Raw genomic sequence first — 110,723 nt, 5'->3', positions numbered from 1 at the left:
CTGCCATCGCGCAGGGAACGGCGAATGATCTTGCCGGTGGCGGTGGTCGGCAAACTGGTTACAAAGCGGATGCGGCGCGGATATTCGTGCGCCGCCAGGCGGGTGCGCACGTGCGCCTGCAAGGCCTTGATCAGCGCGTCGTCGCCGACCACGCCGTCGTGCAGCACCACATACGCCATCACCACCTCGGTGCGCTCGGCATCGGGCACGCCCACCACGGCGGCCATGCGCACCGCGGGATGGCCCAGCAGGCAGTCCTCGATCGGCCCGGGGCCGATGCGGTAGCCCGCGCTGGTGATGACGTCGTCGTTGCGGCCGACGAAGCGGATGAAGCCATCGGCATCGCGCACCCCCATGTCGCCGGTCAGCAGGTAATCGCCGGCGAACTTCTCGGCGGTGGCCGGGGGATTGTTCCAGTAGCCCAGGAACATTACCGGATCGGGCCGCAATACGCCGATATTGCCCTCCTGACCATCGGCCATTTCGACGCCCCGCTCATCCACGATGGCGACCCGGTGGCCGGGCGCGGCGCGGCCGATGCTGCCGATGCGCGGTTCGAACAGCGACGAGCACGACGACACCAGCATGTTGCATTCGGTCTGGCCGTAGAACTCGTTGATGGTCACGCCCAGCACGCGGCGGCCCCAATCGATCAACTCGGCGCCCAGCGATTCGCCGCCGCTGGCCACCGAGCGCAGCGCCAGCGCGCCGGGCGCGGGCGGATTAGAGACGCCGCGCATCATCTTGAGCGCGGTGGGCGGCAGGAAGGTGTGGGTGACGCCATGGCGCGCCATCAGGTCGAAGGCCGCGGCGCCGTCGAATTTCTCGAAGCGCCGCGCCAGCACCGGCACGCCGTGGTGCCAGGCCGGCAGCAGCACGTCCAGCAGGCCGCCGATCCAGGCCCAGTCGGCCGGTGTCCACATCAGCCTGGCCTGCTCGGGGAAGAATTCGTGCGACATCTCCACGCCCGGCAGGTGGCCCAGCAGCACGCGGTGCGCGTGCAACGCGCCCTTGGGCTTGCCGGTGGTGCCCGAGGTGTAGATGATGACGGCCGGATCGTCGGCGGCGGTGGGCTCGGGCGCGAACTGTTCGGACTCCGCGTCCAGCGCCGCGTGGAACGACAGCGCGCCGCCCTCGCCCGGACCGTCGATGCAATAGAGCGTCTTCAGGGCCGGCAGCGAGGCGCGGATCTCCCGCAGGCGGCGGCAGCCCTCGGCGTCGGTGACCAGCGCGGCCGCGCCGCTGTCGGCCAGCCGGTATTGGATGGCGTCGACGCCGAACAAGGTGAACAGCGGCACCGCCACCGCGCCCAGCTTGTAGACAGCGATGTGGGTCACGGCGGTCTCGGGCGCCTGCGGCAGGTACACCGCCACGCGGTCGCCGCGCCGCACGCCCTGGCGCCGCAGCGCGTTGGCCAACTGGTTGGCGCGCGCCTTGATCTGGTCGAAGCTGTAGCGCGTCTGGCTGCCGTCGCTTTTCTCGTGGATCAGCGCCAGCCGGCCGCTGCCATCGGCCCACTTGTCGCAGGCGTCCACGCCGATGTTGTAGGCCGCCGGCACGCGCCATTGGAAGGACGCCGCCAACTGCGCGTAGGTTTCGGTTCTGGACAGCATGATGCATCGGTCTCCGTGTCGTTGTTTTTATGGTCGTTATTTTTGGTCGTTATGATAGTAAGCCTTGGCTATCGCCCCTTCCTCGCCGCCCCCATGGAAAAAACCGCCGCCGTCCCGATGCGCCGCCCGCCGGCCAGCGCCAAGTCCGAGCAACGGATACGGGACATCCTGCGGGTCGCGCGGCAGGTGTTTTCCGAGGCCGGCTTCCAGGCCGCCACCACCACCGAGATCGCGCAGCGGCTGGGCGTGTCCGAAGCCACGGTGTTCACCTATTTCGGCGGCAAGCGCGAGCTGTGCGTGCGCGTCATCAGCGACTGGTACGACGAGATCATCGCCAAGGTCGAGGACTACCTGCCGCACGTGCAGGGCGCGCGGGCCCAACTGCACTACCTGGTGCATGCGCACCTGCGCCACCTGCTGGCCGAGGGCACCGGGCTGTGCGCCTTCATCCTGTCCGAAGGCCGCGCCCGCAACGACGATTTCGGCGAGATCTACGCCGGCCTGCAGCGGCGCTACACCGCGCCGCTGATGCGCATCCTGGCGCAAGGCCAGGCCGACGGCCACGTGCGCCGCGACATGCCGCTGCGCCTGCTGCGCTCGGCGATCTACGGCCCGATGGAACATGTGCTGTGGGACGCCATCCTGCGCGGCACGCGCGTGGACGTGGCGGCCACCGCCGACCTGTTGGTCGACTTCCTGTGGCAGGCCTTGCAGCCGCCGCGCCGCGATGCGCTGGCGCTGGCGCAATTCCGTGGCGAGGTGCAAGACGCCCTGCATCGGCTTCAGTCCGCCGAGAACAAGGACGGCGGCGCGTACTGAGGAAAGCCGTCGAAGGTTTCGCCGCGCTCGGCCGGCGGCAGGGTCCAGGAATGGCGCGCGTTGGGCACGCCGCCATCGACGCGGATGACGCTGCCGTTGATGAAGGCCGCCGCCGGCGACAGCAGGAACACCACCGCCGCCGCCAGCTCGGCCTCGGTGCCGAAGCGCTGCAGCGGCACCTTGGCGGCCAGGCCGCGCAGCACCGCGCGGTAATCCTCGCCGTAGCTGTCCATGCCGCTGGAGGCGATCCAGCCGGGCGCCACCGCGTTCACGCGCACGCCGGCATGGGCCCATTCGCAGGCCGCCGTCTCGGTCAGGTTCCAGACGCCGGCGCGGGCCGCGCCGGAATGCCCCATGCCGGGCATGCCGCCCCAGATGTCGGCCAGCATGTTGACGATGGCGCCGCCATGTTGGCGCATGTGCTGGGTATAGACCTCGCGCGCCACCAGGAAGGTGCCGTGCAGGTTGTTCTGCACCACCGCGTTCCAGCCATTGAAGCTGATCTGGTCCAGCGGCGCCGGGAACTGGCCGCCGGCGCAGTTGAACAGCCCGTCGATGGCGCCGTGCGCGGCCAGCGCGTCGGCCACCGCGCCGCGCACGCCGGCTTCGACGCGGATGTCGCAGGCGTGCAGCGTAATGCGGCCGGCGGTCTCGGGATAGATGCGGGCAAGCGCGTCGTGCGCGGCCTGCAGCTTTTCCAGCTTGCGGCCCACTAGCGCCAGGCGCGCGCCCAGCGAGGCCAGCTCATGTGCGGTGCAGCGGCCCAGGCCGCTGCCGCCGCCAGTGACCATGACGGTCTTGCCCTCGAACAAGCCCGGCCGGAAGACCGACGCGTAGCGCGTCGTGGCGGCGGCACCGTCGTGAGAAGGGTTCATGTCTCGCTCCGTTATTATTTGTTGAGGATAACTCAATAGCTGACCCAAAAACGTATCCCGTAGGCGTATTACCCTATGGAAACAATAGGTGATATCAGGTTATTAATTGAGCCTGAATCAACAATAGGAAGAGCCGCATGACCACGCCGCCCCCCCCGCTGCTGGTGGAGCGCGACGGCCCCGTCGCCCGCCTGACGCTGAACCGCCCGGACAGGCGCAACGCCTTCGACGAGACGCTGATCGCGGCCCTGACCACGGCCGTGCGCGAAGCGGCGGACGACCCGGCGGTGCGGGTGCTGCTGCTGACCGGCGCGGGCAAGGCCTTCTGCGCCGGCGGCGACCTGAACTGGATGCGCAAGATGGCCACGCTGACCGACGCCGACAATCGCGCCGACGCCGGCCGCCTGGCGCAGATGTTGCGCGTCATCTGGTCCTGCCCCAAGCCCGTGGTGGCCGCGGTCAACGGCGATGCCTACGCCGGCGGCATGGGCCTGGTGGCGGCCTGCGACGTCGCCATCGCCGCCGACCCGGCGCAGTTCTGCCTGTCGGAAACCCGCCTGGGCCTGCTGCCGGCCACCATCAGCCCCTACGTGATCCGCGCCATGGGCGAACGCGCCGCCAACCGCTACTTCCTGACCGCCGAGCGCTTCGACGCCGCCGCCGCATACCGCATGGGGCTGCTGCATGGCGTGGTGCCGCTGGCGCAATTGCGGGACGAAGCCGAGGCCGTCTGCCGCGCATTGTGCGACAACGGCCCCCAGGCGGTGCAGGCCAGCAAGCGGTTGGTGCGCGACTTCGCCGGCCGGCCGCTGGACGACGCGCTGGTGGCCGATTCGGTCGAACGCATCGCCGCGGTGCGCGCCTCGGATGAAGCGCGCGAAGGCGTGAGCGCCTTCCTGGAAAAACGCGCGCCCGCCTGGCGCGCGTCCTGACGCGCGACACGGCCGCCTGGTCGGCGATGCCCCGCGCGGGCCAGGGGGAATATCCGGGTTAACCCGTAACGGCGTTTAAGATGCGGGCTTCGTCCACAAGAGAAGCCGCATGCCCGCCCTACGCCGCGCCGCCTGGAAACGTGAAATCGTCGCCACCCTGCTGCTGAGCCTGCCGCTGGTGCTGACCAACCTGGCGCAGATCGCGATGACGGTGACCGACGTGATGTTCATCGGCCACCTGGGCTCGCAACCGCTGGCGGCCAGCGCGCTGGGCGCCAACCTGTATGCGGCGATTGCCTTCTTTGCCCTGGGCCTGGTCAGCGCCACCGCGCCGATGGCCGCGCATGCCGAAGGCGCGCGCCGCAATTCGGTACGCGAGGTGCGCCGCACGGTGCGCCAGGGTTTCTGGAGCGCGGCGCTGATTTCGGTGCCAGGCTGCCTGGCGCTGTGGTTCGGCGAACACATCCTGCTGCTGTTGCGCCAGCCGCCCGAGCTGGCCGCGCCGGCCGGGCAGTATCTGCGCGCGCTGCTGTGGGCCATGCCGCCGTTCCTGGGCTTTCTGGTGCTGCGCTCGTTCGTGGCCGCGCTGCAGCAGCCGCGCTCGGCCTTCATCGTGGCGGTGGGCGCGATCCTGTTCAACGTGTTCGGCAACTGGGTGCTGGTGTTCGGCAACCTGGGGGTGCCGGCCATGGGCCTGATCGGCGCTGGCATCGCCAGCGCCCTGGCCAGCCTGTCGCTGTTCCTGGGCATGGTCATCGTGGTGCTGCGCGGCCGCCGCTTCCGGCGCTACCGGCTGTTCGGCGACCTGTTCAAGCCCGACTGGCCGCGCCTGCGGGCGTTCTGGAAACTGGGTCTGCCGATCGCCGTGGCGACCGCGTTCGAAGTCACCATCTTCAACGCCGCCGCCTTCCTCATCGGCTGGCTGGGCGAGGCCGAGCTGGCGGCGCACGCCATCGCCATCCAGATCGCCAGCGTGACCTTCATGATTCCCTACGGCGTGGCGCAGGCCGCCACGGTGCGGGTCGGCTACGCCCAGGGCGCGGGAGACGGCGCGGGCGTGACGCGCGCCGGCTGGACCGCGTTCGGCCTGGGCATCGGATCGATGGCGATCGCCGCGGCCTTGATGGTGACCGTGCCGTACGCGCTGGTATCGGTATTCATGGACGTGCATGACCCGGCCAACGCCAGGGTGCTGGCCTTCGCGGTCAGCTATCTGGCGGTGGCGGCGGTATTCCAGATCGTCGACGGCGCGCAGGTGCTGGGCGCGGGCATGCTGCGCGGCCTGCACGATACGCGCGTGCCGATGATCTACGCGGCAATCGGCTATTGGGGCGTGGGCCTGCCGTGCGGCGCCTGGCTGGCGTTCCAGGCCGGCTGGCGCGGTGTCGGCGTCTGGAGCGGACTGGCCATCGGGCTGGCGGTGGTGGCGGTGCTGATGATGCAGCGCTGGGCACGCCGCGCGAACCTGGGGCTGGTGCGGCGCCGCGTGTCCCACATGCCATAATCGCCGATGCATTTCCTGGAACCTCCATGCCCACCGCCTCGCCCGCTTTGCCATCCTTGCCTCCCTTGAACGCCGAACGCCTCTGGGCCCGTATCGAAGCCCTGTCGCGTTACACCCTGCCCGACCAGCCCTGGACCCGCCGCGCGTTTTCACCGCTGTTCCTGCAAGCGCGTGAATGGCTGCGCGGCCAGTTCGAGGCCGCCGGCCTGGCGACCCGCCTGGACGCCGGCGGCAACCTCATCGGCACCCGCGCCGGCCGCAACCCGCAACGCAAGCCCATCGCCACCGGCTCGCACTGCGACACCGTCATGAGCGGCGGCCGCTTCGACGGCATCATCGGCGTGCTGGCCGGCATCGAGGTCGCCCACACCATGCAGGAACACGGCATCGAACTGGAGCACCCCTTCGAGGTCATCGACTTCCTGTCGGAAGAACCCAGCGACTACGGCATCTCCTGCGTCGGCAGCCGCGCCCTGAGCGGCCAGTTGAGCGCCGACATGCTGGCCGCGCGCAACGCCGACGGCGAGACGCTGGCGCAGGGCATCGCCCGCATCGGCGGCGATCCCGCCGCGCTGGCCGCGCCCCTGCGCGGCGCGGGCGGCACCGCCGCCTTCGTCGAACTGCACATCGAGCAAGGCCCGGTGCTGGAAAGCCGCCAACTGCCGATCGGCGTGGTCACCAATATTGTCGGCATCCGCCGCGTGCTGATCACGGTCGAGGGCCAGCCCGATCACGCCGGCACCACGCCCATGGACATCCGCCGCGATGCCCTGGTCGGCGCGGCCCGCATCGTCGACGCCGCCAGCCGCCAGGCCAGCGCCGCCAGCGGCAATCCGCATTACGTCGTGGCCACGGTCGGCAAGCTGGCCATGACGCCCAACGCCGCCAATGCCGTGCCCGGCCGCGTCGAGCTGACGCTGGAAATGCGTAGCGACAGCGACGCGGTGCTCGATGCCTTCCCCGAGACCCTGATGGCCGGCGTGGCCGCCGACCTGAAGGCGCTGCGCCTGAGCGCCAGTGTCGTGCCGCTGAGCCGGGCCCGGCCCACCGACTGCGCGCCGCAAGTGATGGACGCGGTGCAGGCCGCCGCCGACCAGCTCGGCTACGCCAGCATGCGCCTGCCCAGCGGCGCCGGCCACGACGCCGTCTACATGGCGCCCACCGGTCCCATCGGCATGATCTTCATCCCTTGCCTGAACGGGCGCAGCCACTGCCCCGAGGAATGGATCGAGCCGGCGCAGTTGCTGGACGGCACGCGCGTGCTCTACCAGACCGTGCGGGAACTGGATCGCGTGCTGTCCCGATAACCCTCACCCAGACACCACCATGGAACAGATAGAACTGAACGACAGCACCGCCGACCGCTACCTGCTGGACGCCCCGGGGCTGACGCTGCTGGTGTTCCACAGCCGCACCTGCGGCACCTGCCGCATCGCGCGCGAACAACTGCCCAAGCTGGCGCTGCCGGTGCAGCGGGTGTGCTGGGTCGACGCCGGCGAAAACGGCGGCCTGGTCGAACGCTACGAGGTCTTCCACCTGCCGGCCATGTTCGTGACCCGCGACGGCGCCTTCTTCGGCCCGGTGCAGGCCAGCCTGGCCGAATGGGACCTGCGCCAGCAGATCGGACTGGCGCTGGACAGCTACCCGGCCGAACTGCCTTGAACGCGGCCGCGGCCCTGGCCCCCAGCCGCCGCCCGCTGGACGCGCTGGCCACCGGCGTGATGCTGCTGCTGTGCGTGTGCTGGGGCTTCCAGCAGATCGCCATCAAGCTGGTGGCCGCCGACATCTCGCCCATCATGCAGGTCGGCCTCCGCTCGGCCTTTGCCGCGCTGGTGCTGGGCGCGGTGGTGTGGCGCGCCGAAGGTTCGCGCGCGCTGCGCGATGGCACGCTGGGCGCCGGCGTGCTGGCGGGCCTGCTGTTCGGCTTCGAATTCCTGGCGATCGCGCAGGGACTGGTCTACACCACCGCCTCGCACATGTCGGTGTTCCTTTACACCGCGCCGATCTTCACCGCGCTGGGCCTGCACTGGCGCGTGCCCGAGGAGCGCATGGCGCCGCTGCAATGGGTGGGCGTGGCGCTGGCGTTCGGCGGCATCGCCGTGGCCTTCCTGGGCAATGGCCAGCCGTCGGCCGGCGCCGCCAGCAACATGCTGCTGGGCGACGCGCTCGGCCTGCTGGGCGGGCTGCTGTGGGGCGCCACCACCGTGGCCATCCGCCGCACGTCGCTTTCGGAAGCGGCGCCGTCCAAGACCCTGTTCTATCAAATGGCGGTCGCCGCGCTGGTGTTGCTGGTCTATGCGGCGGCCACCGGCAACGCCGGCATCCGCTACACCCCGTCGGCCATGCTGAGCGTCGGGTTTCAGGCAGTGGTGGTGGCGCTGTCGAGCTATCTGGCCTGGTTCTGGCTGCTGCGGCGCTACCTGGCTTCGCGCCTGTCGATCCTGTCGTTCATGACGCCGCTGTTCGGCGTGTCGTTCGGCGTGCTGATCCTGGACGAGCCGCTGGACGGCGCTTTCGTGGCGGGCGCGCTGATGGTGCTGGCCGGCATCTCGCTGGTGAGCGGCGCCGGCCTGCTGCGCGAGGCGCTGCGGCGCGGCCGGCGGGCCTGAGCCGGCGCGATGCCGCCCCCGGGCTGGCGCGCCGGCTTTCAAGCCCGGCGCGCGCCGCCCAGGTTCAGGACGATCAGCGCCGCGCCCGCCAGCACCAGCGCGAAGCCCCACCAGTCGGCCGCGCCGGGGCGATCGCCCACTAGCGCCATCGCCCCCAGCACGCCGACCACCGGCACCATCAGCGTGGTCAAGGCCGCCACCGTGGCGCTGACCCGTTCGCTCAGCACGAACCACAACCAGTACGCCACCGCCGTGCCCAGCACGATGTGGAATGTCAGCGCCGTGGCCACCCGCGGGCTCCAGCCCCGCGTCGGCAACGACTCGCCCGCCAGCAACACGCCGGCCAGCGCGCAGGCCGCGCCCACCGCCAGCTGCCACGCCGTCACCACAATGCGGTGCCCCATCACCGGCCAGCGCTTCAGGTAGACCGTGCCGGCGGCCCACCCGAAGGCGGCGGTGAGCGGAAACACCAGGCCGCGCGCGGCGGCCGGATCGTGATCGGCGAAGATGGCGCGCAGCACCGGCCAGGCCAGCACCGCCACGCCCGCCGCGCCCAACAGCAGCGCCAGGCCGCGGCGGCGGTCGGGCCGCTCGCCCAGCACGGCCCAGGCCAGCAACGCGGACATCATCGGCATGGTGAAGGTCAGCACCGCGGCGCGCGAGGTGCTGGTGCTGAGCTGGGCCCAGGCCACCGCCAGGTTGAACACCGCCACGGCCAGGACGCCGCCGATGACGATGCCCGGCCACGACGCGCGCGGCGGCAGCAACGGCACCCCCTTGGCGCGCGCCAAGGCCAGCAGCAGCAAGGCGCCGCTGCCCAGCCCCAGCAGCCGCAGGGTGAATGGCGGGCAGATCGACAACACGATCTTGACCGCCGGCCAGTTCAGGCCCCAGAACAGCGCCAGCGCAACGGGAATCAGGCGCACGCGGCCTTTTCCCGGGCGATCAGGTCCGCCAGGCCCTGGCGCTGGTTGCCTTCGGCGTCGAAGTTGGCGGGATCGAGCCAGCTTTCGTAGGCGGCGCGCAGCGCCGGCCATTCACTGTCGATGATCGAGAACCAGGCGGTGTCGCGGCTGCGGCCCTTGTAGACCGTGGCCTGGCGAAAGATGCCTTCGAACTGGAAACCGAGACGCGCGGCGGCGGCGCGCGACGGCGCATTCAGGCTGTCGCACTTCCATTCGTAGCGGCGGTAGCCCAGTTCGTCGAAGGCGCGCCGCATCAGCAGGAACTGCGCCTCGGTGGCGATGCGGGTGCGCTTGAGCCGCGGCGAAAACGCCACGAAGCCAACCTCGATCACGCCGCTGGCCGGGTCGATGCGCATCAGCGACAGCGAGCCGATCGCGCGGCCGCTGGCCAGGTCGATGACGGCGTGATGCATGGGGTCGCTGGCGGCATGGGCTTGCGCCTGCTCGGCGAACTGGCGGTAGGCGGCCGCGTCGGCGAACGGGCCGACGCTCATGTAGGTCCAGTCGCGTCCATCGGGGGCCTGGCTGAAGGCGGCATACAGGTCCGCCGCATGGCGCTCGGCCGACAGCGGCTCCAGGCGGCAGTAGCGGCCCTGCGCGGGCGCCACCGGCGGGCGCGGGCGCGGCGTCCAGCCGGGCAGGTCGGGGCCAATGGGTTGTTCGAATGCGTTGACGCGGGGTTGCATGCTGCGAGGCCTCATCCAGGGGGTTGTGAAACGCCGCCGCCACGGGCGGACGCGCGCCAGAGCTTTTTGACTGGCATGCTGTCACGATAGCCAAACCGTGGCATGATAAAAAGCACCACGATAGCTAAATTTAATAGAGCCATGACCGATCGCATCGCCCTGCTCTCCAGCCCCCTGGCGCGCGGGCCGGGCGCCCTGCCGCGCCAGCGCCAGCTGATCCAGCGGCTCAAGCAGGCCATATTGGCCGGCCAGTTGCCCGCGGGCGGCAAGCTGCCGGCCTCGCGCGTGCTGGCCGACGAACTGGACATCTCGCGCAACACGGTGCTGATCGCCTACGAGCAGCTGACCGCCGAAGGCTATGTCGTCGCCGACCGCCAGGGCACCCGCGTGGCGCCGCTCTCGGCCGCCGCCGCCAGCGCCGCGAAACAGGCCGGCCAGCAAGCCGCCGAACAGGCCGCCGGGCTGGCCAGCTCCCCCCGCGCGCCGGCCCTGCGCACCGCCACGCGGCTGTCGCGCATCGTGTCGACGCGCGCGCCCAACGACGGCGCGCTGCCTCTCACGCCCGGCACGCCGGCGTTGACGCAGTTCCCCCTCAACGCGTGGCGCCGGGCCCAGGACCGGGCGCTGCAGGCCGCTCCGGCCGCCACCCTGGGCTATGGCCCGCCCGTGGGCGAACCGGCGCTGCGCGAAGCCATCGCCCAGTACCTGCGGGTGTCGCGCGGGGTCAACTGCGATGCCTCGCGCATCGTCATCACCGAAGGCGCGCAGGGCGCGCTGGCGCTGTGCGTGCAACTGCTGACCAACCCGGGCGACACCGCCTGGCTGGAGGAACCCGGCTACCGGGGCGCCAAGTCGGCCTTCCACGCGGGCGACCTGAACGTCGTGGCGATGCGGGTCGACGCCGACGGCCTGACCATCGGCGAAGACGACTGGCGCACCCGGCCGCCGCGCCTGATCCAGACCACGCCGACGCATCAGTACCCGACCGGCGCGGTGCTGTCTTTGGCGCGCCGGCTCGACCTGCTGGAACGGGCGCGCCGCGCCGGCGCCTGGATCATCGAGGACGACTACGACAGCGAATTCCGCCACCAGGGCGAGCCCATCGCCGCGATGCAGGGCCTGCTGCCGGACGCGCCGGTGCTGTACGTGGGCACGTTCAGCAAGACCATGTTCCCCGCGCTGCGGCTGGGCTTTCTGGTGCTGCCACAGGCCATCGCCGGGCCGGCCATGCCGTCGATCACGGAAATGCTGCGCGGCGGACACCGGCTGGAACAACTGACCATGGCCGCCTTCATCGACAATGGCCAGTTCTCGCGCCACCTGGGCCGCATGCGGCGGCTGTACCGCGACCGCCAGGCGGCCCTGCGCGACGCGCTGGCGCGGCACCTGGGCGTCGACCACGAAGTGCTGGGCGGCCACAGCGGCCTGCACCTGACCGTGCGGCTGCCGCCGGACGTGCCGGACCGCGTCGTCGTCGAGCACGCACGGCGGCTGGGCATGAACCCCAACGCGCTGTCCAGCTTCGCCATCACCCCGCGGCCGCAGGACAATGGCCTGGTGATCGGCTATGGCAACACCAGCGCCGACCGTTTCCCGGCGCTGATCCGGCAATTGGGCAAGCTGGCCGCGGCCCTGCGGACCTGAGCCGCGGCCGGGGGTGTCACCGGCACGATCCGCGGCCGACGGCGCGCGCCAGGGCGCGGCGGCGCAACGCCCCGCTTCAGCGGCGCGAGTCCAGCGCCATGCGCACGGCCAGCGCGGCCAGCACCGTGCCCATCAGCCAGCGCTGAATCGCGATCCACAGCGGCCGGCGGGCCAGGATGCCGGCGATGGACCCGGCCATGATGGCGATGACGGCATTGACCGACAGGCTGATGGCGACCTGTGTCAGTCCCAGCGCAAGCGACTGCGTGAACACGCTGCCGTGCTCGGGCTGGATGAACTGCGGCAGCAGCGACACGTACAGCACGGCGATCTTGGGATTGAGCAGATTGGTCAGCAGCCCCATCATGAACAGCGTGCGCGGACGGCTGGCCGGCAGCTCGCGCACCTGGAACGGCGAGCGGCCGCCCGGGCGCACCGCCTGCCAGGCCAGGTACATCAGGTATAGCGCGCCGCCAAAGCGCAGCGCGTCGTAGGCATAGGGCACCGACATCAGCAGCACCGTCAGGCCGAAGGCCGCGCACAGCACGTAGAAGATGAATCCGACCGCCACGCCGGACAGCGAGATCAGGCCGGCCTTGGGCCCTTGCGAGATCGAGCGCGACACCAGGTAGATCATGTTGGGCCCCGGCGTGAGCACCATGCCCAGCGCGACCAGGGCGAACGTCAGGAGATGGGTGATATCAGGCATGATGCGCCGGCGCCCGCCGGCCGGTAGTGGGAGATGACTTGGCACATTATCCGAAATCTGTATCGGTACAGCGGGATTTCTTCGGGGCGGCACAGCGGGTCGGGCGCGGCGGATGCGGGCCGGCCGGGCGAGGCCCCGATACAACAATCGCCCCGCATTTAAATGTGGCCGGATGGGAGCGGCGCGCCGGCCGGGATACAGTGGTCGGGTCGCGCCGCCAGCCCCGGGAGGACCCACCCCCATGCCGCCCCGATCGTCATCCCCGCCCGCCGCCCCTCGCGCCGGCGCCATCCGTATCGGCATCGGCGGCTGGACCTACGCGCCCTGGCGCGGTCCCTTCTATCCCGACGGCCTGCCGCAAGCGCGTGAACTCGAATACGCCAGCCGCCAGCTCGGCGCCATCGAGGTCAACGGCACCTACTACAGCAGCCAGAAACCGGCCACCTTCGCCAAATGGCGCGACGAGACGCCTGACGATTTCGTGTTCTCGCTCAAGGCCTCGCGCTACGCCACCAACCGGCGCGAGCTGGCCGGCGCCGGCGAATCCGTGCGCCGCTTCGTGCATGGCGGCATCGCCGAACTGGGTTCCAAGCTAGGACCGATCGTGTGGCAGTTCGCGCCCACCAAGGTGTTCGACGCCGACGACTTCGGCGCCTTCCTGGCGCTGCTGCCGGACCAGGTCGACGGCCTGCCGCTGCGCCACGTGATGGACGTGCGCCACGCCAGCTTCGCCTGCGAGCCCTACCTGGCGCTGGCGCGGCGCCATGGCGTGGCCACGGTCTACACCGACAGCGAGGACTTCCCGTCGCTGGCCGACCGCACGGCCGATTTCGTCTATGCCCGGCTGATGCGGGCCAGCACCGCCTTCAAGGCCGGTTATGCGCCCAAGGTGCTGGACGCGTGGGCCGGGCGCCTGCGCGCCTGGGCGCAGGGCGGCGATCCGGCCGACCTGCCACGGGTCGACCCGCGCAAGCCGGCCGGCGCGCCCCATCCGCGCGATGTGTTTGCGTTCTTCATCAATGGCGCCAAGGAACGCGCGCCGGCGGCGGCGCGCGCCATGATCGAGCGGCTGTAGCCGGCCCGGCGTGCCAGCGCCAAGGGCCGGCACGCAAAGCCGGCGCCGGCCTCAGTCCGCGACCGGCGTGCGCAGCGTCACGAACTCTTCGGCCGCGGTCGGGTGGATGCCGATGGTGTCGTCGAACACGCGCTTGGTGGCGCCGGCCTTGAGCGCGATGGCGATGCCCTGCACGATCTCGCCAGCATCCGGGCCGACCATGTGCACGCCCAGCACCTTGTCGGTGTCGGCATCGACGATCAGCTTCATCAGGGTCTTTTCCTGCGACTCGGTCAGCGTCAGCTTCATGGGGCGGAAGCGGCTTTCGAACAGCTTGACCGTGTGGCCGGCGGCGCGCGCCTCTTCGGTGGTCATGCCGACGGTGCCGATGTTGGGCAGGCTGAACACGGCGGTGGGGATCAGCTTGTAGTCGACCTTGCGGTATTCCTCGGGACGGAACAGGCGGCGCGCCACCGCCATGCCCTCGGCCAGCGCCACCGGCGTCAGCGGCACGCGGCCGATGACGTCGCCGATCGCCAGGATCGACGGTTCGCTGGTGCGGTATTCGTCGTCCACCGCGATGAAGCCCTTGTCGTCGAGCGTGACGCCGGTGTTCTCCAGGCCCAGGTTGTCCAGCATCGGCCGGCGGCCGGTGGCGTAGAACACGCAATCGGTCTCGATCACGCTGCCATCCTTGAGCGTGGCGGCCAGGGTGCCATCGGCGCGCTTGTCGATGCGCGCCACGTCGGCGTCGAACTTCAGGTCGATGCCCTTCTTGACCAGTTCGTCGCGCAGGTGCTCGCGCACCGCCTGGTCGAAGCCGCGCAGGAACAGCGGGCCGCGATAGACCTGGGTGGTCTGCGCGCCCATGCCGTTGAAGATGGACGCGAACTCGACCGCGATGTAGCCGCCGCCCACCACCAGCACGCGGCGCGGCAGCGTCTTCAGGAAAAAGGCCTCGTTCGAGGTGATGGCGTGTTCCTTACCCGGGATGTCCGGCACCTGCGGCCAGCCGCCGGTGGCCACCAGGATGTGGCCGGCGGTGTAGGTCTTGCCGTCGACCTCGACAGTGTGCGGGTCCTTGATGCGGGCGTGGGCTTCCAGCAGCGTCACGCCGCTATTGACCAGCAGATTGCGGTAAATGCCGTTAAGACGCTCGATCTCGCGGTTTTTGTTGGCGATCAGCGTGGGCCAGTCGAAGCTGGGTTGGCCAGCGCTCCAGCCGAAGCCGTGGGCCTGCTCGAAGTCTTCGCTGTAGTGGGCGCCGTAGACCAGCAGCTTCTTGGGCACGCAGCCCACGTTGACGCAAGTGCCGCCCAGGTAGCGGCTTTCGGCCACCGCCACGCGGGCGCCGAAACCGGCCGCGAAACGGGCCGCGCGCACGCCGCCGGAGCCCGCGCCGATCACAAACAGGTCGAAATCGAATGCCATGGTGTTTCCTTCGCCGTCCCGCTGCCGGGACGCGTTCACTGTCGGGAGAAGCGCTATTTTGCACCAGCGCGCCCGCGCGCGCCGGCTCGAGCCTGAGGCGCCAGGCCGGGCCGCCCGGCCCGACCGCCGGCAAGTGGCAGGAACGGGCGCCCTTGGGCTACAGTGACAGCCAGGGGCGCACTGGCCGCCCGCCTTTCACGGAGTCCGATCCATGTCGCTCGAAACCTGGCTGGCTTTCGTCGGCGCATCCGCCCTGCTGCTGATGCTGCCCGGCCCCACCATCCTGACCGTCATCAGCTACTCCCTCACCCATGGCAGGCGCGCGCGCCTGCCGCTGGTGCTGGCGGTGGCGCTGGGCGATTCCACCGCCCTGGCGCTGTCGCTGCTGGGCCTGGGCGCGCTGCTGGCGGCCTCGGCATTCTGGTTCACGGTGGTCAAGACCATCGGCGGCCTGTACCTGCTGTACCTGGGTTTCAAGCTGCTGCGCGCTGGCGTATCGCCCGCCGCCCTGCCCCAGGCCGGCGCGGCCGGTTCGCGCTGGAAGCTGTTCGCCAACACCTATCTGGTGACGGCGCTCAACCCCAAGGGCATCATTTTCTTCGTCGCCTTCCTGCCGCAGTTCCTCGATCCGGCCGGCGACGTGACGCGCCAGTTGTGGACGCTGTCGGCCACCTTCGTGACCTGCGCGGGCATCAACGCCGCCGCCTACGCGCTGTTCGCCGGCTCGGCGAGGCGCCTGCTGGCATCGCCGCGCGCGCAGCGCGGCTTCAACCTGGGCGGCGGCACGCTGCTGTCGGCCGCAGGCGTCTGGGCGCTGCTGGCGCGCCGCGCCTGAACCCTGGCGCGCCGCGCCCCCGCGGCTTGCCGGCGCCGGCGCGGGGGGCACCTTCCTGGCGCCCGGCCCCTCAAGGCAAGGCCGCCGACAAGGCCTCCGGGTCCAGCCCGTAGCGCCGGATCGCCTCGGCCGCCCGCGCCGCCGGCAACACCCCGTCGTCCGCCAGCGCCTTGAGCGTGGCCAGCACAATGTGATGCCGGTCCACCTCGAAAAACGCCCGCAGCGCCTGACGCGTGTCTGAGCGGCCGAAGCCGTCAGTGCCCAGCGTCACGTAGCGGCGCCCCACGAATGGGCGGATCTGCTCGGCCACCGTCTTCATGTAGTCGGTGGCCGCCACCACCGGGCCCCGGGTATCGGCCAGGGCGGTCTCGACGAACCCCAGGCGCGCCGCATCCCGCGGATGCAGGCGATTCCAGCGCTCGATCTCCTGGCCGTCGCGGCGCAATTCCGAGTAGCTGGTGACGCTCCAGACGTCGGCCGCCACGCCGAAGTCCTGTTGCAGCAGATCAGCGGCGGCCAGCGTCTCGCCCAGGATGGCGCCGCTGCCCAGCAGTTGCGCGCGCACTTCGCCCGCTCCCCCCTCGCGCAGGCGGTACATGCCCTTCAGGATGCCGGCCTCGGCGCCTTGCGGCATCGGCGGATGGGCGGTCTTCTCGTTGATCAGCGTCAGGTAGTAGAAGACGTCTTCCTCCTGCTGGTACATGCGGCGCAGGCCGTCCTGCACGATCACCGCGATCTCGTAGGCGTAGGCCGGATCGTAGGCGATGCAGCACGGGATCACCGAGGCCAGCACGTGGCTGTGGCCGTCGTCGTGCTGCAGGCCCTCGCCCTCCAGCGTGGTGCGGCCCGAGGTCGCGCCCAACAGGAAGCCGCGCGCGCGGATGTCGCCCGCCGCCCAGGCCAGGTCGCCGACGCGCTGGAAGCCGAACATCGAATAAAAGATGTAGAACGGGATCGTGGCCACCCCATGCGTGCTGTAGGCGGTGGCGGCGGCGATCCAGGATGCCATCGCGCCCGACTCGTTGATGCCTTCCTGCAGGATCTGCCCGCGCCGGTCCTCGCGGTAGACGCTGAGCTGGTCGGCGTCCTGCGGCGTATAGAGCTGGCCCACGTGCGAATAGATGCCGACCTGGCGGAACATGCCATCCATGCCGAAGGTGCGCGATTCATCGGGCACGATGGGCACCACGCGCGCGCCGATCTGCGGGTCCTTGAGCAGTTGCGCCAGGATGCGCACGAACGCCATGGTGGTGGAGAATTCGCGGCCGTCGCTGCCCTTCAGATGCGCGGCGAAGGCGGCCAGGTCCGGCGTGGCCTGCGGGCCGGGGCCGGCCGGACGCAGCGGCAGGTGACCGCCGGCGCGCCGGGTGGCCGCCTCCAGGTAAACCTGTTCGGGCGTGCCGGGTTCCGGTTTGATGTACGGAATCTCCGCCAGGCGCTCGTCCGGCACCGGGATGCCGAAGCGGTCGCGGAACGCGCGCACTGCCGGATCGGCCATTTTCTTCTGCTGGTGGTTGGTGTTGGCGGCCTCGCCGGCCGCGCCCATGCCGTAGCCCTTGACCGTCTTGGCCAGGATCACGGTGGGCTGGCCGCGATGCGCCAGCGCCGCGGCGTAGGCCGCGTGCATCTTGACCGGATCATGGCCGCCACGGTTGAGCGCGCCGATCTCGTCATCGCTCAGATGCGCCACGCGTTGCAGCAATACCGGGTCGGCGCCGAAGAAATGCTCGCGCACATAAGCGCCGCCGCGCGCCTTGAACACCTGGTATTCACCGTCCACGCATTGCATCATGCGCCGCCGCAGGCGGCCGTCGTGATCCTGCGCCAGCAGCGCGTCCCAGCCGCCGCCCCAGATCACCTTGATGACGTTCCAGCCGGCGCCGCGGTAGACGCTTTCGAGTTCCTGGATGATCTTGGCATTGCCGCGCACCGGGCCATCCAGGCGCTGCAGGTTGCAATTGACCACGAAGATCAGGTTGTCGAGCTTTTCGCGGCCGGCCATGGCGACCGCCGCCAGCGTCTCGGGCTGGTCCTGCTCGCCGTCGCCCAGGAAGCCCCAGACGCGCCGGTCCTGCGCCGCGATCAGGCCGCGGTCTTCCAGGTAGCGCATGTAGCGCGCCTGGTAGGCCGCCATCAGCGGGCCCAGGCCCATCGATACGGTCGGGAACTGCCAGAAGCCGGGCATGGTGCGCGGATGCGGATACGACGCCAGCCCGCCCCCGCCGATCTCGCGGCGAAAGCGGTCGAGTTCGTCCTCGGACAGGCGTCCTTCCAGGTAGGCTCGGGCGTAGATGCCGGGCGCCGAGTGGCCCTGGATGTAGAGCATGTCGCCCAGGAAATCCGGGGTGGCGGCGCGGAAGAAATGGCGGTAGCCGGTTTCGTACAGGGTGGTGGCCGAGGCGTAGGTGGCGATGTGTCCGCCCACGCCCGAATGCTTGCCGGCGCGCAGCACCATGGCCATGGCGTTCCAGCGCAGGTAGGCATCCAGCCGCGCTTCGATCGCGGGGTCGCCGGGAAACGGCGCCTGCGCCGGCAGGCCGATGGTGTTGACGTAGGGCGTGACGCCGGCCGCGGCGTAGCCGCCGCTGCGGGCGCGGTCCTGCTCGAGCAGGCGGTCCAGCAGATAGTGCGTGCGCGGCAGGCCTTCGTGCGCCAGCACTGCCTGCATCGCGTCCAGCCATTCGCTGGTTTCTTCGGGGTCGATGTCGACGCCGTCGATCTCGGGTTCCATGGGCATCCTCCTTGTGGTGCGCAAGCGGCGCCCGGACACGAACGGCCGGCGCCGTTTTTTCACATCGTGAATTGCATTTGCATAATGTGCAATTGCAATCGTATTGAGGTTTTTGAACAATTGCAAGTGCAACTATTTCAAGGCGCACGCCACGGTGGCCACGGGCCCGCGTCCCGCTAGCGGCCGGCCTGCTGCCCGCACGCCGGCCCCGGGCCTCTACAATCCGGAACAACGAAATCTCTGGAAAAGGAAGCGACCGCATGGCCACGGGAAAGCCCGACGCGTGGAGCCTCTTGCTGACCGCGCATGCGCTGGTGGTGGAAGAAATCGAAAAACGACTGGCTGCCGCCAGCCTGCCGCCGCTGGCGTGGTACGACGCGCTGTGGGCGCTGGAACGCGCGCCGCAAGGCACCGCGCGCATGTTCGAGATCGCCGAGCGCATGGTCATCGCGCGCTACAACCTGACGCGCCTGATGGACCGCATCGAGGCCGCCGGGCTGGTCGAGCGCTTCCGTTCGGACGAGGACCGCCGCGCCACCTACGCCCGCATCACGCCGGACGGCCTGGCGCTGCGCCGCAAGATGTGGAAGGTGTATGGCCCGGCCATCGACGAACTGTTCCTGTCGCAGCTGCCGCCGGCGCAGCAGGACGCCATGGCCGAGCAGTTCCGCCAGATCGCCCGCCACGTGCGGGCCTTGTCCAGACCCGCCGCCTGACCCGGCCGCCATGGAGCCCCGCATGCCCGCTCGTTCCCCCCTGCATATCGGCATCGTCGCCTGCTCGGCCGAAGGCGCCGCGCTCTGCTACCGCACGATCTGCGCCGAAGGCGCGCAGCGCCTGGGGCCGCACGCGCACCCCGAAGTGTCGCTGCACGGCCTATCGCTGGCGGACTACGTGACGTGCCTGGAACGCAATGATCCGGCTGGCGTGGGCGCGCTGATGCTGGCATCCGCCGGCAAGCTGGCGCGCGCCGGCGCGGACTTCCTGATCTGCCCCGACAACACCATCCACCAGGCGCTGGGCCACGTGCTGCCCCATTCGCCGCTGCCCTGGCTGCACATCGCCGAACAGGTCGCCGCCGAAGCCGCCGCGCGCGGCCTGCGCCGCATCGGCATCCTGGGCACGCGCTGGCTGGTCGACAGTCCGGTCTACCCCGACAAGCTGCAAGCGCGCGGCCTGGACTACGTGCGCCCCGCGCCGGCCGATCGCGACCTGCTGGCGCGCGTCATCATGGACGAACTGGTCTACGGCGTCTTCAAGCCCGAATCGGTGGCCTTGCTGCAAGGCGTGGTGGCGCGGCTGCGCGAGGCCGGCTGCGATGCCGTGGTGCTGGGCTGCACCGAACTGCCGCTGGTGCTGAACGACGCCAATTGCGCCCTGCCGACGCTGGACTCGACCCGTATCCTGGCGCGCGCCGCCCTGGACCGCGCCCTGGCCTGACGCCGCGCCTTCAGAGCTGGTCCAGCCCGTACCGGCGCAGGCGTTCCAGGTCCAGCACCTTGATCTGGTTGTACGACAGCGCCAGCACGCCCTGGTCGGCCAGCGTCTGCAGCGCCTGGTTGACGCGCTGGCGCGACAGGCCGGTCAGGTAGCCGAGTTCCTCCTGGGAAATCGCCAGCGTCAGGTCGGTGGACGGATACAGCTGCGGGTTGAACAACTGCGCCAGCGACTGCGCCACGCGCGCATCGGCATCCAGCAGGCGATGGTTCTGGATCGAAGCGATGAACTCGCCCATGCGGTCATTCAATTGCCCGATGACAAAGTGCGAGAACGGCAGGCTGGCCGCCAGCAGCGCATGAAAGGTGGCGGCCGGCACCCGCAGCACCAGCGACGGCTGGGTCGCCACCACGTCGTACTTGCGCAATTCGCGCTTGATGACGCTGCCCTCGCCGAACCAGCCGCCCGGCGGCACCCCGGAAAAGGTGCAACTGCGTCCCGATTCGTTGTAGATCGCCAGCTTCAGCAGGCCGCTGTGCACGCCCAGCCAGTAGTCAGACGGCGCGTTGCGGCGCGCGATCCAGGCGCCGCTGGCGACGTGCTCGCCCCGCGCCGTGGCCAGTACCAGCTCCTGGTGCGGCGCCTCCAGCGCGTTGAACCAGGCGCAGCCGCGCAACAGCGCGGACAGCTCGGTCCGGGAAACGTCGTTTGAAACATCGGACATGGAAAGAACCGTGTAAAACTGTGGATTGGGCGCGCGGAATAAGGTCTGTCATGCAGGCGACAGACACCATTTTCCGGCGGCCGATAAGCTCTAGCAAGCAGCGGGATTCCGGCTACAGATCATCCCCGGCGATCCAGATCAAGTTTCCCGCAAAAAAGCATATCCGGGCGCCCCCGCGCCCCACAGGAGACAAGCATGAGCAGCATGTTCGACCACGGCCTGGCGCGCCGTGACGCCAACTACGAGCCCCTGACCCCGGTCGACTTCATCGCCCGCGCCGCGCAGGTCTACGGCAACCGCCTGGCCGTGGTGCACGGCGCCGTGCGCCGCACCTGGGCCCAGACCTACGAACGCGCGCAACGCCTGGCCGGCGCCCTGGCCGCCGCCGGCATCCAACGCGGCGACACGGTGGCGGTGATGCTGCCGAACATCCCCGCCATGGTCGAGGCGCATTTCGGCGTGCCGATGCTGGGCGCCGTGCTCAACACCCTCAACACCCGCCTGGACACGCCCAGCGTGCTGTTCATGCTGGGCCACGGCGAGGCCCGCGCGCTCATTGTCGACACCGAATACGCCGAACTCGCGCAGCGCGCCCGCGCCGAATTCCCGCACCTGGTGGTGATCTCGGTGCACGACCTGGACGGCACGCCCGCCACCCTGCCCGGCGCCACCGACTACGAAGCCTTCCTGGCCGCCGCGCCCGCGAGGTTCGACTGGCGCCCGCCGGCCGACGAATGGGACGCGATCGCGCTGAACTACACCTCGGGCACTACCGGCGATCCCAAGGGCGTGGTCTACCATTACCGTGGCGCCTATCTCAACGCCGTCAGCAACATCCTTGAATGGGACATGCCCAAGCACCCGGTCTACCTGTGGACCCTGCCGCTGTTCCACTGCAACGGCTGGTGTTTCGCCTGGACCGTGGCCGCGCGCGCCGGCGTTAACGTATGCCTGCGCAAGTTCGATCCCAAGACCGTGTTCGACCTGATCCGCGCCGAGGGCGTCACCCACTACTGCGGCGCGCCCATCGTGCAGAGCGCGCTGGCCAACGCCCCGGCCGAAATGCGCGCCGGCATCCGCCACACCGTGCGCACCATGGTGGCCGGCGCCGCGCCGGCGCCGGCGGTGATCGCCAAGATGAAGGAAATCGGCTTCGAACTGACCCACGTCTACGGCCTGACCGAGGTCTACGGCCCGGCCGCCGTGTGCGCCCCGCAGGAAGCCTGGAACGACCTGGAAGACGAACAGCGCGCCCTGCTGACCGCGCGCCAGGGCGTGCGCTACCACCTGCAGGCCGGCGTCTCGGTGCGCAACCCCGACACCATGCAGGAAGTGCCGGCCGACGAGCAGACCGTGGGCGAGATCATGTTCCGCGGCAACATCTGCATGAAGGGCTACCTGAAGAACGAACGCGCCACCGACGAGGCCTTCGGCGGCGGCTGGTTCCACACCGGCGACCTGGGCGTGATGACGCCCGACGGCTACATCCGCATCAAAGACCGCAGCAAGGACATCATCATCTCGGGCGGCGAGAACATCTCCAGCATCGAGGTCGAGGACGCCCTCTACCGCCATCCGGCCGTGGCCGCCGTGGCGGTGGTGGCCATGCCCGACCCGAAATGGGGCGAGACGCCGTGCGCCTTCGTCGAGCTCAAGCCCGGCTGCAGCGCCACCGCCGAAGAAATCATCGCCCACTGCAAGCTGCTGCTGCCCGGCTTCAAGGTGCCGCGCGCGGTGCGCTTCGGCGAACTGCCCAAGACCTCGACCGGCAAGATCCAGAAATTCGAGCTGCGCGCGGCGGTGGGTTCCACCCGCGCCATCGACGCCACCTGATTCCCTCCCTATCCAGACTCCCCGGAGCTCCGACGCCATGACGTACCAAGCCCCCGTGAAAGACATGCTGTTCGTGCTGAACCATCTTGCCGGCCTGCCGCGGGTGGCGGCGCTGCCGCAGTATGCCGAAGCCACGCCCGACACCGCCCAGGCGGTGCTGGAGGAAGCCGCCACCTTCGCCGCCGACGTGCTGGCGCCGCTGAACCATCCCGCCGACCGCGAGCCCAGCGCCTGGCATGACGGCGCGGTGACCACCTCGCCCGGCTTCAGGCAGGCCTTCCGCCAATACGCCGAGGCCGGCTGGCAGGGCATGACGCATCCGGCCGAATACGGCGGCCAGGGCCTGCCCGGCCTCTTGGGCGCGCCCTGCTCCGAAATGCTCAACGCCGCCAACCTGTCGTTCGCGCTGTGTCCGCTGCTGACCAACGGCGCCGTCGAGGCGCTGCTGACCGCCGGCTCGCCCGAATTGCGCGACCGCTACATCGGCCCGATGCTGTCGGGCCAGTGGACCGGCACCATGAACCTGACCGAGCCGCAGGCCGGCTCCGACCTGGCGCTGCTGCGCACCCGCGCGCAGCCGGTCGGCGACGGCACCTACCGCATCTCGGGCACCAAGATCTTCATCACCTACGGCGAACACGACCTGGCCGAGAACATCATCCACCTGGTGCTGGCGCGGCTGCCCGATGCGCCCGAAGGCGTCAAAGGCATCTCGCTGTTCCTGGTGCCCAAGTTCCTGGTCAACGACGACGGCTCGCTGGGCGCGCGCAACGACGTCACCTGCGTGTCGATCGAGCACAAGCTGGGCATCAAGGCCAGCCCCACCGCGACGCTGCAGTTCGGCGACGCGGGCGGCGCCATCGGCTACCTGGTGGGCCAGGAAAACCGTGGCCTGGACGCCATGTTCATCATGATGAACGCGGCCCGCTTCGCCGTCGGCGTGCAGGGCATCGCGGTGGCGGACCGCGCCTACCAGCACGCGCTGGCCTATGCCGCCGAGCGCGTGCAGAGCCGCCCGGTGGACGGCTCCTCGCGCAACGCCGTGGCCATCATCCAGCACCCGGACGTGCGCCGCATGCTGGGCACCATGCGCGCCCTGACCGAAGCCGGCCGCGCGCTGGCCTACTACACCGCCGGCCACGCCGACCTGGCCCACGCCAGCGCCGACCCGGCCGAACGCGCCCGCCACCTGGCGGTGCAGGAATTCCTGGTGCCGATCGTCAAGGGCTGGTGCACCGAGGCCGCCATCGACGTCGCCAGCCTGGGCGTGCAGGTGCACGGCGGCATGGGCTTCATCGAGGAAACCGGCGCCGCCCAGTACTACCGCGACGCCCGCATCCTCACCATCTACGAGGGCACCACCGCGATCCAGGCCAACGACCTGGTCGGCCGCAAGACGCTGCGCGACGGCGGCGCGGTGGCGCAGGCGCTGATCGAAGAAATCCGCCAGACCGAAGAAGCGCTGCAGGCGCGCAGCGAGGCGGCCGCCCGCCTGGTGCTGACGCCGCTGCGCGAGGGCCGCCTGGCGCTGGCCAACACGGTCGACTTCGTGGTGGCCAACGCCGCCGCCCATCCCAACGCGGTGTTCGGCTCGGCCGTGCCCTATCTGCTGCTGGCGGGCACGGTGCTGGCCGGCTGGCAGATGGCGCGCGCGCTGCTGGTGTCGCTGGACCGCCAGGACGAGGACCCGGCCTTCCACCAGGCCAAGATCGCCACGGCCCAGACCTACGCCCTGCACAAGCTGACCCAGGCGCCCGGCCTGGCGGCGGTGGTGGCCGGCTCGATCGAGTACGCCGTGCAGCCCTGACGCCGCGCGGCGCTGCCACCGAACCCGGAAAGACCGCTGCGGCGGTCTTTTTCCTTGGTGCGCGGCGCCATTAAGCATATAACCATAATGAATAATGAAAAGGATAAAACATATCTAAAATTACTAAGCGGATGTGGGAAACCCGGGTCCGCGGGCAAGCCGCCAGCCGCATCAAAGGCGCCCTCGTTCAGGACCTTTCCTCCATGCTCCGCAAGCTGTTCACCACCGCGCTCCTCGCCGTCACCACGTCCCTCGCTCACGCTGCGCCGCCCGCGCTCGAAATTGGCTACCTGCCGATCCTGCCGGACGCGCAATTGTTCGTGGCGCTGGAAGAAGGCACGCTGCAGGCCAAGGGCGCGCCCGCGCCCAAGCTGGTGCAATTCCAGAGCGGCCCGGCCTTGACCCAGGCGCTGCTGGCCGGGCAGCTCGACGTCGCCTATGTCGGCATCGGCCCGGCGCTGGTGGCCAGCGCCAAGGGCGCCGGCATCAAGGTCGTGGCCTCCAACATCGTCGAACAGGTCAACGTGGTCGCGCTGGGCGCGCTGGCGCCGTATTTCGCCTCGGGCGATCCGGCCACCGCGTTCGCCCGCTTCGCCAAGGACAAGGGCAGAAAGCCGGTCATCGCCAGCTACCCCAAGGGCGCGGTGCCCGAGGCCGCCCTGCAATACTGGCTGCGCCAACGCCTGAAGGCCGATCCGGCCAGCCTCGAACTGATCTACCAGGGCGAAGCGCAGATCCAGCAGTCGCTGCTGACCGGGGCCATCGACGGCGCCGCCATTCTCGAACCCACCGTCACCACCGTGCTGACCCGGCTGCCGGAATCGCGCGTGGTGGCGCGCGGCTCGCAGCTGTTTCCGAACCAACCCGGCGCGGTGCTGCTGGTGCGCGACAAGCTGATCGCCGAACACCCCGAAGCGGTGCAGCAACTGGTCAACGCCCAAGTGGCCGCGACCGCCCTGCTGCGCGACGACCCGGCGCGCACCGCTGCGCATGTGCAGAAATATGTCGGCGGCGGCCGCCTCGACCGCGCGCTGGTGGAAAAGGCCATCCGCAACTCGCATGACCAATTCGTGGCCGACCCGCATGCCATCGTCGACGCCACCGCCGAACTGCAGGCCTTTCAGGCCAGCCTGGGCACGGTCGGCGCGGCCAGCGCCGACGTCAAGCAGTTGTTCGACACCCGCTTCTACGACAAGGCCGCCCAGCCATGAGCCAGACCGCCCCGGCCCTTGCCGCCCCCGCGGCCCCGGTCCGCAACGGGGCGCCGCCCTGGTTCGCCGCGGCGCGCCGGGCGGCCTACGGCATCTCCGGCCTGGTTATCTTCATCGCCATCTGGAAAGCCGCCCTGCTGTGGCAATGGGCGCCCCCCGGCACCCTGCCCGACCCCTTCGCACTGCCCGCCACGCTGGTCCAGGAATGGCAGTCGGGCCGCCTGCTGCCGGCCATCGGCTCCAGCCTGGTGCATTACTTCTGGGGCCTGGCCGCCGGCACCGCGCTGGGCTTTGCCGTCGGCCTGGCGGCCGCCACGCTGCCGCGCTTCAACCTGGCGCAAGCCTACCTGGCGCGCATCCTGCGGCCGATCCCGCCGCTGGCCTGGGTGGTATTCGCCATCGCCTGGTTCAAGGTCAGCCATGCCGGCGCCGCTTTCGTCATCGCCATCGGCGTGTTCTGGGTCAACTACTTCGCCACCTACAGCGCGGTGCGCAATGTCGACCCGCGCTACTACGAGCTGGCGCGCGCCTTCGGCCACGGCGGCTACCTGGCGCGCGCGCTCGGCGTAACGCTGCCGGCCATCGCGCCCGGCGCGCTGTCGGGCGTGCGCACCGGCATCGGCCAGGCCTGGATGACGCTGATCGCCGCCGAACTACTGGGCGTGCCCGGCATGGGCCAGGAAATGAATGCCGCCGCCGGCGTCGGCGCCTACGACGCGGTGGTGGTCTACATGCTGATCATCTCGCTGGTCTACACACTCTGCGACCTGGCGTTCTCGGCGGTCGAAGGCAAGGTGCTGCAATGGCGTCCGTGATCGAATTCTCCAAACTCTCGTACCGCCATCCGGGCGCCGACGCCCCCGTGATCCAGGGCCTGTCGCTGGCGATCGAGGCGGGCAGTTTCGTGGCCGTGGTGGGCGGCTCGGGCGTGGGCAAGTCCACCCTGCTGCGCGCGGCGGCCGGCCTGGCCGACCCCGCCAGCGGCGAAGTCCGGTTCCAGGCGCCCGCGCGCGCGGGCCGCCGCAGCCGCGCGGTGGTGTTCCAGGACAGCCGCCTGATGCCGTGGCGCACGGTCGGCGGCAACGTCGGCTACGGCCTCGAAGGCCTGGGCCTGGATCGCCATGAACGCCAGCAGCGCATCGACGCCGCGCTGCGGCTGACCGGCATGGGCGACTATGGCCGCCGCTGGCCGCACCAGTTGTCCGGCGGCCAGGCGCAGCGCGTCGGCATCGCCCGCGCCCTGGCGGTCAAGCCCGACCTGCTGCTGATGGACGAACCCTTCAGCGCGGTCGACGCCATCACCCGCCGCAACCTGCAGCAGGAATTGATCCGCGTCTGGCAGGGCGCCGGCGCGGCGGTGCTGTTCGTCACCCACGACATCGAGGAGGCCGTGTTCCTGGCCGACAAGGTGGTGGTGCTGGGCGGCCGCCCGGCCAATATCGCCGGCAGCTACGACATCGACCTGCCGCGCCCGCGCGACCGCGCCGATCCGGCATTCGCGCGGCAAGTGGCGGCCATCGCCCACACGCTCGAACATCACTGACCGGACCGCGCCCGCGCCTCTCACGCGCGGCGCGCGCTGGCGCAGTGCGCCGCCGGCGCCGCCTTGCGCGGCAACGTCAATGCCCAGAACAGCGCCGCCGCCAGGCTCAGTCCCAGGCCCAGCGCACATACCCCGAGCCAGCCGGCCCGCGCATAGACGAAGGTCGATGCGATCGACCCGAGCCCGCTGCCCACCGCGTAGAACATCATGTAGCCGCCGACCAGGCGGCTATGGGCCTGCGCGCTGATGGAAAAGATCATGGCCTGATTGGTCACGTGCAGCGCCTGCGCCGCGATGTCCAGCACCAACACGCCCAGCGCCAACGCCCACAGGCTCCGGTCCAGCAGCGCGATCGGTCCCCAGGCCAGGCACAGCAGCGCCAGGCCGGCGCCGGTGGTGAGTTGGGCATGGCCCCTGTCCGCCAGCCGGCCGGCCCGCGCCGCCACCAGCACGCCCGCCACGCCCACCAGCCCGAACGCGCCCACCGCGCTAGGCGTCAACGAATACGGCGGCGCGCTCAGGGGCAGCACCAGCGCCGTCCAGAACGCGCTGAAGACGGCGAACATCAGCAGCGCGATCATGCCGCGCACCCGCAGCACCCGCTCACTCGCCAGCAGCGTGAGCATCGAGCGCAGCAGCGCGCCATAGCCCAGTCCCGCGGCCGGCAGGGCGCGGCGCGGCAGCCAGCGGGCCAAGGCCAGCGCCAGCAAGGCGGCCAGGCCAGCGGACACCAGGTAGACCGCGCGCCATCCCCACAGGTCCGCCACCGCGCCGGCCAGGGTGCGCGCCAGCAACAGCCCGATCACCACGCCGCCCTGCACCGCGCCGACCACCCGCCCCCGCTCGCCCGGCGCCGCCAGCGCGGCCGACAAGGCCAGCAGGCCCTGGGTCATGGCGGTGCCGAGCAGGCCCAGCGCCAGCATCCCGGCCAGCAGCCACGGCGCGGCGGACGCCAGCGCCACCGCGGCCAGCGCCAGCACCAGCAGCCCCAGCTGCGCCAGCATGAGGCGGCGCCGGTCGAACAGGTCGCCCAGCGGCACCACCAGCGCCAGCGCCAGCGCGCAGCCCAACTGCGTCGCGGTGACGACGATGCCCACCGCGCCCTCGTCCAGGCGGAACTCGCGGCCCATGGCGTCCAGCAAGGGTTGCGCGTAATACACGTTGGCCACGCTCAATGCGCAGGCCACCGCCAGCAGCAGCACCAGCGCGGTGGGCATGCCGCCGGCGGATGGCGGCGCCAGGGGGGAAGGATCGGTTCGGTCAGACATGGCGGCCTTTTTGGTTTTATTAAGAAACCAGAATGCTAGGCCTTAAGGTTTTATAATGCAACCTGATAATCGACATTCATCCGCCGCGACGGCGGCAAAGGTCAGGACGATATGGTCAAACGCACCAGTCTCGAAGGCGCCGCCTGCCCGGTGGCGCGCGCGCTCGACGCCATCGGCGACTGGTGGTCGCTATTGATCGTGCGCGACGCCTTCGACGGCGTGCGGCGCTTCGGCGAATTCCAGAAAAGCCTGGGCGTGGCCAAGAACATCCTCAGCGACCGCCTGCGCACGCTGCTGGCGCATGACATCCTGGCGGCGGCGCCGGCCTCGGACGGCAGCGCTTACCAGGAATACGTGCTGACGGAAAAGGGCCGGGCGCTATTTCCCGTGATCGTCGGCCTGCGCCAGTGGGGCGAAGACCACTACTATGGCCCGGCCGAACCGCACTCCACGCTCATCGACCGCAAGCGCGGCCAACCGGTGCGGCGCCTGCAGGTCCGCGCCCAGGACGGCCGCGAATTGGCGCCGGACGACACCGTGGTGCGCAAGGTCGACGGCGACCGCGCCTGACCCTGGCGAGTCCTGCCGCGTCAGACACCGGTGGCCTGCGGCCACTGCCCCGTGGCCAGCGCGGTCGGCGAATAGCCGCCGAAGCGCCAACGCAGCGCCAGCGCGCCCGGCCTGGCCCGCACTCGCTGCACACGCACCCGCCACAGCCGTTCGGCCCCCGCGAAGGCGGCGATCTCCGGACTGTCCAGGATGACCTCGGCGCGGCCCGACACCTGCAATACGTCGCCGCGTTCGAAGTCGATGAACAGCAGCGCGGCGCGCGGATTGAGCAGCATGTTGCCCAGTGTATTGAAAAAGCGGTTGCCGGAGAAATCCGGGATCGTCAGCGTGTCGCCGTCGATCCGCACGAAGCCGGGCTTGCCGCCGCGGTGCGAAACGTCGACCCGGCGCCCGGCGTCATCGGTGTCGGCGTAGGTCGCCACGAAGAGCGTATCGGCGCGCGCGATCAGCGCCTGGTCGGCCTCGGCCAGCGTCGTCCGCTCGCGCGCCGGTGCCGGAAAGCGCAGGGCCGGCGAGCGCGAGAAATGGAAATCGCGCGCCTGGATGTACTGCGGGCAGTTGCCGAACGACTCGGCCACCGTGACCGCGAACCGCTTGCCGTCCCACGCGCTGATACGGCCATTCATGCGGTTGCGGCGGCGCGTGTGCAGTTCGATGCCCAACAGCCCCACCGCCTGATCCGGGCCCAGGCCGGCGCGCAGCGGATCATCGGCGTCCGGCAGCGCGGCCACCTGCAAGGTCACGGGGTCTGGCGATACGGCGAAGCCCGGCTCGCCCTCGATCACCCCGGCCCAGGGGTCGCCCTGGCCATCGACCGCGCCCATCACCAGGAACGGCAGCTGCGCGAAGAAGGCGCGGTGCTGGTCCGGCATGTACGGGCGGATCACCTTCGCGCCCACCTGCGCCATGCGCTCGGCCATGCCGACGTGCGCCTGTAATTGACGTTCGCCGGCGTGCCAGGGCATGGCGCCGGCCGCCGGCGGGACCGCCGCAGCGCCCCCTGCCGGCCTGGCGCTGGCCGAATCGCCGGCCGGCGCGGCATCCGCGGCGCCCATGGGACGTATCGTATTCGCATTCATCTCAGGCTCCTGGTGCGCGGGCTTGCCGCCCGCGCCTGGCATCACGCCGCCCGCAACCCGACCGGCGACACCGCCATCGGCACGAAGCGCGGCAATGCCTCGATCCGCGCCAGCCAGTCGCGCACGCGCGGATACGCCGCCAGCGACACATTGCCTTCCGGCGCGTGCGCCACGTAGGTGTAGCAGGCCACATCGGCGATGGTCGGCGCGGCGCCCGCCAGATAACCGGTGGCCGCCAGCTCCTGCTCCATCACCGCCAGCAGAGCATGCGCGCGCGCCAGCGTGGCCGGCACGTCATGCGAGGCGCCGAACAGCGTCACCAGCCGCGCCGCGGCGGGGCCACTGGCCAGCGGACCGGACGCCGCCGACAGCCAGCGCTGCACCGCCGCCGCGCCCACGGCATCCTCGGGCAGCCAGGCCTGGCCGCCGTAGCGCTTGCACAGGTACACCAGGATCGCGGTGGAGTCGGCCACCACCACGCCGTTATCGTCGATCACCGGCACCTGGCCGAACGCATTCAGCGCCAGGAAGTCGGGGCGCTTGTGCGCGCCGCCGCGCAGGTCGACTTCGACACTACGGTGGGGCACGTCCAGCAGCGACAGCATCAGGGCCACGCGGTGCGAATGGCCGGACAGGGGAAAGCCGTAGAACGTCAGGGGAGCGTTGGACATGGCGCTATCTCGTGAAAGGAAACAGGCGTCCATCTTGAACCCGCTCCGCGCGCGGGGGAACCGCCTGGCCACGCAAGACAGCATTGCCGCCAGTGAAAGAATGGCCGCCGGCCGTCACACCGGGGCCGTCACACCGGCAGTGCCGCCAGGTCGCGGCGCAAGGCCTCGACGCAGAACTCGACGAAGCTGCGCACCTTGGCCGAACTCCTGCGCCCTTCCGGATAGACCACATGCACCGGCATCGGCGGCAGTTCATAGTCGCGCAGCACGACCTGCAAGGCGCCGCTGGCCAGGTCGCGCGCCACCTGGTAAGACACCACCTGGGTCAGGCCCCAGCCCTCGCGCGCGGCCGCCACCGCGGCCTGGAAAGAGGTCACGGTCAGCTGCGAGTCCAACGGCAGGCGGCGCGGCTGCCCATCCTGCAGCAGGCGCCACTGCGAGCCGCGCCCTTCCATGGCTGCCGTGATGGTGCAAAAGCGCGCCAACGCATCGGGGCTGTCCGGCGTGCCGTTGCGCCGCAGGAAATCGGGGGAAGCGCACACCACGCGCCGCACCTGTCCCACCGGCACCGCCGTCAGCGTGGAATCGGGCAGCGCGCCGATGCGCACCGCCACATCCACGCCTTCGTCCAGCAGGTTCACCACGCGATCCACCAGCAGCGCGCGCACCGAAACCTCGCGATGCTGCCGCAGATAGCCCATCACCGCCGGCATGACATGCAATTCACCGAAGCGCGCGGGCGCGGTGATGTGCAGGGAACCGCGCGGCGCGGCCATGGCGCCGGCGGCGGCGTCGTCGGCCTGCTCCACCGCTTCGAGAATGCGGCGGCAGTCGGCGGCGTAGCGCGCGCCGGCCTCGGTCAGGCGCAGGCTGCGGGTGGTGCGCACCAGCAGCAGCGTCCCCAGCCGCCGTTCCAGCGCCGCGACGCTGCGTGTCACGGTGGGGGCCGACATCGCCAAACGACGCGCGGCGGCGGCGAAGCCCTGCGCCTCGGCCACCGCCAGGAAGACACTCATTTCATGGAATCGGTTCAAGGCGCTCGGCCTCCTCGGGATGGATGCGCGCCGGCAGGCCCGGCACGGCCGGCAGCGCTGCGACGCTGTCGCGCACGCAACGCCGCACGATATCCGCCAGGGCCGCGGCCACCGGCGCCGGCCGGCCTTGCGCGTGATACAGCGACAAGGGCAACGGCGGCAACGGCGGCAGGCCCTGCTCGCCCGGCGCCATCACGCGCAACCCGGCCGGCAGCCCCAGCGGGGTGCGCACCATCAGCCCCAGGCCCGCGCCGACCGCCGCCCACAGGCCCGCCAGGCTGGGGCTGATGAAGGCCGCGGTCCAGGCGATACCGGCGCGATCCAACGCATCGGTGGCGCGGCTGCGGAACAGGCAGGGCGCCTCGAATGCCACCAGCGGCAAGGCGCCATCGGCATCGCGCACCGGATCCATTGCGGCCGGACCGATCCAGCACAGTGGCAGCTCGGCCAGCCTCAAGCCATGCGGCCGCGCCGCGTCATGGTCCCAGGCCAGCGCCAGATCCAGTTCGCCGGTCGCCACGCGTTCGAGCAGGTCGGCATTGCGCGCCACCCGCGCTTCGATCCGCACCCGCGGATGGGCGCGGGCAAACTGGCCCAGCACCCGGGGCAGCAGGATCTCGCCGAAATCCTCCTGCAATCCCAGGCGCACCCGGCCCTGCAACCGCGTGCCGCGCACCGCCACCGAAGCCTGGTCGTTCAGTTCCAGCAGCCGGCGCGCGTACGCCAGCATGGTCTCGCCCGCGTCGGTCAGCGCCAGGCCGCGGCCGGCCTTGCGCAATAGCGGCACGCCGGCCTGATCCTCGAGCTTTTTCAGCTGCGCGCTGACCGCCGAGGTGGAACGCCCGAGACGGTCGGCGGCGCGGCCGAAGCTGCCTAGCTCCACCCCGGCGACGAAGCTGCGCAACACGTCCAGGTCGAAAGTGACAGGCCGCATTATTGTCCCGTTTTTCAAAACCTTTAATTGAAAATTTCCTGATTTTCAGAATGATGTTACGGGCGCAGACTGGCCGCGTCAATGTCAATCCCGCTTGGAAAACCATCATGTCCCTGCCCGCCTCCGCCCTCTCCGCCCTCTCCGCCCCGGCGCCCGCCGCGCGTCCCGCCCACCGATGGAAGGTGCTGGCAGTGGGCGTGGCCGCCAATGTCGCGTTCTCCGCGGCGGCGGCCGGCCTGCCCGCCACCGCCGTCTTGCTGCGCGCCGATTACCAGCTGGACAACGACGCCCTGGGCCTGGCGCTCGGCGTGCTCGGCCTGGGCGTGGCGCTGTTCGAACTGCCCTGGGGCCTGCTGGCCGACCGCTGGGGCGACCGGCCGGTGTTGCTGGCCGGCCTCGGCGCGACCGCGGCGGCGCTGGCCTGGATGAGCCTGTGCGCGGCCCCGGCCCACGGCGTCGCGCCCGCCTTGTGGCTGCTGACGTTGGGCCTGCTGCTGGTGGGTGTGATGGGCGGCAGTGTCAACGGCGCCAGCGGCCGCGCGGTGATGGCATGGTTCGACGAGGGCGAACGCGGCCTGGCGATGAGCATCCGCCAGACCGCCGTGCCCCTGGGCGGCGGCCTGGGTGCGCTGGTGCTGCCATGGCTGGCGTCGCGTGCCGGCTTCGGCGCCGTCTTTGGCCTGCTGGCCAGCCTGTGCGCAGGCGCCGCGCTGCTGACGCTGGGCTGGTTGCGCGAGCCGGACCGCGCGCGCACGGCCGCTCCGCCCAGCGCCGGCGCGGCGCCCCGCTCCATGGCCCGCGCCAGCAGCCCGCTACGCGATGCGCGGGTGTGGCGCGCGGCGGTGGCGATCGGCCTGCTGTGCTGCCCGCAATTCGCGGTGCTGACGTTCGCCACGGTGTTCCTGCACGACTTCAGCGGCGCCGGCATCGCCACGCTGACCGCGGTGATGGTGGCGGTTCAACTGGGCGCCATGGTCGCGCGCATCGCCAGCGGCCGCTGGACCGACCGCCACGGCAACCGCCGCGCCTACCTGCGTGGCTGTGTCTGGCTCGGCTGCCTGCTGTTCGCGGCGCTGGCGGCCGCCGCCTGGGCCCTGGGCGCGGCCCCCGGCCACCGCGTGGCGTTGTTGGCCGTGCCGGTGCTGCTGGCCGCCGCCGGCATCTGCGCCTCGGCCTGGCACGGCGTGGCCTACACCGAACTGGCCACGCTGGCCGGCGCCGCCCGCGCCGGCACCGCGCTGGGGCTGGCCAACACCTGCGTCTACCTGGGGCTGTTCCTGACGCCACTGGCGCTGCCGCGGCTGGTGGCGGCCACATCCTGGCCGCTGGCCTGGCTGGCCGCCGGCGGCGCCATGCTGGCGGTCTTGCCGCTGCTGCCGCGCCCGGGGCGGCCGTGAACGCGCGGCGCGCACAGCGCCGCACAGGCGGCAGCCGAGGCCCTGGGCGCCGGGATTTTCACGCGGGGATACTCGGACTTCCGGCTAGCGCCGCCGCGCAGTCGCAACGGATGGGCGTCACCCCAGCCGGCCGCCGCTCCCCACGGCTGAGCCAACCCAGCGCGATCGGCCACAGCGTGTCGCGAAAGCGCTCATGGAAAAATGCAAAGTGGCCAATGGCCTCCAGCCCCAGCGAGGCCGGCGCCAGGCGCAGGTGCGTGCGGGCGCTGCCGGTGAAGTACGCCAGCAGCCGGCCGATGGCGGCCTCGGTGCCGAATTCGTCGTCGGTGACGCTGAGCGCCAGGATCGGCGCGGTCACCGCCGCCATCGCGGCCACGCGATGGTCCGGCCCGCCGCGCCCTTCGAAGCGCGGCCCCATGAAGCTCCAGTCGCGCACCACGCCACGCGGCGTATCCTCCAGCCAGCCCAGGCGGCGCCCGGGAAAATACCCCAGGCAGGCCGCCAGCAGCGGCATCGCCACATGCCACTTGGCCAGCATGCGCAGGCGCTGCCCGGCGGCATAGTCGCGCCAATAGGCGTACTGTGCGCCCATCGTGAAAATGCGCCGCAAGCGCCGCGCCGACGGCGCCAGGCCGGTGACGAAACCGCCGATGCTGTGCGCCACCACATCCACCGGCTGGCCCGGAAAATGCGTGTCGACATACCCCAGCACCGCCTCGAAATCCTTCTCGCCCCAATCCATCCAGGAGGCCTGGAACCCGCGCAGCGAGGCCGGACGCGATTCTCCGATCCCGCGGTAGTCATAGATCAGCACGTCGAAGCCGTGCCGGTGCAGATAGGCGGCGAAGCGCGCGTAATAGCGGCAGCGCACCGAGGTGGCGGCGTTGATGACGACCACCGGACGCGGGCCGGCCGGGCCGGGTCCGGCATGGCGCCACGCGTAGCCTCCCAGCGCCACGCCATCGGCGGCGCGCAGTGTGATGCGGTGCGTATCCATATTCACATTCTCTCAGATCAATCAAACAAGGTCTGGAACGGCCTTTCTGAATCGATTAAACCTTTGGGAAATCATGGATTCAAACGATTATTCGTCGCCCATTACATGCTTTATAGGAATGTGTCAGACCACCGCGCCGCGGCTCGCCGAGCGGCGCAGCACCGCCGGCGGGCTGCCGTAGACCTGTTTGAATACCCGCGTCAGGTGCGCCTGGTCGGCAAAGCCCACGGCCAACGCCGCCTCGGCCAGCGGCAAGCCGCCGCGCAGCAGCGCACGGGCGCGCGCCACCCGCCAATTGCGCAGCCAGGCCAGCGGCGGCAGACCATAACGGCGCGCGAACCGCTTGACCAGCGTGCTGCGATGCCGGCCCTCGGCCCGCGCCAGTGCCTCCAGGTCGGGCGCGCAGGCCGGATCGGCGCGCATGCGCTGCAACAGCAATGCGCAGACGTCCGTCGCCTCGGCCGGCGCCGCGCCGGACGCGGCTGGGGTCTGCCCATGAGCAGCCAGCAAGCCGAACAGAGCCGCCGACAGACGGCCGCTGCGCGCGCCGTCGTCGATGGCCTCGGGCGCCAGCGCCGCCAGCCACGCGGCGCACAGGCCGGGGTCGCGGATGACCGGCCCTGGCAGCGCCAGGCCGCCCTCGCGCAGCGCGGCGGCGTGGTCGTCGAACCAGCCCGGCTCGATATACGCCATGCGGTAGGCCAACAGCCCGGCCGATGTGCCGCCGGTGTGCACCTGCCCCGGCGCGATCACCACCAGGTCGCCCTCGCCCGCCTCGAACGGCCGGCCATGCACGGTGAAGGCGCAGCGCCCCCGGGCGATGGCGCCGATCGACCAGGCGTCATGGAAGTGCGCCTCGTAGCGATAGGCGCGCAGGTCGGCAATCAGCACGTCGCCGGGCAGGTTCGCGCCGCAATGCCAGATATGTTGGGAAACCGCCATCGAAAAAATGCCTGGGCAGGACTGTCGGGGGGCGGTCGCCAGCGCCGGCCGCCGTGGCGACAGACTACCCGAAATAGCGCGCCGGCGCGTGCGGCGGACGCGCCGGCGCCATGATGGCGGACGCCGCCCTCACGCCTTGCCGGCGGCCAGCGCGGAGGCGCGGCCGCGGCCGAACAGCGGCCGTTGCACCGTCTGCGCCAACAGCACGCCGGCCAGCGTCACGGCGCCGCCCAGCAGATGGTACGAATGCAGTTGCTCGCGCAGCAGCGCGAACGCGGCCAGCGCGGTGAACAGCGGCAACAGGTTGATGAAGATGCTGCAACGGTTGGGGCCCAGGCGGTGCACGCCCTCGATCCACAGGAACGACAGCAGCACCGACGAGAAGATGCCGGCGTACAGGATCAGCGGAACCGTCTTCATGTCCAGCGCCGCCTGGGCGGCCGGCACCCGCAGGTACAGCGGCAGCATGTACAACAGCGCGAAAACCGACTGCACGAAGGTCGACTGCCAGGCCGGCAGCGGCACTTTCCAGTGGCGCAGCAGCACGCCGTACAACGCGTACGAGAATGCCGCCATCAGCATCAGCCCGTCGCCGACGTGGATGCCGTGCTGGAACACGCTCAGCATGTCGCCCTGCCCCACCAGATACAGCAGGCCCAGGAACGACAGCGCGCCGCCCACCGCCATGCCGAGGGTCAATGGATCGCGCAGGATGACCACGCTCAGCAGCATGCTCAGCAACGGTATCAGCGCCGTCAGGATGGCCATGTTGGTGGCGGTGGTGGTCTCGGCAGCGCGGTACGACAGCGCCTGGAACAGCGCCGCGGACAGCGCCCCGTACAGCGCCAGCTTGGGCCAGTGGCGCAGGATGAGCTTGCGGTTGCGCCAGGCCGGCACGGCCGTGAACACGCCCATGATCGCCAGCGCCAGGATCAGGCGGTAGAAGGTGATGGCCGTGGGCGAGATGGCGCTGGCGGCCATCTTGGAAACGATGACATTGCCCGCCCAGAACAGAATGGCGAACAATGGGAACAAGTAGGACATGATGGGTTCACTCGCGGAAAGGGAATCGGCCATCCGTCCCGCGCGATGCGCGGGCAGCGGATGGCCGCTATCCTATTGAGCGTCCCCGCGCCCGTCTCCCGATGAACAGGCAAGGACTATCGCGAAATGGGCACCACCCGTGCGCCGCCCTCAGGGCCGGAACGGCAGCGCGTCCAGCGGCGCCTGCACGCCGGCCATCTGGGCCGTCAGCAACGCGGCGCTGCCACAGGCCAAGGTGAAACCGAGCGCGCCCTGGCCGATGTTGAGCCACAGGTTGTCGGCCGCCGGGCTGCGTCCGATCAATGGCTTGCCGGTGGGCGTGGCCGGGCGCAATCCGGCCCAGGGAATCGCGGACTCCAGGTCCAGCGCCGGAAAGGCCTCGCGCACCTGCCGCTTGAGCAACGCGATGCGGGTCGGATCGATCCCGGCGTCGGCGCTGCCGATATCGACCATGGCGGCGATCCGCAACACGCCGCCGACGCGCGCGTAAACGATGCGGCGCTCATAGTCGGTGACGCTGATGCGTGGCGCCACGGTGTCGTCCTCGGTCAGCGGCACGGTCAGACTGTAGCCCTTGAGCGGATAGAGCGGCACGTCGTGGCCCAGCGGCCGCAACAGCGCCCGCGTGCCGATGCCGGTGGCCAGCACCACCGCATCGGCGCCGATATCGCCATCGCGCGCATGCACCGCGACGATGCGGCGCCCCTCGCGCTGCAAACCCGACACCGGATTGGACATGGCGCACTGCACATTGGGCAGCCCGCGCAGGCGCTCGAACAGCGCCAGCGTGAACTGGCGGCAATCGCCCGCCTCTTCGCTCGGGGTGTAGATGGCGCCGGCCAGGCTGGCGCCCATGCCGGCCAGGGCCGGTTCGCGCGCCAGTGTCTGGGCGGCGTCCAGCACCTGCTGCTCGGCGCCATGGGCCGCCTGGTAGGCAACCAGGGCCCGCGCCTTGTCCAGCAAGGCCGCGCTGCGGTAGGCGATCAGCTTGCCATTCTTGAGGTGGCCGAATTCCAGGTTTTCCTGCTCCAGCAGCGCGTGCATCGCATCGCGGCTGAGGAACGACAGCGCCTGCAACTGCGCAGTGGATTCGCGCGCCACCGACGCCCGGCAGGCCAAAGCGAAGCGCAGGCACCAGCGCCACTGGTGCGGATCCAGCCGCGGCCGGAAACGCAACGGCGAGTCCTCGCGCAGCAGCCAGCCCGGCACACTCGACAGCACGCCAGGCCCGGCCAGCGGCGCGACATAGCTGTAGCTGAGCTGGCCGCCATTGGCATAGCTCGACACTTCGGCCGGATGGGCGTGGCTGTCGACCAGCACGACGTCATGGCCCTGGCGTGCCAGGAAGTAAGCAGAGGTCACGCCGACGACCCCTGCCCCGATTACGCACACGCGCATATCCTGCATCCAAATAAGAAAATGGCAACGGTCTTATTCTGAAGCGGGGGACGGATGACCGCAAATCACCAAACCCCCAGCACCCATAACCCGGCCTCATGGCCCCGCGCGCGTGCCCCGCAAAAAACGGCCGGCGGCGCTCTCAGGCGGCGCGGTGCAGCTTGATGAGGGCGGCGGCAGTGGGATCGCGCACCAGATCGGCCAGGGAGTAGCCGTTGAGCGCGTCGTAGAACGCCTGCAGGGTCTGCGCCAGCACGCCCGCCAGGCGGCAGGCGCCGTCCAGCGCACAGGGCGGCTCTTGGCAATCGATCAGCGGCCCTTGCTGCTCCAGCTCGCGCACCAGGTCGCCCAAGCGGTATTCGGCGGCCGGGCGCGCCAGCGCCAGGCCCCCGCCCTTGCCTCGCGCCGTGCTGACCCAACCGCGCTGCGACATGAAATGCACCACCTTGACCAGGTGGTTGCGCGACAGGTCGAAGCGCGTGGCGATCTCCGGAATGGTGACCGCCGCGGGCCGGTCGCGGCATTGCGTCAGGTACATCAGGACGCGCAGGCCGAAGTCGGCGAATCGGGTCAGTTGCATGGTCGGGCTGGAAAAATCCCCGGCGCCCCGGGAAGGAACAGGCCGCCAGGATACACCGCTCAGGCCGGCGCCCCGCCACTGCCGAACGCCTCGGCATGGATGCGGTCCGCGGCCACGCCCAGATCGGCCAGCGCCTGGCGCTGGGCGCGCATGAAACCGGCCGGGCCGCACAGGTAGTAGTCGGCGCCCGGCACCAGCGCCTGCTCGCGGATGGCGCACAGGTCCACCCGGCCGGCGTGGTCGTAATCGCGGCCGCGCTGGTCGCCCGGCCCGACCTCTTCGTAGAACACCGCCTTGCGCACATTGGCGCGCACCGCGGCAATGGCGTTGACGTGGTCTTTCATGGCATGGACCGCGTGGTTGCGACAGCCATGCACGAAGCGGATCTGGCGCGGATCGTCGGTCGCCACCAGATGGTTCAGGATGGAGACCATGGGGGTCAGCCCGACTCCGCCGCTGAGCAGCACCACGGGCGCGGCGCCGTCGCGCAGGTGGAAATCGCCCTGCGGCGGCGCCACGTCCAGCACCCCGCCCTCCTGCAGGCAATCGTGCAGGGCGTTGGAGACACGGCCGGCCGGACCCTGCGCGCCCGCCGCCTCGCGCTTGACCGAAATCCGCAGCCGGTCCTGGCCCGGCGCGTCCGACAGGCTGTACTGGCGCGGCTGCATCAGGCCCAGTTCGGGCACGTACACGCGCACCGACACATACTGGCCCGGACGATAGGCCGGCACCGCGCCGCCATCGGCCGGCGCCAGGTAGAACGAGGTGATCTCGGCGCTTTCGGGCTGCTTGCCGACCACGCGGAAGGCGCGCCAGCCGGTCCAGCCGCCCGGCTTGGCGGCCGAATCGGCATACAGCCGCGCCTCTTCGGCGATCAGCATGTCAGCCAGTTGGCCGTAGGCGGCGGCCCAGGCGTCCACCAGCGCGTCGGTCGCGGCCGCGCCCAGCACCTCGCGGATCGAGGCCAGCAGATGCTTGCCCACAATGGGGTAATGCTCGGGACGGATGCCCAGGCTGACGTGCTTGTGGACGATGCGCGCCACCACCGGCGCCAGCACCGAAGGGTCGTCGATGTGTTCGGCGTAGGCCGCGACCGCGCCGGCCAGGGCCTGCTGCTGCTCACCGCCCGCTTGGTGGCCCTGGTTGAACACATGCCTGAGTTCCGGATTGCTTTCGAACATGCGGGCATAGAAATGACGGGTCAGGGCCACGCCATGGGTTTTCAGGACCGGCGCCGTGGCTTTGACCAGGTCGCGGATTTGCGGGCTCAACATCGACTGCTCCTTGCGCTGCGGAGGGCGCCGGCACCGTTGCCAGGCCTCCTTTTTAAACATGCATTAATAATACATGTTTAAATGCGTTGCACAAAACCCGCCCCGCCCTCAGCCGCCGCGCCCCGTCCATTGACCCAGCAGCCGGCGTGTCGGCCAGGCGCCGGGCGCCACCGCGCGCCAGTCGATCCGCCCCCGCGCCGCGTCCGGGCCGCGCCACACCGCCGCCATCACCCAGTCTTCCCCGAGCGCCCACGCGCTCGCCTGCCAGCGCCCCGGCGGCGGACGCAACAGCAGCCGGCCCGCCGCCCCCGGCGTCAGGCCGACCGATGCCATGTCGGCCGGAAAATCCAGCCCGGCCGCCTTGACGAAAGCTTCCTTTAGGGTCCAGAGCAGGTAAAAGCGCTCCAGCCGCCGTTGCGCTGCGGCCCGGGCCAACCAGACGCGCTCGGCGCCATCGCAGACCCAGGCGGCCAACGCGGCGGTATCGCGCAGCCGCAGCCGTTCCAGATCCACGCCCACCTCCCAGCCGGCCGGCGCCCGCGCGCACAGGGCATGGCCGCCACTATGGCTGAGGGACAGGGCGCAGGCCCCGTTCATCTGGTCCGCCCGCACACGTTGCAGCAGCGCGCGGCTGACCCGCCAGTCGTCGCGCGCCCTGGCCGAGCGCAAGGCCGCGGCGCGGCGCGCATCTTCAGGCGAGAGCAGCTCCGGCCGATAGCGCTCGGCGGCGCCTTTGTCAGCCCACCACAAGGAAAGTTCCTGAAATTCCATGCAACTACGTAACAATTTATCAAGACAGAATGTAAAATATCAGGCGTTTTTACGGCTTTGGTAACGCCCAAAAACAATTAACAGATTTGCGATCGGTGTAAGATCGCGCGCTATGCTGACCTTCTCCATTGCGCAATGGCAGGGTTGGACATCGGGTATGCAAGACACGAGCAGCTGGTTGCACTGGGCTGAACATCCTTATTGTCCCGTTGGAGAACCCAGCCCGCCGCGCCTCGAATTCCTGCCCCCGATGCAGCGTCGCCGCCTCAGTCCGCTGGCGCGCGCCGCGTTCGAATGCGCTTGGCCGGTCGCTCACGATCACCCCCCGATGCCGCTGGTGTTCGCGTCGCGCCATGGCGAAACCACGCGCAACTTCGGCCTGCTGCAGGCCTTGGCGGCCAGCGAGGCGCTGTCGCCCACCGCGTTCGGCCTGTCGGTGCACAACGCCATTGCCGGGCAGTGGTCGATCATACGCCGTGAAACCACCGAATCCGTCGCGCTCTCGGCCGAGGACGACGGATTGGAACACGCCTTCATCGAAGCCGGCCTGCTGCTGGCCGAAGGCCACGACAACGTCCTGGTGGTACTGGCCGAAGAACGGCCTCCCGCGCCCTACTCGCGCTGGATCGACGACGTGCCCTTTTCCTATGCGGCGGCTTTCCGCCTGCGCGCCGGCACCGACTGGCGGCTCGAAGCCGCGCCGTGCGCCGACGCCGCCCCGCCGCCCTGGCCGCACGCGCTCAACCTGCTGCGCCACCTCCATCTGCAAACCCCCAGCTGGCGGCACGCCAACCCCGCCCGCCACTGGCTCTGGACCCGCACGGCATGACGCCCACCAGCCCCACCCCTGCCGCCCCCCAGGCCCGCCAGGACTTCTGGCTATGGCGCCTGGTCGCCACCGGCATGGCCTTCACCATGTTCGGTGTCGGCGGCCTGCTGCTGCGCCTGCTGGTGTTTCCGCCCCAGCGCCTGATCCCGGGTAACGCCGCCGACCGCCAGCGGCGTGCCCGCTGGGCGCTGAACGGCACCTTCCGTTTCTTCATCCGCTTCATGGTGCGCGTCGGCATCCTGACGGTGGACTTCAAGGGCGCCGAGCGCCTGGGCCGGCCCGGCCAGATGATCCTGGCCAACCACCCGTCGCTGCTGGACGTGGTGTTCCTGGTGGGCCACGTCAAGAACGCCAACTGCATCGTCAAGCACGGCCTGGCCCGCAATCCGTTCACGCGCGGGCCGGTCAGCAACGCCGGCTACATCACCAACGACGAGAGCTTCGACATGTTCGACCGCGCCGCCGACGTGCTGCGCAATGGCGAAACGCTGATCGTGTTCCCGGAAGGCACGCGCACGCCGCCCGACAGCATGCCGCGCTTTCACCGCGGCGCCTGCGCCATCGCGCTGCGCGGCGCGCGCATGGTGACCCCGGTGGTCATCCGCATGAACCCGCGCAGCCTGACCAAGGGCGAGCCCTGGTACCGCATTCCGCCCTGCCGCATGCGCTACGTCATCGAGGTCGGCGCGGACATCGACCCGGCGACGTGGTCCAATGCGCACCCGCTGCCGATCGCCGGCCGCAAGATGAACGATTACCTGCATGCCTATTTCGATGCCGAGCTGACGCGAGATGCGGCGGCCGGCGCCCCGGGGCCCGTCGCCGGGCCCGACAACGAACACGCGCGATGCGCGCCGCAAGTGGAGTCCACGCTGGATGAATCAACTGGAAACTGAGCTCAAGACGCTCGTCATCGAATCCCTGGGGCTGGAAGACATCACCCCCGACGACATCGACCGCGAGGCCAGCCTGTTCGGCGACGGACTGGGCCTGGACTCGGTCGATGCGCTTGAACTGGGGCTGGCGCTGCAAAAGCGCTACGGCATCACCATCGACCCCGAGACGCGCAACATGCGCGAGCACTTCGCCAGCATCGCCAACCTGGCCGGATTCGTCGCGGCCCAGCGCCGCAACTGAGGCAATGGAGTTGACCATGCAGACCCGCGATGAAATCTTCAACACGCTGCGCGACACCCTGAGCGAATTGTTCGAGATCGAACCCGAACGCATCACCCCCGAGGCCAACCTGTACACCGATCTGGAAATCGACAGCATCGACGCCATCGACCTGATCGACCACGTGCGCCGCCAGACCGGCCGCAAGCTCGACGCCAACGATTTCCGCAGCGTGCGCACCGTCGAGGACGTGGTGCAGGCCATGTGCCAGAAGCAGCAGGACGCCGGCGCATGAAACGCGGCCTGGCGCCCGCGCTGGCCGTGGCCGGCCTGGCCTATCCCTTCGTCGTGTACGCGACGCTGGGGCGGGTCAGCGCGGCCTGGCTGGCGCTGCCGCTGGCCGTGCTGTGGCTGGCGCGCGGGCTGGCCGGCCGCGACGGTCAGCCCGGCGCGCGCCTGCTGCCGCTGACCGCGGTAGCGTTCTGCCTGGTGCTGGCGGTGTCCAATTCGAGCGACTGGCTGCGCTGGTATCCCGTGATGGTCAACGCCATGCTGCTGGCCATCTTCGGCGCCAGCCTGTATCGCGGCCGGCCCGTCATCGAACAGTTGGCGCGCCTGCGCCATCCCGACCTGCCGGCCGCCGGCGTGCGCTATACGCGCCGCGTCACGCGCGTGTGGTGCGGCTTCTTCGCCATCAACGGCGCCATCGCCGCGGCGCTGGCCGCCTGGGGCCCCTGGAACTGGTGGACCGCCTACAACGGCGCCATCAGCTACCTGCTGATGGGCGTATTGATGGCGGGCGAATGGCTGCTGCGGCCGGCCGCGGCAAAGGCGGCCTGAGCAGTGACCTGGACCGACCTGACGCACCTGCTATTGCCGCGTGCCCCCGGCGCCGACGACGCGCCCGTTGCCGTCGACCCCGCGCTCACGCACGCCGATTTCGCCGCACATTGCCTGGCCACCGCCGGCGCGCTGCAGGCGCGCGCCACGCAACGGGTCGCGCTGTGGTTCGACGACGCCGCCGCCCTCGCCATCGCCCTGTGCGCCTGCTGGCGCGCCGGCGTGACCGCGATCCTGCCGGGCGACGCGCGCCCCGACACCTGCGCCCTGCTCGACGCCGACATCGACGCCTGGCTCACCGACACCGACCTGCCACCCACCCCCCGCCCGCGCTGGCGGCTGGACGCGCTGCGCGATGCGCCGCCGCTGGCGCCCGCGACGCTCGATCCGGAACAGGCGCTGGTGCTGTGCACTTCCGGCTCCAGCGGCACGCCCAAGCACATCGCCAAGCGCTGGGGCCAACTGGCGCGCGAAGTGCAGGCGCTGCAAGCGCAATGGCCGGACGCCGCCGGCCCCGTGCTCGGCAGCGTCTCGGCCCAGCACATGTACGGCCTGCCGTTCCGGGTGCTGTGGCCGCTGTGCGCCGGGCGTCCGTTCGACCGACGCCAGCGGCTCTACCCCGAGGACCTGCAGCAGGCCAGCCTGCGCCATCCGGCCTTCACCTGGATCGCCAGCCCGGCGCTGCTGCGCCGCCTGGGCGACCGGCTCGACTGGGCGCAACTGCGCGGCAGGCTCGGCCGCGTCTTTTCATCGGGCGGCGCGCTGCCGCCCGAGGTGTCCGACGACATCGCGCGCCACCTCGGCCTGCGCCCCACCGAGATCTACGGCAGCTCCGAGACCGGCGCCGTGGCCTGGCGCAGCGGCGCTGACCTGTGGCAGCCCCTGCCCGGCGTGGTGGTCGGTCTGGACGGGCATGGCGCGCTGCGCGTGGATTCGCCCTGGGTCGAGGCCGCCGACGCGCAGACCGCCGACGGCGCCGAACTGTGCGGCGGCCGCTTCCAGTTGCTGGGCCGGCAGGACCGCATCGTCAAGATCGAGGAAAAGCGTATCGCCCTGCCCATGTTGGAACAGGCGCTGGCGCGCCATGCCTACGTGGCCGAGGCCCGCGTCGGCCGCGCCGCTGGCGCCACCCGCCTGACCGCGCTGGTGGCGCTGAATGCCACGGGCCTGCACGCGCTGCGCAACCAGGGCCGGCGCGCCGTGGTCGATGCGCTGCGCCAGCACCTGGCGGCCGGCTTCGAGTCGCTGGCGATCCCGCGCGGCTGGCGGCTGTCGCGCCAGTTGCCCTGGAACAGCCAGGGCAAGATGACCCAGGCCGATTTCGAAACGGCCGCCGGTCCGCGTCCGGTGCAGCCCATGGCCGAGCCGCTGCCGGCCGCCAGCGCCAGCGAGCGCCGCTACCGCATGGAAATCCCCTGCGACCTGGCCTACTTCGCCGGCCATTTCCCCACTGCGCCGGTGGTACCCGGCGTGGCACAGATCGGCTGGGCGCTGGCGCTGGCGCAACGCGACCTGCTGCCGGCCCTGCGCTTTGCCGGCATGGAGGCGCTGAAGTTCCAGCGGCTGCTGCGCCCCGGCGACGTGGCCGAACTGGCGCTGCGCTGGGATGCCGGCAAGCGCAAACTGTATTTCAGCTACACCCTCGGGGACGCGCCCTGCTCGTCCGGCCGCGTGCCGCACGGAGACCACGATGGCGCCGCATAAGCTCTGCGCGGTCATCCCCGTCTACAACCACGGCGCCACCGTGGCCGCGGTGCATGCCCGGCTGGCGGCGCTGGGCCTGCCCTGCGTGCTGGTCGACGACGGCTCGGCCGCCGATTGCGCCGCCGTGCTCGACACGCTGGCCGCATTGCCGCACACGCATCTGGTGCGCCGCGCCGCCAACGGCGGCAAGGGCGCGGCGGTGCAGGATGGCCTGCGCGCCGCGCGCGGCCTGGGCTACAGCCACGCGCTGCAGATCGACGCCGACGGCCAGCACGCGCTGGACGATGCCGCCGCTTTCGCGCAGGCCTCGCGGGCGCGGCCCGAGGCGGTCATCTGCGGCGCGCCGCTATACGGCGACGACGTGCCGCGCAGCCGCCTCTACGGCCGCTGGCTGACGCGCGTGTGGGTCTGGATCAACACGCTGTCGCTCGACATCCCGGATGCCATGTGCGGCTTTCGCGTCTATCCGCTCGCACCGGTGCTGCGGGTGATCGACGCCACCCAAGTGGGCCAGCGCATGGACTTCGACATCGCCGTCCTGGTGCGCCTGCACTGGCGCGGCGTGCCCATGGCCTGGCTGCCCACGCGCGTGGTCTACCCGGAAGGCGGCGTCTCGCATTTCAAGGCGCTGCGCGACAACCTGCTGATCAGCCGCATGCACGCGCGCCTGTTCTTCGGCATGCTGGCGCGCTCGCCGGCGCTGCTGCTGCGCCGCCTCAGCGCGGGTACCCGGCCATGAGCGCGGCCGACTCGCACTGGGCCGACCAGCCCGAGCGCGGCAGCCCCCTGTTGCTGCGCCTGACCGCCTGGGCCGCGCGCCGCGTCGGCCGCCGCGCGGTGGCGCCAGTGGTCTGGCTGGTGGTGCTGTATTTCTATGTGTCCGGCCCGCGCGCCCGGCGCGCCATCGGCGCCTACCAGCGCCGGCTGGCGCGCGCCGGCGGCCTGGCCGCCCCGCTGCCGCGCTCGTTTCCGGTCTACCGCCAGTACCTGGCATTCGCGCAGGCGTTGCTGGACAAGCTCGACGTCTGGCAGGGCAAGATCACGCTGGCGGACCTGGACATCGACGACCCCGACGGCCTGCACCGGCAGATGGGCAGCGGCCGCGGCCAGATTCTGGTGGGCTCGCACCTGGGCAATATCGAGGTCTGCCGCGCCCTGGCCGAGCAATCCGGCCTGCTCAGGCTGAACGTGCTGGTGCACACCAAGCACGCCGCACAGTTCGGCCGCCTGCTCGAGGAGGCCGGCGGTGGCCTGCGCATGATCCAGGTCAGCGAACTGGATGCCGGGGTCATGCTCGACCTGGCCCAGCGCCTGGAGCGCGGCGAATGGCTGGCCATTGCCGGCGACCGCGTGCCGCTCAAGGGCGACCGCAGCACCGAAGTCGCGTTGCTGGGCGAACCCGCCCTGTTGCCGCAAGGGCCGTGGCTGCTGGCGGGCCTGCTGCGCTGCCCGGTCAACCTGCTGTTCTGCACCCGCCAGGGCGCGCGCTACCGCGTCTCGATAGCGCGCCTGAGCGACGCCATCGAATGGAGCCGCGCCACGCGCCAGGCGCAGATCGCGCTCTGGACCCAGCGCTATGCCGACCGCCTCGGCGCGCATTGCCGCCAGGCGCCGCTGCAATGGTTCAACTTCTACCCTTTCTGGAAAGACGATGCGTAAACGCGGCGCGCTTGGCGCGCAAGTCGAGATCCGCGTGCCCTTCTACGACGTCGATTCCATCAACGTCGTCTGGCACGGCCACTATGTCAAATATCTGGAGGAAGCCCGCTGCGCGCTGCTCGACAGCCTGGGCTACGGCTATGACGCGATGCGCGCCAGCGGCTACGTCTGGCCGGTGATCGACCTGCAACTGCGCTACGCGCAGGCGGCGCAGTTCGGCCAGCGCCTGCTGGTGCGGGCCGAATTGGTGGAATGGGAAAACCGCCTCAAGATCAACTACCTCATCAGCGAGGCCGCCAGCGGCCAGCGCCTGACGCGCGCCAGTTCGGTGCAGGTGGCGGTCTGCATGCAGACCCGCGAAATGCAACTGGCCTCGCCGCCCGTCCTGCTGGACGCGGTGCGGCGCAAGCTCGACGCCACGGAGACGGCCGCATGAAACGCCTGCTGATCTGCCTGGCCCTGGCAATCCTGCCCTGGAGCGCGCGGGCCTTCGACCTCGACGACCTGCAACAGCAGCTGCGCGCCGCGCCGATCGTGCGCGGCCATTTCGTGCAGCAGAAATTCCTGCGCTCGCTGCCGCAACCGCTGACCAGCCGCGGCGATTTCACCCTGGCCGCCGGCCACGGCCTGCTGTGGCTGCTGCGCAGCCCCATCGCCCAGGATCTGCGCATCAGCGCCGACGGCATCGCCCGCCGCGGCCCCGACGGCGCCTGGCAGGCGCTGCCGCAACACACCGGCGCCGGCCGCGAGAACCGTCTGTTCCTGTCGGTGCTGGCAGGCGACACCAGCGGCCTGCGCGCGAACTTCGACCTGAGCCTGTCGGGCGGCCCCGAGGCCTGGCAACTGACCCTGCTGCCGCGTTCGGTGCTGCTGCGCCAGATCTTCGAGAACATCCAGATCAATGGCGGCAAGCTGGTCGACCGCATCGAAATGCGCGAAGTCCAGGGCGACCGCAGCGTGCTGCAGATGACCGACGCCGCCGCGGCCGACGCGCTGACGCCGGAGGAGCAACGTGCCTTCGCCGATTGAACGCTGGCTGCCGCGCTTGTTCAAGCTCGGGCTGCTGCTGTTGTTGGGCCTGGGCGCCTGGCAGTGCCGCGATGGCTGGCCGGTATCGGCCAACCTGATGGAACTGGTGCCGCAGGCGCGCGCCGACGCCACCCGGCAATTGGCCGAGGCCCGGGTCCAGGAGCCGCTCAGCCGCCAACTGATCGCACTGGTCGCGGCCCCGGCCGGCGGCGACAGCGCGGCCGCCGCGCGCCAGTTGGCGCAGCGCTGGCAGCTCAGCGGCCTGTTTGCAACGGTGCAGGTCGATATCGGCATCGACCTGGCCGATCTGCGCGCCCGCCTGCTGGCCAATCGCCTGGCCTTGCTGCCGGCGGCGCAGCGCCGGCAATTGCTGGCCGATCCCGCCGCCTACGCCCAGCGCCGCGCGCGCGAGCTGGTCGATCCATTCTCCTCGTCCGGCGTAGTGCCGGTCGACCAGGACCTGCTGGGCCTGGCCCGGCTGGCCGAGCAGGCGCTGCGTCCCGGCGGCGCCGTGCGGTATGACCTGGACAGCGGCACGCTGCTGGCCGAGCACGACGGCCGCGCCTGGGTGCTGGTGCGCGCCACCACGCGCGACGACGCATTCGACAGCGCCGCGCCGGCACGCATCGCCGCCCAGATCGCCAGCGACCGCCCCGCCCTGGCGGCCATCGGCGCCGACCTGCTGGTGGCGGGCGGCCCGCTCTACGCCGCCGCGGGCCGCAGTCAGGCGGTGGCCGAAAGCGGCTGGATCGGCGGCCTCGCAATGGCCGGCATCGTCCTGGTGTTGCTGCTGGCGCTGCGCCGCTGGCGCGCCCTGCTGGCGCTGGCGCCGGTGGCCGTCGGCCTGCTGGCCGGCACGGTCGCCTGCGTCGCGGTGTTCGGGTCCATCCATGTGTTGACGCTGGTGATCGGCGCCAGCCTGATCGGCGTCGCGGTCGACTTCCCCCTGCATTGGCTGGGCAAGAGCTACGGCATGCCCGACTGGCGTGCCTGGCCCGCCATGCGCCGCGTGCTGCCCGGCCTGACCATCAGCCTGGCCGCCAGCCTGGTCGGCTATGTCGCGCTGGCGTTCACGCCCTTTCCCGCCCTGACGCAAACGGCGGTGTTTTCCGCCGCCGGCCTGCTCGCCGCCTATGCCTGCACCGTGTGCCAGTTGCCAGCCTGGATGGCGCGCTTCCATCCGCGCCCCTGGCCGCCGCTGCTGCGCTGCGCCGAGGCCGCGCTGCGCGCGCGCGAGCGGCTGGCAGACCGCCGCCTGGCCCTGGGCATCGGCGGCCTGCTGCTGGCGGCCATCACCGTCGGCGGCATCGGCCGGCTCAACGTCCAGGACGACCTGCGCCAATGGCTCAGCCTGCCGGCGCCGCTGCTGCAGCAGGCGCGCCAGATCGGCGAGATCACCGGCATCACGCCGACCAGCCAGTTCTTCCTGGTGCGCGCGCCCGACGCGGACGAACTGCTGCGCCGCCAGGCGCGCGTCGGCCAAGCCCTGGACACGCTGGTCGCGGCGGGCACGCTGCAAACCTATGACGCCCTGAGCCAACGCGTGACGCCGCAGGCCGACCAGCGTGACCTGGCCGCCGCGCTTGGCGACCTGGCCACGCGGCCCGCGGCCTGGCGCGCCCTCACCGACATCGGCGTGCCTTTCGACGCGCTTCGGCGCGAATTGCTGGCGCTGGCGGTGCTGCCCGCGGTCACCATCGACGCCGCCGTGCAGGGGCAGGCCGGCGAGCGCTGGCGCGGCCTGTGGCTGGGCCAGCACGACGGCGAAGCGGCCGGCATGATCACGCTGCAGGGCCTGCGCGATCCCGCTGCGTTGGCCGCCATTGCGCAAACCGCGCCCGGCGTCACGCTGGTGGATCGCAGCGGCGAATTGAACCGCATGTTTACCGCCACCCGCATCGAGGCCGCCGAACTCAAGCTGCTGTCGTACATCGTGGCCGCCGCGCTGTTGTGCCTGACATTGGGGCGCGCGGCCGCCTGGCGCATCCTGGCGGTGCCGCTGGCGGCCACCGCATGCAGCCTGGCGGCGCTGGGCTACCTGGGTCAGCCGCTGACGCTGTTCAGCCTGTTCGGTCTGCTGCTGGTGTCGGCCATCGGCGTGGACTACGCCATCTTCATGTACGAGCGGGTCGCCGGCGCGGCGGCCAGCCTGGTGGGCATCGTGCTGGGCGCGCTCACCACCCTGCTGTCTTTCGGCCTGCTGGCCGCCAGCCACACGCCGGCCATCGCCAACTTCGGCATGGCGGTGGCGCTGGGCGTGGGCTTTTCCCTGCTGTGGGCGCCCTGGATCCGGCCGCCGCGCCAGGCCTGAGTTCTTGTCTTGCGATTGATCATTCGAGGAAGTATCGAGCATGGAGTATCGGGAAGTCGTTGTCATCGGGGCAGGCCCCGCCGGGGCCGTGGCCGCCGCGTTGCTCAAGCGCCAGGGCCATGACGTGCTGGTGCTGGAGCGTCAGCAATTCCCGCGCTTCTCGATCGGCGAGAGCCTGCTGGCCCATTGCCTGGAATTCATCGAAGAAGCCGGCATGATGCCGGCGCTGCAGGCGGCCGGCTTCCAGACCAAGAATGGCGCGGCCTTCGCCCGCGGCGACCAATACACCCACTTCGACTTCCGGGACAAGTTCAGCCCCGGCCCCGGCACCACCTTCCAGGTGCAGCGCGCCCACTTTGACAAGGTGCTGGCCGACGACGCCGCGCGCCAGGGGGTGCAGGTGCGCTACCAGCAGGAAGTCATCGCCGCCGATTTCACCGGCGACGGCCCCTTGCTCACGGTGCGCGGCCCGCAGGGCCAGCCCAGCCAGGTGCGCGCCAGGTTCGTGCTGGACGCCAGCGGCTATGGCCGCGTGCTGGCGCGCCTGCTCGACCTGGAACGGCCGTCATCGATGCCGCCGCGCAAGGCCATCTTCACCCATATCGAGGACCGCATCGACGACGCCGGCTTCGACCGCGACAAGATCCTGATCAGTGTGCATCCCGAGCAACGCGGCATCTGGTACTGGCTGATCCCGTTCTCCGATGGCCGCAGCTCGTTCGGCGTGGTCGGCGGGCAGGACCTGCTCAGTGGTCCCGACGAAGACCTGATGGCCACCCTGCGCGCCCTGGCCGATGCCGCCCCCAACCTCAAGCGGATACTGCGCCACGCCATCTGGGACACGCCAGCCAACACCATCGGCGGCTACGCCGCCAGCGTCACGCGGCTGCATGGGCCGGGCTACGCGCTGCTGGGCAACGCCGCCGAGTTCCTCGACCCGGTGTTCTCGTCCGGCGTCACCATTGCGCTGCGCTCGTCCAAGCTGGCGGCCGACGCGCTGCACCGGCAACTCGGCGGCGAGGCGGTCGACTGGCAAAGCGCCTTCGCCGATCCGCTGATGGTGGGCGTGGAGACCTTCCGCGCCTACGTGCAGGGCTGGTACAGCGGCGAATTCCAGGATGTGGTTTTCTTTCAGAACGCGCAGCCGGAAATCCGCCGCATGATCAGTTCGATCCTGGCCGGCTACGCCTGGGACACCGACAACCCGTTCGTCGCCAGTCCGCAGCGCCGCCTGCGCATGCTGAGCGAACTGTGCCGCGCGCCGGGCGCCGCGCCGCAACCGGCCTGACGGATTCGCCGATGCTGCCCGCTTTCCGCCCGTTCCCTGCCCTGCGCGCCGCCGGCGCCGCACTGGCGCTGGCCCTGCTGGCCGGTTGCGCCGGCGCGCCGCCGGTGCCCGCCCAGCCCGTCGCGTTCGCGCTGCCGCGCCAATTGCACGTGATCCAGGCCAGCCCCGGCCAACCCGCGCAGGACACGCTGCTGGTCGTACAGCGCGAAGCCGCCGCCACGCGCTGGTCGCTGTTCGATCCGATGGGCGTGCCGCAGGCACGCCAGATGCTCGAGGGCGGCCGCTGGCGCAACGACGGCTTTTTGCGGCCCAACGGCCAGGCGCGTGACCTGTTTGCCGCGCTGGTATTCGCCTGGACCCCCGAAGCCGGGCTCGATGCCGCCTACGGCGCCGGCGCCTGGCGCGCCAGCCGCGCCGCCGACGGCTCGGCCGAACGCGAATTGCTGCAGGCGGGCCAGCCGCGCTGGCGCGTGCGCTGGCCCGCCGGCCAGCCGGACGGCACCCTCGAAATCCGCGACGCCCGCGGCACGCTGTGGCGCATCGCGCCACTCAAGGAACAACCATGACGACCTCCTGGCTGAGCCGCCCCGGCGTAGTCTGCGCGCTCGGCGCCGGCATCGATGCCGTCGCCGCGGCCGCCTTCGCCGGCGACACCGGCGGCATGCGCCGCCTGCCGGGCTGGGTGACGGACCGCGCGCTCACGCTGGGCGCCGTCGCCGACCCGCTGCCGGCCATCCCCGACACCCTTGCCGCGCGCCACCACAGCCGCAACAACCAACTGCTGCTGGCCGCCGCGCGCCAGATCGAACCCCTGCTGCGCGGCGCCATCGCCCGCCATGGCGCCCACCGCGTGGCGGTGGTGCTGGGCACCAGCACGTCGGGCGTGAACGACAACGCGCCGGCCTTCCGCGACCTGGCCACGCACGGCGCCTGGCCCGACGGCTACGACTACCGGCGCCAGGCCCTGTCTTCGCCGGCGGCATTCCTGGCCGACTGGCTCGGCGCGACCGGGCCGGCCTACACCCTGTCCACCGCCTGCACCTCCAGCGCCCGCGCCTTGCTGTCCGCGCGCCGCCTGCTGGCGCTGGGCCTGTGCGATGCGGTGGTCTGCGGCGGCGCCGACACGCTGTGCCGGCTCACCATCAACGGCTTTGCCACGCTGGAGGCCGTGGACGACGCGCTCTGCCTGCCATTTTCCGCCAACCGCCGCGGCATCAACATCGGCGAGGCGGGCGTACTGTTCCTGATGCAGCGCGACCGCGCCGATGGCGCCGAGGTCGCCCTGCTGGGCGGTGGCGCCAGTTCCGATGCCTGGCACATGTCCGCACCCGAACCGGGCGGCGCCGGCGCCCTGCAGGCCATGCGCGCCGCCCTGCGGTCCGCTGGCCTGGCGCCCGCCGACATCGGCTGGATCAACCTGCACGGCACCGGCACCGCGCACAACGACGCCATGGAAAGCCTGGCCGTGCACGCGCTGTTCCCACAAGGCGTGCCGTGCGCCTCGACCAAGCCGCTGACCGGCCACGCGCTGGGCGCGGCCGGCGCGCTCGAAGCCGCGCTGGCCTGGATCACCCTGGCCCCGGCCAACGCCGACGGCCGCCTGCTGCCGCACGTCTGGGACGGCCAGCCCGACCCGGCGCTGCCGGCGCTGGCTTTCAGCACCGCGGCGCACCGCTACCCGGCGGGCCGGCGCCGCATCGCCATGAGCAATTCGTTCGCGTTCGGCGGCAACAACGCCAGCCTGATCCTGGGAGCGGCAACATGACGACGCCCTGGCCCATCGCCAGCCTGCTGCCGCACGCCGGCGACATGATCCTGCTGGATGAGGTGCTGGCGCACGACGCCGACAGCCTGACCGCGCGCGCCGTGGTGCGGCCCGGCCCTTACTCCCTGCCCGACGGCGCGCTGCCGCCCTGGCTCGGCCTGGAACTGATGGCCCAGGCCATCGGCGCCTGGGCCGGCTGCCAGGCGCGCCTGGCCGGCGCCGAGGTCAAGCTCGGTTTCTTGCTGGGCACGCGCCGCTACGACTGCCAGGTCGACACACTGCCGGCCGGCGCCACCCTGACCATCCACGTGCAACGCGGGTTCATCGACGACAGCGGCATGAGCGTATTCGAATGCGAACTGCGCGATAGCGCTCGCCCATTGGCGAGCGCCCGGCTCAACGTCTACCAACCCAAGGACCCCAACGTTTTCATCCAGGAAGACTCGCCCCAATGACCGCCGCCCCCATTCTCGTCACCGGCTCGAGCCGCGGCATTGGCCGCGCCATCGCGCTGGCCCTGGCCGACGCCGGCCATGACCTGGTGCTGCACTGCCGCCAGCAGCGCGACCAGGCCGAGGCCGTGCAGGCCGATATCGCCGCCCGCGGCCGCCAGGCCCGCGTGCTGCAGTTCGACGTGGCCGACCGCGCCCAATGCGCCGCCGTGCTGCAGGCCGACGTCGATGCCCACGGCGCCTACTACGGCGTCGTGCTCAACGCCGGCCTGACCCGCGACGGCGCCTTTCCCGCCCTCACCGGCGATGACTGGGACCAGGTCCTGCGCACCAACCTGGACGGTTTCTACAACGTGCTCAGCCCGCTGGCGATGCCCATGATCCGGCGCCGCGCCCCTGGCCGCGTGGTCTGCATGGCGTCGGTCTCGGGCCTGGTCGGCAACCGCGGCCAGGTCAACTACAGCGCCTCCAAGGCCGGCCTGATCGGCGCCGCCAAGGCCCTGGCAGTGGAACTGGCCAAGCGCCAGATCACCGTCAACTGCGTGGCGCCCGGCCTGATCGACACCGACATGATCGACGAACACGTGCCGGTCGAGGAAATCCTCAAGGCCATCCCGGCCCAGCGCATGGGCCGCCCCGAGGAAGTGGCGGCCACCGTCGCCTTCCTGATGTCGCCCGGCGCCGCCTACATCACGCGCCAGGTCATCGCGGTCAACGGAGGGCTATGCTGATGCAACGCGTCGTCATCACCGGCATGGCCGGCATCAGCGCGCTTGGCTCCGACTGGGCCACCATCCGCCAGGCCTTCGAGGATGGCCGCAGCGCCATCCGCGTCATGCCCGACTGGTCGCGCTACCGGGAACTGAATACGCGCCTGGCCGGGCCGATCGAGGATTTCCGCGTACCGGCGCACTGGACCCGCAAGCAATTGCGCAGCATGGGCCGCGTCTCGCAACTGAGCGTGCGCGCCGCCGAGCTGGCGCTGCAGGATGCCGGCCTGCTGGGCGACCCCAGCATCACCGACGGCCGCATGGGCGTGGCCTGCGGTTCGTCGGTGGGCAGCACCGCCGAGATCCGCGCCTTCGGCAACATGCTGCTCAACGGCGTCACGGACGACCTCAACGCCAATTCCTACGTGCGCATGATGCCGCACACCACCGCGGCCAACGTCGGCATCTTCTTCGAGCTGAAGGGCCGCATCATCCCCACCTCCAGCGCCTGCACCTCGGGCAGCCAGGGCATCGGCTATGCCTACGAGGCCATCCGCTACGGCCGCCAGGCCCTGATGCTGGCCGGCGGCGCCGAGGAACTGTGCCCCAGCGAGGCGCTGGTGTTCGACGCCCTGTACGCCACCAGCCAGAAGAACGACACGCCTGAGCTGACGCCACGCCCGTACGACCGCGACCGCGACGGCCTGGTGATCGGCGAAGGCGGCGGCATGCTGGTGCTGGAATCGCTGGAACACGCGCAGGCGCGCGGCGCTCACATCCATGCCGAGATCGTCGGCTTCGGCAGCAATTCCGATGGCACCCACATCACCCGCCCCGAGGCGCGCACCATGCGCATCGCCATGGAAATGGCGCTGGCCGACGCCGGCCTGCCGCCCGAGGCCATCGGCTACGTCAACGGTCATGGCACCGCTACCGAGCAAGGCGACATTGCCGAAACCCAGGCCACCCACAGCCTGTTCGGCAACCGCATGCCGATCAGTTCGCAGAAGAGCTTCCTGGGCCACACGCTGGGCGCCTGCGGGGTGCTGGAGTCGTGGTTCAGCATCGAGATGCTGCGCGGCGACTGGTACGCCCCCACGCTCAACCTGCGACACGTCGATCCGCGCTGCGGTGAGCTGGACTACCTGCGCGAAGGCCGCCGCATGAGCCACGAATATGTCATGAACAACAACTTCGCCTTTGGCGGCATCAACACCTCGCTGGTGTTCCGCCGCTGGCCTTGACGCTTTCTCTCAACCCTTCACCTGGAACGCACTCCATGAACGTCTCCTCCAAGCTGTTTGGCGCCCTGGCCCTGTCGCTCGCCTGCGCCACGCCGGCGCTGGCCGCGGACCGCACCGTCTTCCTGCCGCTGCAGCCGGCCATCGACGCCGCCCAGGCCGCCGGCAAGATCGACGGCAGCGTCAAGTTCTACCTGGCGGGCACCGGCCCCAAGGGCAAGGTGCTGGAAGCCGGCGCGGTCACCAACCGCAAAACCAACGCCTTCGCCAAGAAGGACGCCGACGCCTGCCTGTGGGCGGCGCAATCGGCGGTGATCGCCCTGCATGAGGCCGCCAAGAAGGCCGGCGCCAACGCGGTCACCAACATCGTCAGCTACTACCGCAAGAATGAATACCGCAGCAAGACCGACTACGAATGCCATGCCGGCGCCATGGTGGCCGGCGTGGCGCTGCGCGGCGATCTGAGCATCGTCAAATAAGCCTGGCCGCCACGGCCGCCGGCTGGCCGGCGCCACGATGGCCGCTCCCGGATTGCCGCCCCGGGACGGCCGCCCCCGGCGGGCCCTGCCACGGTTACACTGCCCGTTTGACGCAACACCACAAAGGTTCCCCCATGAGCACCACTACGCTCAAGACCCGCCTCTCCGACGCCGTCAAGGACGCCATGCGCGCCAAGGCCAGCGAGCGTCTGGCCACCCTGCGCTTCCTGCTGGCCGCCGTGAAGCAGAAGGAAGTGGACGAACGCCGCGACCTGACCGACGCCGAAATCACCGCCATCATCGAAAAACAGGTCAAGCAACGCCGCGAGTCCATCGCCGCGTTCGAACAGGCCGGCCGCACCGAGACGGCCGAGCAGGAAAAGGCCGAACTGGTCGTGCTGCAGGAATTCCTGCCGCAAGCCGCCACGCCCGAGGAAGTGGCCGCCGCCATCGACGCGGCGCTGGCCGAAGTCGCCGCCCAGGGCGTCACCGGCGCCCCCGCCATGGGCAAGGTCATGGCCCTGCTCAAGCAGTCGCTGGCCGGCCGCGCCGACATGACCGCGCTGTCGCAGCAGGTCAAGGCCAAGCTGGCCTGAGTCCGTGCCGTCTGGCGCGCCCTGCGCCGGACGGGGCTGCCGCGCTTGCGCGCGGGGCGCCCTCAGGGCGCCGCCGCGCAGGCATTCAGAACGCCCCGCCAAACAGATCCGGCTGGCGCGATTGCTCCCGCGGATCGGCGAAATTGCTCATGCCCACGCCTGCCAGCCGGTACAGCGTCTGCGCCGGCAGGTCGACACGCTCGCACAGCAGCCTGGCCACCGCCGCCAGCTCGGCGGCCGAGGCCGGCGGATTCAGGCTGGTCTGGCTGCGCGTCAGGATGCGGAAGCGGTCGGTCTTGAGCTTGAGCACCACCGTGCGCCCCAGCGCGCCCTTCTTGAGCGCCTGGTTCCAGACCTTGTCGGCCATGCGGTCGATGGCCTCGCCGATGGCCTCCAGCCTCACATCTTCCGAAAACGTGGTCTCGGCCGACACCTGCTGCAGCGGCTGGTCGGTCTGCACCTCGCGCTCGTCGATGCCGCGCGCCAGCTCATGCAAACGCCGGCCGTAGCGGCCGAAGTAATGCTCCAGTTCCTGCGCGCTGTGCGTGGCCAGGTCGCCTACGGTCTGAATGCCCAGTTGCTCCAGCCGCGCCTGCGTCACCTTGCCCACGCCCGGCACCTTGCGCACCGGCAGCGGCTGCAGGAACTCCAGCACCCGCGACGGCCGGATCACATATTGCCCGTCGGGCTTGTTCCAGTCGGACGCGATCTTGGCCAGGAACTTGTTGGGCGCCACCCCGGCCGAGGCGGTCAGCCCGGTCTCGGCCCGGATCTGCTGGCGGATCACCTGCGCCACCTCGGTGGCCGACGGCAAACCGAGCTTGTTGACGGTGACGTCCAGATAGGCCTCGTCCAGCGACAACGGCTCGATCAGGTCGGTATGGCGGGCGAATATCTGGCGGATCTGGCGCGACACCTCGCGATAGCGGTTGAAGTCGGGCGGCACATAGACCGCCTGCGGACAGAGCCGCTGCGCGCGCACCGCCGACATGGCCGAATGCACCCCGAAGCGGCGCGCCTCATAGGACGCCGCGCACACCACCGAACGCGGGCCGGTCCAGGCCACCACCACCGGCTTGCCACGCAATTCGGGGTTGTCGCGCTGCTCCACGGACGCATAGAAGGCATCCATGTCGATATGTACGATCTTGCGGCTGGCGTCGCTCATGGCGGGGGAGAAACGGGTATCCGGACAACGCGACAGGGCGTGGCAACGGACGCGAAAAGTACGGTCACCGGAAAAATGGACACTCGCGCAGGCTCCGGGCAGGCTGGCGGCATAAAAGTGGATATTATGACCGGCAAATCCACGATTTCCTTCAGTCCTCATTACCCCGCATATCGGCTTCCATGACAGCAACCGCAACCCCCGCCCCGGGCGCGTACTTCGGCCTGGCGATTCCCTTCATGAGTTTCCTGGGCCTGGTGCCCGAACAGATCGGGCCGGCCTATGCCCGCACCTCGCTGCCCTGGCGCCAGGACCTGACCAACAGCCGCGGCGACGTGCACGGCGGCACCCTGATGAGCGTGCTCGACTTCACCCTGAGCGCCGCGGCGCGCGGCTCGGCCGAGGCCACTGAAGGCATGGCCACCATCGACATGAACACCACCTTCCTGTCGCCCGGCACCGGCGACCTGGTGATCGAGGCGCGCTGCCTGCGCCGCGGCGCCTCCATCGCCTTCTGCGAAGGCGACATCCGCCGCGCCGACGGCGAACTGGTGGCGCGCGCCACCGCCACCTTCAAGATCATCCGCCGCCGTCCGGGCGGTGATTGAGCCTTGCCGCTACGCCAGCGCGGCGGCCGCTACCTCGGCAGGTCCCGCGACGGCTTGACGGGCGGCCGCGGGTCCAGCGGCATGTAGCTGGCGCATGAACTCATGCCGTAGACGATCGCATCCTGCATGGCGCGCATCGCCGCCGCGTCCCAGGTGCCCTTGCCCCACATCACGATGCGGGTGTCGGTGGTCTTGGGACCGGCCGCCTTCAGGTCGACGCGGGTCATTTCGTTGTCGCTGTACGGCGCCAGCACCCGCACCACGGCGGTCTGGGCGCGCTCGTCCAGGTTCGACACCACGCGGTAGGCGTTATCGGTGCTGCGCAGGCACGCGTTGGCCTGGCGCACCGTGGTGGCATAGGCGTCCTTGAAAGCGACCGGCGCCTTGAATTCGCTGTGCGGCGACGTGCCATCCTGCGAAATGCCCAGCGAGCAGCCTGCCAGGCCCAAGGCCAGCGCCGACGCCGCGACCAGATTCCGAACCATGTGTTTCTCCAGATTGATAGCCGCGATTATCCCGCAAACCGGCTACCGGCATAAGTGGCCCCGCCGGTTCGACACCCCGGCCACGGCTATGGCATTATCGACCAGTAGTCCGGCAGCGCCCGCGGCCGGGGCGAATCGTCGGAGGTATGCCTTGCTCTCATTCATGAAACACACCATCCTGGCCGCCGGCATCGTCGGCGCCTCGCTGGGCGCCAGCGCCGCCGCGCAGCCCCCCCGGGCTTACCCCCTGAAAGACTTTTTCCGCAATCCGGAACGCGGTTTCTTCCGCCTGGCCGACGACGGCAAGACCCTGGGCTTCATGCAGCCCACCAGCGTGGACGGCAAACCGCCGCGCATGAACATCTATGTGCAGGCCCTGGAAGGCAGCAAGCCGGTGGGCGAACCGCGCAAGCTGACCAGCGAATCGGCCCGCGACATCAGCAATTTCTTCTGGAAAGGCCCCGACGTGGTGCTCTACCAGAAGGACTTCGGCGGCGATGAGAACTTCCACGTGCTGGCGGTGGACGCCAAGACCGGCAAAGTCACCGACCTGACGCCCTATGACGGCGTGCGCGCCAGCATCGAGGACGACCTCGAAGACGATCCCGACCACATTCTCATCAGTCACAACCAGCGCGACCCGCAGGTGTTCGACGTCTACCGCGTCAACGTGCACACCGGCGCCGGCGTGCTGGTGGCGCAGAACCCCGGCAACATCGTCGGCTGGCAGACCGACCACGCCGGCAAGGTGCGCGCCGCCGTCACCAGCGACGGCCTGAACACCACCCTGCTCTATCGCGACAACGAAGCCTCGGAATTCCGTCCGCTGTTCACCACCGACTATCGCACCAGCGTCAGCCCGGCCTTCTTCACCTTCGACGACAAGAAGTTCTACGCCCTGTCCAACCGCGGCCGCGACAAGCTCGCGCTGGTGGTCATCGACCCCGCCCGCCCGGACCAGGAAGACGAGATCTTCACCCCGGACACGGTCGACCTGGACGCCGCCGGCTTCTCGCGCAAGCGCCGCGTGCTGACGGTGGCCTCGTACCAGACCGACAAGCCGCAATACAAGTTCTTCGACGCCGAGACCGAAACGCTGTTCAAGAAACTGTCGGCCCAGCTCGAGGGCTACCAGTTCGCCATCCAGGGCGCCAACCGCGACGAGGACAAATTCATCGTCGCCGCCTACAACGACCGCACGCCGGGCTCGCGCTACATCTACGACGCGCGCGCCGACACGCTCACCAAGCTGGCCGACATCAACCCGGCCATCCCCGAGGCCGACATGTCGCGGGTGCAGCCGATCAGCTACCAGAGCCGCGATGGCCTGACCATCCACGGCTACCTGACGCTGCCGGCCGGGCGCGATCCCAAGAACCTGGCGTGCATCGTCAACCCGCACGGCGGCCCGTGGGCGCGCGATGGCTGGGGCTACAACCCCGAGGTGCAGTTCCTGGCCAACCGCGGCTTATGCGTGCTGCAGATGAACTTCCGCGGCTCCACCGGCTACGGCCGCGCCTTCTGGGAAGCCAGCTTCGGCCAATGGGGCCTGAAGATGCAGGACGACATCACCGACGGCGTCCAATGGCTGGTCAAGCAGGGCATCGCCGACCCCAAGCGCATCGGCATCTACGGCGCCAGCTACGGCGGCTACGCCACGCTGGCCGGCGTGACTTTCACCCCCGATCTGTACGCGGCCGCCGTCGACTACGTCGGCGTGTCCAACCTGTTCACCTTCATGAAGTCGATTCCGCCCTACTGGAAGCCGATGCTGGACAAGATGCAGGACATGGTGGGCGATCCGGTGCGCGACAAGGACCGCCTGGCCGCCACCTCGCCGGCGCTGCACGCCGACCGGATCAAGACGCCGCTGTTCATCGCCCAGGGCGCCAAGGACCCGCGCGTCAACAAGGACGAGAGCGACCAGATGGTCAAGGCGCTCAAGGCGCGCGGCGTCGACGTGGAATACATGGTCAAGGACAACGAAGGCCACGGCTTCCACAACGACGAGAACAAGTTCGAGTTCTACGCGGCCATGGAAAAGTTCTTCGTCGAGCACCTCAAGCCGTAGAATCCGAGGCCTTGGGCGCCGCCAGTACGGCGTCCTGCGCCGGTTGCCGGGCCGTCTGCGGGCGGCCTGGCGGCCGTGCGCTCCAGGCCATCTCGACGCGGTCGCGGCCCAGTTCCTTCGCCTTGTACAAGGCCAGGTCGGCGCGGGCCAGGATGCCATCGGCGCTGTCACCGGGCTGGAAGGTGGCGACACCGCCGCTGGTGGTCATGCGCAACTCCTGCCCCTGCACATAGAGCGGCGAATCGCGCAGGGCGTCGCATACCCGCTGCGCCTGCACCAGGGCGCGGGCGGCATCGCAGTCGTACATCAGCAGCACGAATTCCTCGCCGCCCAGGCGGCCAAAGCGGTCGCTGGCGCGCACGGCCTTGGGCACGACATGGGCGAAGTGGCGCAGCGCGGCATCGCCCGTGGCATGACCATGGCGGTCGTTGATCGACTTGAAGTGATCGATGTCCAGCACCAGCACCGCCAGCCGTCCCTGGCTGCGCGCGCAGCGCAGCAGCTCGCGCTCCAACTCGTCGAGGATGCTGCGGCGCGAATAAGCCCCCGTCAGGCTGTCGAAAGTGAGCGCGACCTGCATCTGCTCGGACAACCAGGTCTGGATCAGCAACAGCAACGCCAGGAACAACGCCGGCACCGTCACCGACCCGCAGACAATGAAGAATAGGCCCCACGGCGCCGGATCCAGCAGCGAAGCCGCCTGCGCCCAGCCGCCGCCATAGACGACCGCGCGCAAGGCATGCAACCCGGCCAGCCCCGCCATCGATAGCAGCACGTACAGCACCACGCCCGGCGTCTGGATGCGCCGGCGTTGGCGGTACACCACGATGCCCGTCGCCACCATCAGCACGCAGGTATAGATCGAGAACAGGATGATGCGCCCCACCAGGTCGTCCTCGCGGTAGAGCATCAGCGCCATCGCCGCGGCCGCACAGCAGGCCGCCGCGGCCACGCGGCGGGCCTGGGGCCGCAGGCCGAAGAACTGCCGCACGCCCACGTACACCAGGCCGACCGCCGCCAGCCAGGCCGCGTTGGACACCATGACATAGGCGGCCGGCGGCATGATCCCGGACGAGGCATAGGCCAGCAGCGACAGCACCGCCAGGGCGTTGGCGGCCGTGAAGGCCTGCACGCCCGGCACGCCGCGCGCGTGAAACGGCAGCAACAAAGGCAGCGCCAGGGCCGTTGCCAGGCCCCACACCAGGAAAAATAAATCAGTCGTCATGTATTTGCCGGCTCGCGCCCTCGCGGGTGGTCGCCGCCGTGGAACATCCGTTGCACCGTATGCAGCGTCGGAGATACGTTACAGAGCTGCACTTTTGACGTTTTTTGTTACTTGCACGGCGGACCATGCCGCCCTTTCCGTCGCGGGCAAAACGTTTCTCGCGGGGAGCCCCGCCAGCGGCCATACCGCCACGACGGTTCCGCGGTATGCGACAGAGAATACGCCAGCCACGCGCGCCGTAGTCCTTCCTTTGCACTAATTGACAGTTGGATTGGCCGAAAACCCATAAAGTTCGGCCTGTTGCCGGTGCCGCCAGAAGCGCCGCAACCACGCCCCACGGGCGTGGCGCGTACTAGCCATGCACTCCCTTGCGCGAGTGCGAAGGTCCCCGTAGCGGGCGCCGCGCAGTCACTACCCAACGCTCTGCCCTTCGCCGCCGGCGCCACGCTTTCCAGCGCTGCGCAATCTCGCGTCCGGCTGGCGGAGCCATGAGCGCCCTTGTCGCAACTGCGGAAGTACTACAGATGCTGAAAAGAAATACGCCCTACGAGGGCCAGGCGGACTGCCATGTGGGACAGACGATGCGGCGAACGCCGCGGCGGCCCGCCGCCGGATCGAGACTACAGGCGCTGACGGCTTGCGCGCTGCTGGCCCCCGCCCTGGCGCTGGCGGCGCCGGGCTACGATGCGCTGATCGCGCGCGCCCGCGCCGGCGACTACGAGCCCGCCCTGGCGATGCTGCGCCAGCAGGGGCCGGACGCCGGCCGGCAAGCGGTGTACGACCATATCGTCATCGCTGGCTGGGCCGGCCGGCCGGCCGAAGCCGTCGCCGCCTACGAAACCCTGCCGCCCGCGGCGGCCGTACCCGCCGACATCCAACTGGCGGCGGCGCGCGCCTACCGCGACCTGCGCCGCTGGCCCGAGGCACTGGCGGCCTACCGCGCCGGACTGCGGCGCCATCCTGGCCAAACCGCCTTCGCCGCGGGCGAGATCATGACGCTGGCCGACGCCGGCCAGACTGAGGCCGCGCGCGCCGCCGGCCAGGCCTGGGTCAATCGCGCCCCGCGCCAGGTCGATGCGCGCCTGGCGCTGGGCTATGTCCATGTGCGCTTGCGCCAGCCCTACGAAGCCCTGTACCAGGCGGACCAGGCGCTGGCGATCGCGCCTGGCACGCCCTATGTGCTGCGCGAATACATCGACGCGCTCAGCCGCGCGCGACTGGCGCAACCGGCGCTGGCCCTGGCGCGCCAGCATCCAGATCTGTTCGACGCCGCGCAACTGCGCCGCCTGGAAGGCGACGCGCTGGCCCAGCAAGTGCGGCTGGCCGCCATGCCCACGCGCGGCGAAGTCGATCGTTTCGCCATCGCCGATCGCGTGCTGGCGCGTTATGACGCAGTGATCCCCGCCTGGCAGGCCCTGGGCGAGGCGGCGCGCGCCGACGTGCGGCGCGCGCGTATCGACCGGCTGCACGCGCTGCATGCCCGGGTCCGCATGGCCGACCTGGTGCGCGAGTACGAAGCGCTGCTGGCCGAGGGCGTCAGCGTGCCGCGCTATGCCCTGAACGACGTGGCCGCGGCCTATCTGTATCTGCGCCAACCGGAAAAGGCTCGCGACCTCTACCGCCAGGTCGGCGCCAACGGCGCCAATCGCGACGACGATGCCGAAGACCGCCTCAGCACCGAGACCGGCCTGTACTACGCGCTGGCCGAGGCCGAGGAATTCGACCAGACCGGCGCCGTCACCGACGCCCTTGGCGCGGGCTACGCTCCCTGGCTCTATTACAAGGGCCAGGCCACCCGCAATCCCAACGATCTCAAGCTGGAAAGCGAGCAGACCGTGGCTGCGGCGCGTCTGCAGGCCGACGACACCGTGGCCGCCGAGCAGCGCCTGGCGGACATGGTGGCCAACGCGCCCAATAATTCCAGCCTGCGCGCCGACCTGGCCGCGGTGATGCGCCGACGCGACCAGCCGCGCGCCTCCGAGCGCCAGCTGAAACTGGCCGAGACCCTGGCGCCGCGCGCCCTGTCGGTCGAGAATGGTCAGGGCTTCACCGCGCTGGACCTGCAGGAATGGCGCCAAGCCGAGGCGCTGTCGGCCGACACCCTGACGCGCGCGCCCGAAAACCTGACCAGCCGCCGCCTGGCGCGCGAATGGGAAGTCCACAACAAGGCCGAATTGCGCATCAGCGGCTATCGCGGCCTGGCGTCGGACAGCCCGGTCAACGGCAACGGCGACTTCGGCATCGACGCGGTGCTGTACTCCCCGCCTATCGACTACAACTGGCGCGCCTTCGGCGGCGGCGGCTACGCCAGCGGCGACTTCGAGGAAGGCCGCGGCACCTACCGCTGGCTGCGCACCGGCGTCCAATGGCGCGGCCGCGATCTGACGGTTGAAGGCGAGGTGTCGACCCACAGCTATGGCCACGGCGTCAAACCCGGTCTGCGCCTGTCGGCCGCCTACGACATCGACGACCACTGGCAGGTGGGCGGCTCGGGCGAGGTGCTATCGCGCGACACGCCGCTGCGCGCCTTGACCAATGACATCAAGGCCAACCGCTTGAGCGGCTTCGTGCGCTGGCGCGCCAACGAGCGGCGCGAATGGACCCTGTCGCTGGCGCCGTCGCGCTTTAGCGACGGCAACCAGCGCTGGGAGCTGGGCCTGGACGGACGTGAGCGCGTCTATACCGCGCCGCACCTGAAGGCAGACCTGGAACTGGAACTGTCGTCGCAGCGCAATACGCGCGACGACGCGCCGTACTACAACCCGCGCTCGGACCTGATGATCCTGCCGGGCGCGCGCGTCACGCATACGCTGTACCGCCGCTATGAAACCGCCTGGGAACAGATCGGCACGGTCGGCGCCGGCACCTACACCCAGCAGGGCTACGGCACCGGCGGCGTCATCGCCCTGGGCTACGGCCAGCGCTATCGCGCCAACGACGTGCTCGACGTGGGCGCGATGATCACCGGCATCAGCCGCCCCTATGACGGCCAGCGCGAGCGCGAACTGCGCATCGTGTTCGACCTTGCCTACCGCTTCTGAGACCGCCATGCTGCTCAAGCTCCCCATCCGACTCCTGCTGGCGGCCCTGCTGCTGCTGATCATCCTGGCGCTGACCGCCTGCGCCAAGGACATCCCGGTCTACACCCCGCCGTCCGCGCGGCCCGTGGCCGCCGCCGAAAAACCCTGGGTGCCCGGGAATTTCCTGGCCCTGGCCTATCACGACGTCGAGGACGAAGACCCCGACCAGGCCTTTCTGAGCGTGCGCACCGACCGCCTGGTCGACCAGTTGGCCTGGCTGCGCGAGAACGGCTACCAGGCCGTCTCGGTCGACCAGATCCTGGCCGCGCGCCAGGGCGGCCAGGCCCTGCCCGAACGCGCCGTGCTGCTGTCGTTCGACGACGGCTACCGCAGCTTCTACACCCGCGTGCTGCCGATCCTGAAAGCCTATCGCTGGCCGGCGCTGCTGGCCCCGGTCGGCACCTGGATGGACACCCCGGCGGACAAACGGGTCGATTTCGGCGGCAGCCTGGAACCGCGCCAGCGCTTCCTGAACTGGGACGAAGTGCGCGCCATATCGCAATCCGGCCTGGTCGAGATCGCCGCGCATACCGACGCCTCGCACTATGGCGCGCTGGCCAATCCGCAGGGCAATACCGAACCGGCCGCGGCGATCCGCACCTATGACGCCAAGACCGGCCGCTACGAGTCCGAGGCCGAATTCCAGGCCCGCATGGGTAGCGACGTGCGCGCCATCAGCCGCAAGATCGAACAGGTCACCGGCAAAAAACCGCGCGTCTGGGTCTGGCCCTACGGCGCCGAAGGCGGCAGCACGCTGCGCATCGCCGCCGACAACGGCTACCAATTGGCGCTGACGCTGGAGGACGGCCCCGCCCGGCTGGCGCGCCTGATGTCCACCCCGCGCATGCTGCTGGCCAGCGACCCCGCGCTCAAACCCTTCGCCAACAGCGTTGTCGGCATGGAAGCCACGCCAGTCATGCGGGTGGCCCACGTCGACCTGGACTATGTCTACGACCCCGACCCGGCGCAGACCGAGCGCAACCTGGGCGAGTTGGTGCAGCGCATCCTCGACATGCAGATCAACACCGTGTTCCTGCAGGCATATTCCGATCCCGTCGGCGACGGCCTGGTGCGTTCGGTGTACTTCCCCAACCGCTGGCTGCCGGTGCGCGCCGACCTGTTCAACCGCGTCGCGTGGCAGTTGCACAACCGCGCCGACGTCACCGTGTACGCCTGGATGCCGGTGCTGGCCTTCGACCTGGACGCGTCGATCCCGCGCGTCACCCGCTGGCAGCCTGACGGCGCCGCGGCGCGCCCCGATCCCGACCAGTACCGTCGCCTGTCGCCGTTCGACGCCACCGCGCGGGCGCGCATCGGCGACCTGTATGAAGACCTGGCGCGCCACGCCATCTTCGACGGCATCCTGTTTCACGACGATGCCGTGCTGTCCGACTTCGAGGACGCCAGCCCCGCCGCGCTGGCCGCTTACCGCGCCGCCGGCCTGCCCGGCGACATCGCCCGATTGCGCGCCGACCCGGACACACTGCAGCGCTGGACCCGCTTGAAGAGCCGCGCCCTGATCGACTTCACGGCCGAACTGACCGCACGCGTGCGCGCCGTGCGCGGCCCACAGATCAAGACCGCCCGCAACCTCTTCGCGATGCCGATCCTGGAGCCGCATTCGGAAACCTGGTTCGCGCAAAACCTGGACGACTTCCTGGGCGCCTATGACTGGACCGCGCCCATGGCCATGCCGTTGATGGAGAACGTGCCCAAGGGCCAGGAGAACGCCTGGCTCGACCGGCTGGTCGACACCGTCGCCCAACGCCCCGGCGCGCTCGACCGTACCGTGTTCGAGCTGCAGGCGCGCGACTGGCGCACCGGCCCCGGCCGCCCCGAGGCCACGCCCGTCGACACCGCCGTGCTGGCCGGCTGGATGCAGCGTCTGCAACTGCGCGGCGCCCGCAGCTTCGGCTACTACCCCGATGACTTCTCGCAGGACCAGCCCCGGTTGCAAGGCATCCGGCCCGCCCTCTCCAATGCGTGGTATCCCATCCGATGATCGACCGTCTGATTGCCCTGATTATCCTGCTGGCGGTGCTCGGCGCGCCGTTCGGCTTCACCCTGATGCTGACCAGCCAGGCGCTGCTGGGCTTCGTCTTCTTCTACCCGCTGTTCATGTCCGGCATGTGGATGGCCGGCGGCCTGTACTTCTGGTGGCACTGGGAACGGCGCTGGCAGTGGGGCCCCGATTCGACGCCGCCGGCCCTGGCCGGCAACCCGCTGGTGTCGATTCTGGTGCCCTGCTACAACGAGGCCGACAACGGCGAGGAAACCTTGCTGGCGGCGTTGAACCAGCGCTATCCACACGTCGAAGTCATCGCCATCAACGATGGCTCCAGCGACGGCACCGGGCCGATGCTGGACCGCCTGGCCGCCGATCACCCGCGCCTGCGGGTGGTACACCTGGCGCAGAACCAGGGCAAGGCCATGGCGCTGCGCATGGGCGCATTGGCCGCGCGCAGCGAATACCTGGTCTGCATCGACGGCGACGCGGTGCTCGATCCGGACGCGGCCGCCTACCTGGTGGCGCCGCTGATCGACAACCCGCGCGTCGGCGCAGTCACCGGCAACCCGCGCATCCGCACCCGCTCGACCCTGATCGGGCATGTCCAGGTGGGCGAATTCTCGTCCATCATCGGCCTTATCAAACGCACCCAGCGGGTCTACGGCCAGGTCTTCACCGTCTCGGGCGTGGTCGCGGCCTTCCGCCGCGCGGCGCTGGACCGGGTCGGCTACTGGAGCCTGGACATGATCACCGAGGACATCGACATCAGCTGGAAGCTGCAGCGCGACCACTGGTCGATCTTCTACGAGCCGCGCGGCCTGTGCTGGATTCTGATGCCGGAAACGCTGCGGGGGCTGTGGAAACAGCGCCTGCGCTGGGCCCAGGGCGGCGCCGAGGTATTTCTGAAGAACCTGCGCTCGATCTGGAACTGGCGCCATCGCCGCCTGTGGCCGCTGATGGCGGAATTCTGCCTGTCGACCGCCTGGGCGTTCGCCTTCGGCATCTCGGTGCTGCTGTGGCTGGTCAGCCAGTTCGTGGCCCTGCCCAACAACATGCACATCGCCAGCCTGATGCCTCCCGCCTTCACCGGCATGATGCTGGCGGTGGTCTGCCTGCTGCAGTTCGCCATCAGCATCCTGATCGATCGCCGCTATGAACCCGGCCTGGGGCGCGCGCTGTACTGGGTCATCTGGTATCCGCTGGCCTACTGGATGGTGAGCCTGTTCACCACGCTGGTCAGTTTCCCCAAAGTCATGCTGCGCAAGCAGGCCGAGCGCGCGCGCTGGACCAGCCCCGACCGCGGCATCAAATCACCGGACGCATCATGATCATCACCACCAAACGCTCGCGCGCGGGCTATCTGTTCGACCTGCTGCTGACCGCCCTTGGCTGGATCGCGTTCATCTACCTGTTTGGCGCCGGCATCGCCGCGATCCTGCGCGGCGCCGCCAGCGGTCCCCAGGCGCCACTGTGGCCGACCTTCCTGCCCACGCTGCACACGCTGGGCAGCTACGCCGCGCTGGCCCTGCTCAACGCCGCCGTGCTGGTGGCCTGGGCGGTCTACAACCATCTGCGCTTTGCCGGCAAGGACCGGCGCCAGCCGATCGCGCCGCTGGATGATCGGCGGCTGGCCACGAGCTTCGCTGTCACGCCGCGCCAGATCACGCAGCTGCGGGCCGCGCGGATCGCCGTCATCCACCATGGCGGCGATGGCCAGATCCAGGCGATCGAAATGGGCCGCCCGCACTTGGCCACGGTGCCCGCAACCGCCCACCCGGCGGCCTGAGCGGCCGGGCCGCGCGCGGCGCTGCCCGGGCCACGGCTACAGGCCGCGCTCCGCCCCCCGGCCTCAGGCGCGCTTGCGCTCGATGTCCGGCAGCAACACCGCGACGATGCCCAGCAGCGGCAGATACGCGCACACCTGGTACACATGGCCGATGCTGGTGGCATCGGCCAGCTTGCCCAGCGCCGCCGCGCCCAACCCGCCCATGCCGAAAGCGAAGCCGAAGAACAGCCCGGCGATCATGCCGACCTTGCCCGGCACCAATTCCTGCGCGTACACGACGATGGCCGAAAAGGCCGACGCCAGCACCACGCCGATGATCGCCACCAGCACCCCGGTCCAGAACAGATTGGCGTGCGGCAGCATCAGCGTGAACGGCGCCACGCCCAGGATCGACACCCAGATCACGATCTTGCGGCCGATGCGGTCGCCCACCGGCCCGCCCACCACCGTGCCCACCGCCACCGCCGCCAGGAACAGGAACAGGTACAGTTGCGCCTCGCGCACCGACAGCGCGAATTTGTCGATCAGGTAGAACGTGAAATAGCTGTTCAGGCTGGCCAGGTAAAAGTACTTGGAGAACACCAGCAGTCCCAGCACGCCCAGCGCGCCCAGCACCTGGTTGCGCGTCAGGCCATTGCCCGCGCCCTCGCGCCGCGGGCGCGGCGCGAGGCGCACCCGATTGGCGCCGTACCAGCGTCCAATGCCGGTCAGCACCACGATGCCCAACAACGCCGCCAGCGAGAACCAGGCCACGCTGCGCTGGCCATGCGGGATGATGAACAACGCCGCCAGCAGCGGCCCCATTGCCGAACCGACATTGCCGCCCACCTGGAACAGCGACTGCGCCAGCCCATGGCGCCCCCCCGAAGCCATGCGCGCCACCCGCGACGATTCCGGATGAAACACCGACGAGCCCGTGCCCACCAGCACCGCCGCCACCAGCAGCCAGCCGAACGACGGCGCCACCGACAGCAGCAGCAGACCCGCCAGCGTGAAGCCCATGCCCACCGGCAGCGAGTACGGCTTGGGATTGCGGTCGGTGTAGAAACCGATGAACGGCTGCAGCAGCGATGCCGCCAACTGGTACACCAGCGTAATCAGGCCGATCTGCGCGAACGACAGGCTGAACGAGTCCTTCAGCATCGGATAGATGGCCAACAGGATCGACTGGATCATGTCGTTCATCAGGTGCGCCACGCTGATGGCGCCCAGCACCGTGAAGGCGGTGGCAGGGTCGCCGACCGCCGGCTGTGGCGCCGGAGCGGCGGCATCGGGCAAGGCGGTGGCGGAGGTCTGGGGTGGATTCATGGTGGATAAACCGGCGGGAGGGAAAACAAGGCCCGGCACCGCACCGGACCTTGCCAGTGTAGGAAGGATGCCCCGGCCCCGACTGACAATTTTCGTCGGGAAAGTGACAAAATAGCACCATGACAACCTTGAGTCCGACACCCGATCCCTGTCGGAAGTGACACCATGCCCACCCGTCCCGCGCGCCTCGACCCGGCCCGCAGCATCGACGCCCAGGACTATCAACATCGCCCCCGCAGCGTGACGGCGATGGCCAAGGAATTCCCCGCCGGCGCCCGCACCGGCGCCCATTCGCACCCGCGCGCCCAGCTCATCTATGCCGTCGAGGGCGTGATGCGCGTCACCACCCCCAGCGGCTTCTGGGCACTGCCGCCGCTGCGCGCCCTGTGGGTGCCGGCTGGCGTGCCGCACGGCGTCGACATGGTCGGCGCGGTCTCGATGCGGTCGCTCTACATCCAGGCCGACGCGGCGCGGGCCTACTGGCCGCAATGCCAGGTGATCGAGGTCAGCGGGCTGCTGCGCGAACTGATCCTGGCCCTGACCGCCGAGCCCATCGACTACCCGCTGGGCGGCCGGGCCGAACAGGTGGCCGCGTTGATCCTGTCCGAGCTGGCCGCCGCCCGGGTCGTGCCGTTCCAGATCCCGTGGCCGCGCGACCGGCGCCTGCAGATCATCTGCGAAGCCATCCTCGACCGGCCCGGGCTGCAACGCGGCATCGAGGACTGGGGCAGCGAGGTCGGCGCCAGCGCGCGCACCTTGATCCGGTTGTTCCAGGCTGAATTGGGGCTGAATTACCGGCAGTGGGTGCAACAGGTGCGCCTGGCCGACGCGGTCTGCCGCCTGTCGCTGGGGGTGCCGGTGGCGCGCATCGCCACCGACCTGGGCTACCGCAGCGCCAGCGCCTTCAGCGCCATGTTCCATCGCGCCCTGGGCGCGCCGCCGCAACGCTACCTGCGGGCGGCCGCCGCATGACAGCTGCAACCGGCCTTGCCGTTTGTCACGGCGCGCAATACATTTCAGCGCGCGCTTGCCGCGTGGCGCCGCGCAAAACCCGCGCCGCGCGTAGGCGCTGCCCTGTCCCCATATGCTTTGCCCGAGGCCAGAACCGTCCCTCCGGGCAATTTTGGTTACCGAAACCTTCTGGCCGGGTCGCCGGTCTATAGCGTTCTGCCCTAGAATCGCCAGCAATGAGCACCCCCCAGCACTCCTCCGCCACCCCGGGCGGCAAATCGGGCTTTCCCTGGAAACGACTCCTGATCAAGGCCGGCGCCGCCGCCGCCGGCCTCGGCGTCTGCGGGGCGCTGTTGTTCGGCCTGGCGCTGGCGCTGGCCTGGCCCAGCCTGCCCGACCTGCACGCCATGACCGACTACCGGCCACGCGTGCCCCTGCGCATCTATACCGCCGACAAGGTCCTGATCGGCGAATATGGCGAAGAGCACCGCAACGTGCTGCGCTTCGACGAAATCCCGGCGGTGATGCGCCAGGCGGTGCTGGCGGCCGAGGACGACCGCTTCTACCAGCACGGCGGCGTCGACTGGATGGGCATGGCGCGCGCCGTGCTCGTCAACCTGGTCAAGCAATCCAAAACCCAGGGCGGCAGCACCATCACCATGCAGGTGGCGCGCAATTTCTACCTGTCGTCCGAGAAAACCTACTCGCGCAAGTTCTATGAACTGCTGCTGACCTATAAGATCGAGTCGGAGCTGACCAAGGACCAGATCCTGGAGCTCTACATGAACCAGATCTACCTGGGCCACCGCGCCTACGGCTTCGCCGCCGCCGCGCGCACTTACTTCGGCAAGCCGCTGGCGGACGTCACGCCGGCCGAGGCCGCGATGCTGGCCGGCATTCCCAAGGCCCCCTCACGCTTCAATCCCATCACCAACTTCCCGCGCGCCGAGATCCGCCAGCACTACGTGCTGGGCCGCATGAAAGCGCTGGGCTACCTGACGCCGGAGCAGGCCGACGAGGCGCTCAAGCAGCATCTGGTCATCCGCGGCGCCGATGGCGCCAGCACCCGCGGCTTCGCCATCCATGGCGAATACCCCGCCGAACTGGCGCGCCAGCTGATGTACGGGGTGTTCCAGGAGCAGACCTACTCCAAGGGCATCGACGTCTACACCACGATCAACGCCAAGGACCAGGAAGCCGCCTACCGCGCCGTGCGCGAGGGCGTGCTGGACTACACCCGGCGCGCGCCCTATCCCGGACCGGAAGACCGCATCGACCTGCCCGATGGCATCGAGAAAGACGCCACCGCGTTCGACGACCTCCTCGACGGCGTGCAGGAAAAGACGCCCGACAGCGAAGACCTGCTCACCGCCGTGGTGCTGGCCGCCAGCCCGCAGGAAGTGACCGTGGCGCGCAGCGCCCGCGAGATCATCACCATCTCCGACAAGAAGGCGCTGGCGGTGGTGGCGCGTGCCCTCAGCCCCAAGGCCAGCGACAGCCTGCGCCTGCAGCGCGGCTCGGTGGTCTACATCCACAAGAACGGCGACGGCTGGGAAATCATCAACATGCCGGCGCTGCAGGCGGCGCTGGTGTCGATGGTGCCGCAGGACGGCGCCATCCGCGCCATGATCGGCGGCTTCGACTACAACCGCGGCACCTTCAACCGCGTCACGCAGGCCTGGCGCCAGCCTGGCTCGAACATCAAGCCATTCGTGTACGCGGCAGCGCTGGAACGCGGCCTGACGCCCGCCACCCAGGTCTCCGACCAGCCCTTCATGCTGACCGCCGCCCAGACCGGCTCGAAAGCCTGGCAGCCCAAGAACGATGGCAACCACTACGAGCCGATGCTGACGCTGCGCCAAGGCCTGTACAAGTCCAAGAACATGGTCACCATCCGCATCCTGCAGGCCATCGGCCCGCAGTACGCGCAGGACTACCTGACCCGCTTCGGCTTCGACAAGGCCCGCTGGCCGGCGGTGCTGCCGCTGGGCCTGGGCGCCGGCGGCGCCACGCCGTTGCAGGTGGTCAACGGCTACAGCGTGTTCGCCAACGGCGGCTACCGGGTCACGCCCTACCTCATCGACAAGGTCACCGACCGCTCGGGCAACGTGCTGATGCAGGCCCAGCCCGTGGTTGCCGGCGACGCCGCCGCGCGCGCCATCGACCCGCGCACCGCCTGGGTCATGGACGACATCCTGCGCGGCGTCACCGTCAACGGCACCGCGGCGCGCGCGCACCAGGTGCTCAAGCGCAACGACATCGGCGGCAAGACCGGCACCACCAACGACGCGGTCGACGTCTGGTTCTCGGGCTTTACCCCGACCCTGGCGACCACGGTCTGGATGGGCTTTGACCAACCCAAGTCGCTGGGCTCCAACGAATTCGGCAGCGGCCTGGCGCTGAGCACCTGGCTCGACTACATGCAGCCCGTGCTCAAGGGCGTGCCGGAGGCCAAGCCCGCGCCGCGCCCCGACGGCCTGCTGGTCGACAACGGCGAATACTATTTCTCCGAATTCCCGCCCGGCCAGGCGGTGGCCTCGCTCGACCTGTCCAGCGGCGATCCGCTGACCGATTTCCTCAATAACAACCGCTCCACCGACGGCGTCGACAACTCGGTGCGGCCACTGCCCACGCCGGGCGCGACCCAGGCGCCGGTGGCGCAGCCGATTCCGGTGCCGGCTGCCGGCGGCCCGGCGGGCGGCGGCAATCCGCCGATCCCCCCGATCCCGGTGCCGCGCGTCGAATCCGATCCGGCCCGCGGCGCCAGCGCCAGCGCCGTCACCAGCGTCGGGCCGCTGGCCGCGCGGCCACTCTAGGCAAGGCATCGCCGCCCGGCATGCAACGGGGCGCCCGATTCGGGCGCCCCGTTGCATGTCCGGCGTCGCGGGCGCCACTATCCGGGCTCGGCCAGCGGCGGCTCGGTCACCACCGGGCGCGGCCAGGCCTGCAGCGAGTCCAGGTCCAGGAACGTGAAATAACCGTCCTTCCAGCCCTCGGTATCGATGTGGAAGACGTTGCCCAGCGCCAGCGGCGCGGCCACTGGCGTATGGCCCGCCACCACCGCGCGTACCCCGCGCACGCCGGTGCGGTCGAGCAGCCGCAGCCGCTCGCGCGACCATTGGCAGGTCGCGCTGGTGCGCTTGTAGCGATCCTGCAGCGCCGATTCCAGACGCGGCCAGAACAGCACCGGGCAATCGGCATGCAACAGCCCCACCGCGCCAGCCGCGGTTTCCACTTCGATCGCGATCGGCAGTTGGCCGAACGCTTCGGCATAGACCTGCTGACGATCAGCCGGCAGATCCAGGAACCAGCCGCCGCCGTAGCCGCGCCAGTTCACCACGTCCACCTGGCCGGTACGCACGTGGCGCACCGCATAATCCTCGTGGTTGCCCTGCACCGCGTAGAACCAGGGTTGCGCCAGCCAATCGAGCGCGGCCTCGCTCTCGGGCCCCCGGTCAACCAGGTCGCCCACGGAAAACAGCCGGTCGCGGCTGGCGTCGAACCCCATCCGCGCCAGGCTGTCGCGCAGCCGGCTGAAACAGCCGTGCACGTCGCCCACCGCGAAATCCCGGCCCTGTTCGTTACGCGGTACTTTCAGAAAACGTTGCTGCATGATGGTCCAGCCCGCCCAATCGGGCTCAGGTTCCTTTTTAACCCGCTTTTATCCGCTCCCGATGACACCGCCCTGGCAATCCTCGCGCTGTCATTACTGCAATACGTTACGCGAATCGCTATTATTCGTGATAAGGTTCCGCCTTTCCCCCAGCCATCCCGCCAGGGCCGCCGCCCCGCCGTCGCCATGACCGCCGCCTCCACCATCAAAACCTGGTACCTGGTCCACAAATGGACCAGCCTGGTCTGTACGATCTTCCTGCTCGTCATCTGCCTGACCGGCCTGCCGCTGGTGTTCCACCACGAGATCGAGCACTGGCTCGACGACGGCAAGCCCCTGTCCGACGTACCGGCTTCGACGCCCCCCGCCAATCTCGACCGGCTGGTCGAGCGCGCCAAGTCCATGTACCCCGGCGAAGTGGTCGACTACCTGTTCTTCGACCCCGACGAACCCCAGGTCTATGTCGGCATGGCCAAGCGCCCCGGCGACGGCCAGGTCTCCGGCCACGCCGTGCGCATGGATGGCCGCACCGGCGACGTGCTGCTCGACGGCCCGCTGTACACCGAGGACAAATTCTCGTTCATGGGCATCATGCTGGCCCTGCACGTCGACCTGTTCGCCGGCCTGCCGGGCGAACTGTTCCTGGGCTTCATGGGCCTGCTGTTCTGCATCGCCATCGTCTCCGGCGTGGTGCTCTACGGCCCCTTCATGAAGAAGCTGGAATTCGGCACCGTGCGCGCCGGCCGCTCCACCCGCCTCAAATGGCTCGACCTGCACAACCTGCTGGGCATCGTGACCCTGGTGTGGGCCTTCGTGGTGGGCATTACCGGCGTCATCAACGAACTGTCGACGCCGCTGTTCCGGCTGTGGCAATCGACCGAACTGGTGCGCATCCTCGAACCCTACAAGGGCCAGGGCGTGCCAGCCGAACTGTCATCGGCCCAGGCCGCGGCGGACACCGCGCGCAAGGCCCTGCCCGGCAACGAAGTGTCGTTCATCGCCTTCCCCGGCAACGCCTTCGGCAGCCCGCATCACTACATCACCTGGATGCGCGGCGACACCCCGCTGACCTCCAAGATGAACACGCCCGTCCTGATCGACGGCCGCAGCGGCGAACTCACCACCATCGCCCGGATGCCGTGGTACCTGACCGCCCTGGAACTGTCGCGGCCGCTGCACTTCGGCGACTACGCGGGGCTGCCGCTCAAGATCATCTGGGCCGTGCTCGACCTGATCACCATCGTGGTGCTGGCCAGCGGCCTCTACCTGTGGCTGGCGCGGCGCCGCGCCACCGAAGCGCGCATCGCCGAACTGGTGCGTAAGCACCAGGCCGCCGCCCCGCAACGGAGCCCCGCATGAACAGGCAACCTGCGCGCGGCTTCCTGTTCGTCTGGGGCGTGCCGCTCCTGCTGGGCGCGCTCAGCGTCTTCGGCCTGCTGGCCGCGCTGCTGGGCACCGGCGGCTGGCACTGGGCCTCGTGGATCGCGCTGACCGTCCTGCTGGGCGTCATCGCGCGCTACTGGGTCTTCCCGCCCCGCCGACCCGGGGCATAGGCGCGGCGGCCGCGCGCCACGCTCGCGGCCACCGCGCAGCACGCGGGCTACTTGCCGAATTTCTCGGGATCGGGGCCCAGCCGCGGACCTTCCTCGATGGCATCGATGGCCGCCATGTCGGCGCCCGACAGTTCAAAATCGAACACGTCGATGTTCTCGCGGATGCGCGCCGGCGTCACCGACTTCGGAATCACGATCAGATCGTGCTGCAGATGCCAGCGCAGCGTCACCTGAGCCGGCGACTTGCCGTGCTTGCGCGCCAGTTCCAGGATCGTCTTGTCCTCGGTGATCCTGCCCTGCGCCAGCGGGCTCCATGATTCCGTGGCGATGCCGTGCCTGGCATGGAAGGCACGCAAGTCGCGCTGCGCGAATCCGGGGTGCAACTCGATCTGATTGACAGCCGGCGTGACGCCGGTCGCATCGATCAGGCGCTCCAGGTTGGCCTGGGTGAAATTGGACACGCCGATGGAACGGGCGCGGCCGTCTTCCTTCATCTCGATCATGGCGCGCCAGGCTTGGACGAACTGCTCGCTGCCGGCCACCGGCCAGTGAATCAGATACAGGTCCACGTAGGCCAGGCCGAGCTTCTCCAGGCTTTCGTCCATCGCCTTGTGCGCCGCGTCGTAGCCATGCCTGTCGTTCCACAGCTTGGTGGTGATGAACAGATCCTTGCGCGCCACGCCCGCCGCGCGCAGCCCGGCGCCCACGCCGGATTCATTGCCGTAGATCGCCGCGGTGTCCACCGAACGGTAACCCGCCGCCAGCGCTTCCTTGACGCTGGCGGCGGCCTGGTCGTCGGGCACTTGCCACACCCCCAGGCCCAATTGCGGAATCTTGCCGCCGTCGTTCAGTTTCACTGTGGGTACTTTCGCCATATGACCCTCCGAAAAGCTTGCGACGCGAGGCCCGCGCGGCGAAAACGCGCCGGGTCGCGCGACCAGGAATACTGCCGGGCGTAATCCCTGGTCTACGGTTGATGACGGGCCCGCCCGCTGCGCCCGTACTGAATTAACGATGCGAAAATCGGATGGAAAACCCCTGGAAATGGTGCATCCATCCCAGGGGTTTTCAGCTAGATCATAGCGCCGGTGCCGGATAATGGCCCTGAAACCCGGTCCGCGCGCCCCGCGCAGGCCCGTCCCGCTGCGCCATCCCGTCCATGTCCGCACCCGATTCCCGCTCCGCCGGCCGCGGTGGCCTGGCCACCCTGCGCACCCTGTTCCCCTACCTCTGGCCGCCCGGCCAGGCGGGACTGAAGGCGCGCGTGGTGGCCGCCCTGCTCTGCCTGTTCGCCGCCAAGGCGGCCACCGTCTACGTGCCAGTGATCTACAAGCACGCCATCGACGCCCTGGGCCAGGGCGCGCCGGGCCACGTGACCGTGCCGCTGGGCCTGATCCTGGCCTACGGCGGCGCGCGCGTCCTGTCGCTGCTGTTCTCGGAACTGCGCGATGCGCTCTTCGCCCGCGTCGGCCAGCACGCCATCCGCTCGGTCGGCCTGCGCATCTTCCGCCACCTGCATGGCCTGGCGCTGCGCTTTCACCTGACGCGCCAGACCGGCGGCCTGACCCGCGCCATCGAACGCGGCACCAAGGGCATCCAGACGCTGTTGTCGTTCCTGCTGTTCAATATCCTGCCGACCTTCTTCGAGATCGGGCTGGTCTGCATCGTGCTGTGGAAGATGTTCGACGGCTGGCTGGCGCTGGCCACCGGCGCCACGGTGATGCTGTACATGGCCTACACCCTGGCCGTCACCGAATGGCGCGCCAAGTTCCGCCGGCAGATGAACGAAACCGACTCCGAGGCCAACACCAAGGCCATCGAGAGCCTGCTGAACTACGAGACGGTCAAGTACTTCGGCAACGAGGAACACGAAGCGCGCCGCTACGATGCCTCGCTCACCCGCTACGAACGCGCCGCGGTGCGCAGCCAGGTCAGCCTGTCGATCCTGAATGTCGGTCAGGCCGTCATCATCTCGGCCGGCCTGACGCTGGTGATGTGGATGGCCGCCAACGGCATCGCCGAGGGCCGCCACACCCTGGGCGACTTCGTGCTGGTCAACACCTACCTGCTGCAGCTCTACTCGCCGCTGAGCTTCTTCGGCTTCATCTACCGCGAGATCAAGCAGGCCATAATCGACATGGAACGCATGTTCGAACTGCTCGGCCAGGACCGCGAAGTGGCCGACCGCCCCGGCGCGCAGCCGCTGCGCGTGGCCGGCGGCGCGGTCGAATTCCGCGACGTGCGCTTCGGCTACGACGAACGCCGACCCATCCTCAAGGGCGTGAGCTTCACGCTGCCGGCCGGCAAGACGCTGGCCGTGGTCGGCACCTCGGGCGCGGGCAAGTCCACCATCGCGCGGCTGCTGTTCCGCTTCTACGACGCCGATGCCGGCGCCATCCTGGTCGACGGCCAGGACGTGCGCGACGTCTCCCAGGCCAGCCTGCGCGCCGCCATCGGCGTGGTGCCGCAGGACACCGTGCTGTTCAACGACACCATCCGCTACAACATCGGCTACGGCCGGCCCGGCGCGTCCGACGCCGAGATCGAGCACGCGGCCCGGCTGGCGCACATCCACGCCCTGATCATGGCCATGCCCGACGGCTATCAGACCATGGTGGGCGAGCGCGGGCTCAAACTGTCCGGCGGCGAAAAACAGCGTGTCGCCATCGCCCGCACCCTGCTCAAGGACCCGGCCATCTTCCTGTTCGACGAAGCCACCAGCGCGCTCGATACCCGCACCGAGCGCGACATCCAGGCCAACCTGCGCGAAGTCAGCCGCGGCCGCAGCACGCTCATCATCGCCCACCGCCTGTCCACCGTGGCCGACGCCGACGAGATCCTCGTGCTCGAGGACGGCCGCATCGCCGAACGCGGCCGCCACGCGCAACTGCTGGCGGCGGGCGGCCTGTATGCCGCCATGTGGGCGCGGCAGCAGGAAAACGGCGCCGCGCCCGCGGATTGACAAGGCCCGCCCCCCTGTCCGAAGATCGCACCCTTTGCTTCCAAGGCCATCCATGCAGGATTCCCGTACCGCTCCCGAAGTCCGCGTCTGCGCCGCCACCGACCTGGTCAACGGCGGGCTCGGCGTCAAAGTGCCGGTCACCGACAGCGCGGGCCGGACCACGGCGTTCTTCGTGCGCTACCAGGACCGGGTGCACGGCTATCTGAACCGCTGCGCCCACGTTGGCGTCGAACTCGATTGGGAAGGCAGCTTCTTCACCCGCGCCGGCGATCTGATCATGTGCGCCCGCCACGGCGCCACCTACCAGCCCGACACCGGCCTGTGCGTCGGCGGCCCCTGCAAGAATGGCCGCCTTACCGTGCTGACGGTCGAGGAACGCGACGGCGCCGTCTACTGGCTGCCCGGCGGCAAAATCCAGCCGCTCGCCGCCGAAGGCTAGCCTTCAGGCGCGGGCCGGCTCGGCCACCTGCGCCGGCTCGGCGCGGTCGGCGTAGCGCCGCGCCAGCACCGCGCAGACCATCAACTGCATCTGGTGGAAAATCATCAGCGGCAGCACCACGATACCCATCTGCGACGTGCCGAACAGCACCGTGGCCAGCGGAATCCCTGACGCCAGCGACTTCTTCGAGCCGCAGAACACCAGCGTGATCTCGTTCTCCTTGGACAGTCCGAGCTTGCGGCTGCCCCAGGTCGTGACCAGCAGCACCGTGCCCAGCAACAGGGCATTGACCAGCACCATGGTGGCCAGGTCGATCGCCGGGAACGCATGCCAGATGCCTTGCGCCACCGCCTCGCTGAAAGCGGTGTAGACCGCCAGCAGGATCGAACTGCGGTCCACCTTCGACAGGACCCGGCTGTTGCGCTGCGCCCAGGCGCCGATCCACGGCCGCAGCAGGCTGCCCACCGCGAACGGCAGCAGCAGTTGCACCAGGATGCGGCCGGCATCGGCCAGCCCATGGCCGCCACCCTGGCGATGCAGCAGCACCGCCACCAGCAGCGGCGTCAGCACCGTGCCGAGCAGATTGGAAGCGGTGGCCGCGCAGATCGCGCCCGGCACGTTGCCGCGCGCCATCGAGGTGAACGCGATCGACGACTGCACCGTGGACGACAGCGTGCACACGAAGATCACGCCCAGCCACAGCGACGGCGTCAGCAAACCGGGAAACAGCGCGCGCAGCGTCAGTCCCAACAGCGGAAACAGGATGAAGGTGCAACTCAGGATCAGCGCATGCAAGCGCACGTCCTTGACCCCGGCCACGATCGCATCGGTCGACAAGCGCGCGCCGTGCAGAAAGAACAGCAGCGAAATCGCCACATTGCTGGCCACCATCATGAACGAGGCGCCCTTGCCCACGGCCGGGAAAAAGCTGGCGAACGCCACGGTGGCGATCAGGATGAGCGTGAACGAGTCGGGCAGGAAGCGGCGCATGACGAGAAGTTTCCAGAGAGGTTGCGGAAACTATAGGCGTGCCGCTTGCTATCGTGAAGGCCACTGGTTACTGTAGCTGCTATCGGACTTTCCTATAAGCAGGCCGCCATGCTCAATCCGCTCTGGCTCAAGACATTCGCCACCGCCGCGGGCGCGCCCAGCTTCAGCGAAGCCGCGCGCCGCCTCGGCCTGACCCAGCCCACCGTCAGTGAACACATCCGCCAGCTGGAGCAGTCGTTGAACCGCCGCCTGTTCCTGCGCGACACCCACTCGCTGGCGCTGACCAGCGACGGGCGCAGCCTGCTGGTGCATGCCGAGATCATCCTCGACGCCCACGAGCGGGCCGAACGCCTGTTCGACGTGCCGCGGCTGCGCGGCCGGGTGCGGCTCGGCACCTCCGACGACCTGGCCATGGGGCCCTTGCCCGACGTGCTGGCCGCGTTCCGCCAGGCCCATCCGGAAGTCGAACTGGACATCACCATCGGCGTCACCAGCGATCTCTACCGGCTGCTGGACGACAACGGCCTGGACGTCATGATCGGCAAACGCCGCCGTGGCGACCGCCGCGGCCAGACATTGCACAAAGAGGCGCTACTGTGGCGCGCCAAGGAAGGCCTGCGCATCGCCGCGGACGCGCCGCTGCCCCTGATACTGCTGCGTGAACCCAGCGTCACCCGCGGCCTGGCGCTCGATGCGCTGGCGCGTGCCGGCCGCGGTTGGCAGATCGTCTGCACCAGCACCAGCTACGCCGGCTGTCAGGCGGCCGCCCGCGCCGGGCTGGGCATCACGGTACAGCCCTCGCACCTGTCCACCGCCGGCCTGGCCGCGCCCGCCGGGGTGCCGGCCCTGCCGGCGCTGCCACAGGTGGAATTCATCGTCATCTCGGCGCCCGCGCCCAACCAGCCGACCCGGGCACTGACCGAGATCCTGATGCGCAGCGCGCTGACCTGACACCGTGCGCGGCGTCAGTCCGGCAGGTGATCGGGCACGCCGTCCTCGTCCACCGACTTGACCCGGTCCAGCGCGTTGCGCGCCGCCGACATCGCTTCGACCGCGCCGCGAAAGCGACGCGTGACGAATATCTCGAACGCCTGGCTTTCGGGTTCCTCCACGGCCTCGGCCGCGTCACAGGCCGGCGGCTCGGCCTGCGCGTCAGCGGCCAGGGCCGCCGTCTCCGCCTTCACCGGCAGACGCCGCGTTTCCAGAAAGGCGCGCGCCGGAATGCGCCCCTCGGGTTGGGTCGCGTACGCCACGACGGAAAAACCATTGATGATCTTCTCGGCCATACCGGTTCCTTATAGGCCACGCCAATGATCGACGCAGCTCGTTGTTAGCGACAACGGCCCCGCATTGGGAAACTTAAGCGCACGTGCAACGGCCCCGATTGATTCGCATCAATCGGGGCCGCGGGATTGCAACGATGCACGCGCGTCTATTTTGTCGACGATATCGCCGGCAGGCGCGCGCGCACGTACTGCGCCACTTGCGTCAACACTTGCGACAGATCGGCGCGCAGCGATTCGAAGCCCGCGTTGCGCTCGCGCGTCGCCTCGTCCATGTACAGGGGCCGACGGATCTCGACCTGCAGGCTGTGCCGGTTCAACGCCGGCTGGCCGATCTGCGCGATCAACTGCACGCCCTTGTAGGGATCGTTGCGCGCCACGGTGTAGCCGCGGTCGCGCAGCGCCGTCTCGATCAGCGCGATGAATTCCGGTTCACAGGTGGTGCCATCGCGATCGCCCAGCACGAAATCGGCCAGCGGATGCGCGCTCTCGCGGCCCAGCCGCTCGTAGGCATCGTTCGGCATCGAGTGCAGGTTCAGGTGCCAGACCGCGCCGAAATCGCGTTGCGCGGTTTCGATGGCCTGCGCCAGCGCCGCGTGATACGGCTCGTAGTACGCCTGGATGCGATGGCGCACTTCGGCCAGCGTCAGCCTGCGGTCATAGATCGGCGTGGCCGGGTCCATGCGGCGCCAGATCAGCCCTTTGCCCAGGCGGGTCTTCTCGCCCGGTTCGAGCGGTTCCGGCCAGGGCTCGGCCAGCAGCTCCGGATCGAGATCGCGCAACGTGCGGTTGGGATCGATGTAGACGCGCGGAAAGTGTGCCGCCACCAGCGTGGCGCCCATTGCCGGCGCCGCCGACCACAAGGCGTCCACGTGCGTGTCCTCGCCCTGACGCAACTGCGCCAGGCTGGCCACTGCGCCGAAGTCCGCGGGGTAGCGCTCGCCGCTATGCGGCGAATCGCACACCAAAGGCAGCGCGGGCGCGGTCGGGGCATGCACGGAAACGGCTTGGAAATCGGCGGGTGTCATCATCAGTCAGCCTGGATGTTGGCGGCCTTGGCGACTTTGGCGTAACGCGCCAGGGCCTGTTCGATCTGAACCTTGAATTCCTGCGGCGAGGTCGGCATCAGCGTACCACCAACGTCCTCGGCCTTCTTGCGGAATTCCGGGTCGCGCATCGCCGCGCGCACCGCCTGGTTCAGGCGCTCGATCACCGCGGGCGGCGTGCCGGCCGGCGCCACCAGGCCGAACCAGCCACCGGTACCCATCTCGGGATAGCCCAGCTCGATATAGGTCGGCACGTCAGGCAGCAACGGCGAGCGCTCGGCGCCCAGCACGGCCAGCGGGCGCAGCTTGCCGCCCAGCACCTGCGGCAGGGTCGAGGACAGGTTGTCGGTGATCGCGTCCACCTGTCCGCCCATCACATCGTTCAGCGCCGGACCCGCGCCGCGGTACGGCACGTGCAGCAGCTTGATGCCGGCCAGCATCATGAAGTTCTCAATGTTCACGTGGCCCAGCGACCCCACCCCGGGCGAAGCGAAGCTGTACTTGTCCGCCTGGCCTTTGGCCAGCGCCACGAACTCGGCCATGTTCTTGGCCGGGACCTGCGGGTTGATGGCGAAGATGCTGGGCACGGCCAGCACGTTGGCGACCGGCTCGAAATCCTTGAGCGGGTCATAGTTCATCCGGCGATAGACGGCCGGATTGGATCCGTGCGTGCTCATCGTCGCCATGCCCAGGGTGTAGCCGTCGGCGGTCGAACGCGCCACCTGCTCCATGCCGAGCGAACCACCGGCGCCGGCCTTGTTCTCGACCACGATGGTCTGCTTCAGGTCGCGGCCGGCATACTCGGCCACCAGGCGCGCCACGATGTCGGTCGAGCCGCCCGCGGCGAACGGCACCACCAGTTTGATGGGACGGGAAGGATAGTCGGCGGCTTGCGCCTGACCGGCAAAAGACAGCACGGCGCAGACGCCGGCGAGCGCGATACGCGCGGAACAGCCGAAAAAGCGGCGGGGCATGGAGCGACTCCGGAAAAGGTGCAGGTCTTGCTGCGAGGCCGCCAGTGTCCGAACTTTACGATCCGCTTTCAAACGACTATATTGCACGCCTTCATTACCAACGCTCATGCTAGGGCGTGGCGACACGGCGCGGCTCCGCCATGGGCAGCCCCGAATAATGGTGCCGCGACCCTGCCCGACCTGCCCGCTCATGCGCCTGCATTCGCCATCGATGTCCGAGCTGCATGCCTTCATGACAGCCGCGCGGCTGGGCAGCTTCACCCTGGCCGCCGAAACGCTCTGCGTGACCCAGGGCGCGATCAGCCGCGCCATCGCCCGGCTCGAAACCCATTTCGGCCAACCGCTGATGCGCCGCAACGCCCATGGTCTGACCCTGACCGAAACCGGCCGCAAGCTCTATGACGGCGGGCTGGCGCCGCTGCAGGCCATCGAGACCCTGAGCGCCGAATTGCGCGCCGACGATCGCCGCCTGCGCCTGACGCTATCCAGCGTGCCGACCCTGGCCAGCGCCTGGCTGGTGCCGCGCCTGCCCGATTTCCACCGCCGCCATCCCGAGATCCAGCTGAGCTTCACAGCCTATCGCCGCAACGAAGACTTCTCCGGCGCCACGCCCGACGCCGCGATCCTGTCGGGCGTCGCCGGGCAATGGCCGGGCTGGCAAGCGGACTACGTGATCGGCCGCGAAATGATCGCCATCTGCAGCCCCTCGCGGCTGGCCGCAAGACGCGCGGCGCATCTGTGGGACACCGCTGCCGGCCTGCTCGGCGAACCCCTGCTGTACCACGCCAATGCCATGGACAACTGGGCGCGCTGGTTCGAGGCTGCCGGGGTGCGGCGCGACGAGCTCAAGCTGGCCAGCGGTTTCGACCAGGTCAGCATCCTGGTGCGCGCCGTGATGGCGGACATGGGCATCGCGGTGCTACAACGCTGCCTGGTGCAGGACGACCTGCAGGCCGGCCGCGTGGCCGCCCCATTCCCCGACCTGCGCATCGCCATCGCCCGCGGCTATCACCTGTGTGCCCCCCCGCAACGGCGCGATCACTATGCCCTATCCTGTTTCCGGCAGTGGCTGCTTGATACCGCTGGTCAGGATTCCGACGCCGCGGCTGCCGTCCAGGCCTGATTGCAAGACCGAGCGTTACAAAACAAAACGGGCCCCGACACGGGGCCCGCTGATGACAGGCGGTCTGGCGGCCTCGCGGCCAGGCAGCACGGCGCCTCAGGGCGCCAGCTTGAACCCCAGATCCACGCCCCACTTATCGGTTTCGCGCAACCATTTGGCGCCGCAACTCAAGCAACGGAAGTGGTCTTCGCGGCTTTCCTCGCGGCCTTTCTGCGTCGGGTTGGTGAATCCCTGATGCCCCAGATGGGCATGCGGTGCCACGCCGGCAAGACCGGGGTGGATGCGTTGGCAAGCCAAGCACATAACGCTCATTGATGCTTCCCCACAAACATAGTTACTAAATTGTAAGGGATTTCACCAATGTTTTTCTATTAAAACCTATCGTCGATTAAACAAAAATTGTTAACGGAACAATTAAACAACGACTGGCAACGCCGCCAGGCAGGTCGCCAGATGGTAGGGCGAGGTCGACGGCATATCGGCGCGCGTCACCTCGCCGCCGCCGTCCAGGCATTCGTACCAGCCGCCGTCATGCAGGAAGCGGCCCCGGAAGACGGCCAGCGCCTCGGCCAGCGCCGGCCGATCGTCCAGCACCGCCAGGACCCGCAGGTATTCGGTCTGGGCCCAGATCCGGCGGGTATCGTCCAGCACCGCGCCCCGTTCATCCAGGGCCGCCAGCACTCCCCCCCCATCCACCCCATGGGCGCGGGCCCAATGGACGCCCCGCGGCAGCGACTCGACCAGGTCCAGCCCATCGAACACCTCGGCCGACTCGCGCACCAGCGACAGCCACTCGAACTGGTGGCCCGGCTCGATGCGATTGCCGGCCGTGCCTAGCGGCATTTCGGCAATGCACTGCGTCGGCGCGCTCACGAAGGATTGGGTCATGGCCTGCGCCAGGCCACGCAGGCGCGTGGCGAACAAGGCCGGCTCGGCCACCTGGGCCGCGGCCAGATAGGCCTCGGTCAGGTGCATCATGGGATTCTGCGCCGGTCCGCGCAGCGGCTGGCGCCCGTCCGGGCTCAGGGCGGCGAGGTACAGCCCGTCGCCACCGCGAAAGCGCGCCTCGATGTTCTCGGCCGTGGCCAACAACAATTTGCGCGCATCGGCGTTGCGCGAGCGCCGGAAATACGCGGCGCAGGCGAATACGATGAAAGCGTGGGTATAGAGATCCTGGCTCGCGTCGAGCGGCCGTCCTTGCGCGTCGACGCTGTAGTGCCAACCGCCATGCGTCTCGTCGCGGAACACGCGGCGCAACGACGCGAACAGCCGGTCGGCGTGCGCGCTGGCGGCGGCGCCCGGCGCGCCGGCATAGACATACAACTGGCGCGCGCACGCCATGGCGCGATAGCGCTCGACAGGCAGCGGCGTGCCGGTGGCAGCATCCAGGGATTCGAAGGGCAGACCCAACGCGTCATTGAAACCCCGCCCCATCCACATGGGCAGGATGACGGTGTCGAAATGCTCGCGGAAAGCGTTGATGTGCTCCGCCAGTGCGGAGTTGGTCTGTGCGGCAGTCATCTTGGAACGACGCAGGTCCGATAAGGACCGCTTGTTATGGAGCAGCGACGATAACCGAAATTTCCGCCGCCATCTCTGGAACGTCATCCTGATTGTCATGCGCCACACAGACCGGTACAGCCGTTCAACTTCCTTCGGCGCGGACGCGCCTAGCGGAAGATGTTTTCCTCGACCCAGTTCTGCGCGAAGACTTCCGCGCGATCACGTGCCTCATCCAGAGAGGCGCAGTTGCCCAAGTGGGAAAACGCGGCATCCACTTCGGTGCCGCCCTCAGCCGTTACCGTCAGCAATACGCCATATCCGCCGGTATCCATGGCCGCTGTGGAAACGTCGATCAGTACTTCCTGGTCACGATGCTGCATGTGCTACCTCCCAGTCGGCTACCTAAACGCGTGAACCACGCGTGACGAGGCGGGTGCAGAACTCCCGCGCAATGAATAGACCTGAATTCGTCACGCAAGTTCATCTTACCGGCGGCGCGCAGCGCGCGATACGTCCGGACGCTGCCAAATCGAACAAACCGTCTCAGGAAATTCCCGTAGGCCGCCCCGATAGGCGTCCATCTGACGACACATGGCGCGAACATTCGCAAGAAATGGACGAAATCCCGCCACACGGCGCTTCGTCACAAACGTGTCGTGGTTACGGGACCAAGGGGGCAAAGCGGACAGGGAAAGGCCCGCGGGCCGGCGCGCGTGCTAGCGCAAATGCATGGCGCCGGGCTCTTCCATGCGCAGCGCCAGCTTGCCTTTCTCGGTGATGCGCCAGGCGCCATCCGGGCCCGGGTCGATGCACCGCAAGGTCTGCAGCGCCTCGGCCACATGCGCGGGCACATCGGCCTGGACGGCGCCCGGATCCGAATTATCGGCAACGACGCGCAGCCAGTGACCCAGCTCACCCTTTTCGAAACGATGCAATGCCATGCGTGACTCTCAGTTGAATGCGCCAACGATAGCACGCCGCGCCGCGGCCCTCCCTATGACGGCCGCAGCGCCAGGGGACGCTTCAGGCGCGCCGCCAGCGCCGACGCCGCCACGCTCAGCGCGATCAGGCCCAGCCCCAGCCCCAGGTCCGGCGAAATGCGTTCCCGGAACACCACCGACGACACCAGCAGGCCGATGACCGGCACGCACAGCATGGCGATCGACGTCGCCACCGGCGGCAGCTTCTGCGTCATGCCAAGCACCACGATGAAAGTCAGCGCGGTCGCCAGCGGGCCGGTATACAGGATCACCGGCCAGGCGTCCGCTACGCCCAGGAAGGTCGGCGCGCCGTCGCGCAGCCAGGCCAGCGCCGCCAGCGGGACACTGGCGATCGCGGTCTGCCAGGGAATCATGTCGGCGCCCAGCCGCACGTGGCGGCTGCCGCGCAGCTGGATGATGTTGCAGGCCCAGGCAAACGAAGCGCCCAGCAGCATCGCCAGGCCGATCACGGTATGCGCCTGCCACGGACTGAAGGCCGGCGCCACGATCACGCCAATGCCCGCGTAGCTGAGCCCGACGGCAAGCCACTGCGCCGCCGACAAGCGCTCCTTGAGCACCAGCCACGACAGCGGAATCACCCAGATCGAGGTCGCGTAGGCGATCACCGAGGCCCGCCCCGGCGCCACGTACTGCAGGGCCCACAGCGCCAGCGCGGTGAACGCGCCCATCTGCATCAACGCCACGCCCGCCACCAGCGGCCATTCCTGGCGCGTCGGCAATCGCAGCCGGCCCAGCAGCGCCAGCACCGCCACGCTGATCAGCGCGGCCGACCCGAAGCGGCTGGCCGCCAGCCAGAGCGGACTCATGTGCGCCAGCCCCAGCTTCATGACGGGCCAATTGCCGCCCCAGATCATCACCGCCCCCGCCAGGGGCAGGAATTTGCGAAAAGTGCCCTGCTGACTCATTGCTGCCACATCTACCGCTTGAATATTCCGTCTCTTGGCTTATTTGCCAAACAAAGGAATAGTCTATAGGGTAAACCCCAGCATATTTCACCTCAATTCAACCCAGGAACGGGCATACTCGGCACAAACGAACTGCCTATCCACGAACAACCTGCCTGTTATGCCGGAAATCAACCTGGATGCCACCGACATCCGCATCCTCAACGAGCTCCAGCGCGATGCGCGCCTGACCAACGTCGAGCTGGCCGCGCGCGTCAATCTGTCGGCCTCGCCCTGCCTGGCGCGGGTGCGCCGGCTGGAAACCGAAGGGCTGATCGACCGCCGCGTCACGCTGCTCAATGCGCGCAAGCTGGGCCTGAAGGTGAATGTGTTCATCCAGATCTCGCTGGACAAGCAACGCAAGACCGCGCTCGATGTGTTCGAGCGCGAGATCGCCGTGTTGCCCGAGATCATGGAGTGCTATTTGATGTCCGGCGATGCCGACTACCTGATCCGTGCGCTGGTGCCCGACGTCGATGCGCTCGAGCGCCTGATCGTCGAACACATCACCCGCATTCCCGGCGTGGCCAGCATCCGTTCCAGCTTCGCACTCAAGCAGGTGCTCTACACCACCGCGGTGCCGCTCGGCTAGCCTGCCGTCGCGTCCCGCCGCGCTTGCGGGAACACGCCGCCGGGCCGACAATGAAATGCGTCCGGCTTCAGGCAGAAGCCGCCCCCTTCATCGCTTGGCAAGGAGTCCAACATGCCAGAAACCGATTGGTTCCCCGGCAGCACGCTGCCCGATCGTCAGGGCTACTTCGAGGTGGCATTCGACACCGGAGAAACCGAGATCACGCGCTACGGCATGCTCGGCTGGGAACCCGCCGAGGAACGCGGCCGCATCCTGCGCTGGCGCGGCCTCGACCCGAAAATCGAAGCCGCCGAAATCGAACGCGAGAACGCCGTGCGCAGCCATGGCGACGACATCCTGCGCTGACACGCGCCCCCTCAATGCAAAACGCCGCGGCCTGAAGCCGCGGCGTTTTGCTTGGCGCCGCGACGGCCGCGCGGGCCGCCCCGGTTGCCATCGCCATCACATATCGATCTTCGCGATCTTGGTGCCTTCGAGCGACACGCCCGCCATCAGGCCGCCATTGTTGAGCACGAACCCCACCACCGGCTGTTGCGCCGTATTGGTGTCGATGCGGCCATTGGCGCCGATGTTGACCACCGCGACGGTGGCGTCCGCGCCCACCGTCCAGCCGTTGCTGTTGCGGAATTTGTTCAGGGCCTCGTCGGTCATGAACAACACGAACATCGCCTTGGACTGCGCGCCGGCCTGGAAGCCGATCGAACCCGCGGTCGTGCTGTAGTAGCCGGCATTGGCGCCGCCCACCCGCAGCACGCCCTTGCCGTGCTCGGCGCCGATGAAGAAGCTGCCGCTCAGCACATCCGGGAAGATCAGCACCCCTTTGGCGCGCGCCACCAGGTCCTTCGATTGCGGCGCGGCTTCATACAGCTTGCCCAAAGACGCGTTGGCCGCGCTGTTGATCGACTGGCGCTGCTCCGCCGCGGACGCGCTCGATTGCGGCGTGGTGGTGGTGCACCCGGCAAACAACAGGCCGGCCACGCCGATGGTCGCCGCGGCCAGACCGGCACGGCGCAGGACAGGAAAAGTGTCGAACATGGAACTCTCCTTTTTGTTGTCATCCGTTGTCCACTGTACCGGCCCCAGGCGCCGGCGCAAGGCACATGATGTGATAAACGAAACAAAACCTACCGCCACGCACGGGCACGGGAGGCCCGTTCGAGCCTGGATCGGCGGCGTGTGCCACCCGGCACGGGACTCGCGGGTGAGCAACATTTGGTATGCCAATCCTCGTCTCGATACCGCCTTGCAAGCGGATCGACACCCGGACGCCGCCCCACCGCATTCAAAGAATTCCGTAGCGCGGCTCACCGGTGGCCGGGTCCACCGACACAATGCCCGACAGCACCAATTCGGCATGCCGTCGCGCCACCGCCGGATCGGCGAAGGTCACGAAACGCGGCAGCGGCCAGCGCTGCGGCAAGGCTGCCACGCCGGCCCGCGCCACGCTGATCTCTATCGCCAGCACCCCGGCGTCCAGACTCACCACTTCGCACTGCACCTCGAAGCCGTCGATGTGACGCTGCGGCCACAAGTCCATATCCTGCGCTCCCGAAATCCGCTTGTTCCGGAGCGCAATATGCCAAGAAAAAACAGGCTTGAAAAGCAATGTTTTCAAGGGGTTATGACGTACTAGAAGCCGTGGTGCAAACGCATCTGGACAAACCATGAAAGGCCGCTTTTCCGCACCCTTCCGGCGCCGCTTTCGGCGGTCGTTTTTGGCCAGCTCAACGCGCCGGCGGATGGATCCATTGCGCGTCCCACAATGCCTCGCCGCGTTCCAGTGTCGCGGCCAGCGCCTGTTTGCGGCGCAGCGCCACCGCCGCCAGCAGAGCATTGCAGAGCGACAGCGCCGCCACATACGAATCGAACGGCGACGCGCTGGAGGTGCGCGCCAGCAGCACGTGGTGTGCCTGCGCCGCGGCCGGTGCCGCCGCCGTATCGGTCACCAGCACTACCTTGCCTCCACGCTCCCTGAACACCTTGATCGCCTTGGCGGCAGCCACCGAATAACGCCGGAACGTGAACGCCAGCAGCACATCCTGCTCGTCCAGCCACAGCAACTGGTCTTCCAGGAACAGAGGGCCCGCCCCGGTCAGGGCGCGCACGCCGGGCAGGCACAGGTTCAGGTAGAGCGCCATGTGACTGGCCAGCGGCGCCGCCTGGCGCAAGCCCAGCACATGCACGCGCGCGCGCCGCTGCGTCAACAGGCGCACCGCGGCCTCGAATGCCGTCGCGTCGATCGCGGCATAGGTCGTTTCCAGGTTGTGCTGGTCATGCAGCAGGGCATTGCGCAGACAAGCCTGCGCCGATGGATTGTCCAGACCGACGGCGTCGGCCCGCTCCCCTGGCGAAGCCAGCCGCGCGGTGAGTTCGGCGCGCGCCTGCATCTGCGCCTGGGCATAGCTGTCGTAGCCCAGCTTGGCCAACAGGCGCACCACGGTGGAAGCACTGGTACCGACATTGCGCGCCAGCGCCGTGGCGGATTCGAGCAGTCCCTGGGGATAGCGTGCCAGCATGTCCTCGACCAGGCGCCGTTCGGTCTTGGTCAGTTTCTTGTCGTAGGCGGCGATGCGCTGATGCAGATTCACGATGCGGACGACTCCCTGGAAACGAAGCGCGGACGGCGCCCTAGGTGATAACCCCAAACCAAACAATTTTCATTGCAGACTATATTTCATTCTGCAATGGATATTGCAGAATAGACCGAACCGATCGTCCCCACAAGAGAGCTTCATGAAGCACCCCTCCGAGGCCTTGTCGCCCGCCCGCCGCCAACTGCTGCTCGCGGGCATGGCCGCCGCCCTGCTGCCCCTGTCCGCACGCGCCGACACCTATCCGTCGCGCCCCATTACCCTGGTGGTGCCCTTCCCCGCCGGCGGCTCCGTCGACCTGGCCGGCCGGCTCTACGCCGACGTGCTGGGCAAGATCCTGGGCGTCACCATCGTGGTCGAGAACCGTGACGGCGCCGGCGGCGCAATCGGCAGCCAGCGCGTGGCGCGCGCCAAGCCCGATGGCTATACGCTGGTCGCCTCGTCGCAAAGCTCGCACTTGGCCAACCCCTTGATGCATCCCAACCTCGGCTACGACCCGATCAAGGACTTCGTTTCGATCTCGCAACTGGCACGCTCGCCCAACGTGCTGGTGACCAGCGCCGCCTTGCCCGTCAAGAATTTCGCCGAATTCATCGACTACCTGAAAGCGCGCCCCGATGAGGTCCACTTCGCCACCGCCGGCGTCGGCAGCATGGGCCAGCTCAACGCCGAACTGCTCAAGCACACGCTGCAGGTCGGCGCGGTGCACGTGCCCTATCGCGGCGGCGCGCCGCTGCTGAACGCGCTGCTGTCCAACGAGGCCCAGTTCGCGCTCGACAACCTGGCGCCGTTCCTGCCGCACATCCAGGTCGGCAAGATGCGCGCGCTGGCGGTGGCCGCGCCCAAGCGCTTGCCATCGCTGCCCGACGTGCCCACCTTTGCCGAACTGGGCTATCCCGTGCTCAACTCCATGTCGTGGATCGGATTGGCCGCACCGGCCGGCACGCCGCCCGCCATCCAGCAGAAACTGCTGGATGCGGTGCAAACCGCCGTGCGCCAGGACACCACGAGACAATCCCTGGAAAAAAGCGGCGCCCTGCCGCCCGAACTGCAAACTCCCCAACAATTCACCGATATGATGTCGCAGCGCCTGGCCTTGTACAAAGACCTGATCGACCGCGCCGGCATCCGCCCGGAATAGGTTCCCTGCCATGTCCAACCCCGCTTTCGCTCCCGACACCGCGCCGCTCGAAGTCCTGCCGCGCGACCTTTCCGCCTATCGCCAGGGCAACACCGGCATCGACTACGTGCATCGCTTCGAATCGGGCAAGCCCGGTCCGCACGTACTGATCAACGCCTTGACCCACGGCAACGAAATCTGCGGCATGGTGGCGGCCACGCATCTGCTCGATACGGCCGTGCGCCCGAAGATCGGCACGCTCACCGTCAGCTTCGCCAACATGGAGGCCTACGACGCGTTCGACATCGACAATCCCTACGAAAACCGCCAGTTGGTCCACAACCTGAACCGTATCTGGTCGCCCGAATGGCTCGACGGCAATGAACAAAGCCCGGAACTGCGGCGCGCGCGCGAACTGCGCCCGGTGCTGGACGCAGCCGACTACGTGCTCGACATCCACTCCACCCGCGCGCCGGTGCAGCCGTTCTGGGTCTATCCCGAGATGGACCGCAATGCCGCGCTGGCGGCCGCAGTCGGCGCGCCGGCGGTGCAACTGGTGATGCCGGCCGGCCGCTTTCCCGGCACCGGCGTGCTGAACTACGGCCGCCATGGCGATCCCGCTTCCAACAGCGGCGGCGCGCTGGTGGTCGAATGCGGCCAGCACTTCGCGCAATCGGCCGCCACGCTCGCCACCGATGTCACGTTGCGCTTCCTGTCGCACCTCGGCCTGATCGACGCGCCCGCCCGCCACGCGCCCGCGACGCCGGCACAACCGTTTCGCCTGCTGGAAGTGCATATGGTCAAGTCCGACGACTTCAGCTTCACGCGGCCGCTGCTCGGCTTCGAGGTGTTCGACAAAGGCGAACTCATCGGCATCAACGCCGGCGAAGAAATCCGCTCGCCTTGCGATAACTGCACCATCTTCATGCCAACCCGCATGCCCATCGTCGGCCGCGAAGCGGTGTATCTGACCGAACCCATGTAGGGGAAAGCGGGCGGCCCCTGAAGCACACCGCCGCCGGCGTTCAGCGGCGGCAGGATTGCCAGGCCAGGGCGATCCGCCAGCGGCCGGCGGCGCAGCGCCTTGAACGCCGCGCCGGCCACATGGCGAGCACGCTGCCGGCCAGGCGCTGACTCACAGGTCGGGAATCAAGCGCTTGCCCAGGCTGATCACCTCGTCCTGCTGGAATCCCAGGCTGGCGTAGAAGTCCTTCACCGCCATGTTGCCCGCGCGGATCAGCAGGTTGACCTTGGGGCACCCCATCTCCAGGAACTTGCGCTCCAGCGCCCGCATCAGCGCCGACGCATAGCCGCGGCGCTGATGCGCCGGCGACACCGCCAGATAGTTGACCCAGCCGCGGTGGCCGTCATATCCGCCCATCAGGGTGCCGACAAGGGCGCCGTCCGCCTCGCCGACCAGGAACAGGTCGGGCTGCACAGTCAACTTGCGCGCCACGTCCTTGCGCGGATCATTCCAGGGCCGCGTCAGCCCGCAATCGATCCACAGTTGGATGACGGCGGCTTCATCCGCCGGACGGAAAGACCGGATGGCCAGTTCAGGATGCTTCATGCTTCGTTCCTCTCCAAGGGAAAAACGAAGGCCGGGCGCTACGCCCTCGATGGCTGCAAAGCAAGGCGCGCATGCCGCGCCAACAGAAAGGCCACGAGGGGTATCGTGGCCTTCTGGTGGGAACACCGGGGATCCGGCGTTCGAACACGGCTTGCCACTCAACGCAGGCGTCGAGTGACTCGTCGGTTGTCGGCCCGGGCCGGCATGGCCGGCGGGGCAAATTGGATGCGGTTCATGGCAGCCAGCATACACGGCACGGACATGCCGCGACAAGATCGCGCAACGCGGCTCAGGCTGCAGCGGGCGGCGGCAGCGTGCCCTCCATCACCACCACCGCCTGACCCGCCACGCCGGCCCATACGCCATCCGGACGCACCTCGGCATGCGCCAGCAACAGGCTGGCGCGCCCCATGTCCACCCCTTGGCCCACCCGCAGGCGCAGCGCGCCTGCGCCGCGCAGGGCTGCCCGCAATGCCGTCATGGCTCCGGTCGCGCTACCGGTGGCCGGGTCCTCGGTCATACGGCCGGTGAACATGCGCGCCTGGATATCCGTGGGCCCCAGCGCCGCATCGTCGCGGCAGTCGGTGGTATAGGCATAGATGGAACGCGCGCCGTCCAACGGCAGCAACGCCGCATAGCCCGCCGGGTCCGGCGTCGCGCGGCGCAGCGCAGCACGACTGGCCAGTTGCGCCACCAGGAAGATCAATCCCACCGACACCACCTGCGGCGCGTGCTCGGACAACTGGATATCTTCCGGCGCCAGGCTCAACGCGCGCGCCACGGCCTCGGCCGTCACCTGGCTGGCGCGCGTCAGCGGTTGCGGCGCGGCCAACTCGGCGCCGCGCAAACCGCCATCCTCGCCATAGCGCAAATCGATGCGCACCAGACCCGCCGCTTCCTCGAACACAAACCGTGCCGGCGCCGGCTGGCCCGCCGCGATCATCTCGCGCGCCAGCACCACGGCCGTTCCCACATTGGGATGCCCGGCGAACGGCACCTCGCGGTCGGGCGTGAAAATACGCACCCAGGCGGTGTGCTCCGCATCACGCGGCGGCAACACGAAACTGGTCTCCGAATAATTGAATTCGCGCGCGATGCGCTGCATCTGCCCGGTATCGAGCCCCTCCGCCTGCAGCACCACCGCCAAGGGATTGCCTTGGTAAGCATGTTCGGTGAAGACATCGGCGGTGACGTAGCGGTAGCGCATGCGGGCTCCTGGAATCGGCTGGCGGATGCGCAAAATTATGCGTGCCGTCTTCGCTCCACGACAGGCACAGAGCCACTCAAATCAAGGCATAACAGGCAGCGCCAGACGGCGCGCCCGCCGGCTGCGGCAGCGAACCAGCGGGACCGCCTCGCCGCGCCTGCGTTCAATCGAACACGGGGCGAAAGAAACTGCGCTCGTAGCTGAGAATGCAGCGCGTGTCCTCGGCGTACTGGAATGCGGCCTGGCATTGCGGATCCGCCATCGACTGCTGGCGATAGCGCTCGTACTCGGCCAGGCTGGGAAACGTGAACAACGCCAGCGCGATATTGTTGGCCCCTTCGGACGGCAGGAAATAACCATGGTGCGTGCCGCCGAACTTCTCGACCAGCACAATCCACATCTTGCCGTAGGCTTCGAATTCCTTGAGACGGCTGGGGTCGATGACGTAGCGCAGATAGCAGGTGACCATGAAGACTCCGTAGCGGATGGATGAGGCGCGAACGCGCCGCGGCATCCTAGCGCGCGGGATAAAATCTGGTCAATCGCCCCACCGCGGTGGCTGCAAGTCTAGTATCCGCATACGATGCGCCGAGACCACCTGACACGCCCATGTCCGCGGATACCCCCGCCAAATGCAAAGACAGCTAGTTCGACGGCAGCAGCAAGACCAGGGCTTCACCTTTATCCAGCGCCGACCGGGCGGAAACGTCAGACAGCGTGATAACGAATTCGCCGCCGCGCTTTACCGTCAGGCTATTGAAGACGTGCGGCGTCCGGTCGATGTACGCCGCCAAGGCCGTGAATGCGAAATCCTTGCCCGTATCGTTCTTGACCCGAATCACGAACTTCAGATCCAACCCGCCCACGGGCGATCGCTTTTGCGCATTGATAATGCGGGCCTTCACCTGGTCCGGAACGCTGACTCGCAGCAAGGCCTTCTCGTTCGATATCAGATTGATATGGGAAGGCGATGCCGGCTTGCCATCCAGGTCCTTGTCGAGAAATATCGGTACAGAGAACCGCACATAGGAATCAAATCCCTTGCGGAAGCATTCTTGATATTTGGCGTCGGAGAAAATACCCGGCATCGCCTTTTGGACGTCCTGCACCGAGGTCGACGGCAGGCGCGAATCCTCATGGCTTTGGCAGCTCGGCACCTCCACATACAAATTGCCCGGTAGTTGCTTGCTGGGCGCGGTCAGTAAATCAGAAAGGCTGACCGCCGTCTCGACCGTGGTCTTGCATCCGGAAATCAAGGCGGCAACGCATGCCAGCACGGCAATTCTCTTCATCCTCGACATTTTTTCTCCATGCGGCCTGCAACGAATGGCGCTACCCGTGGCCTGATTAATAAAAAGCAGAGCGCCTGGATTCTAACCATCAATAACAAATTACGTCCAATCGACTAATCGCCCGATAAATGTGGCAGATCGAGGCGGCGCCTTGAAGGCACCGATGCCGTTGAAGAAAATGGCGGAATTTACCGCAACATATCTACAAATAGCGGTGACCGTACCCACGGCCTCAATGAAGGATTCCCATGGGCGGATCCTGCTCACCGTACTCAACGAGAACCGCGATTCCAGCGTAAAACGCCTGGCGGAGTCGTACAAAATCTGGGGGCAGGTCAAGGTCACCCCCTTACCGCATGCCCTTCCGCATCGCATGACTGGCATGCCGTGAAGGTGCATCTCGTCTGAGAGAGGGCGTGGCTGGCAGCCAACAACGAGCAGAGGTGTAGCCTCCAGCGCCAACAACGGGCTTACGAATCAACGCCACGCCCTTCGGTAGCCGACCACGGCGGGTCGAGTCATTTTAGGAGGCTAGCCGCCACACCTGCCAAGAATGCTAAATTGGGGGCAGACAGTAATGGAGGCTACATGACCGAACGCGCCATTATCCGAAAAGGGGACCGCACCTCGCACGGCGGGACTGTGGTGGAAGGCCACCCAATTTCAATGCTTCTCGGGCGAGAAATCGCCTTGGTCGGCCACAAGGTCATGTGCCCGAAATGCAAAGGAGCATTTCCCATCCTCCCTGACCCTGGGCGCAATCATTCCTTCATGGGCAACGACACCGCTGTAGAAGGGATGCGTACCGCATGTGGGGCAGTATTAATTGCCTCGCAAATGGTGGCGCGCATCAGCGAGGCCGAGGGATTGTCAGATCCCGCGAGCGACCCAACGCCGCAAAGCGAGACGCTCTGCCAAGAATGCCTGGAGTCCGCCGCACGCACCGCGGCAACGACCGTGGCTCGAGGGTAGCCTGGTGACGGACCAGATAGAGCAATACCTCACCTCTCGCCAGCAGCAGACAACGTATCCCCTGAGAATGTATGGCCTGGTGGACAGACTGCTATATGCTGATATTTCGCCCGATCTGGGTTTGTTCCGCTCCGCATCTTGCATCGCGCTGTTCGATGGAACCGCTGACGCAGCGCTGGCCAACGCTGGTCCTTGGCTTCTGGACTGCACGGGCGACTCAGATTCTCATATGGCTTCGCTGCTACAACTTGGCGATAGCGAGATCGGGTGCGTGTGGATTATCAGCGGCTACGCGGCAGAAGACTTGGCAGTGGCGTTGCGTGCGCGACTGAATGTACGCATGCCAAATGGTTCCACCGCACTGCTGCGCTACTACGATGCAAGGATCACGAGCGACATAGCCGCTATCTTGACGCCCGCTCAACGCGCCTGGTTCTTTGCGCCGGCTCAAGATTGGCTGGTGCAGCGCAACGGGCAACTCACCACGATTCACCAGACTCATGCAGCTTGAACTCACCCCACAACAGGTCGAAGGCCTGTGCGCGATCGACTCAAGGGGCTTTGTCGAGGCCATAACACAGGACATTCTGCGGGACTATCCAGGCCTTTCTCCCGGCGGGTTATCAGAGCGGCTTAACACTGCATTAGCCCAGGCACGCGCCATGGGAATTGAAGAGGACGCCAATCTCGTTGATTTCCTCAGAACTGAAGCGCTGGTGCCGGGGTTTTACAAGCAGCCCGGCTTGCTTCGCTGGATGGACAAGCCTGGACGCCCGGCGGATCAACGATTTCATGACTTCATCCAGGTGATGCAATGGCAATTACGCCATAGCGCTGACCCGCAAAAGACGGAGTAAAGCTATATGCCAGGACCGTTGGCAATTCCCCTAGCGGGTTGGATCGCGGAGGCCATTGCTGCGGCACTCGCCCGAGCCGCGGCAAGCGCTGCAGCAGGCGCGGTACTGGGCGGTGTTGCCACCTTGCCGGGCGATACGCCGCGGGAGGATGGCGAAGCCAAACCCACGGCCCCTGCTTTGCCAAGAACAGGGGAGCCCTGCCAAAAGTGCCCGCCCGATCTGGGGAGGAAAGTCAGGCGCAGGCACGGCGCGAATTGGAATGCCTACACATACCAGGCTCGGGTTACCGGATACGACTACGACACAGAACAGTGCCTATGGAGTGATGAATGGAATTGGGTAGGGACGGCCCTAGGCATTCCCTTTGATATCGACTTTGACGGATTCATCTCTGCCGAGTGCCTGCTGCAGGAGGCCAAAGGTGACTACGATCAGTTCATCGGAGATGATGGCAAATCTGAACCCTGGTTCGGCGGCTTCAAAAAAATGTCTGAGATCATCGAACGACAGGCCTCGGCTGTTCACTCCAATCCACCGACAAAACTCCGTTGGTATTTCCAAACACCAAAAACCAGAGAACGGATGCTGCCCATATTGCAGCGATATCGCGTGAATTCTATTTACTATCCGTGAGCGCAACCCATGCTTATTACTGCTCAATTCCGAGACCCCTCACTACGTTCGGACGATTTCTCCTTGCAAATAGAAAAGCTGTTCCCCATAACAGCAGCGATAGACAAGCAGACGAAGAACCCTAGCACGTGGTATGCGCAGGGAGATAGCCTCGAGGAGGCGTTACTCTATCCCGTCTTTGATGGCCACGCGCCATCGAATGCGATTCTTGCTGTACTGAGGCATCGATATGGAAAAGATTCCACAGTCACGCACGTCGCAATATGGAACGGGGCGAAAGAGCGCAACGACGGAATTTCCGCATCGATCCAAGTTGGCAGCGGATTCTTTCCCTGCTCGTTGGATGTTGAGTCAATGAACGACTCGCTCTTCGAAACTGCCGAAAAAATGGCTGCTATCACCCAGATCATTGTTAACGTTCTGCAGCCGCAGTATGTCTCCGTCGAACCACGGGCTTATACCGCCAAGAAGGTCTTTGAGGACAAGCCTGGCGTGGGCTGGATGCTGTACTTGCCGCAAGTAATCACTGCTCAGCAAGTTCCGGAAGCCCAGGCGTTGATTCCCGTACCCGCTTCGGGAAAGACGCAGACTGGCACTATCATCGTCAGTGTCGCGAAAGAGGTGTTTTCGGTCGACAACCCCGAGCATATCGAATTGGCGAATCATATCGAGATGCGCTTGGTAGATCAGGATTTGTTGCCGCGCTACGCCGACCTATAGTTCTGCCTACGGGGTCGAAGCAGGAGCCTCTTCAGCCAACGCTACCAAGTCATGGCCTGCGGCGTGGCGGGTGACGCACACTCAGCGTAGCCACGCTTGGCAGGCTTGCAGTTGCGCCGTCAATTGCTGGATACCGGCCCGGAGGGCGAAATAATCCGATCGAGCAGAGGGATCAAGTTCGGCGCCGGCTCCATGATCCACGCGGGCGCCGCGGCAGGCGGCACGGACGTGCAGCCGTTGGCGCCCAGCATCAACATCAAGCCCGCTGGCCATCGTCTTGAATCTGCGCATTGCGCATCCCTCCAAACGCGAGAACGCTCTGGACGCGATCGTCAGCGAGAACGAAGCCCTCACGGCCGATACACCGCTGGGGCGCGCCGAGAAGATGCGCCAACACCTTGCCCTGGGCAAAGATGAAGACCAGATTGCGGTCATCTACAACTGCACGGTCGCCACGGTCCGCGACACCTGAGCCCTGCTGGATAGCCCAAAGGTCGTCCAGAACGCCATCGAGACGGTTCAGATCACCCTCACCCATGTCGGGGCATTGGTGAAGCTCAAACCCCATGAGCAACGTGCCAAGGTGGCCGAATTGGTCGCGGCCGGGAAGAACGCCACGCCCCACCAGCGAAACCGAAAGCAGGCCGCAGTCTTGGGCGAGCGGCCCCGCGTGAAATCCCGCAAGCAGATTCAAGCCGCGCTAGCCAAAGCCACGGGCGAGTATGCCGCCGCCCTGCATTGGGTACTGGGCGAGGAGCAAGGAGCCACTGAATGAACGCCAAATGCAAACGCGTAACCAAGCTACCCCGCAAACAGCGCAGCGAGCTTTCGATTCTCTTCAGCCCGCTCGTCTGGATCGGTCCAGCATTTTCCGCAGGCGCCGAGATAGCTGGTCACCCCAAAAGCATCCAGCGCTTCACGGCTGCTGAACCTCCTCCAGTTCTCAGGCTTCCGTTCATGCGTTCCACAGCGGCCGACTTCATGCGCGGTGTAGCTGCCCTTCGGGTCACCTTTGTCAGTCCGCCGAACGTTGATGCGATAGCTTTCTTTTTTCATTGCAAAACTCCGCACGCGGAAAAATGGTATTGGGGAATCGCATCCCAACGAGGTATCGAGATGACCAGCCAGCACGCCGGCCCGGCCGGCAAGCTACCCAGAGAACGGCCGCTCGCCAAGACTCGATTGGAAGCGAAGCAAATACCCGTCTGGATCTTGAACCAAGAACTGGTGAACCCCAACCTCAACAGCATCCCGGCGATACCACTTTTCTTCAGGTTGCATGAAGAGCGGCCATCCGACTTGCGCCAGATTATCAAGAAGCGGGCCCAATTCAGGCACCTCAATCTCGAAATTCACCCCTCTGCCCAAGGGCGCCTCGAGCGGCGCGGTGATCCACTTCCTGCCATCACCGAGCTCTTCAAGCATGACCTGGGAGCCATTGAGGTCCAAATATACAAAGCCCTCTTCATCTCGACTATAGGCAATGGAAAAGCCGCAGAGATCTACCCAAAACCTTTTACTCGCCGCCATGTTGCTGATGATCAATTCCGGCACAAGCTTCGCACGACGAAATTCCAAGTTCAGCCCCTTCGAAAGCAGTTGAGAGATCTGCTCGCATCATACCCGCGCGATCGACAGGGCGATGAAATGACCGGCTCGAACACGAGAGTCCAGGCAGAACAACGGCGCCGGCGCCTCAGATGCTATCCCTGGTGGTGGGTAATGGAATTTAGGAGCATCCGATAAATGCCGGACGCTCAACCGCGATTCATACGACTGGGAAACCCTACCCCTTGTCGTGGGAGGAGCAGGCCATGCTTTTTAAAGAGCTACCCGACCACCTTCAGGCCATGGCCTTATACAAGGTGAATGCGGCTGACGTGCCGGAGGAGGATCGCAAGGCACTACTGGGCCACACCGATGGAAGTATCACGTCGCACTACTCTGCGGCCGAGCTGACCAAGCTGATCGAGTATGCAAATCGCATCGCAGCAACCGACACGCGCAGTCCGGCGTTGACGGTGCTCAAGCGAGGGGCGGCTTTAACGGGGAAGTCCCCGCAAAAGTCCCCAAAATGAGAAAGGGGGTTAGTGATTACTATCACTAACCCCCTAGGGTATTGCTGGTCGGGACGGCGGGATTCGAACTCGCGACCCCTTGCACCCCATGCAAGTGCGCTACCAGGCTGCGCTACGCCCCGAAAGAAAAAGAGTATAGCAGACCTAAAAAATGTTTGCACGCATTGGTGCAAAAAAAGTGCCGAATACTCGAAAAATCTGCGTGCCCCGCGCGATGCCTGCATCTCTCTCATGCAAGGCGCGCGCATGGCTCGCAAGGTACTGAACGTTGAACGTCGGGACGCCGCTCAGGCCGTGGCGCTGGCGCTCACCGCGTTGCCGGCCGAAGCCGGCGCGGCCGTGCCGAGCGCCTCGCCCAGCATCGCCGACACATTGCCCAGTTCGGCGCGCAGCGCCTGCATCTCGGCACCGCTCAGACGCACCGCCGCGTCCTGGTCGTGCGGCGTGTCGCGCGCATCGCCCAGGCGGTTGCGCGCGCCGCTGATGGTGAAGCCCTGCTCGTACAGCAAGGAACGGATACGGCGAATCAGCAGCACTTCGTGATGCTGGTAATAGCGGCGGTTGCCGCGCCGCTTCACCGGCTTGAGCTGCGTGAATTCCTGTTCCCAGTACCGCAGGACGTGCGGCTTGACTCCGCACAACTCGCTGACCTCACCGATGGTGAAGTAACGCTTGGCGGGAATGGGCGGTAAGGTAACGGTGGATTCGGTACGTGTCATAAGAGAATTCTATGCCGCGATGCGTCGAGAGCCGATAACAATTACCGACAAAGCGTATCACTCCTCGGCGTCGGGCGCTGCGGGAGCGGCCTGCTCCACCACGCTCTTGAGTTTCTGACTCGCGTGGAACGTGACCACGCGGCGTGCGGCGATGGGGATGGTCTCGCCGGTCTTGGGGTTGCGCCCCGGACGCGGCGGCTTGTCGCGCACCTGGAAATTTCCGAAGCCCGAGAGCTTGACGGAATCGCCACGCGCCAAGGCGTCGCGGATTTCCTCGAAGAACGTGTCGACGATGTCCTTGGCTTCGCGTTTGTTCAGGCCGACCCGCTCAAAGAGCAGTTCGGCCAGCTCGGCCTTGGTCAGGGTGCGCGGCTCGGCAAGCATACGGTTCCCCATGGTTCAAGCGCGCTGGCGCGCGCCGTGGGCACTGACCAAAGCGTCTTTGATGCGCGCCAGGCAGTCGGCCACCCGGGCTTCGTCCAGTGTGACCTCAGTGTCCTGTAGCCAGAAACGGAACGCAAGGCTTTTCTCGGCCACGGGCTGGTCGCCCTGGGCCTTTTCGCGCCACACATCGAACAGGCGCACGTCCCGCACCACGGCCAGCTGCGGATCGGCCTTGACCGTTGCGGCCACCGTGTCCAGCATGGACTGAACCGTCACCGGCGCGTCGACCCACAGGGCCAGGTCGCGCACCACCACGGGCTGGCGCGACAGTTCGCGCACCTGCGGCAGCTCGCCTGCGGACAGGGCCTGCACGTCCAGTTCGAACACCACCGGCGCGTTCGCCAGATCGGCTTGCTGCGCCCAGCGCGGGTGCAGTTCACCGATAAAGCCGACCGCCGCGCCATCCAGCGTGATGCGGGCGCTGCGGCCCGGATGCAGCGCCGGATGGACCATGGCCTCGAAGCGCAGGCGGGCGCCACGCGCGCCGAAAAGCGCCTGTACGTCCATCTTGACGTCGAAGAAATCGACCTGGCGCGCGGGCACGCCCCACTGCTCTTCCACCGCCGGGCCCCAGGCGGCGCCCGCCAGCTTGAGCGGCTGGCGCACGCCGGCCACTTCCAGCGGGCCGTCCAGGGCCGAGGCATCGCGCATGAACACGCGGCCCAGCTCGAACAGGCGCACGCGCGTCTGCTTGCGATTGGCGTTGTGGCGGATGTTGGCCACCAGGCCAGCGATCAGGCTCGATCGCATCACCGACAGGTGGCTGGCAATCGGGTTGACCAGCTTGACCGGCGTATCGTTGCCGGCGTAGTCGCGCTCCCACTCGGCTTCGACGAAGCTGTAGTTGACGACTTCCTGGTAGTCCTGCGCGGCAGCCAGGCGGCGCAGCGCATGCGGGCCGCGGCGCACTTCCGGCTGCGAGAACATCTTGGCGCGCGCCATCGGCGGCACCGTGGGGATGTTCTCGAAGCCATGGATGCGGGCCACTTCCTCGATCAGATCTTCCTCGATTTCGAGGTCGAAGCGGTACGACGGCGGGGTGACGATGAAATCATCGCCGTCAAGCGTGAATTCCAGACCCAGACTGCCGAAGATCCTGGCGACTTCGGCCTGCGCGACGGGTACGCCCAGCACGCGATGGCAACGCGCCAGGCGCATGCGCACCGGCTCGCGCGTGGGCAGGTTGACGATCTGGTCATCCAGCGGACCGGCCTGGCCGCCGCAGATATCGACGATCAGGCGCGTGATGAATTCGATGTGCTGCGGGATCGTGGCGAAGTCCACGCCGCGCTCGCCGCGGTGGCTGGCCTCGGAGCTGAACTTGTAGCGGCGCGCGCGGCCGGCCAGCGATTGCGGCCACCAGAATGCGGCTTCCAGGTAGATGTTCTGCGTGTCGAGCGTGACCGAGGTGGCCTCGCCGCCCATGATGCCGGCCAGGCTTTCGACCTGGTCGCCGGCCACCACCACGCCGACCTTCGAATCCAGCGTGACCGTCTGGCCGTTCAGCAGTTCCAGCGTTTCGCCTTCGCGCGCCCAGCGCACCGACAGGTCGCCACGAATCTTGTCCAGGTCGAACACGTGCGACGGACGGCCCAGTTCCAGCATGACGTAGTTGGAGATGTCCACCAGCGCCGACACCGAACGTTGGCCGGCGCGCTCCAGACGCGTCTTCATCCAGTCGGGGGTCTGCGCGCGGGCATTGACGCCACGGATCACGCGGCCGCCGAAGCGGCCGCACAGGTCGGGCGCCTCGACCGTCACGGGCAGGCGTTCATCCAGCGTCACCGGCACGGCCTTGGCGGTGGGCACCGACAGCGGCGCGCCGGTCAGCGCGGCGACTTCGCGCGCCACACCCAGGATCGACAGGCAGTCGGCGCGGTTGGGCGTCATCTTCAAGGTGAAGATGGTGTCATCCAGGTCGAGCGCTTCGCGGATCGACTGGCCCGGCACCAGGTCGGCCGGCAGTTCCAGCAACCCGGCATGATCCTGCGACAGGCCCAGCTCTCGCGCCGAGCACAACATGCCCGACGATTGCACGCCGCGCATTTTGGCCACGCCGATCTTCATGCCGCCAGGCAGTTCGGCGCCGACGCGGGCCAGCGGCACCTTCAGGCCGGCGGCCGCATTAGGCGCGCCGCAGACGATCTGCAACAGCGAGCCGGAGCCGTCATCGACCTGGCAGACGCGCAGCTTGTCGGCATCGGGATGCGGAGCGATCTCGACGATGTGCGCGACCACCACGCCCGTGAACGCGGGCGCGGCCGGCACGGCGTCTTCGACTTCCAGGCCGGCCATGGTGAGCCGGTGCGCGAGTTCATCGGTTGCGATCGGAGGATTGACCAGCGTACGCAGCCAGGATTCAGGAAATTGCATGATCTAGCCGTCTGTTATTCGTTGAACTGGCGCAGGAAGCGCAAATCGCCTTCGTAGAACTGGCGCAGGTCGTTGACGCCGTAGCGCAGCATCGTCAGGCGCTCGAGTCCGGAGCCGAAGGCAAAGCCGATATAGCGTTCCGGGTCCAGGCCGAAGTTGCGCACCACCTGCGGGTGCACCTGGCCCGAGCCGGAGATCTCCAGCCAGCGGCCGCGGTTCGGGCCCGACGTGAACATCATGTCGATTTCGGCCGACGGTTCGGTGAACGGGAAGAACGACGGGCGGAAACGCACGACGAGATCGTCGCTTTCGAAGAAGCAACGCAGGAAATCGGTATACACGCCCTTCAGGTCGGCGAACGAGATGTCCTCGGCGATCCAGAGCCCTTCCACTTGGTGGAACATGGGCGAGTGCGTGGCGTCGCTGTCGACGCGGTAGGTGCGCCCCGGCGCAATGACCTTGATGGGCGGCTTGTGCATGCGAGCGTAACGCACCTGCATAGGGCTGGTGTGCGTGCGCAGCAGCAGCGGCAGGCCGTCGGCGTCTTTCATGTCGACGTAGAACGTGTCCTGCATGGAACGCGCCGGATGGTCCAGCGGGTTGTTGAGCGCGGTGAAATTGGTCCAGTCGTTCTCGACTTCGGGGCCGTCGGCCACGTCAAAGCCGATGGAGCGGAAGATCTCTTCGACACGCTCCCAGGTCCGGATGACCGGATGGATGCCGCCCGGCACACGGCCGCGGCCCGGCAGCGATACATCAATGGTTTCGGAGGCCAGGCGGGCATCGAGCTCCGCTTGCGCCAATGCGGCGCGGCGCAGCGTCAGAAGCTCCTCGACCTTCTGCTTGGCCTGATTGATCCGGGCGCCCATGTCACGCTTCTGTTCGGGATCGAGCTTGCCCAGGCCTTTGAGCAGGACCGTCAGCGCGCCATCCTTGCCCAGGAAGCGGGCCTTTGCATTTTCGAGCGCGGCGGCGTCGGTAGCCGCGGCGAACCGTTCTTGCGCCTGGGAAACCAGGTCATCAACCGATTGAGTCATGAAATCCAGCCTTCAAAACGCAAACGGGGCCTTTACAGCCCCGTTTGCAGCGATGCGCGATGAGTTAAAGCGCGCGATCAGGCAGCCAAGGCAGCCTTGGCTTGCTGCACGATGGCGGCAAAGCCGGCCTTGTCGCGCACGGCCAGATCGGCCAGGACCTTGCGGTCGAGTTCGATCGCAGCCTTCTTCAGGCCAGCGATGAACACGCTGTAGCTGACGCCATGTTCGCGGACCGCGGCGTTGATACGCGTGATCCACAGCGCGCGGAAGGTGCGCTTCTTGTTGCGGCGGTCGCGGTAGGCGTATTGGCCAGCGCGCATGACCGCTTGCTTGGCGATACGGAACACATTACCGCGGCGGCCACGGTAACCCTTGGCGGCGGAAATGACTTTCTTGTGACGTGCGCGGGCGGTAACGCCGCGTTTGACGCGAGGCATAGTAGATCTCCCTTAGATCAAGCGAAAGGCATCATGGCTTTCACGGAAGCCACGTTGGTCTCGTGAACCGCCGCAGAACCGCGCAGTTGACGCTTGTTCTTGGTGGTCTTCTTGGTCAGGATGTGACGCTTGAACGCCTGACCACGCTTGATGGATCCGCTGCCGCGAACCTGAAAGCGCTTTGCGGCGCTTTTCTTGGTTTTCATCTTGGGCATGATGATTCCCTAAACTGAAACGCATTGTTGATTTACATGACGCGAGGTGCTTGTCGCAAGGCGGTTGGCGCCGCGCCAGCCACAAGGGCGGGAACGTTCGGCCTACACCATTGCGGCAAAACTTGAGGACCTCTTGCCACTTCTGGGGTACTGCTTTGGGGTACTGCTTTGGGTTACTGCTCTGGGGTTACTGCTTTTGGCGTACTGCAAACCACGTACTGCCATAACCACCCCCCAACCGGGAAACACCACCAGGGCGCTCCCGGCTTTCAGGCCCACTTTCAGGCCCTTCCCCCGGCGGCCGCGGCAAAAAAGATAGCCTGGATCCGGGAAAGCCTTTGATTATATGGTGATTTCCCTGAGTTTGTCGAGCCGGCGCGCACATCCGGAGCGTAGGCCCCGACATAAGCAGGGACGGAACCGACAGCGACGGCGGACGGCCTCGGGAAAGACCTGCCATCATAGCCCTGACCGGCGGTACTGCACCGCCTGGGCCACGTGACTGGCCGCCAGCGTGTCCGCCCCATCCAGATCGGCAATGGTGCGGGCGACGCGCAAGGCGCGATGCAAGGCCCTGCCGGAGCCGGCCAGCTGCCGCATCGCCTGCAGCAGCAATGCCTGCGCGGCTGGCTCGAGCACGCAATGACGCTCTAGTTCGGCCCCGGCCAGGCCGGCGTTGGGCTTGCCCTGGCGCGCCAACTGGCGTTCGCGGCAATGCGCCACCCGTGCCCGGACCGGCGCCGAGGCTTCGCCCGGCGCGCCCTGCAGGCTGTCAAGATCGGGCGGCGGCAGGGTCACATGCAGGTCGATGCGGTCCAGCAGCGGCCCCGAGACCTTGCCGGCATAGCGCGCCACCTGATCCGGCGTGCACTGACAGGCGCGGCGGGGGTGCCCGCGCCACCCGCAAGGGCACGGATTCATCGCGGCCACCAGTTGGAAGCAGGCGGGGAATTGCGCGGTATGCAGAGCGCGGGCGATGATCACCCTGCCCGTCTCCAGCGGCTCGCGCAGCGCCTCGAGCGTGCGCCGGCTGAATTCGGGCAACTCGTCCAGGAACAGCACGCCATGATGGGCCAGACTGATCTCGCCGGGCCGCGGCCGGCCGCCGCCGCCCACCAGGGCGAAGGCCGACGCCGAATGGTGCGGCGCGCGGAACGGCGGCGTGCCCATGCGCGTATCCGGCGCGCCCGCCAGCGCGGCGATTGCCGCGACCTCGAGCGCCTGGGTGCGCGCCAGCGGCGGCAACAACCCCGGCAGGCGTGCGGCCAGCATGCTCTTGCCAGCCCCGGGCGGCCCCACCATCAACAAGCTGTGGCCGCCGGCCGCCGCGACCTCCAGGGCGCGCCGCGCCCCAGGCTGGCCGTGCACGTCCGACAGGCAGGGTGCGGGCGGGGCCTCGGGCCAGGCGGCCGGCATCGCGTCCGGCAAGCGGCACAGGCCCGCGACATGGGCCGCCACATCCGCCAGGCTGCGCGCCGACAGCACCCGCAGCCCCTCCACCCAGGCCGCCTGCTCGGCACTGCCGGCGGGCAGGATCAGCGTGGCGCCGGGCGACTCGCGCGCCACGCTCAGCGCAATCACCAGCGCGGCGGAGACAGGCACCAGCGCCCCCGTCAGCGACAGTTCGCCCGCCAGCACCAGGCCGGCCAGCAGCGGATCGGGCGCGGCCTCGGCCACGCCCCTTTCCGCCGCGTCCGCTTCGCCCTGCTGCGCCAACTGCCCCGCCGCCAGCAGCAGGCCGACGGCGATGGGCAGATCGAAACGGCCGGACTCCTTGGGAATATCGGCCGGAGACAGATTGACCGTGATGCGGCCGGCGGGGAAATTGAAGCCGCTATTGATGATGGCTGCGCGCACGCGCTCGCGGCTCTCGCGCACCTCGGTATCCGGCAGGCCCACCACATTGAAACTGGGCAGGCCCGGCCCAAGGTGGGTCTCGACCCGCACCGCGTGGGCGTGCAGGCCGCAGAGGGTGCGGCTGGCGATTACGGCAAGCGTCAAGGCGGTCTCCGGTAACGATCGAAGACCAGTATGCCGAAAACGAATACGGCCGCGATTGCGGCCGTGGCAAAAACATCCCGCGCCGATTACTTGTCCAGGGCGGACAGGCGCGACTCCAGCTGCTCGACCGTGGCGGCCAGTTGATCGACGCGCGCACGGGTGCGCGCCAGCAGGTCGGCCTGCACGTCGAACTCTTCGCGGGTGACCAGGTCGAGTTTCGAAAACGTCTGCGTCATCATGGCGCGCACATTGCGCTCGACGTCCGCCGCCGGGCTGCGGGCGATCAGGTCGGAAATGTTCTTCTGGATGTCTTCCATCCACTGGGTGCGGTTGTTCATAGCGGCCTCACGTGTTCTCGATCCCTTAAGTGTAGTGCTTTCCCGACATCGGCCGCGGGCAAAAAAAAGGGCGGGCCGCATGCGGTGACCGCCCATCAAAGCACAGGAGAAAACCGGGCCGCCTTGGGAGCGACCCCCTACCAACATCGTTACGGACAACCCATCTGCGTTGCCGACTGCGCGAACAGATCGGCCGACTGCTTGCACTGCGCCGCCAACTGCGTCTTGTCGCTGATCGTCGCCCACTGGGTCTTGGCGGCATCGAGCTGCTGCTTGAAGCTGGCCGCTGCGGGATTGGAAGCGCCAAGCTTGTCCATGCAGGCGCTGACCTTGGTCAGGTAAGCATCACATTCGGCCGGCAAGGCGGCGGACGCGCCAGCAGGCGCACCCGAGCCGGACGGCGCGGTGGTGGCCGGCGGCGTGCTGGCCGCGGGCGGCGTCACAGCCGCGGGCGGCGTGCTGGCCG

118 protein-coding genes and 1 tRNA gene (1 of these 119 running past the window's edge) are annotated in these 110,723 nt (G+C 68.5%); 64 read left to right on the top strand and 55 right to left on the bottom strand.

The window, feature by feature from the left end:
* Positions 1–1,613, bottom strand: partial view of an acyl-CoA synthetase gene (locus tag HV701_RS03845; RefSeq protein ID WP_175131759.1) — the 5' portion only. Its footprint begins 10 nt before the window's first position; only the first 1,613 of its 1,623 coding nucleotides appear in the window; it begins with the start codon at positions 1,611–1,613; the stop codon falls past the left edge of the window.
* A gap of 93 nt (positions 1,614–1,706) precedes the next feature.
* Here HV701_RS03845 and HV701_RS03840 point away from each other — a divergent pair, with 93 nt between their 5' ends.
* Positions 1,707–2,432 carry a TetR/AcrR family transcriptional regulator gene (locus tag HV701_RS03840; RefSeq protein ID WP_175131758.1) on the top strand — a complete coding sequence of 242 codons (726 nt, stop codon included), beginning with the start codon at positions 1,707–1,709 and terminating at the stop codon, positions 2,430–2,432.
* Here HV701_RS03840 and HV701_RS03835 read toward each other — a convergent pair.
* Positions 2,396–3,307, bottom strand: a complete 912-nt coding sequence (locus tag HV701_RS03835; protein WP_175131757.1) for an SDR family oxidoreductase — start codon at positions 3,305–3,307, stop codon at positions 2,396–2,398. The two genes, HV701_RS03840 and HV701_RS03835, sit on opposite strands and share 37 nt — an antisense overlap.
* 137 nt (positions 3,308–3,444) lie before the next feature.
* Between HV701_RS03835 and HV701_RS03830 the strand changes: the two genes are divergently transcribed.
* The 5 genes from HV701_RS03830 (at position 3,445) to HV701_RS03810 (ending at position 8,352) form a co-directional block, all read left to right on the top strand.
* Positions 3,445–4,239, top strand: coding sequence for an enoyl-CoA hydratase/isomerase family protein (locus HV701_RS03830; RefSeq protein WP_175131756.1), 795 nt, complete (start codon positions 3,445–3,447; stop codon positions 4,237–4,239).
* Between the two features lie 109 nt (positions 4,240–4,348).
* Entirely contained in the window at positions 4,349–5,743 is a 1,395-nt protein-coding gene (locus tag HV701_RS03825; protein WP_175131755.1) for an MATE family efflux transporter, read from the top strand.
* A 26-nt stretch (positions 5,744–5,769) separates the two neighbouring features.
* Positions 5,770–7,050 (top strand): Zn-dependent hydrolase, encoded by a 1,281-nt coding sequence (locus HV701_RS03820; RefSeq protein ID WP_175131754.1) that lies wholly within the window; start codon positions 5,770–5,772, stop codon positions 7,048–7,050.
* 19 nt (positions 7,051–7,069) lie between these two features.
* Positions 7,070–7,405 carry a thioredoxin family protein gene (locus tag HV701_RS03815; RefSeq protein ID WP_175131753.1) on the top strand — a complete coding sequence of 112 codons (336 nt, stop codon included), beginning with the start codon at positions 7,070–7,072 and terminating at the stop codon, positions 7,403–7,405.
* Positions 7,406–7,464: 59 nt separating this feature from the next.
* A complete protein-coding gene (locus HV701_RS03810; RefSeq protein WP_175131969.1) occupies positions 7,465–8,352 on the top strand; it encodes a DMT family transporter in 888 nt (295 codons plus the stop codon).
* A 38-nt stretch (positions 8,353–8,390) separates the two neighbouring features.
* On the opposite strand, the gene HV701_RS03805 is transcribed toward HV701_RS03810, so the two are convergent.
* Positions 8,391–9,278 (bottom strand): DMT family transporter, encoded by an 888-nt coding sequence (locus HV701_RS03805; protein WP_175131752.1) that lies wholly within the window; start codon positions 9,276–9,278, stop codon positions 8,391–8,393.
* Positions 9,269–10,003, bottom strand: a complete 735-nt coding sequence (locus HV701_RS03800; RefSeq protein WP_175131751.1) for a GNAT family N-acetyltransferase — start codon at positions 10,001–10,003, stop codon at positions 9,269–9,271. Before HV701_RS03800 ends, HV701_RS03805 begins: the two co-directional genes overlap by 10 nt.
* A gap of 102 nt (positions 10,004–10,105) precedes the next feature.
* Here HV701_RS03800 and pdxR point away from each other — a divergent pair, with 102 nt between their 5' ends.
* Positions 10,106–11,647 carry a MocR-like pyridoxine biosynthesis transcription factor PdxR gene (gene pdxR, locus HV701_RS03795; RefSeq protein WP_175131750.1) on the top strand — a complete coding sequence of 514 codons (1,542 nt, stop codon included), beginning with the start codon at positions 10,106–10,108 and terminating at the stop codon, positions 11,645–11,647.
* Between the two features lie 76 nt (positions 11,648–11,723).
* Here the strand turns inward: pdxR and HV701_RS03790 are convergent, their stop codons facing one another.
* A complete protein-coding gene (locus HV701_RS03790; protein ID WP_175131749.1) occupies positions 11,724–12,356 on the bottom strand; it encodes a LysE family translocator in 633 nt (210 codons plus the stop codon).
* Positions 12,357–12,597: 241 nt separating this feature from the next.
* On the opposite strand from HV701_RS03790, the gene HV701_RS03785 reads away from it, so the two are divergent.
* Positions 12,598–13,431, top strand: coding sequence for a DUF72 domain-containing protein (locus HV701_RS03785; RefSeq protein WP_175131748.1), 834 nt, complete (start codon positions 12,598–12,600; stop codon positions 13,429–13,431).
* A 51-nt stretch (positions 13,432–13,482) separates the two neighbouring features.
* On the opposite strand, the gene gorA is transcribed toward HV701_RS03785, so the two are convergent.
* A complete protein-coding gene (gorA, locus tag HV701_RS03780) occupies positions 13,483–14,841 on the bottom strand; it encodes a glutathione-disulfide reductase (protein WP_175131747.1) in 1,359 nt (452 codons plus the stop codon).
* A gap of 211 nt (positions 14,842–15,052) precedes the next feature.
* Here gorA and HV701_RS03775 point away from each other — a divergent pair, with 211 nt between their 5' ends.
* Entirely contained in the window at positions 15,053–15,676 is a 624-nt protein-coding gene (locus HV701_RS03775) for a LysE family translocator (RefSeq protein WP_175131746.1), read from the top strand.
* Between the two features lie 70 nt (positions 15,677–15,746).
* Here the strand turns inward: HV701_RS03775 and aceE are convergent, their stop codons facing one another.
* Positions 15,747–18,407 (bottom strand): pyruvate dehydrogenase (acetyl-transferring), homodimeric type, encoded by a 2,661-nt coding sequence (aceE, locus tag HV701_RS03770; protein WP_175131745.1) that lies wholly within the window; start codon positions 18,405–18,407, stop codon positions 15,747–15,749.
* Between the two features lie 260 nt (positions 18,408–18,667).
* Here aceE and HV701_RS03765 point away from each other — a divergent pair, with 260 nt between their 5' ends.
* Both HV701_RS03765 and HV701_RS03760 read left to right on the top strand, forming a co-directional pair.
* Positions 18,668–19,123 (top strand): MarR family winged helix-turn-helix transcriptional regulator, encoded by a 456-nt coding sequence (locus tag HV701_RS03765; RefSeq protein ID WP_175131744.1) that lies wholly within the window; start codon positions 18,668–18,670, stop codon positions 19,121–19,123.
* A gap of 22 nt (positions 19,124–19,145) precedes the next feature.
* Positions 19,146–19,847 (top strand): aspartate/glutamate racemase family protein, encoded by a 702-nt coding sequence (locus HV701_RS03760; protein ID WP_175131743.1) that lies wholly within the window; start codon positions 19,146–19,148, stop codon positions 19,845–19,847.
* 10 nt (positions 19,848–19,857) lie between these two features.
* On the opposite strand, the gene HV701_RS03755 is transcribed toward HV701_RS03760, so the two are convergent.
* Positions 19,858–20,568 (bottom strand): Crp/Fnr family transcriptional regulator, encoded by a 711-nt coding sequence (locus HV701_RS03755; protein ID WP_175131742.1) that lies wholly within the window; start codon positions 20,566–20,568, stop codon positions 19,858–19,860.
* Between the two features lie 195 nt (positions 20,569–20,763).
* On the opposite strand from HV701_RS03755, the gene HV701_RS03750 reads away from it, so the two are divergent.
* The 5 genes from HV701_RS03750 (at position 20,764) to HV701_RS03730 (ending at position 26,962) form a co-directional block, all read left to right on the top strand.
* A complete protein-coding gene (locus HV701_RS03750; protein WP_175131741.1) occupies positions 20,764–22,401 on the top strand; it encodes an acyl-CoA synthetase in 1,638 nt (545 codons plus the stop codon).
* A 37-nt stretch (positions 22,402–22,438) separates the two neighbouring features.
* The gene (locus HV701_RS03745) at positions 22,439–24,208 is read left to right on the top strand and encodes an acyl-CoA dehydrogenase (protein ID WP_175131740.1); all 1,770 of its coding nucleotides are present in this window, start codon (positions 22,439–22,441) and stop codon (positions 24,206–24,208) included.
* A gap of 203 nt (positions 24,209–24,411) precedes the next feature.
* The gene (locus HV701_RS03740) at positions 24,412–25,419 is read left to right on the top strand and encodes an ABC transporter substrate-binding protein (protein WP_175131739.1); all 1,008 of its coding nucleotides are present in this window, start codon (positions 24,412–24,414) and stop codon (positions 25,417–25,419) included.
* Positions 25,416–26,234: an ABC transporter permease gene (locus HV701_RS03735; RefSeq protein ID WP_254595100.1), complete on the top strand. Its 819-nt coding sequence runs from the start codon at positions 25,416–25,418 to the stop codon at positions 26,232–26,234. The genes HV701_RS03740 and HV701_RS03735 overlap by 4 nt, the downstream gene beginning before the upstream one ends.
* Positions 26,222–26,962 (top strand): ABC transporter ATP-binding protein, encoded by a 741-nt coding sequence (locus HV701_RS03730; protein WP_175131738.1) that lies wholly within the window; start codon positions 26,222–26,224, stop codon positions 26,960–26,962. The genes HV701_RS03735 and HV701_RS03730 overlap by 13 nt, the downstream gene beginning before the upstream one ends.
* A 20-nt stretch (positions 26,963–26,982) precedes the next feature.
* Here the strand turns inward: HV701_RS03730 and HV701_RS03725 are convergent, their stop codons facing one another.
* Positions 26,983–28,230, bottom strand: a complete 1,248-nt coding sequence (locus tag HV701_RS03725; protein WP_175131737.1) for an MFS transporter — start codon at positions 28,228–28,230, stop codon at positions 26,983–26,985.
* Between the two features lie 111 nt (positions 28,231–28,341).
* On the opposite strand from HV701_RS03725, the gene HV701_RS03720 reads away from it, so the two are divergent.
* Positions 28,342–28,800: a winged helix-turn-helix transcriptional regulator gene (locus tag HV701_RS03720; protein ID WP_175131736.1), complete on the top strand. Its 459-nt coding sequence runs from the start codon at positions 28,342–28,344 to the stop codon at positions 28,798–28,800.
* A 20-nt stretch (positions 28,801–28,820) separates the two neighbouring features.
* Here the strand turns inward: HV701_RS03720 and HV701_RS03715 are convergent, their stop codons facing one another.
* From HV701_RS03715 to HV701_RS03700, 4 genes are all read right to left on the bottom strand, one after another.
* Entirely contained in the window at positions 28,821–29,765 is a 945-nt protein-coding gene (locus tag HV701_RS03715; protein ID WP_254595111.1) for a pyridoxamine 5'-phosphate oxidase family protein, read from the bottom strand.
* Positions 29,766–29,920: 155 nt separating this feature from the next.
* Positions 29,921–30,550: a glutathione S-transferase family protein gene (locus HV701_RS03710; RefSeq protein WP_175131735.1), complete on the bottom strand. Its 630-nt coding sequence runs from the start codon at positions 30,548–30,550 to the stop codon at positions 29,921–29,923.
* 128 nt (positions 30,551–30,678) lie between these two features.
* A complete protein-coding gene (locus HV701_RS03705; RefSeq protein ID WP_175131734.1) occupies positions 30,679–31,584 on the bottom strand; it encodes a LysR family transcriptional regulator in 906 nt (301 codons plus the stop codon).
* Positions 31,568–32,518 (bottom strand): LysR substrate-binding domain-containing protein, encoded by a 951-nt coding sequence (locus tag HV701_RS03700; RefSeq protein WP_175131733.1) that lies wholly within the window; start codon positions 32,516–32,518, stop codon positions 31,568–31,570. The genes HV701_RS03705 and HV701_RS03700 overlap by 17 nt, the downstream gene beginning before the upstream one ends.
* A 107-nt stretch (positions 32,519–32,625) precedes the next feature.
* On the opposite strand from HV701_RS03700, the gene HV701_RS03695 reads away from it, so the two are divergent.
* Positions 32,626–33,915, top strand: a complete 1,290-nt coding sequence (locus HV701_RS03695) for an MFS transporter (RefSeq protein WP_175131732.1) — start codon at positions 32,626–32,628, stop codon at positions 33,913–33,915.
* Between the two features lie 58 nt (positions 33,916–33,973).
* Here HV701_RS03695 and HV701_RS03690 read toward each other — a convergent pair whose 3' ends face one another.
* From HV701_RS03690 to HV701_RS03660, 7 genes are all read right to left on the bottom strand, one after another.
* Complete coding sequence (locus HV701_RS03690; RefSeq protein WP_175131731.1) at positions 33,974–34,912, bottom strand: alpha/beta hydrolase family protein; 939 nt, start codon at positions 34,910–34,912, stop codon at positions 33,974–33,976.
* 123 nt (positions 34,913–35,035) lie between these two features.
* A complete protein-coding gene (locus HV701_RS03685) occupies positions 35,036–35,854 on the bottom strand; it encodes a helix-turn-helix transcriptional regulator (RefSeq protein ID WP_175131730.1) in 819 nt (272 codons plus the stop codon).
* A 129-nt stretch (positions 35,855–35,983) separates the two neighbouring features.
* Entirely contained in the window at positions 35,984–36,898 is a 915-nt protein-coding gene (locus tag HV701_RS03680) for a DMT family transporter (RefSeq protein ID WP_175131729.1), read from the bottom strand.
* A gap of 150 nt (positions 36,899–37,048) precedes the next feature.
* Complete coding sequence (locus HV701_RS03675; protein WP_175131728.1) at positions 37,049–38,296, bottom strand: D-amino acid dehydrogenase; 1,248 nt, start codon at positions 38,294–38,296, stop codon at positions 37,049–37,051.
* Between the two features lie 142 nt (positions 38,297–38,438).
* Positions 38,439–38,876 carry an Rrf2 family transcriptional regulator gene (locus HV701_RS03670; RefSeq protein ID WP_175131727.1) on the bottom strand — a complete coding sequence of 146 codons (438 nt, stop codon included), beginning with the start codon at positions 38,874–38,876 and terminating at the stop codon, positions 38,439–38,441.
* Between the two features lie 59 nt (positions 38,877–38,935).
* The gene (hmpA, locus tag HV701_RS03665; protein WP_175131726.1) at positions 38,936–40,150 is read right to left on the bottom strand and encodes an NO-inducible flavohemoprotein; all 1,215 of its coding nucleotides are present in this window, start codon (positions 40,148–40,150) and stop codon (positions 38,936–38,938) included.
* Positions 40,151–40,258: 108 nt separating this feature from the next.
* On the bottom strand, positions 40,259–40,900 hold the full coding sequence (locus HV701_RS03660) for a 4'-phosphopantetheinyl transferase family protein (protein WP_254595099.1): 642 nt from the start codon (positions 40,898–40,900) through the stop codon (positions 40,259–40,261).
* A gap of 178 nt (positions 40,901–41,078) precedes the next feature.
* On the opposite strand from HV701_RS03660, the gene HV701_RS03655 reads away from it, so the two are divergent.
* The 19 genes from HV701_RS03655 (at position 41,079) to HV701_RS03565 (ending at position 56,940) form a co-directional block, all read left to right on the top strand.
* A complete protein-coding gene (locus HV701_RS03655; protein WP_254595098.1) occupies positions 41,079–41,750 on the top strand; it encodes a beta-ketoacyl synthase chain length factor in 672 nt (223 codons plus the stop codon).
* The gene (locus HV701_RS03650) at positions 41,747–42,646 is read left to right on the top strand and encodes a lysophospholipid acyltransferase family protein (RefSeq protein WP_175131723.1); all 900 of its coding nucleotides are present in this window, start codon (positions 41,747–41,749) and stop codon (positions 42,644–42,646) included. Before HV701_RS03655 ends, HV701_RS03650 begins: the two co-directional genes overlap by 4 nt.
* A complete protein-coding gene (locus tag HV701_RS03645) occupies positions 42,627–42,887 on the top strand; it encodes a phosphopantetheine-binding protein (protein WP_175131722.1) in 261 nt (86 codons plus the stop codon). Before HV701_RS03650 ends, HV701_RS03645 begins: the two co-directional genes overlap by 20 nt.
* Positions 42,888–42,903: 16 nt before the next feature.
* Positions 42,904–43,161, top strand: coding sequence for an acyl carrier protein (locus HV701_RS03640; protein ID WP_049077956.1), 258 nt, complete (start codon positions 42,904–42,906; stop codon positions 43,159–43,161).
* On the top strand, positions 43,158–43,706 hold the full coding sequence (locus tag HV701_RS03635; RefSeq protein ID WP_175131721.1) for a COG4648 family protein: 549 nt from the start codon (positions 43,158–43,160) through the stop codon (positions 43,704–43,706). The genes HV701_RS03640 and HV701_RS03635 overlap by 4 nt, the downstream gene beginning before the upstream one ends.
* A 3-nt stretch (positions 43,707–43,709) precedes the next feature.
* Positions 43,710–45,410 (top strand): ApeI family dehydratase, encoded by a 1,701-nt coding sequence (locus tag HV701_RS03630; protein WP_175131720.1) that lies wholly within the window; start codon positions 43,710–43,712, stop codon positions 45,408–45,410.
* The gene (locus tag HV701_RS03625; protein ID WP_175131719.1) at positions 45,397–46,149 is read left to right on the top strand and encodes a glycosyltransferase family 2 protein; all 753 of its coding nucleotides are present in this window, start codon (positions 45,397–45,399) and stop codon (positions 46,147–46,149) included. Before HV701_RS03630 ends, HV701_RS03625 begins: the two co-directional genes overlap by 14 nt.
* On the top strand, positions 46,146–47,069 hold the full coding sequence (locus HV701_RS03620; protein WP_175131718.1) for an LpxL/LpxP family acyltransferase: 924 nt from the start codon (positions 46,146–46,148) through the stop codon (positions 47,067–47,069). Before HV701_RS03625 ends, HV701_RS03620 begins: the two co-directional genes overlap by 4 nt.
* Positions 47,062–47,505 carry an acyl-CoA thioesterase gene (locus HV701_RS03615; RefSeq protein WP_175131717.1) on the top strand — a complete coding sequence of 148 codons (444 nt, stop codon included), beginning with the start codon at positions 47,062–47,064 and terminating at the stop codon, positions 47,503–47,505. Before HV701_RS03620 ends, HV701_RS03615 begins: the two co-directional genes overlap by 8 nt.
* Positions 47,502–48,098, top strand: coding sequence for an outer membrane lipoprotein carrier protein LolA (locus tag HV701_RS03610; protein ID WP_175131716.1), 597 nt, complete (start codon positions 47,502–47,504; stop codon positions 48,096–48,098). Before HV701_RS03615 ends, HV701_RS03610 begins: the two co-directional genes overlap by 4 nt.
* Positions 48,082–50,409, top strand: coding sequence for an MMPL family transporter (locus HV701_RS03605; RefSeq protein ID WP_175131715.1), 2,328 nt, complete (start codon positions 48,082–48,084; stop codon positions 50,407–50,409). Before HV701_RS03610 ends, HV701_RS03605 begins: the two co-directional genes overlap by 17 nt.
* A 40-nt stretch (positions 50,410–50,449) precedes the next feature.
* Positions 50,450–51,697: an NAD(P)/FAD-dependent oxidoreductase gene (locus HV701_RS03600; protein WP_175131714.1), complete on the top strand. Its 1,248-nt coding sequence runs from the start codon at positions 50,450–50,452 to the stop codon at positions 51,695–51,697.
* Between the two features lie 11 nt (positions 51,698–51,708).
* Positions 51,709–52,263 (top strand): hypothetical protein, encoded by a 555-nt coding sequence (locus HV701_RS03595; protein WP_175131713.1) that lies wholly within the window; start codon positions 51,709–51,711, stop codon positions 52,261–52,263.
* Complete coding sequence (locus tag HV701_RS03590; protein ID WP_175131712.1) at positions 52,260–53,462, top strand: beta-ketoacyl-ACP synthase; 1,203 nt, start codon at positions 52,260–52,262, stop codon at positions 53,460–53,462. The genes HV701_RS03595 and HV701_RS03590 overlap by 4 nt, the downstream gene beginning before the upstream one ends.
* Positions 53,459–53,917: a hotdog family protein gene (locus HV701_RS03585; RefSeq protein ID WP_175131711.1), complete on the top strand. Its 459-nt coding sequence runs from the start codon at positions 53,459–53,461 to the stop codon at positions 53,915–53,917. The genes HV701_RS03590 and HV701_RS03585 overlap by 4 nt, the downstream gene beginning before the upstream one ends.
* Positions 53,914–54,645 carry a 3-oxoacyl-ACP reductase FabG gene (fabG, locus tag HV701_RS03580; RefSeq protein ID WP_175131710.1) on the top strand — a complete coding sequence of 244 codons (732 nt, stop codon included), beginning with the start codon at positions 53,914–53,916 and terminating at the stop codon, positions 54,643–54,645. The genes HV701_RS03585 and fabG overlap by 4 nt, the downstream gene beginning before the upstream one ends.
* Positions 54,645–55,868, top strand: coding sequence for a beta-ketoacyl-ACP synthase (locus tag HV701_RS03575; RefSeq protein ID WP_175131709.1), 1,224 nt, complete (start codon positions 54,645–54,647; stop codon positions 55,866–55,868). The genes fabG and HV701_RS03575 overlap by 1 nt, the downstream gene beginning before the upstream one ends.
* A 35-nt stretch (positions 55,869–55,903) precedes the next feature.
* Positions 55,904–56,344: an excinuclease gene (locus HV701_RS03570; RefSeq protein WP_175131708.1), complete on the top strand. Its 441-nt coding sequence runs from the start codon at positions 55,904–55,906 to the stop codon at positions 56,342–56,344.
* Between the two features lie 134 nt (positions 56,345–56,478).
* Entirely contained in the window at positions 56,479–56,940 is a 462-nt protein-coding gene (locus tag HV701_RS03565) for a GatB/YqeY domain-containing protein (RefSeq protein WP_175131707.1), read from the top strand.
* 85 nt (positions 56,941–57,025) lie between these two features.
* Here HV701_RS03565 and dinB read toward each other — a convergent pair whose 3' ends face one another.
* Complete coding sequence (gene dinB, locus HV701_RS03560) at positions 57,026–58,108, bottom strand: DNA polymerase IV (protein ID WP_175131706.1); 1,083 nt, start codon at positions 58,106–58,108, stop codon at positions 57,026–57,028.
* 182 nt (positions 58,109–58,290) lie between these two features.
* Between dinB and HV701_RS03555 the strand changes: the two genes are divergently transcribed.
* Complete coding sequence (locus HV701_RS03555) at positions 58,291–58,716, top strand: PaaI family thioesterase (protein WP_175131705.1); 426 nt, start codon at positions 58,291–58,293, stop codon at positions 58,714–58,716.
* Positions 58,717–58,745: 29 nt separating this feature from the next.
* On the opposite strand, the gene HV701_RS03550 is transcribed toward HV701_RS03555, so the two are convergent.
* Positions 58,746–59,201 (bottom strand): BPTD_2524 family lipoprotein, encoded by a 456-nt coding sequence (locus HV701_RS03550; RefSeq protein WP_175131704.1) that lies wholly within the window; start codon positions 59,199–59,201, stop codon positions 58,746–58,748.
* A gap of 163 nt (positions 59,202–59,364) precedes the next feature.
* On the opposite strand from HV701_RS03550, the gene HV701_RS03545 reads away from it, so the two are divergent.
* Complete coding sequence (locus HV701_RS03545) at positions 59,365–61,272, top strand: S9 family peptidase (RefSeq protein ID WP_420867804.1); 1,908 nt, start codon at positions 59,365–59,367, stop codon at positions 61,270–61,272.
* Here the strand turns inward: HV701_RS03545 and HV701_RS03540 are convergent.
* On the bottom strand, positions 61,262–62,497 hold the full coding sequence (locus HV701_RS03540) for a GGDEF domain-containing protein (RefSeq protein ID WP_175131702.1): 1,236 nt from the start codon (positions 62,495–62,497) through the stop codon (positions 61,262–61,264). The two genes, HV701_RS03545 and HV701_RS03540, sit on opposite strands and share 11 nt — an antisense overlap.
* Before the next feature lie 524 nt (positions 62,498–63,021).
* Here HV701_RS03540 and pgaA point away from each other — a divergent pair.
* The 4 genes from pgaA to pgaD are packed head-to-tail and all read left to right on the top strand — an operon-like array spanning position 63,022 to position 69,371.
* Positions 63,022–65,538 (top strand): poly-beta-1,6 N-acetyl-D-glucosamine export porin PgaA, encoded by a 2,517-nt coding sequence (pgaA, locus tag HV701_RS03535; RefSeq protein ID WP_420867803.1) that lies wholly within the window; start codon positions 63,022–63,024, stop codon positions 65,536–65,538.
* 7 nt (positions 65,539–65,545) lie between these two features.
* Positions 65,546–67,579, top strand: a complete 2,034-nt coding sequence (gene pgaB, locus HV701_RS03530) for a poly-beta-1,6-N-acetyl-D-glucosamine N-deacetylase PgaB (protein WP_175131701.1) — start codon at positions 65,546–65,548, stop codon at positions 67,577–67,579.
* Positions 67,576–68,913 (top strand): poly-beta-1,6-N-acetyl-D-glucosamine synthase, encoded by a 1,338-nt coding sequence (gene pgaC, locus HV701_RS03525; RefSeq protein ID WP_175131700.1) that lies wholly within the window; start codon positions 67,576–67,578, stop codon positions 68,911–68,913. The genes pgaB and pgaC overlap by 4 nt, the downstream gene beginning before the upstream one ends.
* The gene (gene pgaD / locus HV701_RS03520; RefSeq protein WP_175131699.1) at positions 68,910–69,371 is read left to right on the top strand and encodes a poly-beta-1,6-N-acetyl-D-glucosamine biosynthesis protein PgaD; all 462 of its coding nucleotides are present in this window, start codon (positions 68,910–68,912) and stop codon (positions 69,369–69,371) included. The genes pgaC and pgaD overlap by 4 nt, the downstream gene beginning before the upstream one ends.
* Positions 69,372–69,434: 63 nt before the next feature.
* Here pgaD and HV701_RS03515 read toward each other — a convergent pair whose 3' ends face one another.
* Positions 69,435–70,679, bottom strand: coding sequence for an MFS transporter (locus HV701_RS03515; protein WP_175131698.1), 1,245 nt, complete (start codon positions 70,677–70,679; stop codon positions 69,435–69,437).
* Between the two features lie 165 nt (positions 70,680–70,844).
* Between HV701_RS03515 and HV701_RS03510 the strand changes: the two genes are divergently transcribed.
* Both HV701_RS03510 and HV701_RS03505 read left to right on the top strand, forming a co-directional pair.
* A complete protein-coding gene (locus HV701_RS03510; RefSeq protein ID WP_175131697.1) occupies positions 70,845–71,651 on the top strand; it encodes an AraC family transcriptional regulator in 807 nt (268 codons plus the stop codon).
* A gap of 215 nt (positions 71,652–71,866) precedes the next feature.
* On the top strand, positions 71,867–74,446 hold the full coding sequence (locus tag HV701_RS03505) for a penicillin-binding protein 1A (RefSeq protein WP_175131696.1): 2,580 nt from the start codon (positions 71,867–71,869) through the stop codon (positions 74,444–74,446).
* A 77-nt stretch (positions 74,447–74,523) separates the two neighbouring features.
* Here HV701_RS03505 and HV701_RS03500 read toward each other — a convergent pair whose 3' ends face one another.
* Positions 74,524–75,243: a metallophosphoesterase gene (locus tag HV701_RS03500; RefSeq protein ID WP_175131695.1), complete on the bottom strand. Its 720-nt coding sequence runs from the start codon at positions 75,241–75,243 to the stop codon at positions 74,524–74,526.
* A gap of 186 nt (positions 75,244–75,429) precedes the next feature.
* On the opposite strand from HV701_RS03500, the gene HV701_RS03495 reads away from it, so the two are divergent.
* Both HV701_RS03495 and HV701_RS03490 read left to right on the top strand, forming a co-directional pair.
* The gene (locus HV701_RS03495; RefSeq protein ID WP_175131694.1) at positions 75,430–76,602 is read left to right on the top strand and encodes a PepSY-associated TM helix domain-containing protein; all 1,173 of its coding nucleotides are present in this window, start codon (positions 75,430–75,432) and stop codon (positions 76,600–76,602) included.
* Entirely contained in the window at positions 76,599–76,796 is a 198-nt protein-coding gene (locus tag HV701_RS03490) for a hypothetical protein (protein ID WP_175131693.1), read from the top strand. Before HV701_RS03495 ends, HV701_RS03490 begins: the two co-directional genes overlap by 4 nt.
* 47 nt (positions 76,797–76,843) lie before the next feature.
* Here the strand turns inward: HV701_RS03490 and HV701_RS03485 are convergent, their stop codons facing one another.
* Positions 76,844–77,671: an aldo/keto reductase gene (locus HV701_RS03485; RefSeq protein ID WP_175131692.1), complete on the bottom strand. Its 828-nt coding sequence runs from the start codon at positions 77,669–77,671 to the stop codon at positions 76,844–76,846.
* Positions 77,672–77,955: 284 nt separating this feature from the next.
* Here HV701_RS03485 and HV701_RS03480 point away from each other — a divergent pair, with 284 nt between their 5' ends.
* On the top strand, positions 77,956–79,758 hold the full coding sequence (locus HV701_RS03480) for an ABCB family ABC transporter ATP-binding protein/permease (protein WP_175131691.1): 1,803 nt from the start codon (positions 77,956–77,958) through the stop codon (positions 79,756–79,758).
* Positions 79,759–79,810: 52 nt separating this feature from the next.
* Positions 79,811–80,197: a Rieske (2Fe-2S) protein gene (locus HV701_RS03475; RefSeq protein ID WP_175131690.1), complete on the top strand. Its 387-nt coding sequence runs from the start codon at positions 79,811–79,813 to the stop codon at positions 80,195–80,197.
* 3 nt (positions 80,198–80,200) lie between these two features.
* Here HV701_RS03475 and HV701_RS03470 read toward each other — a convergent pair whose 3' ends face one another.
* Positions 80,201–81,187 (bottom strand): bile acid:sodium symporter family protein, encoded by a 987-nt coding sequence (locus tag HV701_RS03470; protein WP_175131689.1) that lies wholly within the window; start codon positions 81,185–81,187, stop codon positions 80,201–80,203.
* A gap of 108 nt (positions 81,188–81,295) precedes the next feature.
* On the opposite strand from HV701_RS03470, the gene HV701_RS03465 reads away from it, so the two are divergent.
* Positions 81,296–82,138, top strand: coding sequence for a LysR family transcriptional regulator (locus tag HV701_RS03465; protein ID WP_175131688.1), 843 nt, complete (start codon positions 81,296–81,298; stop codon positions 82,136–82,138).
* 14 nt (positions 82,139–82,152) lie between these two features.
* On the opposite strand, the gene HV701_RS03460 is transcribed toward HV701_RS03465, so the two are convergent.
* The 3 genes from HV701_RS03460 to HV701_RS03450 all read right to left on the bottom strand — a co-directional run bounded on the left by HV701_RS03460 (position 82,153) and on the right by HV701_RS03450 (position 84,490).
* Positions 82,153–82,473 (bottom strand): hypothetical protein, encoded by a 321-nt coding sequence (locus HV701_RS03460; protein WP_175131687.1) that lies wholly within the window; start codon positions 82,471–82,473, stop codon positions 82,153–82,155.
* A 146-nt stretch (positions 82,474–82,619) separates the two neighbouring features.
* Positions 82,620–83,498: an N-formylglutamate amidohydrolase gene (locus tag HV701_RS03455; RefSeq protein WP_175131965.1), complete on the bottom strand. Its 879-nt coding sequence runs from the start codon at positions 83,496–83,498 to the stop codon at positions 82,620–82,622.
* Positions 83,499–83,500: 2 nt separating this feature from the next.
* Positions 83,501–84,490, bottom strand: a complete 990-nt coding sequence (locus tag HV701_RS03450) for a Bug family tripartite tricarboxylate transporter substrate binding protein (protein ID WP_175131686.1) — start codon at positions 84,488–84,490, stop codon at positions 83,501–83,503.
* A gap of 190 nt (positions 84,491–84,680) precedes the next feature.
* On the opposite strand from HV701_RS03450, the gene HV701_RS03445 reads away from it, so the two are divergent.
* Positions 84,681–85,613, top strand: coding sequence for a LysR substrate-binding domain-containing protein (locus HV701_RS03445; RefSeq protein ID WP_175131685.1), 933 nt, complete (start codon positions 84,681–84,683; stop codon positions 85,611–85,613).
* Between the two features lie 96 nt (positions 85,614–85,709).
* Here the strand turns inward: HV701_RS03445 and HV701_RS03440 are convergent, their stop codons facing one another.
* The 5 genes from HV701_RS03440 to HV701_RS03420 all read right to left on the bottom strand — a co-directional run bounded on the left by HV701_RS03440 (position 85,710) and on the right by HV701_RS03420 (position 89,022).
* Entirely contained in the window at positions 85,710–85,925 is a 216-nt protein-coding gene (locus HV701_RS03440) for a hypothetical protein (protein ID WP_175131684.1), read from the bottom strand.
* Positions 85,926–86,027: 102 nt separating this feature from the next.
* Positions 86,028–87,134: an AGE family epimerase/isomerase gene (locus HV701_RS03435; RefSeq protein ID WP_175131683.1), complete on the bottom strand. Its 1,107-nt coding sequence runs from the start codon at positions 87,132–87,134 to the stop codon at positions 86,028–86,030.
* A gap of 149 nt (positions 87,135–87,283) precedes the next feature.
* Positions 87,284–87,496, bottom strand: a complete 213-nt coding sequence (locus HV701_RS03430; protein ID WP_008159938.1) for a hypothetical protein — start codon at positions 87,494–87,496, stop codon at positions 87,284–87,286.
* 336 nt (positions 87,497–87,832) lie between these two features.
* Positions 87,833–88,057: a hypothetical protein gene (locus HV701_RS03425; RefSeq protein WP_175131682.1), complete on the bottom strand. Its 225-nt coding sequence runs from the start codon at positions 88,055–88,057 to the stop codon at positions 87,833–87,835.
* 53 nt (positions 88,058–88,110) lie between these two features.
* Positions 88,111–89,022: a DMT family transporter gene (locus HV701_RS03420; protein WP_175131681.1), complete on the bottom strand. Its 912-nt coding sequence runs from the start codon at positions 89,020–89,022 to the stop codon at positions 88,111–88,113.
* 160 nt (positions 89,023–89,182) lie between these two features.
* Here HV701_RS03420 and HV701_RS03415 point away from each other — a divergent pair, with 160 nt between their 5' ends.
* Positions 89,183–89,653: an Lrp/AsnC family transcriptional regulator gene (locus tag HV701_RS03415; RefSeq protein ID WP_175131680.1), complete on the top strand. Its 471-nt coding sequence runs from the start codon at positions 89,183–89,185 to the stop codon at positions 89,651–89,653.
* Between the two features lie 111 nt (positions 89,654–89,764).
* The gene (locus tag HV701_RS03410) at positions 89,765–89,998 is read left to right on the top strand and encodes a hypothetical protein (protein ID WP_175131679.1); all 234 of its coding nucleotides are present in this window, start codon (positions 89,765–89,767) and stop codon (positions 89,996–89,998) included.
* 96 nt (positions 89,999–90,094) lie between these two features.
* On the opposite strand, the gene HV701_RS03405 is transcribed toward HV701_RS03410, so the two are convergent.
* The 3 genes from HV701_RS03405 to HV701_RS03395 all read right to left on the bottom strand — a co-directional run bounded on the left by HV701_RS03405 (position 90,095) and on the right by HV701_RS03395 (position 92,241).
* Positions 90,095–90,688 carry a BPSL1445 family SYLF domain-containing lipoprotein gene (locus tag HV701_RS03405; RefSeq protein ID WP_175131678.1) on the bottom strand — a complete coding sequence of 198 codons (594 nt, stop codon included), beginning with the start codon at positions 90,686–90,688 and terminating at the stop codon, positions 90,095–90,097.
* A gap of 247 nt (positions 90,689–90,935) precedes the next feature.
* Positions 90,936–91,190, bottom strand: a complete 255-nt coding sequence (locus HV701_RS03400; protein ID WP_175131677.1) for a hypothetical protein — start codon at positions 91,188–91,190, stop codon at positions 90,936–90,938.
* Positions 91,191–91,377: 187 nt separating this feature from the next.
* Positions 91,378–92,241, bottom strand: coding sequence for a MurR/RpiR family transcriptional regulator (locus tag HV701_RS03395; RefSeq protein WP_175131676.1), 864 nt, complete (start codon positions 92,239–92,241; stop codon positions 91,378–91,380).
* A gap of 145 nt (positions 92,242–92,386) precedes the next feature.
* On the opposite strand from HV701_RS03395, the gene HV701_RS03390 reads away from it, so the two are divergent.
* Both HV701_RS03390 and HV701_RS03385 read left to right on the top strand, forming a co-directional pair.
* Positions 92,387–93,385 carry a Bug family tripartite tricarboxylate transporter substrate binding protein gene (locus tag HV701_RS03390; RefSeq protein ID WP_175131675.1) on the top strand — a complete coding sequence of 333 codons (999 nt, stop codon included), beginning with the start codon at positions 92,387–92,389 and terminating at the stop codon, positions 93,383–93,385.
* 10 nt (positions 93,386–93,395) lie between these two features.
* Positions 93,396–94,349, top strand: a complete 954-nt coding sequence (locus tag HV701_RS03385; protein WP_175131674.1) for a M14 family metallopeptidase — start codon at positions 93,396–93,398, stop codon at positions 94,347–94,349.
* A 150-nt stretch (positions 94,350–94,499) separates the two neighbouring features.
* Here the strand turns inward: HV701_RS03385 and HV701_RS03380 are convergent, their stop codons facing one another.
* The 4 genes from HV701_RS03380 to HV701_RS03365 all read right to left on the bottom strand — a co-directional run bounded on the left by HV701_RS03380 (position 94,500) and on the right by HV701_RS03365 (position 97,433).
* Positions 94,500–94,934 (bottom strand): GNAT family acetyltransferase, encoded by a 435-nt coding sequence (locus HV701_RS03380; RefSeq protein WP_175131673.1) that lies wholly within the window; start codon positions 94,932–94,934, stop codon positions 94,500–94,502.
* Positions 94,935–95,223: 289 nt separating this feature from the next.
* Positions 95,224–96,141, bottom strand: a complete 918-nt coding sequence (locus HV701_RS03375; protein ID WP_175131672.1) for a PhzF family phenazine biosynthesis protein — start codon at positions 96,139–96,141, stop codon at positions 95,224–95,226.
* 163 nt (positions 96,142–96,304) lie between these two features.
* On the bottom strand, positions 96,305–96,610 hold the full coding sequence (locus tag HV701_RS03370) for an NIPSNAP family protein (protein WP_175131671.1): 306 nt from the start codon (positions 96,608–96,610) through the stop codon (positions 96,305–96,307).
* Positions 96,611–96,785: 175 nt separating this feature from the next.
* On the bottom strand, positions 96,786–97,433 hold the full coding sequence (locus tag HV701_RS03365; protein ID WP_236756839.1) for a DUF7424 family protein: 648 nt from the start codon (positions 97,431–97,433) through the stop codon (positions 96,786–96,788).
* Positions 97,434–97,596: 163 nt separating this feature from the next.
* Between HV701_RS03365 and HV701_RS03360 the strand changes: the two genes are divergently transcribed.
* The 6 genes from HV701_RS03360 (at position 97,597) to HV701_RS03335 (ending at position 100,615) form a co-directional block, all read left to right on the top strand.
* Positions 97,597–97,824, top strand: a complete 228-nt coding sequence (locus tag HV701_RS03360) for a hypothetical protein (RefSeq protein ID WP_175131669.1) — start codon at positions 97,597–97,599, stop codon at positions 97,822–97,824.
* Positions 97,825–98,021: 197 nt separating this feature from the next.
* A complete protein-coding gene (locus tag HV701_RS03355) occupies positions 98,022–98,405 on the top strand; it encodes a PAAR domain-containing protein (protein WP_175131668.1) in 384 nt (127 codons plus the stop codon).
* Between the two features lie 4 nt (positions 98,406–98,409).
* Entirely contained in the window at positions 98,410–98,916 is a 507-nt protein-coding gene (locus HV701_RS03350; RefSeq protein WP_254595097.1) for a DUF4123 domain-containing protein, read from the top strand.
* Entirely contained in the window at positions 98,906–99,262 is a 357-nt protein-coding gene (locus tag HV701_RS03345) for a hypothetical protein (protein WP_175131667.1), read from the top strand. Before HV701_RS03350 ends, HV701_RS03345 begins: the two co-directional genes overlap by 11 nt.
* Before the next feature lie 6 nt (positions 99,263–99,268).
* The gene (locus HV701_RS03340; RefSeq protein ID WP_175131666.1) at positions 99,269–99,895 is read left to right on the top strand and encodes a restriction endonuclease fold toxin 5 domain-containing protein; all 627 of its coding nucleotides are present in this window, start codon (positions 99,269–99,271) and stop codon (positions 99,893–99,895) included.
* Positions 99,896–99,904: 9 nt separating this feature from the next.
* Positions 99,905–100,615, top strand: coding sequence for an immunity 52 family protein (locus HV701_RS03335; protein ID WP_175131665.1), 711 nt, complete (start codon positions 99,905–99,907; stop codon positions 100,613–100,615).
* Between the two features lie 81 nt (positions 100,616–100,696).
* Here HV701_RS03335 and HV701_RS27010 read toward each other — a convergent pair whose 3' ends face one another.
* Positions 100,697–100,888: a lysis system i-spanin subunit Rz gene (locus tag HV701_RS27010; RefSeq protein WP_420867805.1), complete on the bottom strand. Its 192-nt coding sequence runs from the start codon at positions 100,886–100,888 to the stop codon at positions 100,697–100,699.
* Between the two features lie 4 nt (positions 100,889–100,892).
* Here HV701_RS27010 and HV701_RS26695 point away from each other — a divergent pair, with 4 nt between their 5' ends.
* Together HV701_RS26695 and HV701_RS26690 are read left to right on the top strand one after the other, a co-directional pair.
* Positions 100,893–101,087 (top strand): hypothetical protein, encoded by a 195-nt coding sequence (locus tag HV701_RS26695; protein ID WP_236756842.1) that lies wholly within the window; start codon positions 100,893–100,895, stop codon positions 101,085–101,087.
* A 78-nt stretch (positions 101,088–101,165) separates the two neighbouring features.
* On the top strand, positions 101,166–101,390 hold the full coding sequence (locus HV701_RS26690) for a hypothetical protein (protein WP_236756843.1): 225 nt from the start codon (positions 101,166–101,168) through the stop codon (positions 101,388–101,390).
* A 26-nt stretch (positions 101,391–101,416) separates the two neighbouring features.
* Here HV701_RS26690 and HV701_RS03320 read toward each other — a convergent pair whose 3' ends face one another.
* Entirely contained in the window at positions 101,417–101,671 is a 255-nt protein-coding gene (locus tag HV701_RS03320; RefSeq protein ID WP_175131664.1) for a hypothetical protein, read from the bottom strand.
* 93 nt (positions 101,672–101,764) lie between these two features.
* Positions 101,765–102,193, bottom strand: a complete 429-nt coding sequence (locus HV701_RS03315) for a bleomycin resistance protein (protein ID WP_217467945.1) — start codon at positions 102,191–102,193, stop codon at positions 101,765–101,767.
* Between the two features lie 236 nt (positions 102,194–102,429).
* Between HV701_RS03315 and HV701_RS03310 the strand changes: the two genes are divergently transcribed.
* On the top strand, positions 102,430–102,693 hold the full coding sequence (locus tag HV701_RS03310) for a hypothetical protein (RefSeq protein WP_217467944.1): 264 nt from the start codon (positions 102,430–102,432) through the stop codon (positions 102,691–102,693).
* A 45-nt stretch (positions 102,694–102,738) separates the two neighbouring features.
* Here the strand turns inward: HV701_RS03310 and HV701_RS03305 are convergent.
* The 10 genes from HV701_RS03305 to HV701_RS03260 form a co-directional block, all read right to left on the bottom strand.
* A tRNA-Pro gene (locus HV701_RS03305) sits at positions 102,739–102,815 on the bottom strand.
* Between the two features lie 165 nt (positions 102,816–102,980).
* Positions 102,981–103,412 carry a MerR family transcriptional regulator gene (locus HV701_RS03300; protein WP_175131663.1) on the bottom strand — a complete coding sequence of 144 codons (432 nt, stop codon included), beginning with the start codon at positions 103,410–103,412 and terminating at the stop codon, positions 102,981–102,983.
* 57 nt (positions 103,413–103,469) lie between these two features.
* A complete protein-coding gene (locus HV701_RS03295; RefSeq protein WP_175131662.1) occupies positions 103,470–103,808 on the bottom strand; it encodes an integration host factor subunit alpha in 339 nt (112 codons plus the stop codon).
* A gap of 3 nt (positions 103,809–103,811) precedes the next feature.
* Entirely contained in the window at positions 103,812–106,229 is a 2,418-nt protein-coding gene (pheT, locus tag HV701_RS03290; RefSeq protein WP_175131661.1) for a phenylalanine--tRNA ligase subunit beta, read from the bottom strand.
* Between the two features lie 14 nt (positions 106,230–106,243).
* Positions 106,244–107,266: a phenylalanine--tRNA ligase subunit alpha gene (pheS, locus tag HV701_RS03285; protein ID WP_175131660.1), complete on the bottom strand. Its 1,023-nt coding sequence runs from the start codon at positions 107,264–107,266 to the stop codon at positions 106,244–106,246.
* Positions 107,267–107,343: 77 nt separating this feature from the next.
* Positions 107,344–107,703: a 50S ribosomal protein L20 gene (gene rplT / locus HV701_RS03280; RefSeq protein WP_006387998.1), complete on the bottom strand. Its 360-nt coding sequence runs from the start codon at positions 107,701–107,703 to the stop codon at positions 107,344–107,346.
* A 17-nt stretch (positions 107,704–107,720) separates the two neighbouring features.
* A complete protein-coding gene (gene rpmI / locus HV701_RS03275) occupies positions 107,721–107,918 on the bottom strand; it encodes a 50S ribosomal protein L35 (RefSeq protein ID WP_006387997.1) in 198 nt (65 codons plus the stop codon).
* Positions 107,919–108,377: 459 nt separating this feature from the next.
* The gene (locus HV701_RS03270) at positions 108,378–109,919 is read right to left on the bottom strand and encodes a YifB family Mg chelatase-like AAA ATPase (protein ID WP_175131659.1); all 1,542 of its coding nucleotides are present in this window, start codon (positions 109,917–109,919) and stop codon (positions 108,378–108,380) included.
* Between the two features lie 86 nt (positions 109,920–110,005).
* Positions 110,006–110,257, bottom strand: a complete 252-nt coding sequence (locus HV701_RS03265) for an accessory factor UbiK family protein (protein WP_175131658.1) — start codon at positions 110,255–110,257, stop codon at positions 110,006–110,008.
* A gap of 149 nt (positions 110,258–110,406) precedes the next feature.
* Positions 110,407–110,723, bottom strand: a 317-nt coding sequence (locus tag HV701_RS03260) for a DUF5339 family protein (protein WP_175131657.1), incomplete at its 5' end; no start/stop codon positions are given.

This window comes from Achromobacter pulmonis (genome assembly GCF_902859765.1).
Lineage (GTDB): Bacteria > Pseudomonadota > Gammaproteobacteria > Burkholderiales > Burkholderiaceae_B > Achromobacter > Achromobacter pulmonis.
This window is presented reverse-complemented; position numbering and strand designations above follow the sequence as displayed.

Coding starts and splice junctions, on each gene's coding strand:
- pgaC (WP_175131700.1), top strand. CDS start 67,576: ATGATCGACCGTCTGATTGCCCTGATTATCCTGCTGGCGGTGCTCGGC.
- HV701_RS03640 (WP_049077956.1), top strand. CDS start 42,904: ATGCAGACCCGCGATGAAATCTTCAACACGCTGCGCGACACCCTGAGC.
- fabG (WP_175131710.1), top strand. CDS start 53,914: ATGACCGCCGCCCCCATTCTCGTCACCGGCTCGAGCCGCGGCATTGGC.
- HV701_RS03745 (WP_175131740.1), top strand. CDS start 22,439: ATGACGTACCAAGCCCCCGTGAAAGACATGCTGTTCGTGCTGAACCAT.
- HV701_RS03515 (WP_175131698.1), bottom strand. CDS start 70,679: ATGAATCCACCCCAGACCTCCGCCACCGCCTTGCCCGATGCCGCCGCT.
- HV701_RS03465 (WP_175131688.1), top strand. CDS start 81,296: ATGCTCAATCCGCTCTGGCTCAAGACATTCGCCACCGCCGCGGGCGCG.
- HV701_RS03390 (WP_175131675.1), top strand. CDS start 92,387: ATGAAGCACCCCTCCGAGGCCTTGTCGCCCGCCCGCCGCCAACTGCTG.
- rplT (WP_006387998.1), bottom strand. CDS start 107,703: ATGCCTCGCGTCAAACGCGGCGTTACCGCCCGCGCACGTCACAAGAAA.
- HV701_RS03490 (WP_175131693.1), top strand. CDS start 76,599: ATGAACAGGCAACCTGCGCGCGGCTTCCTGTTCGTCTGGGGCGTGCCG.
- HV701_RS03775 (WP_175131746.1), top strand. CDS start 15,053: ATGTCGCTCGAAACCTGGCTGGCTTTCGTCGGCGCATCCGCCCTGCTG.
- gorA (WP_175131747.1), bottom strand. CDS start 14,841: ATGGCATTCGATTTCGACCTGTTTGTGATCGGCGCGGGCTCCGGCGGC.
- HV701_RS03475 (WP_175131690.1), top strand. CDS start 79,811: ATGCAGGATTCCCGTACCGCTCCCGAAGTCCGCGTCTGCGCCGCCACC.
- HV701_RS03785 (WP_175131748.1), top strand. CDS start 12,598: ATGCCGCCCCGATCGTCATCCCCGCCCGCCGCCCCTCGCGCCGGCGCC.
- HV701_RS03755 (WP_175131742.1), bottom strand. CDS start 20,568: ATGTCCGATGTTTCAAACGACGTTTCCCGGACCGAGCTGTCCGCGCTG.
- HV701_RS03620 (WP_175131718.1), top strand. CDS start 46,146: ATGAGCGCGGCCGACTCGCACTGGGCCGACCAGCCCGAGCGCGGCAGC.
- HV701_RS03550 (WP_175131704.1), bottom strand. CDS start 59,201: ATGGTTCGGAATCTGGTCGCGGCGTCGGCGCTGGCCTTGGGCCTGGCA.
- HV701_RS03615 (WP_175131717.1), top strand. CDS start 47,062: ATGCGTAAACGCGGCGCGCTTGGCGCGCAAGTCGAGATCCGCGTGCCC.
- pdxR (WP_175131750.1), top strand. CDS start 10,106: ATGATAAAAAGCACCACGATAGCTAAATTTAATAGAGCCATGACCGAT.
- pheT (WP_175131661.1), bottom strand. CDS start 106,229: ATGCAATTTCCTGAATCCTGGCTGCGTACGCTGGTCAATCCTCCGATC.
- HV701_RS03370 (WP_175131671.1), bottom strand. CDS start 96,610: ATGGTCACCTGCTATCTGCGCTACGTCATCGACCCCAGCCGTCTCAAG.
- HV701_RS03470 (WP_175131689.1), bottom strand. CDS start 81,187: ATGCGCCGCTTCCTGCCCGACTCGTTCACGCTCATCCTGATCGCCACC.
- aceE (WP_175131745.1), bottom strand. CDS start 18,407: ATGGAACCCGAGATCGACGGCGTCGACATCGACCCCGAAGAAACCAGC.
- HV701_RS03585 (WP_175131711.1), top strand. CDS start 53,459: ATGACGACGCCCTGGCCCATCGCCAGCCTGCTGCCGCACGCCGGCGAC.
- HV701_RS03710 (WP_175131735.1), bottom strand. CDS start 30,550: ATGTCCAACGCTCCCCTGACGTTCTACGGCTTTCCCCTGTCCGGCCAT.
- HV701_RS03540 (WP_175131702.1), bottom strand. CDS start 62,497: ATGACGACTGATTTATTTTTCCTGGTGTGGGGCCTGGCAACGGCCCTG.
- HV701_RS03410 (WP_175131679.1), top strand. CDS start 89,765: ATGCCAGAAACCGATTGGTTCCCCGGCAGCACGCTGCCCGATCGTCAG.
- HV701_RS03680 (WP_175131729.1), bottom strand. CDS start 36,898: ATGTCCTACTTGTTCCCATTGTTCGCCATTCTGTTCTGGGCGGGCAAT.
- HV701_RS03340 (WP_175131666.1), top strand. CDS start 99,269: ATGCCAGGACCGTTGGCAATTCCCCTAGCGGGTTGGATCGCGGAGGCC.
- HV701_RS03405 (WP_175131678.1), bottom strand. CDS start 90,688: ATGTTCGACACTTTTCCTGTCCTGCGCCGTGCCGGTCTGGCCGCGGCG.
- HV701_RS03645 (WP_175131722.1), top strand. CDS start 42,627: ATGAATCAACTGGAAACTGAGCTCAAGACGCTCGTCATCGAATCCCTG.
- HV701_RS03670 (WP_175131727.1), bottom strand. CDS start 38,876: ATGCAACTGACCCGATTCGCCGACTTCGGCCTGCGCGTCCTGATGTAC.
- HV701_RS03735 (WP_254595100.1), top strand. CDS start 25,416: ATGAGCCAGACCGCCCCGGCCCTTGCCGCCCCCGCGGCCCCGGTCCGC.
- HV701_RS03700 (WP_175131733.1), bottom strand. CDS start 32,518: ATGCGGCCTGTCACTTTCGACCTGGACGTGTTGCGCAGCTTCGTCGCC.
- HV701_RS03730 (WP_175131738.1), top strand. CDS start 26,222: ATGGCGTCCGTGATCGAATTCTCCAAACTCTCGTACCGCCATCCGGGC.
- HV701_RS03840 (WP_175131758.1), top strand. CDS start 1,707: ATGGAAAAAACCGCCGCCGTCCCGATGCGCCGCCCGCCGGCCAGCGCC.
- HV701_RS03765 (WP_175131744.1), top strand. CDS start 18,668: ATGGCCACGGGAAAGCCCGACGCGTGGAGCCTCTTGCTGACCGCGCAT.
- HV701_RS03565 (WP_175131707.1), top strand. CDS start 56,479: ATGAGCACCACTACGCTCAAGACCCGCCTCTCCGACGCCGTCAAGGAC.
- HV701_RS27010 (WP_420867805.1), bottom strand. CDS start 100,888: ATGGCCAGCGGGCTTGATGTTGATGCTGGGCGCCAACGGCTGCACGTC.
- HV701_RS03400 (WP_175131677.1), bottom strand. CDS start 91,190: ATGGACTTGTGGCCGCAGCGTCACATCGACGGCTTCGAGGTGCAGTGC.
- HV701_RS03545 (WP_420867804.1), top strand. CDS start 59,365: ATGAAACACACCATCCTGGCCGCCGGCATCGTCGGCGCCTCGCTGGGC.
- HV701_RS03295 (WP_175131662.1), bottom strand. CDS start 103,808: ATGGGGAACCGTATGCTTGCCGAGCCGCGCACCCTGACCAAGGCCGAG.
- HV701_RS03760 (WP_175131743.1), top strand. CDS start 19,146: ATGCCCGCTCGTTCCCCCCTGCATATCGGCATCGTCGCCTGCTCGGCC.
- HV701_RS03750 (WP_175131741.1), top strand. CDS start 20,764: ATGAGCAGCATGTTCGACCACGGCCTGGCGCGCCGTGACGCCAACTAC.
- HV701_RS03310 (WP_217467944.1), top strand. CDS start 102,430: ATGCTTTTTAAAGAGCTACCCGACCACCTTCAGGCCATGGCCTTATAC.
- HV701_RS03445 (WP_175131685.1), top strand. CDS start 84,681: ATGCGCCTGCATTCGCCATCGATGTCCGAGCTGCATGCCTTCATGACA.
- HV701_RS03675 (WP_175131728.1), bottom strand. CDS start 38,296: ATGCGCGTGTGCGTAATCGGGGCAGGGGTCGTCGGCGTGACCTCTGCT.
- HV701_RS03440 (WP_175131684.1), bottom strand. CDS start 85,925: ATGAGCGTTATGTGCTTGGCTTGCCAACGCATCCACCCCGGTCTTGCC.
- HV701_RS03335 (WP_175131665.1), top strand. CDS start 99,905: ATGCTTATTACTGCTCAATTCCGAGACCCCTCACTACGTTCGGACGAT.
- HV701_RS03460 (WP_175131687.1), bottom strand. CDS start 82,473: ATGGCCGAGAAGATCATCAATGGTTTTTCCGTCGTGGCGTACGCGACC.
- HV701_RS03590 (WP_175131712.1), top strand. CDS start 52,260: ATGACGACCTCCTGGCTGAGCCGCCCCGGCGTAGTCTGCGCGCTCGGC.
- HV701_RS03650 (WP_175131723.1), top strand. CDS start 41,747: ATGACGCCCACCAGCCCCACCCCTGCCGCCCCCCAGGCCCGCCAGGAC.
- HV701_RS03425 (WP_175131682.1), bottom strand. CDS start 88,057: ATGGCATTGCATCGTTTCGAAAAGGGTGAGCTGGGTCACTGGCTGCGC.
- HV701_RS03810 (WP_175131969.1), top strand. CDS start 7,465: ATGCTGCTGCTGTGCGTGTGCTGGGGCTTCCAGCAGATCGCCATCAAG.
- HV701_RS03610 (WP_175131716.1), top strand. CDS start 47,502: ATGAAACGCCTGCTGATCTGCCTGGCCCTGGCAATCCTGCCCTGGAGC.
- HV701_RS03505 (WP_175131696.1), top strand. CDS start 71,867: ATGAGCACCCCCCAGCACTCCTCCGCCACCCCGGGCGGCAAATCGGGC.
- HV701_RS03430 (WP_008159938.1), bottom strand. CDS start 87,496: ATGCAGCATCGTGACCAGGAAGTACTGATCGACGTTTCCACAGCGGCC.
- HV701_RS03740 (WP_175131739.1), top strand. CDS start 24,412: ATGCTCCGCAAGCTGTTCACCACCGCGCTCCTCGCCGTCACCACGTCC.
- rpmI (WP_006387997.1), bottom strand. CDS start 107,918: ATGCCCAAGATGAAAACCAAGAAAAGCGCCGCAAAGCGCTTTCAGGTT.
- HV701_RS03595 (WP_175131713.1), top strand. CDS start 51,709: ATGCTGCCCGCTTTCCGCCCGTTCCCTGCCCTGCGCGCCGCCGGCGCC.
- HV701_RS03815 (WP_175131753.1), top strand. CDS start 7,070: ATGGAACAGATAGAACTGAACGACAGCACCGCCGACCGCTACCTGCTG.
- HV701_RS03495 (WP_175131694.1), top strand. CDS start 75,430: ATGACCGCCGCCTCCACCATCAAAACCTGGTACCTGGTCCACAAATGG.
- HV701_RS03555 (WP_175131705.1), top strand. CDS start 58,291: ATGACAGCAACCGCAACCCCCGCCCCGGGCGCGTACTTCGGCCTGGCG.
- HV701_RS03500 (WP_175131695.1), bottom strand. CDS start 75,243: ATGCAGCAACGTTTTCTGAAAGTACCGCGTAACGAACAGGGCCGGGAT.
- HV701_RS03570 (WP_175131708.1), top strand. CDS start 55,904: ATGAACGTCTCCTCCAAGCTGTTTGGCGCCCTGGCCCTGTCGCTCGCC.
- HV701_RS03375 (WP_175131672.1), bottom strand. CDS start 96,141: ATGCGCTACCGCTACGTCACCGCCGATGTCTTCACCGAACATGCTTAC.
- HV701_RS03575 (WP_175131709.1), top strand. CDS start 54,645: ATGCAACGCGTCGTCATCACCGGCATGGCCGGCATCAGCGCGCTTGGC.
- HV701_RS03385 (WP_175131674.1), top strand. CDS start 93,396: ATGTCCAACCCCGCTTTCGCTCCCGACACCGCGCCGCTCGAAGTCCTG.
- HV701_RS03635 (WP_175131721.1), top strand. CDS start 43,158: ATGAAACGCGGCCTGGCGCCCGCGCTGGCCGTGGCCGGCCTGGCCTAT.
- HV701_RS03265 (WP_175131658.1), bottom strand. CDS start 110,257: ATGAACAACCGCACCCAGTGGATGGAAGACATCCAGAAGAACATTTCC.
- HV701_RS03485 (WP_175131692.1), bottom strand. CDS start 77,671: ATGGCGAAAGTACCCACAGTGAAACTGAACGACGGCGGCAAGATTCCG.
- HV701_RS03690 (WP_175131731.1), bottom strand. CDS start 34,912: ATGGATACGCACCGCATCACACTGCGCGCCGCCGATGGCGTGGCGCTG.
- HV701_RS03355 (WP_175131668.1), top strand. CDS start 98,022: ATGACCGAACGCGCCATTATCCGAAAAGGGGACCGCACCTCGCACGGC.
- HV701_RS03455 (WP_175131965.1), bottom strand. CDS start 83,498: ATGACACCCGCCGATTTCCAAGCCGTTTCCGTGCATGCCCCGACCGCG.
- pgaD (WP_175131699.1), top strand. CDS start 68,910: ATGATCATCACCACCAAACGCTCGCGCGCGGGCTATCTGTTCGACCTG.
- HV701_RS03825 (WP_175131755.1), top strand. CDS start 4,349: ATGCCCGCCCTACGCCGCGCCGCCTGGAAACGTGAAATCGTCGCCACC.
- HV701_RS03450 (WP_175131686.1), bottom strand. CDS start 84,490: ATGCCCCGCCGCTTTTTCGGCTGTTCCGCGCGTATCGCGCTCGCCGGC.
- HV701_RS03820 (WP_175131754.1), top strand. CDS start 5,770: ATGCCCACCGCCTCGCCCGCTTTGCCATCCTTGCCTCCCTTGAACGCC.
- HV701_RS03510 (WP_175131697.1), top strand. CDS start 70,845: ATGCCCACCCGTCCCGCGCGCCTCGACCCGGCCCGCAGCATCGACGCC.
- HV701_RS03830 (WP_175131756.1), top strand. CDS start 3,445: ATGACCACGCCGCCCCCCCCGCTGCTGGTGGAGCGCGACGGCCCCGTC.
- HV701_RS03685 (WP_175131730.1), bottom strand. CDS start 35,854: ATGGCGGTTTCCCAACATATCTGGCATTGCGGCGCGAACCTGCCCGGC.
- HV701_RS03380 (WP_175131673.1), bottom strand. CDS start 94,934: ATGAAGCATCCTGAACTGGCCATCCGGTCTTTCCGTCCGGCGGATGAA.
- HV701_RS03800 (WP_175131751.1), bottom strand. CDS start 10,003: ATGCAACCCCGCGTCAACGCATTCGAACAACCCATTGGCCCCGACCTG.
- pgaA (WP_420867803.1), top strand. CDS start 63,022: ATGCTGAAAAGAAATACGCCCTACGAGGGCCAGGCGGACTGCCATGTG.
- HV701_RS03600 (WP_175131714.1), top strand. CDS start 50,450: ATGGAGTATCGGGAAGTCGTTGTCATCGGGGCAGGCCCCGCCGGGGCC.
- HV701_RS03420 (WP_175131681.1), bottom strand. CDS start 89,022: ATGAGTCAGCAGGGCACTTTTCGCAAATTCCTGCCCCTGGCGGGGGCG.
- pheS (WP_175131660.1), bottom strand. CDS start 107,266: ATGACTCAATCGGTTGATGACCTGGTTTCCCAGGCGCAAGAACGGTTC.
- HV701_RS03415 (WP_175131680.1), top strand. CDS start 89,183: ATGCCGGAAATCAACCTGGATGCCACCGACATCCGCATCCTCAACGAG.
- HV701_RS03720 (WP_175131736.1), top strand. CDS start 28,342: ATGGTCAAACGCACCAGTCTCGAAGGCGCCGCCTGCCCGGTGGCGCGC.
- HV701_RS03320 (WP_175131664.1), bottom strand. CDS start 101,671: ATGAAAAAAGAAAGCTATCGCATCAACGTTCGGCGGACTGACAAAGGT.
- hmpA (WP_175131726.1), bottom strand. CDS start 40,150: ATGTTGAGCCCGCAAATCCGCGACCTGGTCAAAGCCACGGCGCCGGTC.
- HV701_RS03435 (WP_175131683.1), bottom strand. CDS start 87,134: ATGACTGCCGCACAGACCAACTCCGCACTGGCGGAGCACATCAACGCT.
- HV701_RS03695 (WP_175131732.1), top strand. CDS start 32,626: ATGTCCCTGCCCGCCTCCGCCCTCTCCGCCCTCTCCGCCCCGGCGCCC.
- HV701_RS03300 (WP_175131663.1), bottom strand. CDS start 103,412: ATGACACGTACCGAATCCACCGTTACCTTACCGCCCATTCCCGCCAAG.
- HV701_RS03835 (WP_175131757.1), bottom strand. CDS start 3,307: ATGAACCCTTCTCACGACGGTGCCGCCGCCACGACGCGCTACGCGTCG.
- dinB (WP_175131706.1), bottom strand. CDS start 58,108: ATGAGCGACGCCAGCCGCAAGATCGTACATATCGACATGGATGCCTTC.
- HV701_RS03625 (WP_175131719.1), top strand. CDS start 45,397: ATGGCGCCGCATAAGCTCTGCGCGGTCATCCCCGTCTACAACCACGGC.
- HV701_RS03790 (WP_175131749.1), bottom strand. CDS start 12,356: ATGCCTGATATCACCCATCTCCTGACGTTCGCCCTGGTCGCGCTGGGC.
- HV701_RS03715 (WP_254595111.1), bottom strand. CDS start 29,765: ATGCCCTGGCACGCCGGCGAACGTCAATTACAGGCGCACGTCGGCATG.
- HV701_RS03360 (WP_175131669.1), top strand. CDS start 97,597: ATGCCGTTGAAGAAAATGGCGGAATTTACCGCAACATATCTACAAATA.
- HV701_RS03725 (WP_175131737.1), bottom strand. CDS start 28,230: ATGTCTGACCGAACCGATCCTTCCCCCCTGGCGCCGCCATCCGCCGGC.
- HV701_RS03365 (WP_236756839.1), bottom strand. CDS start 97,433: ATGAAGAGAATTGCCGTGCTGGCATGCGTTGCCGCCTTGATTTCCGGA.
- HV701_RS03345 (WP_175131667.1), top strand. CDS start 98,906: ATGCAGCTTGAACTCACCCCACAACAGGTCGAAGGCCTGTGCGCGATC.
- HV701_RS03480 (WP_175131691.1), top strand. CDS start 77,956: ATGTCCGCACCCGATTCCCGCTCCGCCGGCCGCGGTGGCCTGGCCACC.
- pgaB (WP_175131701.1), top strand. CDS start 65,546: ATGCTGCTCAAGCTCCCCATCCGACTCCTGCTGGCGGCCCTGCTGCTG.
- HV701_RS03655 (WP_254595098.1), top strand. CDS start 41,079: ATGCAAGACACGAGCAGCTGGTTGCACTGGGCTGAACATCCTTATTGT.